Origin of the sequence: Fusibacter sp. 3D3 (genome assembly GCF_001748365.1) — a bacterium.
In the GTDB taxonomy this organism is placed as follows: domain Bacteria; phylum Bacillota; class Clostridia; order Peptostreptococcales; family Acidaminobacteraceae; genus Fusibacter_A.
This window is the reverse complement of the sequence record NZ_BDHH01000002.1, coordinates 1-115,343: the sequence shown is the minus strand read 5'-3', so window position 1 is coordinate 115,343 and position 115,343 is coordinate 1. Positions and strand designations below refer to the sequence as shown.

Genomic DNA, 115,343 nt, shown 5'->3' with positions numbered 1-115,343 from the left:
GGAAACGCTGCATCTGCACTGGGCATGTTACACCCTGGAAAAGGCACCAATACGGTTAGAGCCGTTTTTATTGTAGATCCAAAGGGCATCTTAAGACTTATGATGTACTATCCACAAGAGATTGGAAGAAGTGTTAACGAAGTTCTGCGTGCACTCAATGCACTTCAAGTTGCCGATAAGCACGGTGTAGCAGCACCTGAGAATTATCCGAACAACGAATGGTTAGGCTCTGATGTTATCATCCCACCCGCTGGAACGGAAGCGCTTAAAGCAGAACGTTTAGAAGATGCTAAGGCAGGCAAGTTTACTTGTAAGGATTGGTGGTTATGCCACAAATCACTTTGATTTGAGTTTGAACAGTGGGTACTAGAGTTTATTAAAAAAAGGGTTAGCCTAATATGACAAATTGCTAAAGAGCTGATATTGCTAGTATTGGCTCTTTTTACTGGTCGATCTTGTAGATGCTCTAAAATTAATGTAACATGTTGATAACAAAGCATGCTACATTATAAGATTTGTGGGTTAGAATTAGGCGGTGGAGAGCGTGAAAAAATCAAAAATAATAGTGGCGATGTCACTCTTGTGCATCGGGATTGTATTTTTAATGTATTATAGTAAAAAGAATTCGGTTGTACCCCATATAGGAGATGCGGAGAACGTAGTCCCGATCAATGCAGTAGAGCCTAAAGAGGATGTCGTCATTTATGAACCTGAAATTTTCATAAACGCAGAGGGTCACACATTGGCAAGTAGAATCAATACACCAAGTGGGTACTCACGAATTGAGTATCCAGAGGAGGGCTTTGAAACTTATCTACGCCATTTTCCATTAAAGGCAAATGGGTCAAAAGTTTTGCTTTACAACGGCAATGAAAAAGGCAATCAATCTGCACATCTGGCTGTGTTTGATATGAATATATCGAACAGAGATCTGCAGCAGTGTGCAGATTCTATTATGCGCGTCTATGCTGAATATTACTATTCAAGTAAACAATATGATAAAATAAAATTTCATTTTGTAAATGGGTTTTTATGTGAATATCAAAAATGGCAAGAGGGGTATCGGATTCAGATCAATGGGAACGACGTCTCTTGGACAAAGACAAAGGGGCATGATGACTCCTATGAAACGTTTGAGCGCTATCTGGATACCGTATTTGCATATGCAAGTACGCTGTCGTTATATCAAGAGTCAGCGCCAATCGATATTGAAGCATTGAAAGTAGGTGCTGTTTTTTTAAAAGCGGGCAGTCCAGGCCATGTGGTTATGGTAGTGGATATCTGTGAAAATGCAGAAGGTGAGAAAGCTTTTTTATTGGCACAAGGGTATATGCCAGCCCAAGAATTTCATGTTCTAAAAAACCCTTCATCGGATACAGATCCTTGGTATTATATGGCGCCATTTTCTTATCCGCTACAGACCTGTGAGTATACATTTGACGCGGGGAGTTTGAGAAAACTGGATTATTAGGGCTAAATCCCTAAAATTAAATTTTATATTGCCAAACACAATATATAGTGATAGTATGGAGTTAAGGAACTACATAAAGTATTTTGGTCATGAAAATGTGAAAAGGGAATCAGGTAAAAGCCTGAGCAGCACCCACTACTGTAAGCCAGACGAGCATATAGAGCCACTGAGAAATCGGGAAGGTATATGTAAGGATGAAAGCCAGCCAGGAGACCTACCAAAATATGAACCAATTTCTCGGGGATGGGGATTTTTATTGGATTAGGCGATAGGATTCTAAATATAGAATTTAGGATTTACAATTGTTCAATTTGAATAAAAAAGACATCGAACACCCGAGAGGGTGTTTTAATTTTGTGTATTTTAACGAAATGAGATGGGGCACATACAAATAGCGCATACAGCGGAGGGAAAAATGATAGACAGTAAAAGATTAGTGGATCTCTATTTAAAAAAAGAAGATTGGCAAGTTAAAGAAAATTCGAACTCACCTTATTCATTTGGTGCACTTAACAAATATATAGCAGGAGAAGTTTCAAAGGATTATTGGCTTACTGGTGTCTATACAGAAGCAATTGCAGAAGGGTATGTGGTGGGTGATTACCACATTCACGATTTGGGCGGTATTACACTTTACTGTTGTGGCTATTCTTTGAGACGCATTATCCAGGAGGGCGTTAAGGGCGTGCCCAATATTCCAAAATCATCTCCAGCAAAGCATTTTGCATCAATTTTAAATCAACTGGCGAATCTCATTACGGTATTTCAAAATGAAATTATGGGTGCTGTGGCATTTAGCTCTGTGGATACCTATCTTGCGCCTTTTATAAAAGAAGATCAGCTCTCTTATGATGAGGTTAAACAGAACCTTCAGAACTTTATATTTTCAATTAACTCGAACTCAAGAGGGGGTGCAGAACCTGCATTTAGCAACATAACACTGGATTTAACACCCCCTAAGGATTTGATTGACACGCCTGTATTTCATGGCAACAGGCTACTGGATTACAATTATAGAGCTTGCCAAAGTGAAATGGATATGTTCAACAAGGCTTTTTACGAACTGATGCAAGAAGGCGATGCTGATGGAAAACCGTTTGCCTATCCAATTCCCACCTACAACATTCATGATCGCTTTGATTTTGACAATCCACTTAACGATGCACTCTGGGAAATGGCGGGCAAATTTGGATATCCTTATTTTGCAAATTTTCTCAACAGTGATATGAAACCTGAGGATGCACGGAGCATGTGTTGTAGACTTAGAATTGATGTCAGAGAACTCGAGCGGAAAAATGGGGGATTGTTCGGAGCAGGTGAGAGCACGGGGTCTATTGGCGTCGTCACATTGAATCTGCCGAGATATGGCTATCTTTCAAAGGATAGAGAAGCACTTTTTAAAATGATTGATAAAAACTTAGTGCTCGCAAAGGAAAGTTTAGAGATTAAGCGTGCTTTTTTACAAGAAAATGTACTAGGAAGGGGCCTTATACCTGCATTTAAAACATATGTGGGTGGCTTTGAAAATCATTTTGCCACAATAGGTCTTGTGGGCTTAAATGAGATGTGTGAAAACTTTTTAGGCAAGTCCATTTTAGAAGAAGAGGGCAAATTGCTTTCCATGGAAGTGTTAGAGTACATGAGAGAAAGATTGAGAGATTTTCAAGAGGAAACGGGCAATCTCTATAATCTAGAAGCGACACCCGCTGAATCGACTGCCTATAGACTGGCACTTAAAGATAAATTCGTCTACCCAGATATTATCACTCAAGGCACTGAACAAACACCTTATTATACCAACAGTTGTCATATCCCTGTCAATCAAATAGAGTCTATAAAGCAAGTGTTTGAGCACCAAAATGATATTCAAGTTCTATTTACAGGGGGGACAGTGGTTCATGTGTACCTAGGAGCGCCGATAACGGGAACACAGGCCAAACAAATTATTAAGACGGTCTGTGAAACGTATAAGGTCCCTTATGTGAGTCTTTCACCTGTAAATCACTATTGCCCAGATCATGGCTATTTGAACGAAGCCGTAGATCAATGTCCGAAATGTCATAAGACTGTTGAGAAATATCAACGGATTACAGGGTACCTCAGAAATGTGAAGTATTTTAATGAAGGTAAAAGAGAAGAGTTTTCAGATCGACATCAGCTCTAGGTGCTAAGAGGCTGGAGGTAAATCATGGCAATTAGATACAAAAGCATTGAAAATGAAAGAATGGAAGACGCCCCTTTTGTGGGGGCACTCATCTGTGCACATTCATGTGCCATCGGATGCAAAGGCTGTTTCAACCAAGATTTAAAAAAAATGCCCTCCGAGGTGAATACAGCTAGCAAAATCGTTGAATTGGTCCTTGAAGACCCTTTTAATAAAGGCTTGATACTCGGTGGTCTTGAATGGTCTGAACAACCGGAAGAACTTATAGAGCTCGTCCAAGCGGCAACACAAAAAAACTTACCCGTGATTATATTTACAGGACATACACTTGAAGCTTTTTATGAAAAAGTGCCTCGTATAAAGAAGATTGAAGGCGAAATTTATATCAAGTATGGGGGCTATAATGAAGCTTTGCTGGAGCCCTCGAAAGTGGTCTATGGTGTGAAATTAGCGACTTCAAATCAAGGGATCGTGTTGCTCAAAGCGACGGGATAATAAAATGGAATAATGTTCATGAAAAGCATCTGTATGATACAGGTGCTTTTCATTTTTGTATTGACGCTATATAAAAAAAATGTTAAAGTAAAGGTGATAAATAAGTTAAGGTTAACCTTAATAAATGAAAAGAGGCCATATGAATCGTGGAGAAGAAGACTATTTAAAAGTTATATATGAGTTACAAGAACACATTTTTGAAGACGATTTTGTGACCAATCAGAATTTAGGCGCTGCTTTAGGACATACGCCTCAAACTGTTAATGAGATGATCAAGAAACTTGTTAAAAAAAATATGATTGCATATGAAAGATATAAGGGTACTAAATTAACAGAGACGGGAAGAGCCATAGCGGTTAATCTGATTAGAAGACATCGATTGTGGGAGAAGTTTCTTGTGGAAAAACTGGGGTACTCTTGGGAATCTGTTCATCAAGAGGCTGAACAATTGGAGCATGTTACGTCAGATGAGTTAGAACTTAAATTGTATGAATTTCTTCAAAGACCTTCTCAATGCCCACATGGAAATGTTATTCCCATGTTAAATGGTTGTTTTGAAGAGATGAAATCCATATCGTTACGGCAAAGTGAACCGGGGAAGCATTATCGTTTGATACGTGTAATTGATGATCCAATATTGTTAAATTATTTAAATCAAATGGACATTTCGTTAAAAGATGAATTTCAAGTGTTAGAAATGGATTTGTTAAATGAAAATATTCATATAAAAAAGGCAAATCAAATTATAATTATAGGATTAAATGTCGCACAAAAATTATTTGTAGAAGAAACCGAGGAGGTTTAACTATTATGAAAAAAAATGTAAGATTTATTGCAATTATTATGGTATTCGTGTCGTTCGCGATGGTGATATCGGGATGTAGTTCGAAGGAAGTTGTAAAAACAAAGCATACAGTGGTTGCGACGACTACGATGTTGGCAGATTTAGCAAGGGTTATCGGAGGCGATGCGATTGAAGTACAAGCATTAATGGGGCCTGGAATAGACCCACATTTATACAATGCCAGTGCTGGCGATGTGGACAAAATGTCTAAAGCCGATCTTTTGGTGTACAGTGGGTTACATCTCGAAGGTAAAATGGGCGATATCTTTGAAAACTTGAAAGGTAGCAATAAAATCATTATTGAAATTGCAGAAGGTCTAGATGAATCTAAACTTATTACAGATCAAATGAGCGGGGCGCATGATCCTCATATTTGGTTTGATGTTTTACTTTGGAAATTGGCAGCTGAAAATCTTTATAATGGCTTTATCGAATTAGATCCAGAGAATGAAGCGATTTATACAAGTAACTTTGAAGCGTACAAAAAAGAATTGGATGCGCTAGATACCTATATTAAAGAACAGGTTGAGTTGGTGCCTGAAAGCGCAAGAATATTGATTACAGCACACGATGCCTTTAATTATTTCGGTAAAGCCTATGGCTTTGATGTGATGGGGTTACAGGGGATTTCTACTCAATCTGAAGCTGGAACGGCAGATGTTACAGAACTCGCTAATTTTATTGTAAAGCACAAGATTAAAGCGCTGTTTGTTGAATCTAGCGTGCCTAAAAAAAATATTGAGGCTCTCCAAGAAGCTGTAGCAGCGCAAGGTTTTGATGTTGCCATCGGAGGCGAATTGTATTCGGATTCATTGGGTTCTGCTGGAACACCAGCAGGGACTTATATTGGGACTGTAAAAGCCAATATAGATACAATTGTAAATGCACTCAAATAATTTGAAACGGAGATGATTTAATGGTTGCTGAAAATAAATATGTCGTAGAAGTAGAAGATATGACCGTTGCTTATCAAGAAAGACCTGTGTTGTGGGACATCGATATAAAAGTGCCAAAAGGTGTGTTAATGGCCATAGTTGGGCCTAATGGTGCAGGCAAATCAACATTGATTAAAGCGATGCTTGATCTTATAAAGCCGATTACAGGTAGCGTATTATTTAATGGGGGCACTTATGCTTCACAGCGAAAATACATTGGTTATGTGCCGCAAAGAGGTAGTGTTGATTGGGATTTTCCGACAACGGTTTTAGATGTCGTGCTCATGGGACGATATGGTCACGTGGGTTGGATTAAAAGGCCTAAAAAAAGGGATAAAAAATTTGCTAGAGAGGCGCTTGATAAAGTGGGTATGGTTGAGTTTGCACATAGACAAATCAGTCAGCTAAGTGGTGGTCAGCAGCAACGTGTTTTCTTAGCGAGAGCACTTGTACAGGATGCAGATATCTATTTTATGGATGAACCCTTCCAAGGGGTCGATGCAAAAACAGAAAAAGCGGTTATTGAAATATTAAAAGAGCTCAGGAAAAAAGGCAAAACAGTCGTGGTGGTTCATCACGATTTACAAACGGTGACAGAATATTTTGATTGGGTTACGTTGCTCAATACTCAGTTGATTGCCAGTGGCCCTGTTGAAGATGTCTTTACTGAAGAAAATCTGAAGAAGGCCTATAGAAGTACGGGTAAAATACTGAAAGGATAGGTGGTCTCATGTCCCTTATAGAAATGTTTCAATCAGATTATACGTTACGACTGGTATCTTTGGGCGCCGCACTTTTAGGAATCATTAGCGGGGTGATCGGGAGTTTTGCAGTGCTAAAGAAGCAAGGGTTACTGGGTGATGCCATATCTCATGCCTCGTTACCAGGGATAGCCATTATGTTTATCATTTTACAAAACAAAAATACAGCGCTATTTATGTTAGGTGCTCTTATGGCAGGGCTGTTGGCAACAGGTCTAATTACAGGCATTTGTAGATTTACGAGAATTAAATACGATAGTGCCATGGCACTTGTACTTTCGGTGTTTTTTGGTGTAGGACTTGTTTTAATGACTTATATACAAAAGATTCCCAATGCAAATCAAGCGGGCATTGACAAATTTATTTTTGGGCAAGCTTCTACTTTGCTTAAGAGAGATGTATACTTTATTCTGATTGTTGGAGTGGTTTTGTTGGCATTGGTTGTGTTGTTTTGGAAGGAGTTTAAAATATTTTCATTTGATCCAGATTACGCACATAGTTTGGGCTTTTCTACGCAAAAACTTTCGATGCTTCTATCCAGCATGATTGTGATTTCTGTTATTATTGGGCTTCAAACAGTAGGGGTCATATTGATGAGTGCTATGCTTGTTGCGCCAGGTGTAGCAGCTCGGCAGTGGACGGATAGACTGTCCGTAATGGTGGTGTTGGCAGGCACATTTGGAGCCTTTAGTGGCGTAGTCGGAACTTTAATCAGTTCTTCAGTTGTGAAAATGCCAACAGGTCCGGCGATTGTATTGATTATTAGCGTTATTGTCGTCATAAGTATTTTAATGTCGCCTAAACGTGGTCTTGTTTGGCGTTATCTTCGTGCACTTAAAAATCAAAAGGATATCAACGGGGATCAAGTACTTTTTAACTTATACGATTTAGCGATGAATCATAAGGACCATTTTCACAGTCATTCTATCGCGGCGATAGCACCCATAAAGACACAAGGTGGTAAAAAATCTGAACTTACAAGACAGGCTCTCAATATGCTTAAGGATAGAGAATTTGTTATTCAAGCTTATTTTGATGAATGGGCAATTACAGAGCGTGGCATAGAATATGTGGCGTTACATCCATTGAAAAAAGGAGGTGGCGCATGAGCGCTCAAATTGAAATTCAACTGATCGCCATTATTGTTGCAGTGGCATGTAGTATTCCGGGTGTATTTTTGGTGTTAAGAAAAATGGCAATGATGACAGATGCTATTACGCATACAATACTGTTGGGAATCATATTAGCATTTTTCATCGTTAAAGATTTAAGTTCACCATTGCTTATACTGGGCGCAGCACTCGTAGGTCTTTTGACGGTTTATCTAGTTGAAGTGCTTCATAAAACAAAACTAGTCTCAGAAGATTCAGCAATTGGAATCGTCTTTCCGATGCTCTTTAGTATTGCGATCATCATTATCAGTAAATATGCTGGCGATATTCATTTGGATACCGATTCGGTTTTGCTAGGCGAGTTGGCCTTTGCCCCTTTTAATCGCTTGAAAATTATGGGGGTCGATATTGGTGCAAAAGCACTTTATACAATGACAATGGTTTTGATTTTAAACTTGGGACTTGTGATCATTTTCTTTAAGGAACTCAAGATCAGTATTTTTGACTCAGGTCTAGCGGCTGTTTTAGGGTTTTCGCCAGTTTTAATTCAATACGGATTGATGGCTTCGGTATCGGTGACAACAGTTGCTGCTTTTGAGGCAGTAGGTTCTATTCTTGTAATTGCTTTTATGATTGGGCCTCCTGTAACTGCATATTTGCTAACGGATGATTTGAAAAAAATGCTGGTTACAAGCGCTTTTCTAGGCGGTCTTAACGCAGTTTTGGGCTATAGAATTGCCTACTTATTTGATGTTTCTATAGCGGGATCAATGGCGATGATGACAGGTATCACTTTTCTACTGGTTTTTATTTTTGCACCGAGTCGAGGGATGATCACAGTTGCACGAAGAAGATATACGCAACATTTAGAATTCACGAAGAAATCCATTCTCTTTCATATGCTTCAACACGAAGGCGAGGCAAATGAAAAACAAGAAAATGGTGTAGAGACGATTTTCAATCACATTAATCAGAGTAAAGAATTTGTTAATAAAATGATGAAAGAGCTTGTAGAGGAGTCGATGATCAGCGTTAATCAAGATGTTTATTGTCTTACTGAAAAAGGAAAAACTTATACAATTGAAAGTTATGAAGAGATTGTTCAAAGTTTTAATACGGAATATACAACATAAATTTTATAGATTTTAATACAACATAAATTTTATAGATTTGAAGGCTTGACAAACGTTCGTCTGAGTGCTAGAATTCACTTGAAGGTCGTTATGGTCTTCAACAATTGAATAGTAAAATTTTTGGTGTGTATCTTTGATACACTTAAAAGGGAAGTTTGGTGTAATTCCGACACGGTCCCGCCACTGTAAAAAACTGTACTGCTCATAACCACTGTGAACAACGGGAAGGGAGTAAGTACGATAGTTTTGAGTCAGGAGACCTGCCAAGAATGTTTGCGCTGTTAAACTCACGAGGATGAGGAGGTGTGATATAAGGCTAGTTAGCTTTATTTATCATGCTCTTTCGGTATTGAAAGAGCTTTTTTATATCATTGCACAGTTTTGATGTGTAATGAGTGAAATGTCCGTGTCTGTTTAGTGGTGCTCAAAATGAGGACTACTTTTTTTGTGTAAAAAGAGATTCAAAATTGATATCAAAATTTGCATTTAAGGAGGCATTTGATGAATATACATGAATATCAAGCTAAAGCAATATTAAAGCAATATGGTGTGTCGGTTCCAGAAGGTTATTTGGTTGAGGCAGTCAATCAACTGGAAACTCAAGCGAGAAAAATACAAACCGATGTCGCTGTTGTAAAAGCTCAGATACATGCAGGTGGCCGAGGAAAAGCGGGTGGCGTAAAAGTTGTCGATTCCTTAAATGCATGTATGGCCGTGGGTACTGAAATGCTTGGCAAACAGCTGGTGACGCATCAGACGGGTCTTAAGGGTCAAAAAATCAGAAAAATTTATATAGAAGAAGGCTGCGAGATCAAAAGTGAATTTTATATGAGTATGGTTTTGGATCGAGCAACCAGCCAAGTTATGATTATTGCTTCTAAGGAAGGTGGCATGGACATTGAAAAAGTTGCAATGCAATCGCCAAATTCAATCCTTAAAATATCGGTGGATCCTTTAATCGGGATAAGAGAATTCCATGTTAGAGTGTTGGCAGAGTCCTTTGGATTATCGACGGAGTTGATGCCAAATTTGGATAAGATCATAAAGGGCATCTATGCTTGCTTTGTGGAAAAAGATTTAAACTTAGTTGAAATAAACCCATTTGTGTTGACTAAAGAAAATGTATTAATAGCACTTGATGCAAAAATGAACTTTGATGACAATGCACTTTTTAGACACCCCGAGATTGAATTGCTGCGTGATTTCAATGAAGAAGATCGTAAAGAAATTGAAGCTTCATCGGTGGGTCTATCTTATGTGGCACTTGATGGTGAAATTGGCTGTCTCGTCAATGGGGCTGGGCTTGCAATGGCGACGATGGATGCCATACATTATGCGGGAGGAACCCCTGCAAACTTTTTAGATGTAGGCGGCAGTGCAAGTGCTGAAATGGTTCATAAAGCACTTGATATTATACTATCGGATGATCATGTCAAAGGCGTTTTCATCAATATATTTGGTGGCATTATGCACTGTAATACCATTGCAAAGGGCATTATTCAAGCGACGCAAGCAATGCCTAGAAGTGTACCCATAGTGGTGAGGCTTGAAGGCACTAATGTTGAAGAAGGTAAGCGGTTATTAGATCATTCAGGTCTGGATATTATTTCAGCAGATACCATGGATGAAGGTGCTGAGAAAATGGTAGCTTTGATCAAGCATAAGGAGGCAATCGCATGAGTATTTGGGTCAATCAAAAAACCAGATTAGTAGTTCAAGGCATTACAGGTTCAGCGGCGAGATATCATACAGAACAGATGCAAGCATATGGAACAAAGATCGTTGCTGGCGTAACACCGGGTAAAGGCGGTACAAAAGTATTCGGTATTCCTGTGTATGATACCATGAGAGAAGCTGTCCAAAAAACTCAGGCGAATACTTCCGTCATATATGTGCCTGCCCCTTTCGCAGCAGATGCCATTATCGAAGCAATAGATGCTAAAATAGAATTGGTGGTCTGTATCACAGAGCATATTCCAGTGCAAGATATGGTAAAAGTTAAGTATTATTTGAAGCACAGTACGACACGTCTCATCGGGCCAAATTGCCCAGGGATTATTACTCCAGATCAAACGAAAATCGGTATTATGCCAGGGCATATCCACCAAAAAGGCACAATTGGTATCGTTTCAAGATCGGGCACATTGACTTATGAAGCTGTTAGTGTGGTTTCAAATGCTGGATTAGGCCAATCCACAGCAGTGGGTATTGGCGGCGATCCCATAAATGGAACAGATTTCATCGATGTGTTAAAAGCTTTTAATGAGGATACTGAAACAGAAGCGGTTATTATGATTGGTGAAATTGGTGGAGATGCTGAAGAAAATGCAGCTGCTTGGATTAAAGCCAATATGAAAAAACCTGTTGTGGGCTTTATCGCTGGCAAGACAGCACCTAAAGGCAAGCGCATGGGTCATGCTGGTGCCATTGTATCTGGGAATAGCGGCACAGCCACTTCTAAAATTATGGTCATGGAAGCGGCAGGTATAGCAGTTGCTGAAAGGCTTTCGGATATTATACCAAAATTGAAGGTAGAACTTGAAAAATATTAGGATTTAAAAACATTTCAATTAGTGCTGGAATGGTCAGACGAAGACTGCATGCTTACGATCCTGAGCAAAGTCCCCTTCATCATGGGCCATCCATCACTAATAAATATCGGCTGACCCCCGATATTTTTTTTGCAATAAAGGTGTCGGATACCCCAAACGGAAGTAACTCCTAATTTGACAGAACAGATGTAGCCAAATGAACGGATACAGTAAAGGCCAATGGCGTTAATTCCCTAAAAAGTGTCTGACACCGTTTGTGGAAAATCATATGTCAGAGGATTTTGGTTCTTTCTATAAATTAGCGGGACAATCAGTGATACAAACCTAGAAGTCATATCAATTTAACACTCTAACGATAAAAGAATATTCGCAAAATGCTTGCAATAAACAAAAAGTAAGAATAGAATATGAATAGAGTTTTAATAGAGTATAACAAGGGGTGATTGCTTGATGGAAATTAAACTGTTTTATAAAACTCAGAGAGAGCTTGCGGATGCGATCAATAAACTAATCGATTCATATTGGAACAACGAAATTAGTGAACCGGATTTAGTCGCTCATTTGACTTCTTTATATGCTAATAATAAAAGTAAAATTAGAAAAAGTGACGATTTCACATCCATATTGAAACAACAATGTGGGAAGAGACGATTAGAAGTATATGAACGTATATTATTGATGACGGAAAATGAAAAATAAACTGGAGGTGTTGTAATGTCTATAGAAAAGTTGAAATTGTCAAACTTCACCGTGTTTTCAAAATTAGATATTGATTTTTCCGAAGGGATTAATATTTTAATTGGTGAAAATGGAACGGGTAAGACTCATATAATGAAGGTTTTGTATTCGGCTTGTCAAGCAAGTCGAAAAGAAGTAAGCTTTTCACAAAAAATTGTAAAAGTATTTCGTCCAGACGGTCTAAATATTAGCAGACTTGTTTCAAGAGGGAAAGGCGGAGATACGGCCAGTATTGATGTTCTGTCTTCCAATGGAGCAATTAAAACTAAGTTCACAACAAAGACTAAGAAATGGGATGCAGATACAACGGGTGAAGCCAGATGGGAAAACACAAATGCAGAGTTGATAAGCACATTTATTCCTGCAAAAGAGATTCTATCAAATGCTTATCAGTTTGAAGCGGCTTATCTTAAAGGTGTTATCGATTTTGACGAAACGTATTTAGATATAGTGACAACTGCAAAAATTGATATCAATCGCGGTCCTGATAAAGCAAATAATAAGAAGTATTTAGAAAAATTAAAAGAAACCATGCTTGGAACCGTTACAATAAGTGATGAAAAATTCTACTTAAAACCAGGTACACAAGCAAAAATAGAATTTCATTTAGTAGCTGAAGGGTTAAGAAAACTTGCATTGCTATGGCAACTCATTAAGAACGGTACGCTAGAAAAAGGAACTGTTTTATTTTGGGATGAACCCGAAGCAAATTTAAATCCAAAGGCTATTCCTAGCATTGTAGAAATATTATTAGATTTACAAAGAGACGGTGTTCAAATCTTTATTTCAACGCATGATTATGTTCTTGCTAAATATTTTGAAATAAGAGCGCAGGAAACAAATAAAGTGCAGTATTATTCGTTGACTAAAACGGATGCAGGTAACGTTGATATTAATACCTGTAAGAATTTTAGGGATCTTAAGAGTAATCCTATAATTTCAGCATATGACACTCTTCTTGAAGAGGTTTTAAATAAAAATATGGGAGATTGATATGCCAAAACATATATTTGTTGAAGAAAATAGGAACTTTAAAATTATTACAGAGTATGCGGATGAATTTATTGAGTTAAACGCTGTTTATCACAAGACGATTTTAAGCGATGTGGATCTGATCATTGCAAAAGACAATGAAGTGATTTTAATGGAATATAAAAATGCAAATGTTCCTAATGCCTCAAATCCAGAGGTGTTTGAAGAAAAGTTGAGTCATGATGATCACTATAAAAAAATTGCAAGAAAATACTATGATAGCCTGATTTATGTTGCCAATAGTGAGCTTAAAGCTGATGTTAAAAAGTTTTATTATGTTATAGAAGCAAAAAACCTTGATTCTGTTCTTCGAGCAAGAATTGCAGGAAAAATAAAGATGAAATTGCCTTTTGGATTTAAGTCAGATTTAGGACTATTAAAAAGTTTTATTGACGAATTTCATGTTGTAAGTATTGAGGAGTGGAATAATGTATATTCTGAGTATGCATTTACAGCATGTTAATTATAGTTACAGTTTCATAATCCAGTTTCGCACAAACCCGCTACCGTAGGCTGTATCGCGTACTTCCCATAAGCGCATCATAGGGTAATTGGTTGCCCAACTTTTGGCTTTTGACACTCTAACTGTGTTTCGATTTCTAAAAAATTCTTGAACTTTAAAAAAAATGATGGTATACTCGTCTTGTACAACGGCGTACAAATTTGTAAAGAGCATTGAAGCTCGTAGTGATCACACGATAACTACGGGCTTTTTTTGTACAAAAGGCATAGACCTCAAAATTTTACAATTGTACGGAGGCATACATGACATCAGAAAAACAGAGAGTGATACAAGAATATGTGCCTGGTAAACAGGTGACATTGGCCCATTTAATCGCAAATCCCAGAGCAGAAGTTTGTAAGAAATTAGGTCTAAACGAAGATCAGACAGGTGCCATAGGCATATTGACCATTACGCCAAGTGAAGGGGCCATCATTGCAGCAGACATCGCCACAAAAGCATCGGGTGTGAGCATCGGGTTTTTGGATCGATTCAGTGGATCGCTTGTGATCGTAGGGGATGTGGGCAGTGTTGAAGAGGGGCTCAAAGAAGTGATTAAAGTGTTAGAAGAGAACTTGAAATTCACGCCAACGCATTTGACAAGGTCATAAAAGATGGGGAAAATCATCTTTATGGGTAAGACGGGTGTGGGCAAAACGACATTGATCCAAAATTTAAGAAACGAAACGATCACCTATAAAAAGACACAGGCCACCGAATTTCAGGGTCATTATATAGATACGCCTGGTGAATATATTGAAAATCCAAGATTTTATAACGCACTGATTACATTATCGCTTGATGCTGATGTGGTGGCACTTGTACAAGATGTCACCTCAGAGGAATGTTACTTTCCACCGGGATTTGGCGATATGTTCAATATAAAAGTCATAGGCATTATGACAAAAATCGATCAAGCGGCACACCAATTTCAAAGGGCTGAACAGTTCTTAAAAGAGGCAGGTGCTGAGATCATATACGGTGTAAGTGCTTGTACCAACGAAGGTATGGACGTTTTGGTTACCGAACTCAAACGATGGCTCTAAAAACCGTTTGAATGAATCCAGTGATCAAGAGGGAACTTATAAGGGGGATAAGATATGAGTAGGAAAATTGTCATTGCAGATGATGAACCTATTACGCGAATGAATATCGCTGAAATGCTTGAAGAGGCAGGTTACAATGTTGTAGGACAAGCAGTGGATGGCTTTGATGCAGTGGAGCTTTGTAAAAAGCATCATCCAGATTTGGTGATTTTAGACGTGAAGATGCCGTTATTGGATGGTCTCATGGCAGCTAAAATTATTAAAGAAGAAGGTCTTAGATGTGGTGTGATCCTGCTGACGGCATACAGTGGCAAAGAATTTGTCGATAAGGCAAAAGAAGTGGGCGTGCTCAATTATTTGGTAAAACCGGTTACAGAGAAAGCGATACTACCAGCGGTTGAAATCGCCATACACAAAGCAGAAGAATTTCAAAAGATTAAAGATGAAACCGAAAAAATAAACGAAAGATTAGAAGCGAGAATTTTTATAGATAGAGCTAAAAGCAGTCTTATGAAAAGAGACGAAATTAACGAAGAAGAGGCTTATAACTATATTCGAAAGATGAGCATGGACAAAAGATGTTCCATGAAAGAAATTTCACGTATCATTTTACTCAATGAAGAGACGAGGTGATCAAATGCTCGAAAAGCTCTGTAAGGAATTTACCAATTTAAGTTCAAAAGACATTCATCAGCTGATATCGGTTAGAGAACAGACTCAATTGATGGCGAACTTGATGAATGCGGATGTTTTTATTGATTGTATGACGAGAGAATCTGGCGTGGCAATCGTAGTGGCAGAGGCAAAACCCGCTACGCATAAATCGATGTATAAAGATACAGTGGTTGGGGAGTTTGCCTTTAGACATAATGAACCTGCTGCAATAAGAACACTTGAACTTGGAATGCCCACAAGAGACTTGAGAGCGATAACACAAGAAGATCAAATCGTTAAACAAAATGTGGTGCCGATTAAAAATGAACACGGTGTCACTATTGGTTGTTTAATCGTTGAAACGGATGTCTATGAAAAAGAAAATGAAAATGCACGAATGCAAATTCTTTCAGAAACTACAGAACAACTCACTGAAACATTGATGGATTCCATGAATGAGAAAATTTTGATACAGCCTTATCTCAATGATGGAATCGTCATCTTTGATAGACATGGGATGTCGCAGAGCTTAAATCCTGTGGCGGCTCAACTCTACAGGAAATTGGGCTATTTAGATGAACTTGTGGGCATTCCATTTGATAACTTAGTCTTAGATGGGAGCCGTTTTGAAGATGTCATTAAGATGACTTCGATGAAAGTTTCTGAAGTTGATATAAGTCATTTAACACTAAAAGTAAAGTATGCAGGGATGAAGTTTAGCAATTCAGACCTTGCAGGGATGGTTATGGTAATCAAGGACATCACAGACGAAAAGGCAATTGAGAAGGAACTGATTTCAAAATCAGTTGCCATTAGAGAAATTCATCATAGAGTTAAAAATAACTTACAGACAATCGCCAGCCTTTTAAGACTACAATCTAGACGTATTGAAAATGAAGAAGCCAAACGCGCATTTGAAGAAAGCATTAGCCGAGTGATTAGCATAGCGGTTACACATGAAATTTTGGCACAAAATGGTGTAGACGATGTGGATATAAAGACGATTTTAGAACGCATCATTATGAATGCCATGAGTATGCCAAGTGACTCTTGTCAAGTGGATCTCTATATAACCGGAGATACTTTTAAGATCAGTTCAGATTTAGCGACTTCTATTGCACTTGTGGTCAATGAGCTCGTTCAAAATAGCATGCAATATGCCTTTGTGGGTAGAAAAGAAGGCAACATAGAAGTCAAGATTCTACAGGGCATTCAGTACTCCAGTATTTTAGTGCAAGATAATGGTGTTGGATTTAACATCGAAAATGCCAGAGAAGGCAGCTTGGGAATGAAAATCGTCAAAAGCATCATCACAGATAAACTCAAAGGCTGCTATTCCTTGGAATCTAACGGCGAAGGCACAAAGGTCAGCTTTGATTTCAAAATGAAAGCCGATTTAACTTCATAAACGCATGACAATGAAGTCTTGCATAACACATAACGATGACGTTATAAGCCCAATACACTTGGGTTTATGCGTCATTTTTTTATACACCCTTTAGTTTGGAACTGAGTTTAGGACATCAACAAGGAGGTAGCATGAAAGAATCCATGATCAGCGTAGGCATAGACATAGGCACTTCCACAACACAACTCGTCTTTTGTAAGATGATCATTGAAAATACAGCCTCGGCGTGGACGGTTCCCACTGTGAAAATTGTAGACAAAGAAGTTCTTTTTAGAAGCGATATTTACTTTACACCGCTAAAGAGTTCGGATGTCATAGATGCGGAAGCCGTTAAGCAACTTGTCTTAAAAATTTACGAACAGGCGCAGATGCAACCAGAAGCTGTGGACACAGGTGCTGTCATCATCACAGGGGAAACCGCGCGCAAAGAAAATGCCAAAGAAGTTTTAGAGATGCTCAGTGGGCTGGCGGGCGATTTCGTAGTGGCCACAGCAGGTCCAGACTTAGAGGGCATCCTCGCTGGAAAAGGGTCGGGTGCCTGTGCGTATTCGAAAGCCCATAGCTGTACGGTGATGAATTTTGACATAGGCGGGGGCACCACCAATGTGGCCATCTATAAAAACGGAGATGTGATAGATGCGGCTTGTTACGATATCGGGGGCAGACTTATAAAAGTAGATAAGCAAGGTAAAATCGACTATCTATCCGAAAAAGTGAAGGCATTATCTGCTAAAATGGCGCTCCCGTTGGTTATAGGTCAAATGGCGGATGTGAAAGACTTAAAGCGCATCACTGATACTATGGCAGAAGTCATGGTGAGCATCGCAGAAAGACGAAATGGTGCGCACATTGACTTGCCGAGTGCTCAAGAAATTTTGATCACCAATCATGATCTTAAGACATTTGATCCAATAGAGGCCGTTTTCTTTTCTGGAGGTGTTGCAGACTGCATGATAGAAACGACAAAACCATGGCATACTTATGGTGATATAGGCTTTTTACTGGGTGAGAGCATTCGAATCGCATTTGAAAAGACAAAAGTCAAGGCAGTCCATGCAGATGAAACCATAAGGGCGACTGTAATCGGGGCAGGGACGCATACCACAGATATCAGTGGGAGTACGATTCATTACGATCGGGCACTTTTGCCGATTCAAAATATACCCATTATCAGGCTGACAGAACTAGAAGAAAAAAGTGACTCAAAGGCGAGAGTAGAAGCGATTACAAGCAGAGTTAAGTGGTTCATCTCCCAGTCGGATCAATCTTTGATGGCGCTTTCGCTAAGGGGGCATAAAAGCTATGGCTTTGATGCATTACAAGCACTTGCAAGCGACATCGTAAAAGGGATGAGGGCCGTTATTGAGGCCAAATTACCTTTGATTATACTGGTAGATCAAGATTTGGCAAAATCTCTAGGACTGAGTATTAGAGGGAATCTATCACCGGAATATCCAGTGATTTGTATAGATTCAGTATCTGTAGACAATGGAGACTACATTGATATTGGAGTGCCTGTCGCCGATGGACAGGTGGTTCCAGTGATTATAAAGACCTTGCTGTTTGGGTATTAAAACAGACCAATAAGAGGTGAGAGGAGTAAAAAAGATGAGACTCAAAACATCATTGTTTGGACAAGTTTATACGTTCGGATCAGTCAAAGAAGTTTTGGCGAAAGCGAACGAAGAAAAATCAGGCGATAAACTTGCTGGAATTGCTGCAGAGACGGTAACAGAGCGCGTAGCAGCGAAAGAGGTTCTAAGTCACCTAACCTTAGAAGATCTTTATAACAATCCTGTAGTGCCATATGAAGAAGATGAAGTCACACGCATCATCTATGACGATTTAAATCGGGTGATTTATAATGAAATCAAAGATTTCACAGTGGGTGAATTTAGAGAGTGGTTATTAGATGATCATGTAACTGGGGATATGATTAAACGGATTTCAAGAGGCTTGACATCAGAGATGGTGGCAGCCGTGACCAAGTTAATGTCTAACCTAGACCTCGTGTATGCGGCAAGTAAGATCAGAATCACAGCACACTGTAATACAACGATCGGCGAAGAGGGCATTTTAGGCTTTAGACTTCAACCGAATCATACAACAGATAATTTAGATGGCATTATGGTCTCACTTATGGAGGGGCTCACTTATGGTATCGGTGATGCGGTTATAGGCCTGAATCCAGTAAATGACACCGTTGAAAGCGTCTATAATGTCCTCAAAATGTTCGACGAGTTTAAACGCAAGTGGGAAATTCCAACACAACAATGCGTTTTGGCACATGTGACGACGCAAATGGAAGCCATCAAAAAAGGGGCGCCATCTGATATGATTTTTCAATCAATAGCGGGGTCTCAGAAGGGAAATGAAGCCTTTGGAATCACAGCAGATATGCTACAAGAAGCGAGAGAACTCGTTCTCAAGCAGGGCACAAGTGCAGGACCAAATGTCATGTACTTTGAAACGGGCCAAGGATCAGAACTTTCAAGTGACGCACATCACGGTGCGGATCAAGTGACCATGGAAGCGAGATGCTACGGCTTTGCGAAACGTTACCAACCTTTCTTAGTGAACACCGTGGTGGGCTTTATTGGACCAGAGTATCTTTATGACAGCAAGCAAGTCATCAGAGCGGGTCTTGAGGATCACTTCATGGGTAAGTTAACGGGTATCCCAATGGGTGTTGATGCCTGTTATACCAACCATATGAAAGCAGATCAAAACGATATTGAGAACTTGGCGGTGCTTTTATCAGCAGCAGGTTGTAACTACTTTATGGGCGTTCCAGCAGGCGATGACATCATGCTAAATTATCAGTGTACCGGGTACCATGAGGCACAAACGCTTCGAAGTTTGTTAAAACTCAAGCCGATCAAAGCCTTCGAAGTGTGGATGGAAAAAATGGAATTTGTAAAAGAGGGTAAACTCACAAACCGCGCAGGGGATGCGTCGGTGTTTATGAAATAGAGAGGAGGGGTCGAAGATGAATGAAACCAATTTGAAAAGTATCATTGAACAAGTCATTAGAGAACTCAATGTTGCGGATGAACCCTCAAAGGCAAATGTGTCAGCATGTCCTTTAAATGAAACCACTTGTGATGTTCCAGAGATTACAGCTTATGAAATGGAGAACTATTTTGAAGTGCCATCAGCAGAAAATAAAGATGCGTATTTGAACTATAAAAAATCAACACATGCTCGTGTAGGGATTTGGAGAGCGGGTCCGAGATATACCACACAAACGATGCTGAGATTCAGAGCGGATCATGCCGTTGCACAAGATGCGGTCTTTACGGACGTATCAGACGAACTCATTGAAAAATATGGCTGGCTTAAGTTACAAACAGCTGTAACCAATAAAGACGAATATCTCACAAGACCCGATTTGGGCCGTATTATCGATGATGAATCCATCGCCCTTTTAAAGGCAAAGGCTAAAGCATCTCCGAGAGTTCAAATTTATATTTCGGACGGCTTATCGTCCACTGCAATAGAAGCCAATGGTTATGACACTTATAAAGCCATGGAACAAGGTCTAAAAAGCCATGGCATAGAAGTGGGCACACCTTTCTTTGTCAAATACGGTAGAGTGCCTGCTATGGACCATGTTTCTGAACTTTTGGGTGCAGAAGTGACTGTCATCTTAATCGGTGAAAGACCAGGTCTTGCAACAGGTGAATCCATGAGCTGTTATATGATCTACAAAGGCAAAGTAGGTAATCCAGAATCACTTAGAACAGTGGTGAGTAACATTCATAAGAACGGCACACCAGCAGTAGAGGCGGGTGCACACATCGCTGATATTATCAAACGCATACTCTCAGAACAGAAAAGTGGCGTTGATCTAAAATTATAGGAGGCGTATCATGAGAAATGATCCATTAAAAGTGACGGTTTTAAGTGTCAAATTGATTCCAAATGTGGATGAGTGCATGAGAGAAAAATTAAACTTACCAGAAGGTCACCGTTCTGTGGGCATGATCACAACGGATTGTGACGATGTGGGTTACACCGCACTTGATGAAGCGACTAAAAAAGCAGAAGTTGCAGTGGCATATGCTAAATCGTTCTACGGTGGTGCGGCCAATGCCAACACGAAGCTTGCTGGGGAGTTCATCGGTATTCTTTCAGGCCCAACGCCAGCAGAAGTGAGAAGCGGTTTAAATGCAGCGATTGACTTCATTGAAAATGAGGCTTGTTTCTACAGTGCTAATGACGATGATTCCATTGCATACTACGCACACTGTATTTCAAGAACAGGCAGTTATTTATCTGAAACTGCTGGCATACCAGAAGGTGAAGCGATTGCGTATCTCATTGCACCGCCAATTGAAGCCATGTATGCACTGGATGCAGCGCTCAAAGCAGCAGATGTAAAAATGGCAGCCTTCTTTGGACCACCTTCTGAAACCAATTTCGGTGGAGGGCTATTGACAGGAAGTCAATCGGCATGTAAAGCAGCTTGTGACGCCTTCGCAGATGCGGTTAAATTCGTGGCAGACAATCCAACGAAATACTAGGGTGAGACCATGAGTAAAGCCATTGGACTCATTGAAACCAAGGGATTGGTCGCTGCAATTGAAGCACTGGATGCGGCCCTTAAGGCGGCAAATGTGACTTTACAGAGTAAAGAGCTCACAGATGGGGGTTGGGTGATGATCACAGTCACAGGTGATGTGGGTTCGGTAACGGCAGCTATAGAGGCAGGCGGTGCAGCGGCTAAGCGTGTTGGACAACTGATCACAGCACATGTGATTCCAAGGCTCTCTGACGAGGTCTTTGCAATTGTGACACCTGCGATGCCAGATCAAACAGTGAATGCAGTAAATTTGCCTATTGTTGAACCTTTGACGGAACCTGTAGCAGAACCTGTAGCGGAGCCTGTAACAGAACCTGTAACAGAACCTTTAGCAGAACCCGAAAAAGATGCGGCAGAAGTTAAAAACAGCACCGTGAACTTTAAAAATAAAAACTATCAAGTGTTTGCAAAGGGTGGTATTGATAGGTTGAAAGTGGTTCAGCTCAGACAACTTGTGAGACAACTCAATCTGGATACTATCGATCGAAGCTTGATCAAATTTGCAAACAAAGAACAACTTATAAAGGCAATTAGAGACCATATGAAAGGAGGACATTTATAATGACGACACTTGATAAAGACTTAGCCTCCATACAAGAAGTGAGAACACTTGTAGCACGTGCAAAAATGGCTCAAAAACAAATCGCATTATTACCACAAGAAAAAATAGATGAGGCCATTGAAGGACTTTCAAAAATTGCATATGAAAATGCCGAGTCTTTGGCAAAACTTGCCCATGAAGAAACAGGCTATGGCAAGTGGGAAGATAAAAAAGCTAAAAACGTATTGGCCAGTAAGACGCTCTGTGAGTACATGAGGCCTATGAAAACCATCGGCGTGATTGAGGAAGATCCAGACCTTAAAATTTTAAAAATCGGAACCCCTATGGGTGTTATTGCAGGGCTTATACCTTCAACAAATCCGACCTCTACGGTTATTTATAAAGCCCTTATTGCAATCAAGGCGGGGAATTCAATCGTATTTAGTCCCCATCCTGCGGCGCTTAAATGCATCACGGAAACCGTGCACGTGTTGAGGGAAGCTTGTTACCTACATGGCTTGCCAGAAGATACAATTAGTTGTGTGACCATGCCTACCATTGAAGCGACAGATGCACTTATGAAGCATGCAGACGTCAACATGATTCTCGCAACGGGTGGGTCAGCCATGGTAAAAGCGGCTTATAGCTCTGGCACACCAGCACTTGGAGTTGGACCGGGGAATGTGCCTGCGTACATTGAAAAAACAGCAGATGTAGATGTGGCAGTGGCACGAATTTTTAAATCCAAACAGTTTGACTACGGCACAGTATGTGCTTCCGAACAGTCTATTGTCACAGAAAAATGTATTGAGCAAAAGGTAAGAGAGGCTGTTATTAAAAAAGGCGGGTACTTCTTAAGGGGTGAGGATCTCGAAAAAGTAAAACGCATTATGGAACGGCCCAATGGCGGCATGAACCCTCAAATCGTAGGGCGATCGGCGCAATATATCGCAGAACTTGCAGGGATTGAAATACCACCGCAAACACAGCTATTAGTCAGTGATGAACCGGGGATTGGTAGTCGCTTCCCATTTTCAAAAGAGAAGTTGACACAGCTCTTAGGCTTTTATGTGGTGAACGATTGGCAAGAGGCGTGTGAAACGTGTATCGCATTACTTGAAAATGGTGGCTTAGGACATTCTTTAGCCATTCACTCAAATGATGAATCGATCATAAGAGCATTTGCTATGAAAAAACCTGTATCACGATTCTTAGTCAACACACCTTCAACGCATGGTGCGGTGGGATTGACCACAGGACTTGCACCTTCATTTACATTAGGGTGCGGTACAGTGGGGGGCAGTGCTACCGGTGATAATGTAACACCGTTGCACCTCATCAATTTAAGATGGGTCGCATATGGCCTTGATGAAGCACCCGAAAAGGAAGCTTCAACCGGTGCCACACAAGATGAAATTGCTATGATTTGTAAAATGGTACTCGAGCAGCTCAACCGCTAGGACCAGAAAATACCGTGGCTTAGTGGATCGTTAAGGTCAATTGAAAATGAAATTTAGAGGCAACACTAAAAATTAAATTATATGAGGAGGCAATATTATGGCTACTATGAATGCGCTTGGAATGATTGAAACTAAAGGTTTGGTAGGTGCTATTGAAGCAGCGGATGCAATGGTAAAAGCAGCAAATGTAACACTTGTAGGTAAAGAAAAAGTGGGTGGAGGCCTTGTAACGGTACTCGTTAGAGGCGATGTTGGCGCAGTTAAAGCGGCAACGGATGCAGGTGCTGCTGCAGCTGAACGCGTAGGCGAACTGATTTCGGTGCACGTTATTCCTAGACCACATGGAGAAGTTGAACTCATTTTACCTTCCACGAATAGAACTGCGGAATAAGCGTTATTTTCACGAATCCCCTAAGGGGATGGAGAGGAGCTTTTCATGAGTTTAATTACAGAAGCTGCGCTCAGAGCAATGCTAAAAAAAGAAACTCTAAGCACTCTGAAAATCCAAAAGGGGGACATTGTGACCCCTTCTGCGAGACAATTTCTAAGGGAGAGAGGCATCGCTCTGATCACAGACGATTCCCTCGATCATATCCCTAAAAGTGATAAAAGTGAGGCAGCACCTATTAAAGAAAATCATTATAAAGGTTTCGAACCTATGGAAACGGGCATCAAACCTAAGTTTGTTTCCTACTATGATGGTGGTTTTTATGAAGTTAAGCCAGAGTACATGACGCATTTAAGGGGCAATCAATTGGTCTTTAAAGATGATCCGAGGATTCTCTTCAGAGGTAAAATGGACAGCATTCAAGCACTTGTCCTAGAAATTCAATATAGACTCTTAGACTCAAAACCAGCACTTCAATCAGAACTCAAAGAACTTTTAGAAGTTTTTAGAGGATTGCTCAGAGCTGAAGTGCTTGATGAACCCATAGAAATTGATAAAGTGATTGGATTAACAGATGTTGAGATCAGAGAACACTCCCATTATCCTAAAAAATACTATGATATTGAGCATTTCTTACCAGATGTGAGCATGGGTATAGAGATTATTGAACTCAATCGATTGAGAACCTATATTAGAGAACTTGAACTGTGTGCCCTGTGTGCCTTTAAAAAAGGCAATGACATTTCACGTAAGGATATTATACAGTTATTAAATCGTTTGAGCAGTGTGGCTTATATTATGATGTGTCGGATAAGAGGGCAGTATTATAAATAAAGTGAGTTGAACATGGAAAATCTAAAAATAGAAGCGATTGTGAAAGCAGTTGTTCAAAAATTGAAAGATCAAGAAGTCCCTAAAATCAGAGTTGAAGCATCAGGCAGACACGTTCATCTAAGTAAAGCAGATGCAATGACCTTGTTTGGGTCCACAGAACTGACAATTGATCGCGAACTCTCTCAACCAGGGCAATATCTGTATAAAGAGAAGGTTATGTTGATCGGTTCTAAGGGCGTCATAAAAGCAGTGGCGATTTTAGGCCCTTGTAGAGACAAGACACAAGTCGAACTGTCGATGACGGATGCCAGAAGCATCGGATTAAAAGGGGTCGTGAGAGATTCAGGAGATTTAGATCAGACAGAAAGTGTCATTATAGCGCATGCGGGTAAATGCATAACGGCTGTTTCGGGAACTATTGTGGCTAAAAGGCACATCCATATGACACCTGATGATGCAATGCTCTTAAAGGTAAAAGACAAACAAGAAGTTTCCGTATATGTTTCGGGGATGCGTCCTGTTATTTTTGACAAAGTGCTTGTGAGAGTAAAGGCAGATTATCGTTTGAGCATGCACATTGACTATGATGAGGCCAATGCGGTGGGATTGGATAAAAATGCGGTTGGTAGAATCGTCGAGGTTTCTCTATGAACCTCGAAAGTGCCAATAAAACCATCGCAAAAGTCGTATCAGCCCTTGAGCACACACATGATTTTGAAGGGGAATTGAGGGTTGGCATTGACCTTGGCACAGCGTATATCGTATTGGTGGTCATCGATGAAATGGACGAGCCTGTTGCTGTTGAAATGGAATTTGCAAAAGTGTTAAAAGATGGGCTCGTTGTGGATTATATAGGGGCTTGTCAGATTGTAAAACGGCTTAAGCAGAAACTGGAAGAGCGGCTTAATGTGGAACTTATTAAAGCAGCTATTGCAGTGCCACCAGGAACTGGACATCAAGATTCAAATACACATAAATACGTTGTGGAAAGTGCGGGATTTGAAGTGACAGCCATAGTGGATGAACCTACAGCGGCAAATGCTGTTATAAAACTTAAAGACGGTGTGATCGTCGATGTGGGGGGCGGTACCACAGGCCTTTCCATATTGAAAAACGGCGAAGTGATTTATACGGCAGATGAAGCCACAGGTGGGACCCATGTAACCCTTGTTTTATCAGGGCATTATCATTTGACTTTTGATGAAGCCGAGGCCTTGAAAAAGAACACCAGTAGGCAAAGAGAGGTCGTTCAGGCTGTAAGACCTGTATTCGAAAAGATGGCCTCAATCGTTAAAAAGCACATAGAAGGCTATGAAATTCAGGAAATATGTCTAGTGGGCGGCACTTGCCTCTTGCCAGGTGTGGAACAAATATTTGAAAGCGCAACGGGCATTAAAACTTTTAAACCCAAGCAACCTTTGCTGGTGACACCGCTTGGTATTGCACTGTTTTGTGAAAGAGAGGAGAGGCTATGACTTATGAGATAGATCAGATTGTAAAAAGGGTGCTCCACAAGCTCGGACAACTGAAAAAGGTCAATATCATTTCAAATCTCAATTATTCAGTAGACCTTAAAAACCAGCTAGAGCAAGCCTTTTTCATAGAGGAAAAGGCGATCTTAGACACAGGTGAAAAGGAGATTGATGTCTGGATACCAGAACTCACTTGTAAACAGCTCATGTCCGTGTATCAGGGCTTGCCTGTAGATGCACTCTCTGAAATCGTCATAGAAGCATTGCTTAAAGGGTATAAAATCGTGGTTTTAAAAGCCTCCGTAGAGCTTCTTAACATTCAAGCGGTGCGAACCCCCTTTATCAATCGTTATTTTGAAGCACTCGGAATATTAGAACAAAGCGGTTTGAATATTAAGGAAAAAATGGATGATGACAATTTGGAGCCTGTTTTGAAAGCGGGTCGAAGGATTGACCAAAGTCAAGAAGTTGTATCAAAATGTGTTGACTTGAATCAAAAGGTACTTACGGAGAGTCAGCTGATTCATTATTTAGGTCAAAATATTGAAGTGGTAAATGTCAATTCAAATGCGATTATAACCCCTTCAGCTCAAGATTTTTTAAGACAAAACCCAATCAGATTGAATAGGAAGTGATTTTATGATCGTAGGCAAAGTGATCGGAAATGTATGGGCTACAAGAAAAGAAAACGCCTTAAATGGTTTGAAATTGCTGGTCATTAAACCCATTGATCACTATTCTGGGGTCGACAGGGCGGAGCTGGTGGCCGCAGATGCCGTGGGTGCTGGAATAGGCGAGACGGTGCTCGTGGTCACAGGAAGTTCTGCAAGGCGAGCGCTGGATAAAGCACTTTGTCCAATCGATGCCATGATCGTGGGGATTGTGGATGAAGTGGAAATTGATCGAAGTGTTGAGCTTAAGTAGCAAAGTGCGAGGAGGCAACATGGAATTGATTCAATCCATTAAGGAAGCAGGTGTGGTTGGGGCAGGTGGCGCAGGGTTTCCAAGCCATATCAAGCTCAATACCACAGTAGAAACGCTGATCGTCAATGGTGTCGAGTGTGAGCCCCTTTTAGAAACAGACAAGTATTATATGAGACATTTCGCAGAGGAACTCATAAGAAGCATTGAAATAGTAGGCACGCATTTAAAAGCGACTCGAAAGATCATTGGCATCAAAGCCAAGTATAAAAAAGAAATCCAGTGCCTTGAGCATGCGATTCAAAAGCAAAATTCAAAAATAGAAATTAAAGCACTTGAGAGTTTTTACCCTGCGGGCGATGAGCAAATGTTGGTGAAAGAAATCTTAAATCTCTCTATTCCGCCAGGTGGCATTCCACTTGCAGTGGGCGCGGTGGTCAGCAATGTGGCGACGCTATTAGACATTGAAAAGAGTATTCAAAATGTGCCTGTGACCAGTAGAGTGATTACGGTGACAGGGGCAGTCAAGACCCCCACACTTATAAAAGTACCCATAGGGACGTCCATAAAGGCATGTCTTGATTTGGCAGGTGGGGTCTTACCGACTCTATATGCAGTGATATTAGGGGGGCCGATGATGGGTGCCGATTGTAACATGGCAGCGATAGAAAGTACTTTTGTAACGAAGACTTTAGGTGGTATTATTGTATTACCTGAAGCGCATCCTATTATTACGAGTAAGCGGCTCAGTTTTAAGCATATTATAAATCGAGCGGCAAGCAGTTGTATCCAGTGCAGGATGTGTACAGATCTCTGTCCGCGATTTTTAAACGGACATCCGCTTTGGCCTCATAAAGTCATGCGTGCTATAGGCAATGGTGAAAAATCGTTAGAAGCTTATGAATCGGCACTTTTATGTTGTGAATGCGGTATCTGTGAGCTCTATGCTTGTCCCATGGGATTGTCGCCTAAAACAGTGAATCAAAAGGTGAAGCAAATGCTGCTCAGCAGTGGTTATAAGCGAAAAGTGACCTCTGAAAGCGAGCCCGTAATCACAGAAGCGCATGATATGAGACCTTATAGAAAAGTATACTCCAATCGATTGATTGCCAGAGTGGCATTATCGGAGTATGCGCAAATTCATTTAGACGATTTGGTTTCGTATACGCCTCCCCAAGTGACGATTGGCTTAAAACAGCATATTGGCAAACCTGCTATCCCTTGCGTTAAAACGGGTGATGTTGTCGAGGCAGGACAGTGCATTGCAGATATTGAAGACGGTGCAATGGGTGCCCGTGTACACGCCAGCATATCGGGAACCGTTACGGTGATCGAAAATGCTGTTGTCATAACAGAAGGCATACAGAAGGAGGCGAGACATGATTAGAACATTAGGCTTAATAGAACTCAATAGCATCGCGAGAGGCTATGAAGTTGCAGATGGCATGGTCAAAGCCGCAGAGGTCAAATTGTTAAAAGCGCACTCTGTATGTCCGGGAAAGTTTCTTGTAATGATTTGTGGCGATACTGGGGCTGTGAAGGCATCCGTGGAAGCGGGTGTAGAGATTGGTCGTGAGGCCATTGTGGACCAGCTGGTACTGCCTAACTTGCATCCAGATATTATACCTGCAATCACAGGTTCTTCTCTAGTTGTTTTACAAGATGCACTGGGGGTACTTGAGTTCTTCAGCATTGCCACGGCGATAATAGCAGCGGATGCCGCTGTAAAAGCAGCAAATGTTGCCCTGATTGAGTTGAGATTAGGATTTGCTCTAGGAGGCAAGGCGACGCTGACGCTTACGGGAGATGTCAGTGCCGTGGAAGCGGCAGTAGAAGCAGGTGTTGAAAGTACACTGGAAAATGGCATGCTTGTGGGTAAAACAGTAATTCCAAGACCGCATTCATCTTTGATGAACGCGATATTATAGAAAGAGGTGAGGTCGATTTCAAAGAGACTGGTAACCAAAAATAACGTTGAAAGCTTCATGGATAAGACTCGAGAAGCCATCTATATGGAGGCCGATATGATATTGACGCCTGGTGCTAAAGATGTGCTTAGAAATCTAGGTGTGACCATCAAGTTTGGCAGTAAACCTTGTAAAGAAAATGAAAAAGCTCAAGCCCCAACTTCTACATGTGACATTCAAAAGGGTGAGCGCGCAGCAGAATCAGGTGAAGTTGAACACATTAAGTCACAAGTACTCAACATGCTTCAAAATGATTATGGCATAAAAGATACACGTGTAATGGCTAAAATTTTAAAAGGTGTCCTTGAAAAACTTTAAAATTGCATATTAGGTTAGGGTGTTAATGCGAAACTGACTTTTGACACCCTAACCCTATAAAACGGAGGGGAAATCATGAGTATTAATGTAATTATAGTTTATATTATGGTGGGCTTTATGGTCCTTGGTGCACTAGACAAAATCATAGGGAATAAATTTGGATTAGGGGAAAAATTTGACGAAGGTATTATGGCAATGGGTTCTTTGGCAGTTGCAATGGTAGGGGTTGTTTCACTTGCGCCTGTTCTTGCAAAAGTGTTGAAACCTATTGTAGTGCCTGTTTATGCTGCACTTGGTGCAGATCCAGCCATGTTTGCTACAACACTTCTTGCAAACGACATGGGCGGATATCCACTTGCGATGGAACTTGCACTCACAAATGAGGCAGGCTTGTTTGCAGGTCTTATCCTAGGCGCAATGATGGGTCCAACCATCGTCTTTACGATCCCAGTCGCACTGGGCATTATTAAAAAAGAAGATCATCCATTTTTAGCGAAAGGGGTCTTGGCAGGTTTAATCACAATTCCACTGGGTTGTTTAGCAGGTGGTTTAGTGGCTGGATTTGATGTGACCATGATTTTAAAAAATTTAGTGCCAATCATTTTAGTTTCAATTTTACTATCGTTAGGGTTATGGAAAATTCCTGAAAAAATGATCAATGGCTTTATCCTCTTTGGTAAGGGTGTGGTGATCATGATCACGGTAGGTCTTGCGGCCATTATCGTAGAAACGCTTACTGGAATCGTGATCATCCCTGGTATGGCACCTGTTTGGGATGGTATTGAAATCGTTGGGTCTATTGCAATTATGCTTGCGGGTGCATTTCCAATGGTTTATGTCATCACAAAAGTCTTTAGCAAACCGCTTATGAGACTTGGCAAAGTGCTCGGTATGAACGATGTTTCTGCAGCAGGTATGGTGGCTTCACTTGCGAATAACATTCCAATGTTCGGTCTTATGAAAGACATGGACGATAGAGGTAAAGTGCTCAATGTGGCTTTTGCTGTAAGTGCGTCGTTCGTATTTGGGGATCATCTTGGCTTCACTGCAGGTGTGGCGCAAGATATGATCTTTCCAATGGTCGTCGGGAAACTCGTTGCAGGTATTACGGCAGTTATGGTAGCATTACTATTTGTTAAAAAGACAGCACCTCATAAGGCATAGTTTGTTAGAGTGTCAAAAGTCAAAAGTTGAGCAACCCTCTACCATATGATGTTGTTTACGAAAAGTACGCGATAGTGCATGTGGTTGAGGGTTTATGCGAAACTGACTTGTGACACTCTAACCATAGTTAAATTTTTAGAGTCTAATGAAATAAAGGGTTAGTGGAGGCATTATGCAAGATATTAATATACAGATGATTGAAAGTATCGTCAAAAAAGTCATCGAGGAACAAATGAATCAATCACAAAAACAACATCGTGTTGTGGATAAAAGTGGTGTCATTGGCATTAAGGCTGAAAAGATCAAACCTGAACCCTTTGACACTGGAAAAGCGGGCGATAAAGTCTTTTTAACCGATTTGTACTCACTAGATGAAAGTCCAAGACTCGGTGCTGGGATTATGGAAATGGAAGATACGACCTTTGATTGGACGCTTAATTATGATGAAGTGGATTATGTGATCGACGGTACACTTGAAATCATCATAGACGGCCGTAAAATCGTGGGGAATAAGGGGGATATTATTCTAATCCCTAAAAACACGAAAATTCAGTTTTCTACACCAAACTTCTGCCGATTTATGTACGTGGTATATCCAGCAAACTGGGCAGAACAAGCATAAAGGAGATGGCATGATGAACAAATTTGTTTTAGATACGGACTTGATTTCTGGCGAGGGCACTATAGAATATATCCGAACACTGCCTCTTAAGAAAGTTTGCATCGTCACCGATACGATGATGGTGAAACTGGGCATCGTAGATCGCGTGACTGGGCATCTCAATGCAAGTCGCATTGAATATAAAATATTTGATCGCGTAGAGGCAAACCCTTCACTTGAAACCGTTAATCTAGGACTTCATCATATTATTGATTATAAACCAGAGGCACTTATTGCAATAGGTGGCGGTTCCGTTATAGATGCCGCAAAGGCCATTATCTATTTTTGTATCAAAACAAAAGAAAGTTTGCTGGATAAAACGCATATAACGAAACCGATATTTATCGCAATTCCCACCACCAGTGGCACAGGGTCGGAGGTGACGGCGATCTCTGTTATAACAGATTCTAAGACGCATACTAAAATTCCTTTAAAAGATGCGTTGATGTTACCAGATGTTGCTATATTGGATTCCAGTCTCACCCTTTCAGTGCCTAAACCCATCACAGCGGATACGGGGATGGATGTCATTACACATGCAATTGAAGCTTATGTGGCCACGGGTGCTAACCGATTTACCAATCTCTTCGTGGAAGAAGCCATTAAGCTTGCTTTTAACAATCTTTTGAAGGCCTATTATAATGGCAATAATAAAATTGCAAGGCAACACATGCACGATGCTTCTTGTATGGCGGGTATAGGGTTTAACAACGCAGGCCTAGGGATTAATCATAGCCTTGCACATGCGATTGGAGGCCATTTTGGCGTAAGCCATGGTCGTGCCAATGCGATTTTACTGCCCTATATCATCGCTTTCAACTCGGGTTTAGAAGATGGACTTGTGCACGAGTTTGGAAAACCCTATGCGCAACTTGCCAATTTGATTCGTGTTGAGAGTGAAGAGATGACGGTTAAAATAAAGAGTTTGATCGAGGTTATTAAGCAGTTTAATAAGAAGATGGAGATTCCAGAAACGTTTGAAGCTTATGGCATTGATCCAGAAGCATATTATAAGGCAATTCCAGAAATGGCACAAAGTGCATTTGATGATATTTGTACCACGACCAATCCGAGAATTGTGACGTTAAAAGTACTTGAAAAGAGATTAGAACAGGCATTTAGAGGACGTTAATTTAAGGGCTGTCCACAAGCAAGTCGGTTGTGGACAGCTTTGCTGTTATATGTAACCTGCTGTCAGCAGTTACACGTGGACAGAGCAAAGTCATTGTATATTATTCGTTTTTGCGATAGGGGGAAAATTCATGTTTAAAAATATTAAACTCGTACATAGAATTATAATGATGGCTGTGGTCATTGTTGTCATCAATCTTGTACTCCAAGCAAATCTCATTCTAAATATGAAGTCAAAAGATTTGCTAGAAGCCACTATAAAAGCAGAGTATTTATCGAGTTCACAAGCGGCGCTTTTTTCAGAACAGATGACTCATATTGAGTTTGTTGTGAAAAATTTTTCAGAGGAGTTTGCCATGCTCATAAAAAAGGGCAGACTTGAGCGCTCTGATGTGCTCGAACTCTTAAGTGAAAGCTTAAAAGAAAACAAGCAAATTGTAGGGCACGGTGTAGGCTTTATGGCGAATGCATTTGATCAGAAAGACAATGAATTTAAATTCCAAAATGCAATGGGATCAGATGAGCAGGGGCGGTTTTTGCCCTATATTACACTTTCAGATGGCAAAAATCCAGTAGTGGAGCCACTTGTGGGCTATGATATCCCTGGAGATGGCGATTGGTACATCCTACCGATGCAAACGGGAGAGTCTATCGTAACGGAACCTTATCTCTATCCTGTGAATGGTGAGGAAGTGCTGATGTTCACGATATCCTATCCCATTAAAATGGACGGGAAGCCTATAGGCGTTGTAACCGCAGACATTGAACTCAACGAAGTTCAAGGGATATTGGAACAAGAAACACAAAAGAACCTAGAAGGCATGAATGCCCTTATGGTGACAGGGGCTCAAAATGTTGTTGGCTCAACGATTGACAAGGACTCAGTGAACAGCAATTTGTCTGAAACCCTTTTGTTTCAGAACATGAAGCGCCATACGCAAGAATCTTCTTATTTTGAATACGTCCAAGGGTTAGAAGGACGACAGTTGATCATACGCACCCCCGTTTCATTTTTTAGCGAAAAAAAAGAGTGGCAACTCATCCATTTTGTGCCTGAAAGTGTCATTTATCAGGCTTTTAAAAAAAATCTTGCTTTTAATTTGATGGTGTTAGCGGGTGCACTTTTGCTCATAACGTTTATCATATTTTACATTCAAAGCAGTATTAAAAGACCCATCAATCAGCTCATGCAGGTGATAGATCAAGTGGCAAAAGGAGATTTGACAAAGCAATGTGCTTTAAATTCAACAGATGAGCTGGGGCAGCTAGCCCATAATTTTGATCAGATGATTTTAAAAATGAGACAGCTTATTGGCAATGTGCACAACTCAGCTGAGGTGGTGGAAGAGAGTGCGGGTAAAATGATAAAAATTTCGGATCAAAGTGTGCTGTCCATAACAGATGTGACCACCATCGTGAGTCAGATTGCTGAGGCCAATTTAAAACAGTCAGAGGACATAGAGGGCATCGTTCAAAAGACATCAATCCTCAGTGAGATGATTGATAGGACCTCACAGACCATCAATGAAGTGGTTCGCATATCCGATCAAGCACAAGGCATTTCAGCTGAGGGGGTTTTAATCCTAAGAGAACTCGATGACAAAACTGTGACGACAAAATCACGTTCAAAGGAAATCGCAACGGTGGTTGAAGATGTAAATCAAGCTGTAAATAGTATTGACCAAATTACAGCGATTATTGAAAATATAGCATCTCAAACCAATCTGCTGGCTTTAAATGCCTCCATCGAAGCGGCAAGAGCAGGTGAAGCGGGAAGAGGCTTTGCAGTGGTGGCGGATGAGATCCGTACTTTAGCAGAACAGACAAGCAAGGCTACTAAAGATATCAAGAAGGTCGTTGAGGAAGTGATTTCTAAATCGGATGATGCTGTGATTAGTGTGAGCCTCGTTGGAAGTGCTCAAGAAGAACAGTTCCAAATTATTAAAAAATCAATCGAAATATTCAATGAGATCAATCAGGCGATCTTGCATATGACGGATAGGATACTTGCTGTAGGCAACAGTGCGGGTACAATAGAAACAAGTAAGGATGAAATTTTAGATGCCATTACGAATATTTCGGCGGTTTCAGAAGAAACCACAGCAAGCACAGAAGAAGCCACTTCAGCGATGATCGAGCAGAAAAATGGCATCGAGAATCTCAATGAATATGGGAAAAAACTCAGTAATTTAACCTTAGAGCTCAATAATGCCGTCAATCAGTTTACAGTTTGAGTATAGCGATGTTTTCCCTAGGTGAGGTATAGTGGGAAGGGCTCAAGTCTGTTATACTAAAGGCAACAACCCTTAAACGCATTAGACTTAAATCTGGAGGCTATTATGAAATCGGAATATATAAAACTGGCGGCGTATCTTTCAAAAGAAGATCATCTAAACGTATCCGCACTTGAAGAGAGATGCCTTAAAGAAGGTGTTTCACTTAAACTTGAATTGGATTATAAACGGACTATTTCTAAAGAAGCAAAGCAAAAAGAGAGGGCACAAAACGCATCGGATGCGTCCCCTTTAGTTAGAGAAAAAATCAACGAATTTATGTATTATGTTGAAGACGAATTGGTGGGATACATTGGCATATGCGGTTTTGGTGGCATTGGAAGTCAAATTGAAGTCAATGGTATGGTCCATCCAGATTATAGACGAAGAGGCTATTTTAAAACCCTTTTTGAATATGTGAAAGATGAGTTTCATAGAAGAAATTCACAGGCGATGCTGCTTCTAAGCGATCGAAAGTCATTTGAAGGTCAAGCCTTTATCAAAAACACAAATGCGGCCTATAAGCATACAGAATATGAAATGTATTTAGAACAAACTGTTTTTAATGCCATTATTAAAGAGGGCAGATTTAAAGAAATTGAGGATCGCGGGCTGCTATCCATAAGAAAAGCATCCAATGCAGATGCTCAGGAAATTGCAAGGCAAAATGTTATTTATTTCAAAGAAGAATTTGATCTTGAAGCGGATGAGACCATGCCTTCTGATCCAGCAGATCTAATGATGCCAGAAACGGAAGAACAACGTGGCATGACGATTTATATGGCCAAAACTGGGGAAGCTTTATTCGGTAAAACCCATTTGCAATTATCTGAGGGATTAGGCGGCATTTATGGACTCGGTGTACTTCCAGAATATAGAGGAAAGGGTTATGGCAGATGGCTTTTAATGAAATCTGTGATGCAACTGCTGGATTCAGATGCAAGTCGAGTGATGCTACAGGTGGAAGCGAATAATGCCAATGCCTTAAATCTTTATACATCCTGTGGATTTGAACCGACTTCTACGATGGATTATTATAGGATAAATCAGAGCAAATAAGCCTTATGGATTTGCTTCAAATTTAATTAAAACGGATTTTACGGCTTTAACTTGATTGAACTTATATATAAAAAATTGCCTGTTAAACGATGTTTAATTGGGCAATTTTTTTTGAGAAAATAGTTTGATTTAGGTGCGGTTTCTATTTTTATCGGCATACATTCTTTTATCGGCTAATCGCATGAGTTCAGACTTTGACATGGAATCGCTCGGAAAAGAAGCAATACCATAGCTAAAACTGCCTTTAAATTTATATTCATCGGAATCGAATTCAGTATTTTCAAATAATTTTCTGAATTTATCGACATATGCTTCTATTTGAGGTGTATCCAGTAAAGAGATTAAGCAGGCGAATTCATCGCCCCCAATCCGGGCTAGGGCATCTGGCATGTCAAAATTTTGAATGAGCATGTCCGCAAAGGATTTAAGATATAAATCACCACTGTGATGACCAAATTGATCATTTATCTTTTTTAAATGATCAAGGTCAAAAATAATTAAGGACATAGAGATATTTGAAAGTTCAGCGATGTTGAGCTTATCCGTTAAAACCGTGTCGAAATAACCCCGATTCATTAAGCTGGTCAAACTGTCATATCGAGATAATTTTAAGGTAGTGCGAGTCAGTTCAAATATGTGGTAAAATAAGGGTAATTCCTCTTGAATGAATCTTGCGGCAATTAAGTCAATTTCATCAAATATACGATTGCGATTACTGTCTAAAGAAATGAGCCATTTGATTTCATCATTGAAATAAAGCGGAATGATAAGTGACGCATGTACTTTGCTGTTTTCAATGTCATTGATAATGTATGGTTTAGACATGCCAACGCGATTGTCCTTTCTTAAAAAGAGATTTTGACGTTTGGTCTTTAAAAGTGTGGTTTCGTTTTCAATATAACCTGTGTTTGTCAGAATGGACAAGGTTTCTGAATCATCAAATTTGAGGACGACTGCCTCATCTAAATGCGAGAGCACGGATGGAAATTCTCTGAGGATTTTGTTGAAGAAGGACGCTTCATTTTCAAATTCCATAATGGTTTGATTCATCCTCCAAAAGATATCTCTGACATTTTGAAGTATCTTTTCTTTCTTTTCAATGTTTTTCTTTTCTGTGATGTCTTGAATGATACCGACTAAGCCCACTGTCTCACCATTTTCATCGACATGAGCAGCTTTGCTAAAGATAACATCTCGATAAGACCCATCTGCATATTTCACCTTGGATTCATAAACTTGATGTCCTTTTTGTGCCATGAGCTCTAAGTCTGCTTTATGATAGATGTCAGCAAGTTTTTTTGGAGAAATTTCAAAAACACTTTTATTAAAAACACTGCCTTTATCAGCACCGATATACTCTAAAAAGGCAGTATTACAAAACTTATAAAGGCCTGCTCTATCCTTATAAAAGATAGGGTTAGGGAGGGCCTCCATTAAAGATTCAAAAAAACTTAAATCATTTGAAAGTGTTGACTTAGCCATGTAGTCGGTGGTCACATCGAGGATGGTCCCAATCAATTTGATCTTTTGACCTTGATCATCATAAATCACCTCACCATTAATTCTGACCCAACAAGGTGTATTTTTCAAATTGAGAATGCGATACTCTTCCTGTGGGAGTATGCCATTTTTCAAAGCAATAGCAATCGATTCATTTAATAGTTGTTGGGATTGTGGGTGAATTAATGTCGTGAAGATATAATCAAAATCATCATTGAAATCTTCTTTTTTATAACCGGTAATTTCGAAAACTTCATCGGATAAAGTCACTTGATTTGTAATAAGATTCCACTCCCATATACCGAGTTTAGTCATTTTAATAGCGCATTTTAAGGTTTCTTCAATTTCACATTTTTGTTTTAGGAGTGCGTTTAAAACGCGGCAACTTTTACAATTGGGGTTCAGCGTATATTTTTTTGTCATAATAAGCACTCCTTTGGAATCATTATAATCCTATTATACCCTAGGTTTTTTTGGAGAATCAACAATAGTGGCGATTATATGGTGTTTGGCATTAGTATGAAAAATAAAAGCGTCATCAAGCACCGATCGATAGAGATTAGGGTGATTAAGGACGCTTTCTAATAGATTTTATAATCGCGATGCGGACAATTTTCGGTATCCGATTACTGCTGCACCAATGGCACCAACAAGTTGTGCCTTTTCATGTGTATGAACAGGCACACCAAGGTGTTTTTCAAGGCTGATTTTTATGCTCTTGCTTTGTGCGAGGCCGCCACTAAAGAAAATGGGGGCATCCCTATTTAGCCTTTTGACGAAATGTGCAGAGCGTTCACAGATAGAATCTAGAACCCCCAGTGCAATATCTCCAGGGTCAATGCCTTTTGCCAAGAGGCTGATGACTTCACTTTCTGCGAAGACGGCGCACATGCTGCTGATTTTAACGGGTGTGTGTGAGGTAACGAGATCATCTAATTCCAATAAGTCCTTGTGTAGTGTTCTCATCATAACTTCTATAAATCGACCTGTTCCAGCGGCACATTTATCATTCATTAAAAAGTCAATGACATTGCCTTTAACATCGAGTTGGATCACTTTGCTATCTTGTCCCCCAATGTCGAGCACTGTGGTTGTATCCGCATTTAAAAAAGCGGCACCTGCGCCGTGACAGGTGATTTCTGTGATGCTCTGTTTTTTAGAGGAGAGCAGATCGCGGCCGTAGCCTGTTGTATAAACGGGGATGTGCTCATCATCACCACTTAATTTATGAAGCGCCAATTGTAGATTTTCCATGGTGCTTTTGGGATTATAGCTCGTTGGGACTATAAGCGTATGTGTAACGTGTGTACCATTGAAAATAACCCCTTTTGTCGTTGTTGAGCCAGAATCGATACCCATGATTTTCATGATTAGAGCATCTCCACAAATGCAGCCATACGTGTGTTAAGTTGACCGATGTCGGCTGTTGAATAATCGGTTTCAACACTCATGTAAGGTATAGTCTTGGAGGCATTTACAAATTTTTTTATGCTGATGGTCTCAATGGCATAAGTGTGACATGCTTGTAGAATCACATCGATAACACCGTCTACTTGATATTCATCTATAGAGCGGTCGAGTAAAGCCACTCGATTTGGATTTGGTGTCATACAAGAACACCCAATAGAAAGGTATTTCTTTGCAAGTGCTTCATATACATCAGGTTCATTTTCATCCACGAGATCCTCAATGGCTTTTGCGCCCATACAGTTTTCAAAGAAGACGACTTGTCCCCCATTATCTTCAATTGCTTTAACAATTTTTTCTGTCACGCCACCAATTGGACAGCCTGTAACGAGAATTCTAGGTTTGCGCTCCAGTTTTTCACCTGCTTCATAAGCCGCGAGAACACGATCGGTGAGTGCCTCGATTTCGTCAATATTGGCTTTGCGATCAAATTTAAAAGTGGTTCCATAGAGCACTTTTAGAATATCTGTACCCGTAATCGCAGGTGGGTTGAGTTTTCCAAGACCATAAAATCGTTTTAAAGCGCGTCTTTCAAAATTTTTAAGGACGATGGCTTCTCGAATTTTTGTCTCTGTGATTTCCACATTGAATTTTTCTTCAAGCAATGATTTAAGTCTTATAATTTCATTTTTCCAAAGCGTAAAGGCATCCTCTGATTGTTGTGTATTAGGCAACTGCATTACGTGGACGGGTTTAAACTCTGCCATATGCTCATACATTTTTTTCTTGCCATCACAAGTTGTCTCCCCTACGACGATGTCTGAAAAATAAAAGTAAGGACATTTATCTGTTTTGCCAAAGCCATAACTCGATTTAATTAAAGGGCACAAGTTTCTAGGCAGTTCTTTTTCTGCTTCGGGAATGGTTTCATCAGATGTCGCACAAAGTGATACAACTACCGCGCCCATCGCTAAAGGCAGTTCTTGCGGCATGTATGTACAAAAGGTACCTACCATTGGAATGTTTTGTTCTTTTAAGGCTTTTGCAGCGATAAAACCGTTTTTTCTTGCATCTGCAAATTGATCGAAAATTTCGGGTAAATTTTTTCTTAATGACATGGAAGCCTCCTAATTTTACAATTCTTATAAGAAAAAAAATGTTCTGATAGCAATATCATATAGCATTGAAATTCCAATGTCGAATGAAAGATACACACTATAAAAAAAAATTATAAATAGAAGCTTAATATAAAAAAAAGTAATGATTTTTATTCAAAAGCATCAAGAATGGCAGTTCTTGCAATCATCAATTTTTTTGAATGACTAATTCAGAAATAGATGGTATTGTAATATTAGAAAAGTATTTAGGTGGTCGAATGAAATTGTTTAAGATGTATAGAGGATCTGCAAACTAAAAATAAAAAATAGATGACAAAGTGATCAAAATGTCAGGAAGGAAATCGTATGGGAAGCTTACAGAATTACTTTGGCGAAATTGCCGCATTAGCCACAGCACTATGCTGGGCAGTTACATCCACTTCATTTGAGCACAGTGCTAAAAAAATAGGCTCTATGAACTTGAATTTATTGAGATTGTTAATTGGACTTGTATTTTTATCCGTTTTTACAGGGGTGACAAGAGGTTATTTGTTTCCAACAGATGCCACGCAATCCGAATGGTTTTGGCTTTTGTTATCAGGACTCGTGGGCATTGTAATTGGAGATTTGCTCTTATTTGAGGCATTTGTGCTCATTGGATCTCGAATCTCTATGTTGATTTATGCCAGTGTACCACCGCTCAGTGGGATTATGGCATTGATCTTCCTAGGTGAAAAGATGACGCTGTTACAAGTCATTGGGATGATGATTACTTTAGCAGGGATCGCATCGGTCATATTAATCACAGAGAAAGGCAGTAAGAAAGTGAGCTTTTCACATCCGCTAATGGGAATTCTTCTCGCATTTGGGGGCGCATTTGGTCAAGCGGCGGGGTATATTATCGGTAAATTTGGAATGGCAAGCTATGATCCTTTTGCAGCGACTCAAATTAGGCTTGTGGCGGGAATCATCGGGTTTGTGGTCATCTTTACCCTTAAAGGACACTGGCCCAAATTTAAAGCGTCATTAAAAAGAAAAGATGCACTTTTATCACTCACCATAGGCTCGTTTTTTGGACCCTTTTTAGGGATTTCTTTATCGCTTTATGCGGTGCAAAAGATCAATCCAGGTGTGGCATCTACTTTGATTTCCATAACGCCGATCCTCTTAATTCCATATGCATTCTTCGTAAAACACGAAAAAGTAACCGCGAAAGAGGTTATCGGTACTTTTATAACACTTGCAGGTGTTGGGGTGATGTTTATATAACCCTTGGGGAGATGACCCCCACTTCTCAAAGTGGGGGTCATCTCCCTAATTCAGCGGGAGTTTCACTCCCGCTGAATGCAATCCGATAGGATTGCGCAAGGGTTACGAAGGTAGCGCAGCGGAATGAGTATACAATGCGAGTGATATTGGTAAGTATTACCATAACAACAATGAGTGTTGAAGCCTTTCGTGTGAAAATTTTTAATATGGTGACTGACGTAACTGAAAAATATACTGCAATCCGCTTTAAGGAAAATGATACAAGTGATGCATTAAGTAGAATAGAGCAGTGGCATTCATACTATTATCCCGACTATATCCCCGAAGGGTATGCGTTAGTAGAGGCTAAAGGTTCAGGTGCATTAAAGATAATGTACTTCTCGAATGGAAGCAATGATCGGATTGAGTTTTCACAGGCATCAATAGATGCAAACTTACAAGTTGATACAGAAGACGCTAGCATTGAAGACATTGAAATTAATGGAATGGCGGGTATATTTGTTGAAAAAGAGGATCTGAGTATACTGCTCTGGGCAACCGATACGGATGCATTTTATATTTTAGGGACTTTAGACAAAGAGACATTTTTAAATATTGCTGAAAATTTGGAATTGAAATAAGAGTTAGAGTGTTAAAATTCAGTTTCGCACGAACCCTCTACTATATGCTGTATTGCGTATTTCCCGTAAACGACATCATAAGGTAGAAGGTTGCTCAGCTTTTAGATTTGACACTCTAACCATATATGAAATTAAAAATTACTTTTATGAAATTAAAAATCGCTTTAGCCAAAAGTAATACTCTAAAAAGGAGCTGTTACAAATCTAAAAAATTAGATGAGCAATAGCTCCTTTTCTATAAGTCTTGACAATCGTAAACGGTAAACCACCAGAAACCCAAAAAGGTGTCGGATACCCCAAACGGAAGTAACGCCTAATTTGACAGAACAAATGTAGCAAAATGAACGGATACAGTAAAGCTCAAGGGAGTTGCTTCCCCAAAAAGTGTCTGACACCGTTATCTATGACACCGTTATCTAAGTTCTATTCAAATTTTACCTAAATATGTTAGACTGTAAAGAGTACCTGTGGGAAAATCAATTGTGAAACTGTGAAATAAATAAAGGAAGAAGAGGTTTTATGTTAATATTTTTAATGCATCTAGACACTAAAGAAGAGAGAGATACTTTGGAAAAACTTTATCTCAAATACCACAATCAGATGTTTTACATAGCTCATGAAATATTGAAAGACGGTCACGAATCACAAGACGTTGTTCAAACTGCTATTCTGAAAATGGTCAATTATATAGACCGAATCGACAGTGTTGATTCAGATAAGACAAAGTTCTTGATACACACGATTGTAAAAAATACTGCAATTGATCTCTATAGAAAAAGAAAGAGAAATACAGTGGTTGAAGCAGAAGTATTTGAAGATTTACAAGATACGAAGAATTTGCCTTTAGAGGATATGGTAATCAAATTAGGCGAGGCAAAAATAATTTCAGAAAAACTAGCTGAAATAAAGGCTGAATACGCGGATATACTGGCTTTAAAATATTATCATGAATTTGATGATCAAGAAATTGCTGAAATACTAAGTATATCACATGAAAATGTACGTGTAAGATTGGTTAGAGCCAAAAAGACTTTAAAAAAATTGATGTTGTCAGAAAAATCAACAGATTATACATACGGAGGGCTGTGTAGAAATGAAATCTGAACACGATGATGAGAAGGTGCTTGAAGGGTATTATGCTTATATTGGAAAGCATCATGTGGAAAATAGCGTTAAGGTGTTTGATGATCTTAATGAAAAGAGGAGTTGTACAGCGTATCCAGATGAACTTCACTCTTGGTTTAATGCCTATTTAAGTGAGCAAATAAAAAAAGAACAACGCAATAAAGATAGAGTAAGGATGAGCACATTTTCAAAGCGTGTCGCTGTTTTCTTACTTATATTTGTCACGGGTATTGCCATAACAACGATGAGCGTTGAAGCCTTTCGGGTGAAAATTTTTAATATAGTGACTGAAGTGACTGAAAAATATACTGCAATTCACTTTACGGAAAATGATCTCAATGGGGCTTCAAGTATTATGGCGCAGTGGGATTCGTACTATGAGCCTCAGTATATCCCTAAGGGGTATGCGTTAGTAGATGCTAAAGGTTCAGGTACGTTAAAAATAATGTACTTCTCAAATGAAAGCAATGATCGGATTGAGTTTTCACAAGCATCAATTGATGCAAATCTACAAGTTGATACAGAAGGGGCTAGCATTGAAGATATTGAAATTAATGGTGCTGCGGGCATATTTGTTAAAAAAGAGGACCTGAGTATACTGCTCTGGGCAACCGATAAAAAAGCATTTTATATTTTAGGGACTTTAGACAAAGAGACGTTTTTGAATATTGCTGAAAGTATTGAATTGAAATAAGTTTTTTAAAATAAAGTGTAACAAAATCGCCTTTCAGACGTTATATAGGTTATGGAAGGAGGTGAGAGAGATCAATCGAATATTAAAAAAACGATTGGTATGGGCTATTTTACTATTAGTATTAGTGAGTAACGGCACGATACCGAATTATGCAGGAAGTGACGAAATGTTTGATGAAGGCATTGTAAAAGTATCTGGTATTCAACTTAAGTTTGTGAATATTTCAATATTTCAAAATGTGATTGATATTTCAGATAATGGAAAGGTTTCGATAAAATCGAATTTGAGTTCACGAAATGTAAATAGTGTCGAAATTGAGGCCTGTTTGCAGCAGCTCAGAAATGGTAGTTGGGTGACTATGAAGAAATGGTCCAATATATCAATCGGGTCGAATTTAGAATTAGAAGGAAACTGTTATGTAGTCAAAGGATACGAATACAGGCTTGTTTCAACTGGGAAAGTAGTTAATAAAAATTTTGAAATGGAGCAAACCATATTTATCAGTGACTCTAAGTATTATTAAAACAAAAAGTGCGATCATTATTATGCGATCACTATTAATGGAGGAAAATCATGAAAAAGAAAAGAACAATTTCAATGTTATTGATTTTAATGTTGATATTTAGTAATTTATCGATGGCAACTGAAAGCGTTAAAAATGAATTAAGCGAAGAACTTGACTTTTCAATGACTCTTGATGAAATGTCATCAGAACCAAGTATCGGTGTTGATCGTACAAGTGGATCTTCAATAAATCAGTCAAGAAGTGAGAAAGGACAGTTTGACCTAAAATTAGAAAAAGGTACAAATGAGGAATCAAAAGTAACAGGAACTGTTATAATAAATGGAGAAAGCTATAGCGTAGAAGCTACAGGAGAAGTTCTCTTATACGATGTACTTAGTGAAGCAGATTTTTCTAAAGGTGTTTTTACTGGACACGTATATGACCGTAATGGTAAAGCAGAAGAAGTTATTTTCGATCTGAGTTATGATGAAAAAAACAAAAGAATGGCAGCTTCATCGATGACGATCGGAGTACTCACAGATACAAGCGAAGATCCAATAATGCTTTCATTCGGGACAATAGATGTTGAATTAAATAATGCTTTTTATGAAAAGTATATCTTAAACAACAATACTTCGAGGCATGATAGTATTGATGAATCCAAAATGATTGCTCCAAGTGCACAGGTAGTTGAAACTTCAAATTATCAATTACAGGCTTCTGGTAACAATAGAAATCTAGTTTATCTGGCAGGTTTTCATGCGCCACAAGCTGAGGCGGGAGACCCAACCAAGATGTGGATTCGCTCTTGGACTAATAAGACGAATATTAACAACTATTTTGCAAGTCAATTTAATACACCATTTCTTCCTAATTCAGTTGCTGTAACAGAATCCTATTTAACGATAGAAAATCAAAGCTATTGGCAGAGCTTTGATCAACTTCCTAGCAATAACATAACAATTTTTAATATGGTTCTTCCATTGGTTACATCGAATGGTGCATTGAGATTTTTAACGTTACCGATCACGACTTATTCTACAAAGTGCAATCCAGCTGGATCCCCATTCGCAAATAAGGTGGACTGGGTTTTCAAAAAAGCTATGGGAACTTACTGGAATACAGATGCTAACTCGAGTTCACCATGGTATGAAAGTAATAATGGATTTGGAGCAGAAAGTCTATTCACATATCAAGCAAGTATTAGCGGTAATATATATAAATATGCTAATTTTAGTGGTGGCTTCAATTGTAGCGCAGTTACCAATAATGGGATATATACAACAAAATATCTCAAGATTACTCATAGTATTGGCTCATCAATTCTTGTAACACCATAATAAACTTTACTTACAGATGTTTTACAATGCTGAGTTCGTACTATTTACCTGAAATACAAAAGGAGAGCGTAATGAAGAAAAACAAAACACTCAAAATATTGGGCGTCATTGTCTTATTGATTGTCTTACATCTGTGGGAGTATAGTCTCTGTGCAAGAAAGCTCTATGCATATTCTTATGAGACATTATCCCAACAATTAAGAGTCGCAACGAGTTATTATTTGAGAAATGGCCAAGAGGATATTGGTGAGCTTGAAAACAATCTATTGGAACTAGATGTAGCTGTTAGCTACAGAGTATTTTCCATGTTTCCTAATAGAACTCATTTGCTTTATGAAAAATTTGATTCAGTGACTCGACAGTTGGTAATGAGAACGCTAATGCCTGAGGATATACCCTATTTCTATGACGTATTAAATAAAATTAGTATTGAAGTGAGTCACTTGGTTACAAGTTATCAGGTCAATAATATCAGCGAGGCTCAATATGACAAGATTACAAAGTTATTAGATGAACTTCTAGAGATAACGACAAAAGTAGAGATAGAATAAAGGTGTCGGATACCCCAAACGGAAGTAACGCCTAATTTAACAGAACAAATCTAGCAAAATGAACGGATAATGTAAAGACCAAGAGCGTTACTTCCAAAAAAAGTGTCTGACACCGTTATCATGTGACACCGTTATCATGGACAAATCAGTTAAATTAAAACCCTCAAAATCAAAAACAGTAGTGCTACAAACAAATTTATAAGTAGAATATCTAACAAAATCAAATCAACTGTGAATTTAAAATTTAAAAGAGAAGGAAAAATAAAGTTATGAAAAAAATAATTCTTATAATGCTTGTCATATTTTCAACAATGATGCCTGCATTTGCTTCAGATTCGACTGATTTGAACACTCAAAATAATCAAGGAATCAAATATCATGATGAACTTTCAGCTATTTCTGATTATGTATCAAAATCTGACAAAAAGAGTAACGAAACAATTTTTTATGATTATAGAAAAGACCCTGAGTTTGTTAAGAAGTACACACCGGATAAGACTTTTTTAATTGAACATAGTTCTTATACAGAAGTCGTTGATAACAATCTAGATGTTATGAGTTTATCCTCTACAGGAACTCTAGTGAGTACGTATGAAACGAAAAGTTTTACCAGAAATGGTGACGTTGTAACAATAACGTTAAAACTTAATGCTTATAGAAAATTAATTGGAAGTACCTATTTCTATAATCCAAATTATTTCAAAATATCTTGGACAACTTCAGACCCAATTTATGATGGTGATGGTGCAGTATTTGATAGTGCAACATATGATACACTATCAGAAGGAATAAACTATGATGATTCGAGATACATTGAGCAAGATTGCAGATCATATTCATACAATCCATATTATGGAGCAGAATCAGGTTATGCCCAAAACAATTCTGTAAGTGATTATTACCTTTCAAACTCATTTCAAAATGGAACACTCATAGATGTTAGTAGATATAGTATTACATGGGCGAATGGGTTAGCATATAGTACAGAGACTTTCTATGATTGGATTTATGGTTGGGTAAATGGATTAAACAATTAAGGAGGGAAAAATGAAGAAAAAATCATTACAATTGATTCTTATTTTCACAATAATTATTTCAATTATTGGACAAAATTCATATGCTTCAGGTGATACAGGTCATTCAGAAGCAATAAATAATTTATTAAAACACGATTACGTAATTACTCATGAAGAAGATAAAACTTCTGATGCAAAATTGAATTATACAAAAAGTAATGATAACATTGAGGTTGAGGTTATATCTGTAAAAGAATATGAACTAGTAAAACCAAATACATCAGGAGGAATAATGATGTATTCAGCTTCAGCAAGTCCGACATCTGTTACAAGAGTAAAAGAAATTACTCAGAGGGTTAATGGTGTGAATGTAACAGTATCTTCATCAATGCAAGCACTAGTGATTGATGATGTATTTTATTATGTAAACCCTGAGAAATTTAAAATTTCATGGCAAACCGATAACTCACTTTCAGATGGTGAAGGTGCTGAAGTCGATTATATTGATTGGTCAAGAAAATGTGCTGGAAAAGATTATTATAGCGGAGTATTATATACACAAATAAATGCTTCAGAAAGATTTAATTCTTCAACGGGTTTAACAGGTGACTCTACTAGCAAAACTTATAGCGGAGCAGATATGTACTTAATGGCAGATGAAGAATTGATGCCAGGTTCTGGTAATTATCAAAAACTAACTAAGTATGTTATTGCTAGTATTAGTCCGTATGGATATGGTTCGGTAACATTTACTAATTTATTTGCAGGGTGGGATTAATATTATGATGGAATTGGTAAAAAACAAAAGAGCATTGATAACTTTTCTGCTTAGTAGCATATTATTTGTTTTTATTGTTCAATACATGAGTGTCTATGTTGTTGAGCTCTCAAAAAATTATTCAAATGCTGTTATAGAGTATGAATTAGTTAGGCTTTCTATAGCATTTGTAGTTTTTGCTTATTTTCAAGTTAATGTGAAGTTTAAGTCTATTGTAAAATTAATATTCTTAATGGTTTTGTCTTTCCCAAGTATGATGACATTATTATTTTCATATTTAATTTTACCTTTTCCTGATATATTTTGGACGACGAGAACTGTAGCATCCAATATGATTTTCATTATTTTCATATATGAAATTAAAAATTACTTTTATGAAATTAAAAATCGCTTTAGCCAAAAGTAATACTCTAAAAAGGAGCTGTTACAAATCTAAAAAATTAGATGAGCAATAGCTCCTTTTCTATAAATCTTGACAATCGTAAACGGTAAACCACCAGAAACCCAAAAAGGTGTCGGATACCCCAAACGGAAGTAACGCCTAATTTGACAGAACAAATGTAGCAAAATGAACGGATACAGTAAAGCTCAAGGGAGTTGCTTCCCCAAAAAGTGTCTGACACCGTTATAAAAAATTTAGCATAGGTGAATATAATGAGATTGTCAAAAGGCATCTCAATGAGCTATATATGTGTATCCATGAGGAATTTGCCGATAATGAGAAGTTAACCAAAGCATTTGCCCTATGTAAAAAACGAGTTGAGGATGAAGGCGGAAGAATAATTAGTGTCGTTGATACTGAAGCAAGGGTTGCTTATAAATCTCCAGGTCATGCAAAAACAGGTTATAAGAATAGTATTATCACTGATGAAGACAGTGAAATAATACCATCTTATGAAGTCACGCCGTTTAATGTAAATGATGATAGACTATTGCCAAAACTAGTCACCAAGGTCGAAGAAGAATTTGCGCTCAAACCAAAAGAAGTCAGCGCCGACAAAGGTTATGCAACAACAGAAATAAGAGCTTATCTTTATGATAAAGATATTACCAGTAACATAGATTTTTATACAATATCAGAAAAAGAAAAGGAAACTTATACCTGTAGTGATTGTCAGTTCCAAGACAATGGGAATACACTTATATGTCCAAATGGCGTTGTTGTAGACGGATTCAAACTAAGCAGCAATGCGTTAAATCGTGTGTATAAAGTTAGTTCTGAGTATTGTCGCCAGTGTCCTAAACGCAATGAATGTCTTGGAAAAAAAGAAAAAGTTTATCTGGGAACATCGAAGTCATTTGTTGCAAAGGCTCGATTTGATGCAATTTTAAAAGACCAAGAACGAGTAAAAACAGAAGCTTTTCAAGAAGCGAAAAAACGAAGGTTTAAAATCGAAAGAAGATTTGCAGCCGGTGTAACAAACCATATGATGAGAAGAACGAGGTTCATTGGTCTTGAAGCTACAACAAAACATGTAGCTTTGTCAAATATTGCCGTTAATTTGATCCGAGTTATAAACCTATTGGAAAAGTCTAAGGATACGTATGCCCTTTCGAGTTAAAATAGAGAGGTTATGCACCAAATCTATGAAAAATGGACCGGTTATTAACAAGTATTTTGCTTGTGACTTGTAGATTTATCATACAAATAAGAGAAAAATGAATATTTATTAATTCGGCAAGTTAGGCTGGCAATTTACTAGACTTTTTCGGAACCTTCTCTGACACCGTTAGTACGCGGCATTTTCTTTTCGCGGGATGCGCCAGTAGTTGTTTTTGTGAGGTCGCAATTCGTTTTTTAGAGGCCATTCCGATGGTATTCTTGCTCACTGAGACATCAAGTTCAACTTTTGCTTTGTCTTCTAAAAAGCGAAGCGTCCATCTGGAGCAGGTCCGCGTGCAATTTTAATCAGTTTTTCTTCAGCACGACCATTTAGTTTTCGCCGAGCATTGTCAGATTTGATGCTTCTCTCTAGAAAGGACGTTTTATCTGCCGCCATCAATATAACGTGATGACATTATCAGCTGTATTACAAATACCAGTAGCCTTAGCACACTGTTCTTAAGTGAACTGCTTCTAACTACGTTTCATCAAGAACAATTGAAATTTGACATCTGCATTTTATTGTTCTTGTAGTTATTTTCTTTCGCATGATAGACTTTAAAATTATAAAAGATCTATTAATTGATAAATAATAAAAAAAACAAAAAATAAAATTTCTACCAAAAGACCGTATTTAGAATTTTCGACTCTTTTTTCACACCCAATTTTTTTTGGGAAAAAAAATCGCATAAAATCAATTGCCATCAAAATAAACAAACACAAAATAGCAATTGTAATAAGGGTATCTTTTGTAAAAATAAAACTTTTATTCATATGTACACCTCTTTTTCAAAAAAAATATTTATATTTGATTATTTTCTATTTTTATTATATCATATCAATTGATAATTGAAAGAAAATAATATTTATAAAATTTGAGGAGGATTCAAAATGAAAAAAACACTTTCTTTACTACTTTCCGTTATTATGCTTTTTACAGTATCAACTTCTTCTTTTGCAAATTCAAACGATACAAGTCAGAAAGTCATTAAAGTTGCAGTTAAAAGCATTTCACAAGTTAATGGTCTTGACAAAGAGCAAAGTACTTTATTAGAAGAATCACTTACCCCGATTATCAAAAAAATGAGTGTTCAAGAACAAGAGAATTTGATGAAGGAAATGAATAATTTGGAAAAGGAATATGAACTTCAAAAGAATAGTGTTTCCAAAGTATCAGTCAAAAGTTTTATTACTGAAAGCGATTTGAAGCTAACTTCATTATCTAGAAGTACAATTGATGACGCCTTTATTAGCTTTACATACGTTGGAACCGTGGTTGCTAAACAAACTGGATGGATGTTGATGTGTAATAAAGCAGGTTTAGAAGTCATTGAAACTGCTATTGCTGGTGGCGCAGTTGGAGGCTCTTTAGCAGGTATTCTAACCTACGCAGCTGGATTTACAATTACTCCATTTGGTGCGGCAGTCGCGGCAACAATAGGAACTTTTATTGCTTTTAATGTATTTTTGATAAAACTCCAATTATTGTATGGCGATATGGCAGCTATAGCAATATAACCCTTGGGGGGATGTGGGGCTGTCGGGAAATAGATAGCCAAAAAAATAAAAAAATTTAAAATTCAAAAAGGAAATCCTCCTATCAATGTCGAATAAACATAGTAGGAGGATTTTTGTACTAAAAAAGATGGTCGCGACACCACCTTAATCTCATTGCACTTTGTCTTGTGGCATTCGTAGAAAAAACACAAAAATTGCATAATTATTATAACGAATTTTTCAAATTAGGGCAACAGGTAATTCATTTTGATTTATATCAATTAAAGATTCCTAAAAAAGGTGTAGGATACCCCAAACGGAAGTAACGCCTAATTTGACAGAACAAATGCATCAAAATGAACAGATACAGTAAAGGCCAAGGGAAGTTGCTTCCCCAAAAAGTGTCTAACACCGTTATTTACTAATCATTCAACTTAATTATTTTATATTTATCAATCAAAATCATTACCTTTTTACGCTCAAATTTGAGTTCAGTTGATTTTTTTCAGTTACTTCATAGTATTTACTTGAACGAGATTAATGATCCTACACTATTCTCTCGTACGGGTGAGATGCTATCAACTGACTTAACCTCAACTTTGTTGTGCTTAATATGTATTTGTATATTTGAAGTTATGATGCAATTACTTCTTTAGATACCCTGTTTGTAGGGATATTTACAATTACAATTCAGTGATAATTTGTATTTAAGGAAATTTAGCCTAATTTTTTTTAGAGCGTTTACTTTTTTACTCAGAAAAAGTTATTAATAATAGATCGATCAAATTATAATATTAAAAATACGGAGCTTATTTATGAGTGCAACAGTAACAAAAACTATTCACAATTTAGATTAGCATATTGCAGATTTAGAATTTGTAGAACAAAAATTCAAAGAAGCCAGAGATGATCAAGCTGTACAAGCAACTATTCTGAGTGCGATAAGTCTTATCCCTGGATTCGGTTCAATTTCAGCAGGAGCAAGTCTTGGCTTAAGCGATGTTCAAACTTACACATATGCAGTTTGTGATTCAATTGAATATATTGTGAAAAATACTTTAAATTATATAATATATACTTTTTATGGATATAATGGCTAAAAAGAGATATACTTACATTATTGATATTGGGACAATATAGCGGTTTGAAAACAATTAGACCTCAAAACGGAGACTATATAATGGGAAATTAGTAAACGGTAAACCATGAGTACCTATGTAAAAAAAACTGCCCTGAAACAGCAGTTATATTTGATTCAATTTTTTACATTCATCCGGAAGATTTTCACTCCAAGGGAGCAAGTTATCTAAGAAAGTTAAAGTCTTGTCTTCCATATGTTTAGGGATCTCTTCAAGTAAATATCTAAAATATTGATAAGGTTTTAAATTGTTCGCTTTTGCTGTTTCAGCAATGCTATAGATGATTGCGCTTGCTTTTGCACCTTCAACTGTATCTATGAGGACCCAGTTTTTCTTGCCAATACAGAAACCTCTGATGGCAGATTCAGTTGCGTTGTTATCTAGAGGCAAATCTGCATGTTCAAGGAATGTTCGCAAGTATTTTTCTTGATTAATACAATAGGTAAATCCTTTTCCCGTTTCAGATTGAGAAGGCACTTCATCACGTTTGATTTTTATCCATGCAAAGAAAGCATCTATATGAATCGTGATAGTGTTATTACAATTTAAAGCACAATCTTTGAATTACTGCTTCTTGAGTTGTATTCACACGCTTAATAAACGCTATAACAACTAATTTTATTGCTTGAACCGTTGGAAAAAAAGCATTGTTGATCGTGTCGATTTTTAACCATCCCCCAGAGTCCCTCGATTAAATTCAATTGTGGTCTGTAAGGAGGGACGTACATTAAAGTCAGCCTATCTGCATACTGAATCTTTGAATGATCAAGGATCATCACAATTTTTCATCGGAATACGGATAAAGGTTTTAAAAGAACAGACAACTTAGGGCGGGTTGTGGGGGGAATTGCAAATATTGTTTAATGGACTTTTTACCTTGACGATGATATAATACTAATTATGGTAATAAACATGTGGAAGTGGTTGTTTATATGAACACAGTTATCGATCGCTTGAAAAGTGGCGAAAGCAAGGTAATCTTGGGAAGAGTTCCATTGCCTATTGTTAAAAAATTTCAGCTTGAAGATTTAGATGATGAAATCATTATGTGGAAAGACAGATTGGAATATATCGAAAAACATAGGGAAGAATATAGTTCACATGAAGATTATTTGCTTAATATAAGATCAATACCTGATATTGTTAATAATCCTGATTATGTTGGAATCAACCCTGATGGGAGTGGGATTGAATTTGTTAAGAAAATAAATTCTTTTTCTATGGTTGCTGTAAGAATATCCAATTCAGGACAGTTAATTTTTAGGAGTTTATATCCAATTAGTGAATCAAAGCTTAAAAACAGGATGAATTCAGGTCGTTGGGTTTCTGTTGAAGATATTTATGACGAGTACGATAGTAAGAAAAGTATTGACGAAGAGGTATTTTAGAGTTATAATATAAGTAACAATATAAAGTAGATTAGTTGAGGGCAGAAAGGGTAGCTGCCACGCCACTTGTTGGTCTTTAAAGAGATGTAGGAGTGCCATCCTACCAATTAATCTATTAGAAATTTAAACCTCTCACATATGAGAGGTTTTTTATTGTTAAAAAAACCACTGATGGATAGGAACACTTTTTTAAAACAAAAACAAGCTGCTTATAACCTGCTGACACATGGCACATTCCAATGGCCTATAGGTCAGCAGCCAGTTTCGAACGAACCCGCTTCCTAATTCTGTATCGCGTACTTTTCATAAACGCATCATAGGGGAGTGGGTTGTCCAACATTTTGACTTTGGATACTTTAACTATTTTAACAAATACTGAATCTCCGTCACATATTCATCTGGATTTTCAGTAATCCAATCGCCCTTGTGGTATATTTCTCTCACAGGGCCATCGAGTTCATACTGGTTTTCTTTAATCCAGTTTTGGATGATACTATAGGTTTATGGTATCGAAAGAACCAATGTGAACGATACATGCCACTTTTGAATGCGCTGGAAGCTCATAAACCTTCATTGCATTTGTACCTTCAATGGGTTTTGAAAGCGGTTCAATCACCTCCACAGTAATGCCCTTACTTGCATCAAAGCCATCGTGGTAAAGCGTCATACAAGGCAGCGATTTTTTGCCTTTTTTAAGATCAATCTCATGATTGAGCGTTTCCCAAAGTGGGCCCATATCATCAAAAGCATAGATCTTTTTAGAAAGTGCTGCGACTAAAATAGGTTCAATTATTTTGATTGTAACGTTATTTTCCATGGGAATGCCTCCGTTTTTAAGTAAAAAAATATTGGTTCGGAGGCGTTGAATACGCTCTTGCTCTGTGCGAAGCGCTTCATCTACACCATCGGCCTTATCTTCTAAGATTCGGATGATTTCTTTATTGGGTTTGTCACCCTTTAAAATTTCCAGAATTTCAGTAAGCGAACATCCTGCTTCCTTAAACGCAAGAATTTGATTGAGCTTCAATATTTGTTCGGCGCCATAATAGCGGTATCCTGTACTTTTATCCACTTTTATGGGCGTGAGTAAACCGAGCTCATCGTAATAATGAAGAGTCTTGATTGAAACTGAATTGACCTTTGAAAATTCGCCGATTCTATACATATTTAACGACCTCCTATACTGACTGAGTGTGCACCCTCAACCTTAGTTTAAGGCCTCCTGTAAAAGGAGAGTCAAGCCTTGATTTTAAATATTTTTTTAAACCGACAAACAGAGTGGCATCTGGCAAAGCAATAGGATCCTGAATCCCTTTAATGGATTTGCTATCAAAGCAACCATTGATAGAGAATAGGGATAATTGCAACTGCAGTGATGAGCCGTGCCAATTGTAATGTGCTGATGGTAACCACATCGGCATCCAAATCTTCGGCTAAAACAATCATCGTTGAAATACCACCTGGAAGGACACTCATCAAACCAGTCATATAGTCCATTTTAAAAAGCTTTGAAAAGACAAAACCAAGAAAGATACTGGTGGTCACGATTAAAAAAGTCATCATGAGCATTGGTACAACGAGCGTGCCCATTTCGATAAAACTCTCTTTTGTAAAGCTCGTGCCAATGATGGCCCCCATCCCGATCTGTGCCCATTCGTAATATTTCACATTGGGCAGTTTAAAATGTACAGGTGCTAGAGTTTGCAAAGCAGCGACGAAGACCGTGGCCCCTAGCAGTAATGCCGCTGGAAAATGGACTTTGTAAAATAGAAAAGAGCCTATACTGCCGACTATAAAAAACCATATAGAAGAATAGGTGATTTGATTTTCATCTGGATTTTTTTCGAAAACGACGGCTTTTTCTAAAGAATTTACTTTTGTGATTTGATCTTCACCCACTTTATGACGGTTGACTAATGGGACGATGATGTATTTTGAAAGTAGGGGCATAACCAAAACGATTGAAAGATATCTGACGAGCTGAAAAGATGAAACTTGGGCAAGATTTGCACCAAATGAAACCGCAAGTACGCCTGCCTCAGCCACACCACCAGGAATAACCGATAAAAAAGCAGTGTTTTGATCCATATGGCTTACAGAAGTTAAAATGCGGCCATAGATCATGGTGATGAAAATATAAGACACTGAGAGGACCAGAGCGGGGACAATCGCTTTGAGGAGTCTTTTTTGTGCACTTTTATCAAAACGAAGCCCTAAATAAATACCGAAGATCACTGAAAAAGCCATTTTAAAAAAGCTTGGAATTTCTATGGATAAGCCAAAAGCTTGCATGAGCGCAACTGCAAAAATAGGTCCGACAAGTCGACTTGCAGGAAAATGAATTAAATTAAACAAACGATAGCCTATGTAGCTTACTGTAAAAAGAATGATCCCTATAACGATTGAATTCAAGTGTAGACCTCCATTTCTTTGTGTTACTTTACATTATAATCTACTGGTGCATTTTTTCAATGCTCTAAAAAGGACTTGAAAAGAAAATCAGAAGTTGATATAATGAATTTAGAAATAGGGTAAACGTTTACCCTGAAGGAGATTCTCATTTGAAAGTGACAATAAAAGATATCGCTCGGATGGCAGATGTGTCCATTGCAACGGTTTCAAAAGTAATTAATAAGAAAGATGCCAAAATATCTCAGGAAACGCGAGATCGCATTTTTAAAATCATAAAAGAGACGGGTTATGTGCCCAATCGTGTGGCGAGTAGCATGATTACCAAAGAGACCAAAAGTATTGGGCTCGTCATTCCGAATATTGCCAATCCCTTTTTCCCAGAAGTGGCAAGAGGTGCTGAGGACAAAGCAAGTGAAGAGGGTTACAGTCTGATTTTGTGCAATACAGATGATGATGTGGCAAAAGAAGATGCTTACATCGCCATGCTCCAAGAGAAGATGGTAGATGGCATTATTTTTACAGCGTCTAGTAGACGGCTTAAGATCAGCGAGTCATTAAAACACATCAATATTCCGATTATTTCGCTTGACCGTGAAATTGAAGGATTGAAAGCTCAAGGCAAAATTACGGTGGACAATATTTCCGGAGCGTATGAAGCTGTAAAGTATATGCTTGATAAAGGGTATACTAAAGTGATTCATCTCAGTGGCCCTGCCACAAGTATGCCCACTAAGCTTCGGATTGAAGGCTATAAGAAGGCGCTTGAAGAATTCGGATATAAGGACGCTGATGTCTTGATTTTCGAAGGGGATTACACCAGTGAATCGGGATACGAGAGCATGGAAAAGGTGATCAATCAGGGCATTCCATTTGATGGTGTTTTTTGTGGCAACGACTTAATTGCCATTGGGGCCCTAAAGGCTTTAAAGAAAAACGGAAAGATTGTGCCTTATGAAGTGGGTGTTGTTGGATTTGATGATATTTATTTGGCGAGCATGATAGAGCCCGAACTCACAACGGTGAGTCAACCCAAATATCTCATGGGATATAAGACTGCTGAACTTTTAATTAAAATGCTGAATCATAGTAAAATTGAAACACATGAAGAAGTCCTAAAAACAGAATTGATTATACGTGATACAACAAAATAGAGAGCGTAAAAGCTCTCTAAAAAACAGATAGGTTAAACGTTTACCTTAACGCATTTATGATGACAGAAAGGACATTCGTATGAAAAAAATTAATGTACTCGGAAGTTTAAATATGGACTTAGTGACCTGTGTTCATATGACGCCAGTAGTTGGAGAAACGGTACTTGGAAATGGTTTTGATAAGATCCCAGGTGGGAAAGGGGCTAATCAGGCGGCTACTATCGGAAGACTTGGCGGCAATGTTTCGATGATCGGTAAGGTTGGGCGTGATGATTTTGGGACTCAACTTACAGAGAGCCTCAGTAAAGATCATGTGGATACAAAACATGTGTTAAAATCGGACTCTGCACCTACGGGGACAGCAATTATTATGGTCAATGATAGTGGTGATAATTCGATCGTGGTCATACCAGGTGCAAATTTTGAACTTTCAGTACATGACATTTCAGAGCAAATTTTAGAAGGGGACTATCTCGTCGCACAACTAGAAGTGCCACTTGAAATTATAGAAAAAAGTTTTAAAATGGCGAAAGGCAAGGGGATGACTACTGTTTTGAATCCTGCCCCTGCACAAGGATTGCCTTCATCAATTTTAGAAAATGTTGATTTATTAATTCCCAATGAGACAGAATTTAAGCTGCTAACAGGCTGTGATCCGAAAAACGAAAGAATGCTTGATCGCGGGGTCAGGGATCTCATTGCATTAGGCACTCAAAAGATCTTGATTACGCTAGGAGAACACGGTGCTGTTTTATGTGATGGCACTACAAAGACCTACTTCAAGGCACAAAAAGTTGTCCCTGTGGATACAACTGCAGCTGGAGATAGTTTTATAGGGGGATTACTCTTTGCACTCTCTCGAGGTGAGGCCATGGATGCAAGTATTGACTTTGCAACTTTGGCAGCGGCAATTACTGTGACGAGAAAGGGTGCACAGAGTTCCTTGCCAACATTGGCAGAAGTGCAAGAAAGGTTTGGTGTGTAAATGTTTAAAGGAAAGCTATTAAATTCTGAAGTCTTAGCGATCGTGGGCAAGATGGGGCATACAGATATGCTCGTAATAGGTGACGCAGGCCTTCCAATACCTAAACATGTAAACCGAATTGATTTAGCTTTAAGTCAAGGCATCCCCAGTTTTAAGGAGACGTTGGAAGTTGTTCTAAGCAGTGTACAGGTAGAAGCTGTCATACTCGCTGAAGAACTCAAAACACTGAATCCTGAGATTTTAAATATAATTGAAGCCAATTTTACAGAAAATCAAATGACTTTTGTATCACATGAAGACTTTAAGAAAAAGACAAATGAGGCGAGAGCCGTTATAAGAACTGGTGAATGTACCCCTTTTGCAAATATTATATTGGTGTCAGGAGTGACGTTTTAATGGAAAAAGTGCTGTTGCAGATGAAGGGCATAGAAAAAGAATTTCCAGGCGTTAAAGCGCTTGATGGTGTGTCACTTAATGCTTATGAAGGCAAAGTGATGGCACTTCTTGGGGAAAACGGTGCTGGAAAATCTACATTGATGAAAATTGTTTCAGGCGTTTACAAAAGAACGGCTGGTGAAATTCTTTTTGAGGGTAAGCCTGTTCATTTTAAAAATACGAGAGAATCTCAAGAAGGTGGGATTGCCATCATCCATCAGGAACTCAATTTAATCGACCATTTGACCATTGGTGAAAATATATTTTTGGGTAGAGAACCTCGAAATGCATTTGGTGTCATAAGGTGGAAAGCACTCTATGAAGAAGCAGAGCAGTTGATGCAGTCGTTAGGGATGAGGGAAAATGTCAAGGCAAAGGTCGCCGATTTGAGTATCGGGAAAAAACAAATGGTGGAGATCGCAAAGGCGTTGTCCATCCATGCGAAACTGATCATAATGGATGAACCTACAGATGCACTCACAGACAAAGAAACAGAAAGCTTATTTGCGGTTATTAGAGCGCTTAAAGCGCAGCATAAAAGCATTATCTATATTTCCCATAGATTAAAAGAAATCTTTGAAATCTGTGATGACGTGACGATTTTAAGAGATGGTACTTTTATAGCAGAAAGTCCTGTGAGCGAAATGGATGAGAGCAGGTTAATCGAGATGATGGTGGGGCGAAAGTTAGAAGATCTCTATCCTCGACTTGAAGTTGAAATCAAAGCGCCTATTTTAGAAGTCAAAAATTTGAAGAACAAACACATTAGAAACATTAATTTTAATCTTAGAGAAGGTGAAATCCTAGGGATTGCGGGTCTAATGGGCTCTCAAAGGACAGAACTTGCAAAGACGATAGTCGGTGCAATCGCCTCTGAAAGTGGTGAAATATTTTTACGTGGGACTCGAAAGCGCTTTAAAAATACAGGTGAAGCAATTGAAAATGGCATTACTTATGTTTCTGAAGATCGCAAAGGTGATGGGTTGATACTGAGCATGAGTGTCAAAGAAAATATGAGTTTATCTGCACTTAAAAAAATGTCGGTTGCAATGGTAATTAATAAAAGAGAAGAGTCAGAAAAAACAGAAAGTATGATTGAAAGTATGTCGATCAAGACGCCTTCAGTCAATCAACGGGTCAAAAATCTCAGTGGTGGGAATCAACAAAAAGTGAGTATTGGCAAGAGCCTTTTAACAGGACCGGATATTTTAATTTTAGATGAACCCACAAGAGGCGTTGATGTTGGCGCTAAAAAGGAAATCTATGAACTCATGAATCAGTTTAAGAAAAAAGGCATGAGTATTATTATGATTTCTTCTGAAATTCCAGAAATTCTAGGCATGAGCGATCGTGTCATGGTGATGCACGAGGGGACTGTATCAGGCATATTGGAAATAAAAGAGGCCACACAGGAAAAAATTATGAAATTAGCCATTGGGAGTAGGGAGGATTTAAATTAATGAATGTAAAGCTTAAATCAACGTTGGTTAAATACAGATCCATTATAGGTCTCATTCTATTTTCTTTAATCATTTCGTTGCTAAACGATCGTTTTCTGACTTTGTCCAATATATCCAATGTGTTAAGACAAACCTCAATAAACTCTATCATTGCAGCTGGAATGACCTTTGTTATCTTAACAGGTGGGATTGACTTGTCGATTGGATCCACGCTTGCCTTTACGGGTGCAACCAGTGCCTTCATGATTTTTAGTGGTGTTCATCCACTTTTGGCAGTCTTTTTTTCACTTCTTTTAGGGCTGGGATTGGGCATGCTCAATGGGGTTATCATCAGTAAAGGCAGATTACAGCCTTTTATTGTAACTCTGGCAACGATGACCATTTTAAGAGGTGCAACCATGGTTTTTACCAATGGGAAGCCTATTTCCACAGGCTATGATGCTTATGGAGAGCTCTTTAATAAGATCGGGGAGGGTTATATTTTCAATATACCAAACCCAGTATTGATCATGATTGCGATTTTTTCTTTTGGCTATTTCATCTTGAAAAACACGACGTTTGGACGTTATGTTTACGCCCTTGGTGGCAATGAAGATGCCACTGAATTATCTGGGATCAATGTAGATCGTATCAAGATTTTCGTCTACGGGATTAATGGCTTATTGGCAGCGCTTGCAGGCATTATCATCACCAGCCGATTATCATCCGCTCAACCCACGGCAGGGAGTGGTTATGAGCTCGATGCTATAGCTGCTGTTGTTCTTGGCGGAACGAGTCTTGCGGGCGGTGTGGGGTCCATATTAGGGACCATCGTAGGCGCGCTTATCATCGGTATTTTAAACAATGCACTGAACTTAATGAATGTTAGTTCGTATTATCAATTGCTACTAAAGGGCTTGGTCATTTTGATCGCAGTTCTTTTAGATAGAAAACAAAAATAGTTTTAAGGGGAGATGTAAAATGAAAAAAATATTAGCATTACTATTAATTATGTTGCTTGCATTTACAGCACTTGCAGGGTGTGCAAAAGAAGCGGCACCAGTAGCAACACCAGAAGCAACAACACCAGCGCCAGAAGCAACTGCTCCAGAGTCAACCGACCCAGCAGTAGCAAAAATTGGTTTAGTCGTTTCGACACTGGATAACCCTTTCTTTGTCACTTTAAAAGAAGGTGCTGAAGCCAAAGCGAAAGCACTTGGTATGGAAATCATCGTTTTAGATTCTCAAAACGATCCAGCAAAAGAACTCAGCAATGTTGAAGATTTGTTGACACAGGAAGTGAGTGTCATCTTGATCAACCCAACGGATTCAGATGCAGTGGTTAATGCGATTAAAGCTGCAAACGCAAAATCTATTCCAGTAATCACACTTGATAGAGGTGCAAATGCAGGTGAAGTGGTAACACATATTGCTTCAGATAACGTCGCTGGTGGTAAAATGGCTGGTGAATACGTTGTGTCACAGCTTAATGGCACTGGTAAAGTGGTAGAACTTGAAGGTATTGCAGGGACTTCTGCAGCGAGAGATCGCGGTCTTGGTTTCAACACAGCACTTGAAGGATCTTCGGTAGAAGTGGTTGCAAAACAAGTTGCAGATTTTGATCGTACTAAAGGCTTATCTGTAATGGAAAACATTCTTCAAGCACAACCAGAAATCAACGCTGTTTTCGCGCATAATGACGAAATGGCACTTGGTGCTTTAAAAGCAATTCAAGCCTCAGGAAGAGATATCATGGTGGTTGGATTCGATGCAACTGATGACGCTGTGAAAGCAGTTGAAGAAGGCACCTTGGCAGCTACTGTTGCTCAACAACCCGACATGATTGGTGGACTTGGCGTTGAATATGCTCAAAAGGTATTAAACGGTGAGACTGTGGATGCATTTGTACCAGTGGATTTGAAATTGATTATGAAGAACTAAAAAAAGAGGCATATTAAAAATAAAGGCAATTGACAGCTAAATTTTACTGTGCTAAGATGTCAGTAACTTAATAGAATCTTCAGGGCAGGGTGCAATTCCCTACCGGTGGTATAGCCCACGAGCCGCAAGGTATGATTCGGTGTAACTCCGAAGCCGACAGTAAAGTCTGGATGAAAGAAGATCAAAGATTTCATAAATGTATTGTACACCTTTTTGAGTGCAACATATATTATGATGATTTTGTGAATAGGCTCTGAAATGTTAATCCATTTCAGAGTTTTTTTAATATCATTAGTTTTTTTGATCATTAATTATCACAAAAGCACAACGCTTAAAAGCCCTGATTTGATTCAGGGCTTTTTTTTGGTGAATTAATTCACAAATCATGAGGGAGGTATAAATGACACATGAATATTATATGAAAATCGCATTAAAGCTTGCCATTAAGGGGCTTGGAAGAGTTGCACCGAATCCCATGGTGGGCGCTGTGATCGTACGTGAAAATAAAATTATTGGACAGGGTTATCATGAAAAATATGGCGGACCACATGCTGAAATCAATGCGCTTTCAGCTTGCATAAGCGAGACAGAAGGTGCAACACTTTACGTTAACTTGGAACCGTGTTGTCATTATGGCAAGACGCCACCGTGTACGGAGGCCATTATTAAAAGCGGCATCAAATGTGTGGTGGTTGGTATCAGAGATCCAAACCCCAAAGTGAGCGGTAGAGGGATAGAAATACTAAGAGAACACGGTGTAGAAGTTATTGAAGCTATTTTAAGTGAAAAGTGCATGGCGATCAATCGCTTTTTCTTGCATCATATGAAGACGAAAATGCCTTATGTGGCAATGAAATATGCGATGACAGTTGACGGTAAGATCGCAACGAAAACAGGCGAATCCAAGTGGATTTCAGGTGAAGATTCAAGGGCCTATGTTCAGCAGTTGAGAAAGCAGTTTCAAGGCATCATGGTGGGCATTGGAACTGTGATAGAGGATGATCCATTGCTCACGTATAGATTAGATTTGACGCAGAGCCCGATTCGAATTATCTGTGACAGTCGCTTGAGAATGCCGCTGACTTCTCACATTGCTCAAACAGCGCAAGCAATAAAGACTTTTTTAGTCTGTGAAAGTGATTACATTGAAACAAATGAAGGGGTTTTAAAAAGAGAAGCACTTGAAAATCAAGGGTTTTATGTGCTAGTGATACCGTCAAAAGAGGGGCACATCGATTTAAAAGTGATGATGGAATCACTTGGGGCACTGGGCATACAGAGTCTTTTAATTGAAGGTGGGAGCACTTTAAATGATGCGGTTTTACGAGAGCAGTTAGTCCAGTATTTATACGCGTTCGTAGCCCCTAAAATACTAGGCGGAAAAGGGGCTTTAACACCCGTTGGTGGTATTGGCGTCGATGCCATGGATGAGGCAAAACGGCTTGAGCTCGTTAAAATTAAGCCGTTTGAAGATGATGTTTTACTGGAATATCGGTTTGAAAAGGGAGATAAAAGATGTTTACTGGAATCATAGAAGAACTGGGTATTGTTAAGGGGATGGTTACGGGGAGCACGCTTTCAAGAATCGAAATAGAAGGCCCTAAAGTGCTTACAGATGCTCATGTTGGAGATAGTATCGCCGTAAATGGCGTATGCCTTACGGTGACACAATTCACCTCTACAACTATGACGGCAGATGTCATGAATGAAACGCTAAAACGGTCGAATTTAGGCAAGTTAAAGCGTGGTGCAGTGGTGAATTTAGAGAGAGCAATGAAAGCTGATGGCCGATTTGGCGGTCATATGGTCTCAGGGCACGTAGATGATGTCGGCGAGATCACTGGCATAAAAAAGGAGGGCATCGCCACGATTTACACTTTTAAGACATCTGACAAAATGATGCATTATATCATCGAAAAGGGCTCTATTGCCATTGATGGGATCTCATTAACAGTGATGAATAAAGAGGTGCTTCATTTTTCAGTGAGTGTTATCCCGCATACCTTATCTCAAACCACGCTGGGTTATAAGCGAATGGGGGATACGGTCAATTTAGAAGTGGATATGGTGGGCAAATACTTGGCTCATTTCTCATCACTCAAACAGGCGCATACCCTCACGAAGGCTTTTTTATTCGAGAATGGTTTTTGATGATCCGAATGCAAATAAGATCAAAATCAAAATAGAAATATAATTGGAAAGACAAAGGAGAAGTGGAATGTACAAATTTGATTTAATAGAGGAAGCTTTAGAAGCACTAAAAAAGGGTGAATTGATCATCGTAACGGATGATGAAGATCGTGAAAATGAAGGGGATCTCATCTGTGCAGCAGAATTTGCAACCACAGAAAATATGACTTTTATGGCCACTTATGGTAGAGGCCTTATTTGTATGCCGATGGATCTTGAAATTGTGAAGCGCTTGGATTTACCACAAATGGTTTTGAACAATACAGATGCACATGGGACAGCTTTCACGGTCTCCATTGACCATGTGGACACAACCACGGGTATCTCCGCAGTTGAACGTGGCATTACGGCAAGAAAGTGCATGGATGCCACCTCTAAGCCAGAAGATTTTAGAAGACCAGGGCATATGTTCCCACTTCTTTCAAAACCCAATGGCGTGTTAGAAAGGAACGGGCACACAGAAGCCACTGTGGATTTGATGAAACTAGCTGGACTCAGTCCTTGTGGCCTCTGCTGTGAGATGATGAACGACCAAGGTGAGATGATGCGCACCTCAGAACTGATGTTATTTGCCAAAACACATGGGCTTAAGTTTATAACGGTTAGGGCTTTACAGCTTTACAGAAAACGCAATGAAAAGCTTGTTTCAAGGGTTTCTGTAACGCGTATGCCGACAAAATACGGCGATTTTATGGCGCATAGCTATATCAATTTATTAAATGGAGAACATCATGTGGCACTTGTGAAAGGGCATATAAACAGTGAGTTGCCAGTGCTCTGTAGAGTGCATTCCGAATGTTTAACAGGAGATGCATTTGGCTCTGTCAGATGTGATTGTGGCGCGCAATTAGCGAGGGCAATGGAGACTATAGAGACGGCTGGAACGGGTGTGCTGCTTTATCTGAGACAAGAGGGTAGAGGTATCGGTCTTGTGAATAAACTGAAGGCCTATGCACTTCAAGATCAAGGGATGGACACTGTTGAAGCGAACCTAGCACTTGGATTTGAAGAAGATGAGCGAGACTATGTTATAGGTGCGCAGATTTTGAAAGATTTAGGGGTTAGGAAGCTCAAACTTTTAACCAATAATCCTCTTAAAATTGAAGGACTGAGTGCGTATGGGCTTGAAGTCGTGGAGAGAAAGCCGCTTCAAATCAAATCTACAATTCATGATGCTTTCTATTTAGAAACTAAAAAAAATAAAATGGGCCACTTACTTTAGAGCCTCAGGAGGAAAAAATGAAGACATTTGAAGGTAAATTAATCGCAAAAGAAATCAAAATCGGCATTGTGGCATCGCGGTTTAACGAATTTATTGTTTCTAAATTATTAGGAGGCTCAATCGATGCCTTGACAAGGCATGATGTGGATCGTGAACAAATTGATATTGCATGGGTACCGGGTGCCTTTGAGATTCCTCTTATTGCCTCACAAATGGCGAAGACGAAAAAATACGATGCTATAATCTGTTTAGGGGCCGTGATTAGAGGCGCAACCACACATTATGATCTGGTTTGCAGTGAAGTGACGAAAGGCATTGCATCTGTTTCGCTCCATGAAGGGATCCCAGTGATGTTTGGTGTCATCACCACAGATACCATCGAACAAGCGATCGAACGTGCGGGCACTAAAGCGGGTAACAAAGGGTTTGATGTTGCAATGGGTGCTATTGAGATGGTGAATTTGATCAGAAGCATGAGCTCTTAAAATGAGAAAAAGGGGGTATACATGCAATAGGTGGAGACTTACAGTAAGGGTTTGGCGGTAAAAAAGAGGTGTTAAAAAGTGGTGGATTTGACTCAAAATCAAAGAGTTCACGCAATTGTGCATCAAGAAAATTTAGATCGCATTTTGATTATAGGTGGGATGTATACACTTGTGGAATCTTTTGGCTTGATATTATCAGTGTTGGGCACATTTCGCGATGACGTTAGATTTTACAGCTTGATAATCGCAGCATTTCATTTGGTGATTTTGCCCGTTATTTATTATCAAAAGAAAAAAAATTATGTTAATATCATGATCAATGCAATTCTTGAAAAAATATATTTTGTTTTTTTGATGATATGGGGGACTGGCTTTACATTGCTTCATCAAGTAAATCCAATCGATATGACAGTTTTTGCACTTGTGATTGTGACTTTGGCGATGATGATCACCATGAGGCGTGAATACACGACTTTTTTGATGGCACTTAACAATGTCGTCTTTCTTTCGGTGGGCAATATGCTCTACGAAGAATCTTATTTTACCACAGACATCATGTTCAAATCCATCCTGTATACAGTAATAGCCATCAGCTTGGCAAGACAGTTTGCCAAACAGAGATTTGAAATTAAAAGAAGTCATATTATACTTCAAGAACAGAATGAAAAACTCGCAGACCTCGCTATAAGAGATTCCATGACGCAACTTTACAACAATGCCTATATCCACGATTTCATTTCTAAATCCATAGAATACAGTTTTAATCGTAAAGGACATCTGTGCATATTGATACTAGATATTGACGATTTCAAGCATATTAATGACACTTACGGACATCTTTTTGGAGATGAAGTGATCAAAGCGATTGCAAATATGCTCAGACTTCACTGCAGAGAAGGTGATATCGTGGGCAGATATGGTGGTGAAGAATTCATGGTTGTCATGCCGAATATCTATTCTGATAGTACAGATAAAATCGCAGATCGATTTAGGCTTGGTGTTGAAGAACTGGTATTTTCAAAAGAAGTTATAGTGACGGTGAGTATTGGCGGTGCATGTCTGGATGGCCATACGTCTTTGGAATTAATTGAGCTTGCCGATCAAAATTTATATGAAGCGAAAAGAACGGGTAAAAACAAAGTCATCATAAGCTAAATGACTAGAAGCGTTGTTCATCAAGGTGTTGATATAGGGATGAACAGCGCTTTTGTAATGTGATATAGATATTGACAGGTTAAAAAATGTAAAATATAATTGTAAATGAGAACGAATATCAATTAAGCGAAAAGCTTTGAAATGGCATTGCTTATATTCGCGAGGGCATTGTTCGTGAGGTTGCGAAAATGAAAACAGACATATTTGAGTCTTATTTTAACAATATAAAAAGTGCGTATCGGTGTAAAGTCTGCAATGAGCGCTTTGGGGAGAAATATATTCTTGAAGATGGCTTAGGATCAGGAAGCTTATTAAGATTGCGCACGGAAGAGGGGCTAGAGATTACCATGCTAGAGTCCTTTAACCTTTTGGAAATGGAGTTTGATAACAGGGGTTTTGAAGAAAATCTTCTAGAAGTCGGTTATTGCTACTGTGGTGAAGCTGAGATTTTAATGCTGCCGAGTCGTAAGGTTTACACGATCAGGGCAGGAGATGCTTTTATTTATAAAATGCTTAATAATGTAGAGAAATTTCAATTTAAGTATAAAAACTGCAAAACAATTTCGATTTCCATGAGTTGTGAGATTATAAACAAGGCGACAGACCCCAAGTGGAAGGCGGAGACTCTGTTGGATTGGCAACGCCATTTGGATATGCTGTTTAAAAAAGAAATTTTAATTGTAGAGAAAGCAAGCTATGAAGTGGATAAGATCACAAAGAAGATAGATGAATTGTCTAAGGATGAAATGTTTGGATACGTGAGCCTTAAATCTAAGACTTTGGAATTGGTTGCACGATTGATATATGAAAAAAATAAACCTTGCAATCAATGTGGCGCTATAATGGCAGAAAGAGAAAAAATATTACGAGCGCAAGAAATCATTGAGAACAATCTTGAATCTAGCCCCTCAGTGAAGGCTTTGGCAAGCCAATTGGATATGAGCGTATACAAACTACAAAATGGGTTTAAAGAAATAACAGGGGATACGGTCCATAATTATATTAAAAAAATAAGGGTTGGAAGAGCAATGGAGTTGCTTAGAAATACGGACCTTTCCATTTTGCAGATTGCCAATGAAGTGGGGTATGAGAACCCCAGTAAATTTGCACAACTTTTTAAAGTGTATAACCAGATGACGCCATTAGAATATCGAAAATTATAAAAGTCCTTTTTAGGGCTTTTTGTTTTTTGGAGCTGCTGAAGGCGTTTTTTTGGAGTAGACAGTGAGAATCATTCTCAATATAATGATTTAGAAACTTGCTTTGATGCATACAAGGAGGTTATTATGAGCGTTTTTCCAAGTCAAAATGCATTTAAAATTGACCCGAGGACATTGTTTATATTAAATGTTTTATTTTGTATTACGATGTTTATTGTATCAAGTGAAATGGCCAACCATTTATGCTTTACAATTGCATTTTTGCTAATGGTTACGGTGAAAATGTATAAAAAAGCATTTGCTTTTGCAGCAAGCTATCTTGCAATTGTATTTTTAAATTATTTTTTCTTGATGTATCCATTTGGAAATGCGAAACTACTTTTTAGTCTGCTGTTTTATTTATTCAGCAAATTTATACCGATTGTTATGATTGCATCTATACTTGTGAATACAATTAAAACGAGTGAGATGATCACAGCAATTGAGAAAATGAAGTTGCCCAAAGGCATCATGTTAGCGATTATTGTCGCTTTTAGATTTGTGCCAACAATTCAATCAGAAATGGCATTTAGCAAAGAGAGTATGCATTTAAGAGGCATCGGGATTTCATTTAAAAATATACTTCGATATCCAGTGAGAACCGTAGAATATTCACTAATTCCTCTTCTTTTCAGAAGCTTGAAAATTTCTGAAGAATTGACAGCAACAGCCCTTACCAGAGGTGTGGAACACGATGTTAAAAGAAGCGCTTATTTTGATGTTGAATTTAAAAAGTTTGATGGTGCAATTCTTACTGTTGCGCTGATGGCAAGTATTTTTGTGTTTTTAGTAGATCGTGCTGTATGGGTTTTATAGAAAGACATTGAAGGAGATGAAATGATTGTTTTTGATAATGTAAGTTTTAAATATGAGGGTAGTGAAACCCATAGCATTTCCAAAGTGAATTTCAAGATTAATCAAGGGGAATTGGTGGTTATAACGGGCAGAAGTGGCTGTGGTAAATCAACAATTACAAGGTGTATTAATGGTCTTGTGCCCAAATATTTCGAAGGTGAATTTCAGGGGAAGGTAATGATTGAAAATGTGGATATGGATACGTTACCTATTCATTTAATTTCCGAAAAGGTTGGATCTGTTTTTCAAGACCCAAGAAGTCAGTTTTTTACGGTGGATACTTTATCTGAATTGGCTTTCACGTGTGAAAACTTTGGGGTTCAGCGTGCTGAAATTTCTAAAAGAATCGAAACGGCAACACGCTGTATGGGGATTGAACATCTTATCGGGAAGAGTATTTTTAAGCTTTCAAGTGGTGAAAAGCAAAAACTTGCAATCGCGTCGGTGCATACTTTACAGTCCAAAATACTTGTGCTCGACGAACCTTCTTCAAATTTAGATTATCAGTCTATTGAAAGATTGAAGGATGTGCTAAAGCGGTTGAAAGCGCAAGGCTATACGATTATTATTTCTGAGCATAGACTATACTACCTAAAAGAATTGCTAGATAAAGTGCTCTATTTTGATGAAGGTGTACTAAAAGAGCAATTCACTCAGGTAGAGTTCCTTAAACTTTCAAATGACGCATTGATGAATAGAGGACTTAGGAGCATGATGCTCTTTAGAAATCCAATCAGGGGAAAGCCTGTTTTGGAAGATGCAAAGGAGGTTATGAAGTTAGACCGTGTTGCTTTTTCTTATAAGAAATACAATAGAATTCTAGAAAATATCAGTTTCAAATGTTGTGAAGGCGAGGTTGTTGGTCTTATTGGCAATAATGGCGTGGGAAAGACAACACTCGGACGTCTTTTATCAGGTGTTTATCGAGAAAAAGCCGGAAGTGTTTTTTTTAAGGAGAGAGCAACATCTTATAGAAAGCGAAGAGAACATGTCTCGTTTGTTATGCAGGATGCCGATTATCAATTGTTTACTGAAAGTGTAGAAAAAGAGCTTTCAATTGGCAATGAAAAGGTTTCAGATATAGAAGTAAAAGTAGAGAATGCCCTTACTGCGCTGGACCTATTGAAATTTAAAGAGAACCATCCAGCCGCTTTATCAGGTGGACAGAAACAAAGGGTAACAATAGGGTTGTCTTTGGTAAAGGCATCTTGTGTTGTGATTATGGATGAACCCACCAGCGGATTAGATCGGTTCAATATGGAAAGAGTGTGTAAAAGTGTAACGGATTTGGCAATGGCAGGCAAAGCGGTCATCTTGATTACTCACGATTATGAGTTTATTACAAATGTGTGTAACCGAATTATTTATTTGAAAAACGGGGGCATTTTTAAAGATTTTGCCTTGAATCCAGAAACTGAAAAAAAACTCATGGATTGTTTCAATGATATGAATACAAATTAAAAGGAGGCACAGTATGCCAGTTATAAAAAAAAGTTTTGTTTTAAAAAGATTTATACCGTATATGGGCAAGAAAAAAGTGCTTTTACCCCTTGCTTTAGTATTGTCAGGCGTTTCGGCAATTCTCAATATATTGCCGTTTGTGTTTGTATGGTATATCGTACGTGAAATATTATCTAATCCTCATTCAATGGATACTTTGAACATCAGTTTTTATGCGTGGCTTGCATTTGCAAGCGCTGTGAGTGGAATTGTAATCTATTTTTTAGCTCTTATGAGTTCTCATCTTGCCGCTTTTAGAGTAGAAGTAGGTATGCAAAAAGTGGGGATGGCAAAAATAATGGGAATGCCCCTTGGTTTTTTTGATCAGCATTCAAGTGGGAAGATACGTAAAATTGTAAATGATGGCGCTTCAACAACGCATAACTTTTTAGCACATCAGCTTCCAGATATGGCTGGCAGCGTAATTTCTCCCATTACTCTAATTGTTCTGATCATTTTAGTGGACTGGAGAATGGGACTGGTTTCTCTTATTCCGATTGCATTGGGATTTATGACAATGAGATTTATGATGAGTGAAGAAGGCCAAAAATTCCAAAAAAATTACTACGATTCTTTGGAAGAAATGAGTTCGGAATCTGTGGAATATATCCGTGGGATTCCAGTTGTAAAAACTTTTGGACAGACTATTTTTTCTTTTAAACGATTTTACAATAGCATTATTAGATATAAAGAAATGGTTCACGCTTACACAGTGCTTTGGAGAAAACCGATGTCTTTTTTCACCACGGTGATGCAATCCGCAGCTTTTTTCTTGATTCCAATGGCTGTTTTTTTAGTGGGAAGAGGGGATCAACTTTCACTTGTGCTCACGGACTTTGTTTTTTACATTTTAATTTCACCGATTTTTACGACGCTCTTAATGAAGTCTATGCATTTTCAACAAAATATCATGATTGCTGAGCAAGCCATCGATAGACTGGATCATTTGTTAGAGTATAAAAATATGTCCTATTCGGAGCCTTCTAGCCGCATTAAAAACTATGATTTAGAATTTAAGGAAGTGGCGTTTTCATATGAAGGCAGCGATAAACGTGCTATTGATAAGATTAGTTTTAAGCTAAATGCTGGAGAAACCATTGCACTTGTGGGCGCCTCTGGAGGTGGGAAGACAACCATTGCAAGATTAGCTGCGCGATTTTGGGATGTAGATGAAGGCGAAGTGCTCATTGGAGGTGTTAATGTTAAAGCCATTCCAAAGAAAGTGTTGATGGAAACGGTTTCCTTGGTTTTTCAGAATACCAAGCTCTTTAAAGGTTCACTGAGAGAAAATATTGTATTTGGAAAAGAAAATGCAAGTAAAAGTGATATTGATAATGCGATTAATTTTTCGCAATCAAAAGAAATAATTGAAAATCTTTCTGAGGGTCTCAACACTATAATTGGATCAAAAGGGACCTATCTATCTGGTGGGGAGCAGCAAAGAATTGCACTTGCCAGAGCCATGGTGAAAAATGCGCCCATCGTGATTTTAGATGAAGCCACCGCTTTTGCTGATCCTGAAAATGAGCATTTGATACAGAAGGCACTTAAGGCACTCAGTCGTGGGAAGACAACACTTATGATCGCTCATCGTCTCACAAGTGTACAAAATGTAGACAGAATTTTAGTGATTGAAAATGGCAGAATCGTTGAAGAGGGTTCACACACTTTTTTAATAGATAAGGGTGGACTGTATAAAAGCATGTGGGATGAATACCAAAAAACTGTAGATTGGAAAATCACAGTAAAAGACAATAACGATGATGATGATGATGATGAAGGAGGACAATGTGCTTAATTTTTTTCAAAATAAATATGCAATGTCTGAAAAAGGTGCTAGAGACCTTTATTATGGGATTATATGGACTGTAATCATGCATATCAGTTTCATGGCCCCAGTGATTCTAGGGTTTAAATTCTTAGAGGCGTACATGGCGACAATTTATGATGCTTCAAATATTTCTCAAACGCGTATTGTATCCTATGTGGCTATATCGGTTGTTTTATTTTTGATAATGTTGACTATTTCATATTTTCAGTACAATTCAACCTATACTAAAATTTATGAAGAGAGCGCGAAGAGACGCATCAGTTTGGCAGAAACGCTTAGAAAATTACCAATGGCTTACTTTGGTAAAAGCGATATTGCAGACTTAAGTGCAACGATTATGGATGATGCCACGCAGATTGAAATGCTTTTTTCTCATGCGGTTCCTCAAATATACGCAGCGGTTACAACTGTTCTTATTATGGGGGTGATGATGTTCTTTTATAATTGGCAGCTATCATTAGCAGTTTTTTGGGTGGTTCCAGTTGCAATATTGATCTTTTATTTGTCTAAAAAATATCAAAAAAGTATGCATGGTAAATTTTATCATATTAAAAGAGATATTTCGGATAAAATTCAAGAAGGGATTGATTTAGCAAACGAAATTAAATCCTATAATAAAGAAAATGACTTTTCAAAAACATTAAACGCTGAACTTGATCAGCTTGAAAAATTTATGATTAGTGGGGAACTTTTAATAGGTGCTTTTATAAACCTTTCGTATGTTTTCTTAAAGCTTGGTCTCCCAAGTGTTATATTATATGGGGCATATTTGTTAAAAATGGGTTCAATCAGTGTTTTTACCTACTTGGTTTTCCTTGTGGTGACAGCGAGAATTTATAATCCAATCATGGATGCAATGAATAATTTTGCGTTGCTTTTATATCTTGATGTGCGTATCGATCGAATGAAAGAGATGGATCAGATGCCAAGACAAGAAGGGCTCACTGAGTTTCATCCGAAAAATTTTGATATTGAATTTAAAAATGTGGATTTCTCATATCAAGATGGTGTTCAGACGCTAAAAAATGTGAATTTTATCGCAAAGCAAAACGATGTGACTGCTCTTGTGGGACCTTCTGGAGGTGGGAAAAGCACCATAGCCAAACTATCGGCAAGATTTTGGGACATCAACAAAGGCATGATTACTTTAGGTGGAGAAGATATTTCTAAGATTGACCCAGAAACCCTATTAAATTATTATGCCATTGTTTTTCAGGATGTGACGCTTTTTAATTCAAGTGTTATGGAAAATATTCGTGTGGGCAAGAAAAATGCAACGGATGAAGAGGTTATAAGAGCAGCACAACTTGCACAATGCGAGGACTTTATTCATAACCTGCCACAGGGATACGGTACGCTTATAGGGGAAAACGGCGAAAAGTTATCTGGTGGTGAAAGACAGCGTATTTCCATAGCAAGAGCTATACTCAAAGATGCTCCGATTATTTTGCTCGATGAAGCAACAGCCTCTTTAGATGCGGAAAACGAAAGTAAAATACAAAGTGCATTTAGCGTTTTAGTGAAAAATAAAACGGTTTTGATTATCGCACATCGTATGAGGACGGTTTTGGGAGCTGATAAAATTATAGTGGTCAAAGAGGGCGTTATTGCAGAGTCAGGAAAACCATTAGAATTAAAAGCGAAACAAGGTCTATTTTCATCTATGCTAAAAGCACAATACCAATATCAATAGGAGGCACAAATGAAGCAACAAAAAAGCGAGCTGTTTCAAATCAAAGATTTTATACTCATAGGTGTGTTATCAGCAGTATTTTTCGCAGTTTACATGGTGATTGCCATGGTCACAGCCATGGCAAGTCCTGTGGTGCATATATTTTCACCGGCGATTAACGGCATCGTCGGCGGTATAATTTATTTATTGTTGATTAGTAAAATTCCCAAAAAAGGTGTATTTACGATAAGTACGATCATTGTAATGGTGTTATTTCAATTTACAGGAGGCGGCTATTTACCTTGGTTTATAACCACATTATTATCAGCAGTTATTGCAGATTTGATTTGTATGCCCACACGATATAGTCATTTTAAATCCATCGCCTTGGGGTTTGGCATTATGATCACAGGGCAAGCCCTTGGCAATGTGATACCTGTTGTGATCTTTGCAGAAAGCTTCAGAAACGATTTTATATCAAGAGGTGTTGATCCTGCATTCTTAGATCCGATGATTCAATTTATCGAAGGACCAATGAGTATTGTGATTCTGGTGATATCTTTTGCTGGGGGTGTATTCGGTATGCTGTTGGGCAAACGCCTATTAAATAAACATTTTAAAAAAGCGGGAATCGTCTAAGGGGGTGGTGAAATGGAAAATTCTACACACAGTGAGCAGAAACAAAAAATATTAAATGCGCCGATGGGGCGAGTGATCTTTGAGCTCTCGTGGCCCGCTGTACTGGCTATGGTTTTGTACGGGCTCAATAGTGTTTTTGACGCTTTCTTTGTGGGGCGATTTGTAGGGGAGACTGCTTTAGCAGGGGTTTCACTAGCTTATCCACTCTCTCAAATCCCGTTGGGAATCGGTTCTTTAATAGGCGTTGGGGCAGGTTCAGTCTTGAGCATTGCCATAGGTGCTGGTGACAATGAGACTCAAAAAAAACTACTTGGGAATGTCAATGTGATGACGTTGGGGACGAGTATAGTTTATATGATTTTGGGCGTGATTTTTGCACGCACAATGATTCAGTGGATGGGCGGATATGATGATGCCCTTAAACAGGGGACAACTTATTTTCAAATCACAGCGATGGGTGCGGTTTTCTGGATTTATGGGCTTGCGATTAATATGATTGTTCGCGCAGAGGGCAAAATGAAATCTGCAGCAGTTATGATGGGTGCGGGTCTTGTCACTAATATTATTGCCAATTATATTCTAGTGGTTCGTCTTCAAATGGGCGTTGGGGGAGCAGCGTGGGGGACCAATCTGGGGATGTTTGTCTATACGCTGATAGGGTTACTTTATTTTTCTAAAGGTAAGGCCTCTTTTCATTCGAGTCCATTTAGTTTTAAAGCAGATGCTAAAAGGTTAAAGACTATCTTTTCTCTTGGCGCATCGTCCTTGATTATGTCCGTTATGAGTTTGGTACAAGCCTTTGTTGTGTTTAATGCTTTGTCGCGTTATGGAACGATTATGGATGTTGCTTTTTATGGCGTTTTATACCGCATATTCACATTTTTATTAACCCCTATCTTCGGGCTGATGAGAGCACTACAGCCTGTAATTGGCATTAATTACGGTGCGAAGCAATATGAACGCGTCATTTATGCGTTTAAATCTTTTACAATCAGTGCTGTTGGTATTTTGTTGCCCTTTTGGTTCTTCTTAATGATCAATCCGTGGGGGATTTTAAATATGATGCTTCCAAACACGTTATTTACCAGTGAAAATATAGAACACTTTAGAGTTTTTATGAGTGTGGTTCCGTTTCTGCCAGTTATCTTTATGGCGATGACTTATTTCCCAGCAACAGAAAAAGGCGCACCAGCAGCGGTTATTGGGATCGCGCGGCAACTTTTGCTCTATGTCCCCGTGATGCTTGTTATTCCAAGATATATAGGAATAAAGGGCGTGTACTATGGATCAGCAGCAATTGATATTCTGGTTATTGGATTTGTATTTTGGGCGATGAGAAAGGACTTTCAAAAATATAGAGAGAAGGCAATGATTCTGGATGAAGTGGCTTAAAAGGATGCCATTTTTAGGCTTTATTTAAAAATCAGAAACTTAAAAACTCAGGGTTCAAAAAACCTTGAGTTTTTTTGTGGGTGTGCAAATAAATTTTGAGCATACTTATTTTATTTTTTACATCTAAAAATGTTATAAATCTGTTAAAATAGGATATAAGCACTGTTACAATGGAAGTGTATGGCGTATAAAATTTAATGAAGCGTAGGCGTGTGCATGAATGAGATTTTGATTTTTTTAGAGGGCAATGTAATCGTACGAAAAATGTTGGTTTCAGGTGGCTTATTGCTACTGAATTTTATCTTGATCAGGCTCATGGGTAAAATTCTATTTAAAACCATTAAGACGAATAGTGTTTATTACACGACACGAAAAAGACTTTCCTATTTTAATACGGGGATTTTATTTGTGGTGATTGTTTTAATCTGGTCCGAATCCAAGTTGGATTTAGCTACATATGTAGGGTTCATATCAGCAGGGATTGCCATATCGCTTAGAGAATTGTTTACAAATATGGCTGCATGGCTTATCATTATATTTCAAAAGCCTTTTGAGGTAGGTGATCGCGTAACGGTCAACAACATCGTTGGAGATGTCATCGATATCAAGGTGTTTCAAACCGTGCTTATGGAAGTTTCAACACCTGAGCACAGTCAGCAAAGTACTGGGCGGATTGTTCACTTCCCCAACAATTTTCTCTTTATACATGGTATTTCGAATGCCAATAAGGGATTTGTGTATATTTGGAACGAACTTGAGGTCAGGCTCACACTGGATAGTCCCTGGAATATGGCAAAACAAAAACTAGAAGAGATCATCAATCATCATACACTTCACCTTTCTAAAGAAGCCGAAGAAAATGTAATTGAAGCGTCCAAACGTTATATGCTCCACTATACCAATTTAACACCGATCGTGTTAATTCGTGTGAAAGAAGGTTATTTGTATCTTACCATTCGATATTTGTGTGAACCTAGACAAGCACGAATGACTGAAAATCTTATTTGGCAGGAGATTCTTACTGCGTTTTCGGAAACGGACGATATAAAAATAGCGTGAAACTTAAATTTAAAATACTGGGGGTCATATGTTAGAAGAAAAAAGGTTTGCGGTGCTTATAGACGCAGATAACATATCTGCAAAGTACATTTCAAGTGTGTTGGATGAAATTCCGAATTATGGTGTGGCCACTTATAAACGCATTTATGGGGATTGGACAAAGAGCACTTCAGGTTCGTGGAAAGATGTGCTGCTTGAAAATTCAATTACGCCAATTCAACAGTACGGCTATACCAGCGGTAAAAATGCCACGGATTCAGCGATGATTATAGATGCCATGGATATTCTTTATTCTGGCAAGGTAGAAGGTTTTTGTATCGTATCCAGTGATAGCGATTTTACAAAATTATCTTCGAGGTTGAGAGAATCGGGGATGTTTGTCCTTGGAATGGGTGAAAAAAAGACGCCTAAACCTTTTATAGCCTCATGTAATCAATTTAAATACCTTGAAGTACTTCAAGCTTCTGAAAAGAAAACCGTTGAAGCAGACTTGAACGCCAATGAGCTCAGTGTTGAAGAGGCCTTAGCCATGGAAATTGCTGGACGTCAAGGCATACGCACGGGAGATTTAAATGCGTCAAACGGCAAGGCGAACGACAATGAGAAGAACATGACGGAACTTAGCGTTATTAAAGCGGCTATTCTTAAAATGCTCAACGAGATCGATGAAGATGATCAAAGCATGAATATGGGTGAACTTGGGAACCGTCTTGTAAAAAGGTATCCAGATTTTGATGTGAGAAATTATGGAGATCCGAAGTTATCCCGATTTTTGAGAAAATTTGATTTCTTAGATATTCATACGAAGGGCAATAGCAAGTCCATGTGGGTGCGTCTTAAAAAAGAGAGTGAAAAACCTAAAATACCACCTGCTAAAAAGAAGCGGCCCGCTAGAAAGAAAGCCCCTAAGAAGGAAATGCCTAAAAGAGAAGTGAGTCCTTCAAATGAGCCCGAATAAACCGAGGATATGGGTTGATGCAGATGGCTGTCCCGTGGTGAAAATAGCGATAGAGATGGCCCAAAAAGAAGGCTATCGCATCACGGTTGTGAAAAATCATGCAGTAGTTATTGAAGATGACTACGCAGAGATTATTACAGTGGATCTATCCAGAGATGCGGCTGATTTTTATATCGTCAATCATATGATGGCCCATGACATCGTCATTACTCAAGATTACGGTCTTGCAGCTCTGGTGCTTTCAAAGCGAGGACAAGCCATCAACCAAAATGGACGGTTGATAACTCAAGATAACATAGATTTGATTTTAGATCAAAGGCATGTAAGTCGATTGGCTAGGATGCAGAGGGGCAAGTATACAAAGTTTAAGAAGCGCTTAAAGGCGGATGATGAAGCGTTTGTTAGCGCTTTTAAGGGGCTTTTAGAAAGGTGAAGGTCTTAGTCTAATAGGAACAAATGAGGGTTCATGCGAAACTGACTTTCGACACACTAACCAATGAGTTTTAATTTAAAAAATGGCGTCATACGAAGCGAATATTCGTATGGCGCCATTTTATATTGAGTATGAGTTTCTGCCCGGTTTTTTCTAAGCCATTTCCAGCTGATGCGAATCATCCAAATGGCTAAGTTCATTAAAGATAAAGATGGCAGTGACCACAGTGGCGCTGAGATCTGCGATTGGACCAGCCATCCAAACACCTGTTAAACCAAAAAATCTAGGCATGATCACAAGCATTGGAATTAGGATAATCACTTGTCTGAGTAGGCTCAAAAACATTGCTTTCGGGGCTTTTCCAACCGCTTGAAAGTAATTTGAACTGATCACCTGGAACCCTATAAAGGGCACCATGCACAAGAATATTTTCATCCCTGACGTGGCAACAGATACCAGTTCAGGATCTCTATTGAAAATTTGAATCAGGTAGACTGTAAAAAACTGTGTGGCAATAAAAGCGACTAAACAGATGGCTGTTGCAGCATAGATGGCTAATTTTAGAGTTTGTTTCACACGATCATACTGTTTTGCACCATAGTTAAATCCAATAATAGGTTGAGAACCTTGATTGAGACCAAAAATCGGCATTAAGAAAACGATGACAATGGCATTGATGACTGTCATAGCACCGATGGCAATATCGCCGCCCGTATTTTTTAAGGCATTATTGGAGACAATCGTCACAATACTGGCTGCAACTTGCATAAAGAAAGGAGACATACCAATGCTAAAAATACTCTTGATGATTGCAAAATCTAATTTTAAATTTTGGCGCTTTAAAACCAATTTGCTTCTACCTGAAAGAAAATGGTATAAAACCCAAATAGCTGATATTAATTGCGAGAGAATCGTTGCAAGTGCAGCGCCAGCAATCCCCATTTTAAACACAAAAATGAAAATAGGGTCTAACACAATATTGGCGATTGCACCGAGGAGCATGGTGTACATAGCAATTTTAGGATTACCTTCAGCTCTAATGATGTTGTTAAGTCCAAAACCGAGTCCTTGAAAAATAGCGCCAAAAAGAATAATTGTAATATAAGCGTTTGCAAATCCAATGGTGTCATCACTTGCGCCAAATAAATAGAGTAGAGGTGTTTTGAAACTTAAACCGATAATGCCAACAACGGCCATAATGAGGATTAATAATGTAAAGGCATTCCCAAGTATTTTTTCAGCACCATCATGGTTGCCTTCGCCAAGTCGTATGGAGATAATGGCCGCACCGCCGATACCGATGAGCATACTAAAAGCCATTAATAGGGTCATAAAGGGTAAATTAAGACCAATACCAGTCATGGCAAGGGGACCAATCCAACCGATGTATATTCGATCCACTACATTATAGAGCGCATTGACCATCATGCCCACAATGGCGGGAATCGAGAACTTGAGCAAGAGTTTGCCTATGGGTTCGGTTTTTAGGGGGTTAAGAGTTGCTTCATTTGTCATTTTGACCTTCTTTCTTATTTCGATAGAGTATTGAATTTTGAGCGAGTTTTTTTAAAGAGGATTCCAATAAAGTGATTTCCTGTTCTGAAAAGGATTCCAAAATTATAGATTTCCATTGGTTTGAAATGCTTTTGAGTTCTGAATAAAGTGCATCACCTTTTTCAGTGATAGAAACATGATTAACGCGCCGATCCTCCAAATCGGAGTGCCTTATAACAAATCCGTGAGACTCAAGCTTTTGAATTGCTCTAGCTGTGCTCGCTTTATCAATACCAAGTGCTCTACTGATTTCTTCTTGTGTTGAACCATCATGGGTTTTTAAGTAAAAAAGAAATGTATGCTGGCCACTTCCAAAATTCGGATCAGTCAAGTGTTGATCTATGAAAATGCGATTGTGTCTATAAAGCATAGATAGATATTTTCCAATGTCGGTGTCATCAATGATGGTCTTTCTAAGAGCCTTCATAATGGATTTGCCTCCCAATTAAAAATAGTTGTGGATGCAACTATTTTACACTCGAAATAAATTGTTGTCAATAGAAAAATTGAACCTTAAAAAAAAAATTAAAATGACCGACAAAGGAAACGATGATGCCTAATATTTTAATTGTGGAGGATGAAAAAACATTGCAGATGCACTATCTGTGTATCTTGAAAGTCACAGTTTTTATACATTTGTTGATCTAATTGGGATTGAAGCACGTAAGATCATCGAAAACCAAAAGATCGATTTAGTCTTATTGGACTTCACAACAGTACATGGATTTGGGTACAAATTTAAGTAATGAGATGTGTAACATGAAAGTGCTTTTTTGGTTAATCAAATCACTAAGATCTATAAGGAAGAAGGTCGATATTGGAATTTAATATCCGTTGAAAACGTAGGTGTAAGTACCATGGATATCAATCAATACGTGCTTGTGGGGAGTACGATAAAATCGTATCTCTCTTACTTATCTGATGAAAATAGAATTGCTGTCCGATTTAAAGCAAATGAAATGTTGCAGCAAACGGTATAGACGAAAATGCTGATAAAGTCTGCAAATTTATAAAATTAGGATTCATAGAAAATGAGCGTTTGAGATTCAATTAGTTGCGTATAAATGGAATATGTAGTTGGAGGGTTTGGGCAAAACTGGTATTTGACACTCTTACCCTATTATCAAATATTAGATTGGAGCGTGAAGACATGCTAAAACGATTGAAGGTTAGGCTTAAAATTATTCTTCTGAGCAGTGCTCTGATAATTTTATTGTTGTTAGTTGCAGGTGTTGCTTATTTGAGTTTGACGAAAACCAATGACAACCTTAAGTCACTTTTCGATATCAACCTTACGAAAACGCAGCTGATTAATGACAGTCGAGCTCAACAGAGGGCCATAGAAGCAGATATCTACTATATTTTTCTAAATGTAAATGAGAAAGAAAAAATAAATGCAAGGTTAGATGATATTAAGCAGAGAAAAGAACTCTTCAATACCGATATACAAAAGGTAAAGGCTATTGGGCTAGATGAAGCTGAAGGTAATCTTTTTGGTGAACTGGAAGCTAAGTTGGCGATCTATAGACCCTTGCGAGATGAAGCGCTTGACTATGCACTCTCTGGGAATCAGGAGATGGCACTGAAAAAGTACAGTGAGGCCGAGGGACTAGGAGAGGAAATTCAAAACAGCTTAGTGAAGTTAGCGGATGATCAACAAATGGATGCTGAAAATGTTCATGAAGAAAATATCGTGGGATATCATAGCACTTTAAACTTATTTGTAGGGATCATTATTTTTTCATTGGTTTTAAGTATTGTGTTAACAGCAGTGATATCACTTGATATTACAGGACCATTAAAATTGGCAGTTGCTCAATTATCACAAGTCGCCTCTGGGGATTTCTCAATCGAAATTTCAAGAGATCTATTAAATCGAAAAGATGAGATGGGAACGCTGTCAAAAGGTATCGATGAGATGCAAGGTGCCATCAAGGCCCTAATCGGGAAAGTAAGCATAGAATCCGTAAGTATTGAGCAGATTGTTAGAGAAGTTAACAGCAGAGTGGCTGATCTCAACAGCGATATTGAAGATGTATCTGCAACCACTCAAGAGCTTGCTGCAGGTATGGAAGAGACTGCTGCTGCCTCAGAAGAGATGTCGGCAACTTCTCAAGAAATGGAAAGAGCTGTTTCAGCCATCGCGGACAAAGCACAAGAAGGTGCAATCAAAGCCAATGAAATCAGCAACAGGGCGCAATCGACAAAGACTATTGTCCTCGAAGCACAAACGAAAGCAAAGACTGTTTTAGACCGTGTAAAAGCAAAATTGGAAACGTCGATTGAATCTTCAAAAGTGGTCTCTCAAATTGATGTGCTTAGCGAAGCTATTATGGACATCACTTCACAGACCAATTTATTGGCACTCAATGCAGCGATAGAAGCGGCCAGAGCAGGTGAAGCGGGAAGAGGTTTTGCGGTGGTTGCCGATGAGATCCGAAAATTGGCAGAACAATCAAAAAATACAGTGGTAGAAATTCAGCGCATTACTTTAAAGGTAAATGAAGCGGTGAGTGATTTGACAGGCAATTCGAATAATCTACTTGAATACGTGATCAAAGATGTCAACGAGGATTATAAAATGATCTTAAGTGTGGCGGATCAATACAACGATGATGCCATTTATGTAGACGATTTGGTAACGGATTTTAGTTCAACCTCAGAAGAACTTTTAGCTTCTATCACAGAAATTTTGAGGGCGATTGATGGGGTTGCGAGATCCGCCACAGAGGGTGCACAAGGGACATCCGATATTGCTATTAAGGCCTCAGGTGTCACGAATAAATCCACAGAGGTTGTCAAACTTATCTTAAAAACAAATGAAAGTGCAAAAAATCTTGAAAGTGAAATTTCCAAATTTAAAGTGTAACCTAAATAAGGATCATCATAAGAGGTGTCTTAAGTGTCTGAGCTTGTTTTCTCAACATTAAAGACGCCTTTTTCTTATGCCCAAAATGCTACATTTGAAGTAACTATAGAAGCTCTGCGCAAATTGTTAATATTGTAATATTAATTTGTGGCAACGCCCCCTCCGTCATATAACCTTTGAGTCTTCACGACATCATTTTTGTTTACTCAAGGCACGTGGCGTGCGTAGTGGGACTACGCCGGATAGACTCCTTGTAATGTTTGAATTTTAAATATCCGAGAGGTTTTTTGACTTTTCGCAAGATAGCAATGAAGTTAAGAATAAACGTATTATTGATCATTTGCTCGTAAGGGTAGGAATCAACACAGCGAGTGTGTAGGTAAGTTTATACAAATTGTGGAATGACAATATTAGTGGCTCAGTTGTGCAAATCGACTGGGTCATTTGTTTTATACAGATTTACATTTATGCTCTCTTGGAATACAATAAGAGCATAAATGTAAAAGGACAGTGATTGCATGGACTATAAAACGAAATTGGAACAACTAATTACTGAGAACAATGGTCTCGTTCTGACAAAGATGGCTGATCAAGCTGGTATTCCGAGGCAGTATCTATCTCTCTTTGTCAAAGAGGGGAAATTAGAGCGTGTAGCTCAAGGTATTTATTTAACAGTGGAAGCGTTTGAAGATGAAATGTATTGTTTGCAGGCAAGAAATACTCGAGTCGTATTTTCTCATGAGACTGCATTATTTCTTCATGAACTGACCGATAGAGATCCAATTCACTTTACAGTAACGATTCCTGCAGGGTACAATGGGACAAATCTACGAGAAGCAGGTACTAAGGTTTTTTCAGTTAAAAGCGAGTTATACGGCCTCGGCCTTATTGAAAGTGAAACGCAGTTTGGACGCATGATAAAAACCTATGATTTAGAAAGGACAATCTGTGATATTGTGAGAAGCAGAAGTCAAGTAGACGTTGGTATTATGACTGATGCCTTAAAAAAATATTCAAACAGAAATGATAAGAGTATTTCAAATCTGATGATCTATGGTGAGAAGTTTGGCATCATGAAATTATTAAAACAATATATGGAGGTGCTACTTTGAAGAGTGCCACTCAATTAAAAGCACAAATTCGAAATTTATCTAAAAAAAATGCTATCAATCCTCAAATATTAATGCGAAATTACATGTTGGAACGCCTGTTAGAGAGGATATCTCATTCAAATTTCAAAGATAATTTTATACTTAAAGGCGGCATGTTAGTAGCAGCAATGGTAGGTGTGGATCTTAGGGCAACTATTGATATGGACACAACAGTTAAAGGAATGCCTCTCGAAAAAGAAACAATTGCTAGAATTTTTCAAGAAATAATTCAGATTAATCTCGAAGATAATGTTTTTATGACTCTTAAAGATATTGAAGAAATTCGCGAAGAAGCTGATTATCCAGGGCTGAGAGTTTCTTTAGTAGCTACTATGGGAACGGCTAAAATTCCGTTAAAAGTAGATATAACGACAGGAGATAAAATTACACCCAGAGAGATTATCTATTCATATAAGTTGATGATAGAGAATAGAATGATTGATGTATTGGCATATAATCTGGAAACAGTTTTAGCAGAAAAATTAGAAACGATTATCACAAGGGGTATTGTTAATACTAGAATGAGAGATTTTTATGATCTATTCATACTTATAAATGTATTTACAGACCATTTTAGTTATTCGCTTTTAAAAGAAGCTGTTAAGATGACCTCAGAACGTAGAGGAACTGCTGAAGAGCTTAAAAAGGCATTTATTGTTTTTGATCAGATAGAAAATGATAAAGATATGGCGGGTTTATGGATGAGGTATCAGAATTCGTTCAGTTATGCTAAGGATATAGAATGGATCAGCATTATTCCAGTTGTTAGAAAAGTATGGGACTCAATAATAGATGAATAAATATCAAAGCTAGGGAGCCACGAGTGGGCTCATCCTAAGGTGTTTTGAGTACCACCATGAAGATTTATGAAATGTTCAAACTTGAACTTACAATGGAAAGGATGTTAATTGGATATGTCTATTGACTATAACAAATTCACTGAATTGATGAGCTATTTCCATTTTGTTTTCAATATTTACTATGTGCTAATTATTATTTTAGTTTTTAATGCTTCAAAAGCAATTTTCTTCTTTTACAAAAGTCCGTATAAACCTAAAATAGGTAATATATATGATTTAATAATAAGCACTTTAGTTGGATTTGCTTTAAATACAACACGTTCAATTCCGATAGAAGATGTTCGGAATCATCATTATGACTTTAATTGGGCTTACTTATCTGGCGATACTGAGAGATATACTAAGTTTTTAAATGATATTTTAAGCGTTGAGTACATTCCTTCGGCAATTAAATTAGATGATGATGGTGAAATTGTGAACTGGGACAGTCAGAAAGGAAGTATTGGTAATACTTACGCCTGTTGCGAAAGAAAAATGTTATCCTTTATCAAGAATAACAATAATAAACATTTTTATATTAGATGGGCTCCCTGTGAAAAATGCAGACCAGGATTAATCAGTAACTCATGTGAAATAAGTATAAGTGCTTTGGATATAAATTTCAGTAGTTGGGTTAACTCTGGAAGAAGTAATGAACTTAAGTGCTATATAGTAAAACAGATATATTCGGTGCATGAAAAATTATGATTGTTTAAATAATAATGAGTTATTTGATTTAGTCGTGTTTCAATTAGCCGTTAGTAACATGAAGGTACAGGACTCCATGTGGACTTGTTCAAATTAAGAAAATTGATTTTTATTATTTTAATGATTAGATTCGCAGTTGCCTATACTTTTGACTATTAAGTAAATAGATGTTTATATTAAAGGGTTCTTTTTATGATGTTAGGTTTTAAAGTGTAAAAAGGACTCTTTCTATATGCACATTTTGTCATAATATATATTTAATAAGTGTTTGATAATATGACATAACAGGTGTATAATTAACGTATGAGGAGGTGTCACTATGAACAATACATTAAATCCTATTGGAGAAACTATAAAAGCATTAAGAGAGCAAAGTGGCTTCACGCAAATGAACCTTGCGAAATACTTGAAGGTAGATCAGAGTCTCATATCGAAAATCGAAAAAAATGAACGTGTCATCACATCGGATATGCTGGATAGGCTGTCTTCGCTTTTTGGCATTACACCTGATAGTTTTTATGCGGATTCCCTTCCAGAGAAGCGCATTACAGTGGCTTTGAGAGCAAGTGAAATTAACGAGGATGATTTGGAAATGATCAGCGCCATAAATAGAATCACTTTAAACTTAAATTTTATGACTGAACTGTTAGGTGATCGCGATGGTAGATAAGTTAGATATTAATACAAAAGCTCAGTCTTTAAGACGGGAACTTGGTGAAGACTTAGAATCTTCGATTGATATTTTTTCGTTGGCGCATACAGTTCCTAAACTGACGCTGGTTTATTATCCAATGGGTGAAAGAATTAGTGGGATGTGTATCAAAAATGATGGCTATCCTGTAATTGCTATTAATTCAGCCATGTCTATTGGAAGACAAAGATTTTCTCTGGCGCATGAGTTATACCATTTATATTTTGATGACAGTGAACACTCCGTTGTATGTGCAAAGAAAATTGGCGGGGGTAATGACATTGAAAAGAGTGCGGATCAGTTTGCATCGTATTTCCTTATACCATCAGTTGCGCTAGAGTCGTTTATAAAGAAATTCAAAAGTGACTCAGTGGGGAGACTTGGTATTAAGGAAATTGTGAAGCTCGAGCAGTATTTTGGCGTCAGTAGACAAGCGCTGTTATATAGATTAGTCGGCGATCATAAATTATCACTTGAAGAAGCCGATAAGTTCAGAGATGGCGTTATCAACTCTGCTGTGAATTTGGGATATGATGACGTACTTTATAAACCGCTTCCTGAAAACAAACAATACAAGACTTATGGTCACTATATTGAAAAAGCAGAAGAACTTTATGAAAAGGATTTGGTGTCTACAGGGAAATACGAACAGTTGTTATTAACAGCCTTTAGACCGGATCTTGTCTATGGGGAAGAATTCGAAGGGGGCGAATTAAATGACTGATTCGCTCTTTTTCGATAGTGACTGCATTTCGGCTTTTTTATGGGTTAGAGAGCAAAATCTATTGGCAATTCTTTATCCAGGTAGAATTATCATACCGAAAGCAGCATATGATGAGTTGTCTCATCCTACGACGCCTCAACTTAAGGAACGAATAGATCAATTACTTCGAAGTGGGGATGCAAACTTAGCAACAATTGATTTGGGAACGGATGAATTTGTTTTGTATCATAAACTCACCACTTCACCTGATCAAGGTCATAAAATTATTGGTCCAGGAGAGGCAGCTTCGATTGCCTTGGCAAGTGTTCATAATGGCGTAGTCGCAAGTAATAATCTTAGAGATATTGCACTTTACGTCAAGGAGCTTGGATTAAGACATATTACCACTGGCGATATTTTAATTGAAGCATTGGAAAAGGGACTTATCACCGAAGCTGAAGGAAATACGATTTGGGCTTCCATGTTGGCTAAACGGCGGAAGTTAGGTGCGGGAAGTTTTACAGAGTATTTGAGCTTAAAGAAATAAAAGTGAGTTTCGAGTTTGCCTATCTTCAAAAGAAGTTGCCTATTCATCAAAAAAGTTGCCTATTGAATAGGCAACTTTTTTGTCATATTGCAATTAATCGTGTCTTTTAGAACGGAAAAGTGCCGATTCATTTTGAAAAAGTAGCTATGCAATAGCTACAAAATTAATCAGACTTATCTTCTGTGTGATTTTATTTTGTGCAAAATTTAATATCCAAGGTGTGCAGATGCCCTTATAAACGTGGAAGTTTATGAAGGTATCTTTTTTGTTGCAAATTTTTCCGCTCAACTGTACTTCTCATCGTTGAAATATATGAGAATAAAAATTTTGTAGGGGTGCCGAAAAATTGCCTTAAGTAGTAGGGGGACAAAATTATTTTTCGTCCAACCACTCGTTCCATCGTTGAAATAAGTAGAGGTGTTTTTTCTAAATGGTTATCAAAAATCTGTTTTCAATGCCAAATACATCCAGATAATGACCCTTTCGCCCTTGTGTAAGTGAGTAGTGGTTAATCAAGAGATGGTGTTCGAACAGGGCTTTCTAATGGTGACAAAATAGTGATAACCAAAACTGTATAAGAGTGCAAGGATGCCGCCCAAAATCGGTAAGGCGTAGGCAGATAGGCTTTGTAATAAAAGTCCTGATAAAATCAGACCAAGTGGTAAAAAGAGCTTAACAAGGCTAGAGACCAAACTTAGGATTCTACCTAGAATGTATTCTGGGACGATATCTTGGAGGATATACATAATGGGGATATCGATAAGTGCAATGGTAATGCCAAAAGTGAACATAATTAAGCCATAGAGCACACCAATACCAGTGGAAGGCCACGATAAAAGTAGCGGTATGCCAATTAAAATAGAACAAATGGCCATAATTAAAACCATGCTCATGAGGATCTTGTTGTAATCAAATTTGGCCATGATTTTTTCAACAAGGAGAGATCCCGTAATAAGGCCAACAGGAAAAGCACTGTTGATAAGGCCAAACCATTTTGGTGAGAGCATCAGTACTGTATTGATGATATAAGGCAAAGGGACTTGAATCGAGAAGCCGAGAAAGAAATTGATAAAAATAAACACACTGGTGAGTTTTTTGATTTCTCCAGAGGCATTCAGATATTGAATGCCTTCTTTGAGCTCAACCCAAGGAGATACTTTTTTAGCCTTTGCCTCTAGAGGCATACTCGGCTTGAATTTTAAAAAGAGCTCACTGCCGGCTGAAAATAAAAACGATAATGCATTGATTAAAATAAAGAAGCGGATATCAAATAGAGCAAAGGCAATGCCTCCTAAAATAGGCCCCAAAATAGCAGAAAGCGAATCGATTATTTTACTAATGGCATTGATTCTCAATCGTTTTTCTGGAGAAACAAGTGCTGGTTTAGCAGCTTCCATACTGACCATAAAAAGTGTAGAGAAGATGGCGAGCAAAACAGTTGTAAAATAGATGGCTGTAACGGATAGAGACTTGTTAATACTCAAGATGAAAAGTGATAAAAACAATAAGCCGTTTAAACTATCTGAGCAGACAATAAGGGCTTTTTTAGAAAACCGATCGGTCATAATCCCTGCAAAGGGCGCGAATAGTATCATGGGTAGAATACCCAGTAACAAAGTCGTGGCAAAATTAAAAGCAGAGCCTGTGATTTTGAGGACATATAAACTGATCGCAAATGTGTAAATAGAAGAACCAAAAACAGAAACGCCTTTGCCCGTGATAAATAAAATCAAATTTCGTGAATCGACATTTTTTGATGAATTAGATAACATATAAACACCTCCCTTGTAATCAGTATACTGGATGGTGTTAAGCCTACATCAACCCCTCAATAATGAATAATTTGTGGATAAATAGAACAAACGGTGGGGTTATCCCCACCGTTTGCCATAACAGATAAAACTAAATATATTTTCACCTTCTACGAAGAAGTCTTCGAACTTGCCGCCTCGAGTAACGACGTTTGACATGTAAGATAATTTCTCTTCGAATTTGAGCTTGCTGATTTGCTCGCAGACCGGTTTAAGTTTAAAATGATCTCTTAAGAAAGGTTCTATTCTAGAGTTTTTACTAAAATTCTTAAAAAGTAAATAACTGCCAATCAAATCGCATTCTTTATTGTAGAGCTGAGATAACTCTGAAAGTAAGAATTCGGGATGATCAAAAGCATAATTTGTTGAACCTGAGATGTCCAACAAGACGTCTACGGCGTTGTTATGCAGGGGGATCTTTTTAAAATCACATGCAATGAGCAGGAGATCAAAAGTCGTAGGATTACTGATGAGACTGTTTCTGAGCCACTTTAATCTGCTGATATCATGATCGACAGCGATGTAGCGGTTAGAACTATGGATGGTATCATAAAAATACCTAAGAAAGAAACCATGACCAATGCCAAGCTCCAAAAGTGTCTTATTTTCATAGACTTTAAAAGGAATGTTTTTATAGGCCCATTCAAAACTTTTATATAAATTGTTGAGATATTCATAATCCGTGTGTATAATGTAATATTCAACATAGAAAGAGGCACGGGTTTCATCCGTATGCGTTGAGATTAAATCCTCAGAATTCACGATCAAAATACCCTCTTCTATAGTATACTGAGTCCCACAGGTGCACGTCAATAAACCTTTCACAAGTCTTTGGTCGATAACAGTGCCTTCGCTCATAATCATAGTGGATTTACATTTATAACAAGCAATTTGAGATAGAAAAGAGAAGGGTATTCCAAAAACAGAATGGTGTTCGGGTTTTTCTAAAGTGGCCTCCACACGCTTCATCGCATGGGTCAATTTGTCTTTCATGATTTCAAGTTGAGCCATATTTTCGTTTATCGCGTTCATTTTTTGCTTGAAAAAGGATTGGTAGTAAAGGCTTTTTTCATAACCGGTGAGGCGTCCAATGCGTTTGAAGATTAAAAGGGTTTGAATTTCTTGTAAGGAGAAACCAATACTTTTAAAATGAAGGATTTCGGATAGATCGGTTTGACATCTTTCATCAAAATCGTATTGTGAACCATTCATTTCAGGGACGATCAAATCAAGGGTCATATAATGCCTGATCGTATCAATGGTCACGTTGTTCTTAGATGCAAATTTGCCGATTTTCATAAAAACTCCTTTGCTTAACGGTCTTAGATATAGTATACCTACAAATGGTTTTTTGCACAAACAAATGGACGAATATGTTATCATTATAATAAAAGAATGATGGGCTCAAATAAGGTCATTTATGATCAAAAACTTTAGTAGAATAGATAGAATTGAGGGGTTAAACATGAATTTATTGATATGTGATGATGAAAAAACCATTTTAGAGGGCATGGTGGCTATAACCTCTGAATTTAAAGAGTGGCCATTGACTGTTTTTGCCGCGATGTCTTCTGAGGAAGCCATTCGTATAATACAAACGAAATCGCTAGATGCTGCTATTTTTGACATTGATATTGATGAAAGAAGTGGCATTGATCTTGCCAAATTTTATAGAAATTGCAATCCGGAGGGATTGGTTGTCTTTATTACCAGTTATGCCTCTTACGCCATAGATGCCTTCCAAGTGGAAGCGGTTAAATATCTCATAAAACCGGTTCAATCCTATAAATTTTATGAAATTTTAAATTTCTTAAAAAATAAAATTGAAGAGCAGACTTTTATCGAAAATCATATGTTCAAGACGGTCGCTATCAAAGTAAATGGCAAACAAACATTAATCAAGCAATCGGATATCATCTATATTGAAAAGGCCGGTAAGAAATCAACTTTCCATACTGTAAACGGGCGATATGAAGGTAGAGAATCCATAAAAGGGATTTATGAATCTTTATCGAAAGATATGTTTTTAAAATGCCATCAAGGCTATATTGTCAATATAGATCATATCTATAAGCTTGAAAGGTATATTGTGTATATTGGTGATCAGAAAATACCGATTCCTGTGAGTAAAGCAAATGTAGAGCAGGTACAGGAAGCTATAAAAAGAAGAATTTGGGGGGAGTAGTATATGGAGTGGTTAGTCATTGAAAATGCCATAAATCTCTTTGAAATGTTCATCGTATTGATTTTTCTGAAGAAACAATTTGCACATATTAAAAAGACAGGGTTTATAGACGATTTCATAGTGGTTATTGTCGGCGGTGAAATTTTGTCTTATTTGAATCATGCCTTTGATACAGGGTCCATTTATGTGATGCTAATCATGTTTATATATTGGACTTTGGTTGGTATGTGGCGTTACGGCGCTAAGCAATTCTTAAGAATTATGCTGGCAATCATTACGGTAGATATCATTTTGATTGCATGTGATTTTATTCTTATTGTAATGATAGGTTTATTCTTTAAAATTACGCCAATGGAGTTAGCAACACTTGGTGCAAGTCGATTTATCTTTGTAATTAACAGCAAATTATTGACTTATTTAGTTGTCAATATGCTAAAAACAACAAAACTTGATATGAGTGTTGGAAAGCGATACCAATCGTTAATTCTAATTCTAATGTTAATGTTGAATATCATTGTAGCATTTTTTATTATGGATATTTACAGAAGATACATCATTAGTGAAAAAGCAAATCAAAGTGTACTATTCATAAGTTTTGTTATGTCTGGATGTAATATCTTGATACTTTTTGTCAGTAATATGTTTTATAAATCAACACAGATGGAAGTCGAAAAACAGATGGTTGAACTGTCGCTTAATCAGCAAAATGATCAGATTATTGCACTAAAGGGTGTTATGGATGAAGTTCGCCGGAATCAGCACGATTATAAAAATCACTTTCAGGCGATACGAACGATGATCAACCATGACAAGAAAAATGAAGCTTTAAACTATGTTGAAGCGCTTATAGACGATCAGTCCGTACTGGATCAAAATTTAAAAACGTCCATGACGGCCATTGAATTGATCCTAGAACAAAAAATCAATGAAGCCAAGCAACAAGGGATTGAAATTGAAAAAGAGGTTATGGTTCCCAATAATCTCAGTGCACTGGAATACAGCCTCGCCATGATCATCAGCAACTCCATGGACAATGCCATTGAGGCTTGCCAAACTGTCGTCGGTAAACCCTATATCGATGTTAAAATATTTATGAGAAAGGGCTATCTCAACTATTATATTGAAAATGCCTCCGCTGGAGACTACAAAAAAGAAGGGGGACATTATTTAACTCGAAAAAAAGAAAAAGCATTACATGGTTATGGTCTTAGAAATATTGAAGCCCTTATTAAGAAGCACAATGGGATCTTTGAGATTCAAGCATTGGAAGACAAATTTATCCTTAAATGTAGCATGTTAGTTGACAAAAATGAGTGATTTGTCATTTGCTGTTCCAATTAAGCCGCGATTCGTTCCAATTAGGCCAGGTCTATTGATTTTTTAGTTCAATTCCTTATATAATGATGGCAGACGTAAGAGATAAAAGAAAAGCGTCACGGGAAAAAAATATCATTTATCGGGGTGTGATTTATTTGATCCAAGCTTTAGCAAAGCAAATTAGAGTGAGCTTTTTTCAAAAGCAGCTTAAAAATGAGATTGAACAAGCCAAGTTTGAATACGGATTGCTATTATTCATCGAAACGGGACTGGATATTATTGGATTTATAGTGATCGGCTATATTTTTAATTGTTTAGATCATTTGGCAATTTACCTGATAACTTTTGCTATGGTGAGGATGAATGCTGGAGGTCATCACGCTAAGACATTTGTAGGGTGCTTTCTTACTACAAGTGTTTTGGCACTGGCTTCGGTGGGCATAATGACGTATTACAGTGGACCTCATTTTATCTATTTTGCTTTAGGCATTTTATCAAGTGCGATGATCATCATGATGGCACCGCTTGATTCAATTTCAAAACCCTTGAGCAGAAAACAAAAACGAAGATGCAAGGTGAAGACAGTTTATTTTACGATTAGCGTTATGGCATTAAGCTTTGCTCTTTATATATTCGGTTTCACAGATGGGTTTAAAATGATGAGCTTAGCAATAGGTGCTCAAATGCTCACCATGATACCAATCTTTTATAAATACAAGAAAGGGGAGAAAAATTATGAAAATGTTATTGAGTAAAATGAATCAAATCTTTATGGTAACTATTTTTGGTCTCGCACTTGCTAACTTGAACTCAGCTTGTATGGCTTGGTCACATCAACCAGAGGTACCAAAATGTTTACAGGAAGTCGACTAATTTAGTAGGTTTCTTAACTTTTATAAACTCCTAGACAATTTAAAAAAATGGGATTTTGAGCAAACCTGTTGACTCAAATCCTATTTTTTTAAACCTTTTATTTTAATATTTAGGAGGTGAATTCCCATTAGACATCTGTATAAACTTTTCAAAATGATGCTGATTGCCAGTTTAATTATAGATATCTACTGGCTGAAATTATATACCCCCACATTTGTGTTTGTCTTAAATGCAATCGTGGCATCTATTGCATATGCTGTTATATTGTTCTTTGAGGGTGCTAGACAAATAAAAATGCTTATTCGTGTCTTTACATTTGTGTTGATGTTAGAGCCTATTGCAATTTATTTCCGATATAAGTCGATGCCTATTGCATTGTTTTCGGTTTTGATAGGCGCAATTTTGATGATTTTACTGTTTGCGATTAAAGAAGAAATGGAAGGTGAAGAATCTTAATGTTTAAGAAAGTAATTAAAAATATCATTAAAATGAGTGTAGCAATGCTCTCCGTTTTACTATTATTCCTCTTTTTCTCAAACGAAAGTATAACTTTCAGTGTGCCAAATTCAATTCTTGATTTTTCAAGATTTATGGAATCTCAAAAAGAGTTTGAAGTCGTACTTTCAGATGCACATAAGGGGTACAAGCAATATGCTGAGCATGAAGCTTATGAGCGTCAATTCTCAGTAGAATCTGATTTGGTGCAGCTTTGTATTACAAAATACAACTCGGTTGAAAAAGCTCAAGAGGCTTATGATATCCTAAATCAAAAGAATGTGATCAAGATGACTTTTGATATAAATGGGAACTCATACATAAGATTTAAAATACATGATGTGAACTATTGCGCTTGGCGTAATAGTGAAACTGTAATCGTCATGAAATCTTTAAACAAAGAGTCTCTTCAAATTTTGAAGAATTATATAGTAAAACAAATCAGGTGAACAAACGCCTATAGAGAAGATCATTTCATGCGCTATTATTCTATATTTTGTTATACCCCATTGAGCCTCCCCAGTGCCCCTACCAAACGCGGTTGGAGGCTCTTTTTTTATTATAACCCTTGAGGAGATAGGATTGTGCAAGTGTTACGAAGGTAGCGAAGCGGACTGAGTATACGCTTTGAACCCTTGAGGAGATGCCCCCCCACTTCTCAAAGTGGAGGATATTTTTCTGGTTCAGGCGTTTATTATTGTTGCAATAAACACTATAATAGTGCTAGGAGGCGAAATGTGATGAAAATGATTCATTCGGCAGATTGGCACCTCGGTAAACTGATCAACAATGTGTTTATGACAGAGGACCAAGCCTATATTCTAAAGCAGTTGAAACAGACCCTTATCCGCGAAGAAATTGAAGTTTTAATGATTGCTGGGGATGTATACGATAGGAGTATCCCACCAGTGGAAGCCGTTACTTTACTGAATAGCTTTCTTTCGGAAGTCATTGAAGAACTGAATATAAAAGTCATCATCAGCAGTGGCAACCATGATTCTAGTGAAAGACTCTCGTTTGGGGCTCAATTGTTGAGAAAAAAAGGCCTTTATATAGTAGGCAAGACAGAACTTGGTTATGAGACGATTGCTCTACAGGACGCTCAAGGGGCGCATATAGATTTTCATGTCATTCCTTTTATGACGGCGTTTGAAGCGAGAAAACGGTTTGATAATCCGGACCTAAAAACAAATGATGATGCAATGGCCTTTGTTATCGATCAAATAAGAACACAAGTGAAGCCTGAACATCTAAATGTGGTTATGGCACATGGCTTTGTCATTGGAACAGAGGCTCCAGAAGAAAGCGATTCTGAAAGACCGCTCAATATAGGTGGAACAGATGCCATCTCATTTAGTCATTTTTCAGATTTTGATTATGTAGCACTGGGGCATTTGCATAATCCTCAAAAGTCTGGACGGGAAACAATAAGGTACTCAGGATCGCTTTTAAAGTACTCTTTTTCAGAAAATCAGGCTGAAAAAGGGGTTGTTAAAATCGATTTTGAATTTGGAAGCGTGCCTCAAATCGAATTTGTACCCTTAAAACCCATTCGAGATATGCGGGTGATTAAGGGGCCATTAGGTCAACTTATTTCAGATGAAATAGTTTCAGAATTTAATCACGAAGACTATATTCATGCGATTCTCACAGACCGCGGGGAACTCATGGACCCTATGAATACGCTTAGAAGTGTCTATCCTAATATTTTATCCATGGAAAAACAAAGTGAAAGCAGCTCCCAAAGTTTAACGGAAACCCAAGATTTGCGTCGTGAAAAAAATCCTGTGAACTTGTTTGATCTGTTTCATACGGTCATTGAAGGTAATGCTCTTGAAGCGGTGGAAAAGACATTTGTCCAAGCCGTTGTTGAAAATGCAATGAAGGGGGACGTGTAACATGAGACCGATCACACTAATTATGGAAGCCTTTGGCCCTTTTTCAAAACAAGAGACCATTCACTTTGACACATTTAAAGATAAGGGCATTTTTTTGATCACTGGGCCAACGGGTGCGGGCAAAACCACCATATTCGACGCTATGATCTATGCTTTATACGGTGTATCTTCAGGAGATCAGAGAGATGGGGACAGTTTTAGAAGTGACCATGCAAGATCTGATCAAATGACTTCTGTAACATTGACCTTTATGCTCAAGGGAAAAATTTATACTGTGAGACGTATCCCTAAGCAAATGAGACCTAAATTAAGTGGGGACGGTTTAACGGTTCAGACCGCAGACGCAGAACTTGAAGGTGAAGGTATTGTATTATCGGGCATTAAAGAGGTTACCGAAAAAATTAATGATCTCTTTGGGCTCAATGCAGAACAGTTTAGACAGATTATGATGATTCCTCAAGGTGAGTTTAGACGCCTAATTTTAAGCGATAGTAAGGAAAAAACCGAGATTTTTAGAAAGTTATTTGGAACTGCCCTATTTGAACGCATACAGGATCAAATGAAACTCGAAGAAGATGTGCTTAAAAATCAACATTTCGAAATCAGTTCCCAGATTAAAGCGTTAGCGGGGCAGTTGAGCCTCACCGAAGAAAACGTGATTTTGAGAGATCAGTGTATAGAAAATCCAGTAGTACCACATTTTAAAAAACTGATTGAGGTGGTGAACGCTGTTTTTCATGCAGATGAAAAGCAGTGCGAAACGCTCAAATTACAAATCGAAAAAGATGTACAACTTCAAGATCAGACAAAGCTTGAGGTGGCGCATCAAAGACAGCTAAAGACTCAACTTGAAGAGCTCGAAAAAAACAAAGAAAGGCTCGCAAGACATCTTGAACGTGAACCCGAAGTTGAAGCGAACAAGATACGGGTAAAATCTGCCCAGAGAGCAGAATTGGTGCGTTCTGAAGCACAAAATAGAATAGAAAAACAAGAGGGATTTAACGCACGCAAACGTACCCATGAGAAGATTGTGGCGCAATTTTCAGGTCAAGATGATCTCTATAATTTGAGTAAAGAAGCTTATGAAGGTATTCCGCCCTTAAAAGAAACTCATGACAAAAATCAGGCTGAACTTATGAAACTCAAATTGATCCGTGAAGAGGTGCAATCTTTAAATGTATATCAAAAGCGCTTGACCATACTCCAAAATGAGATTGATTCTTTTGTGATGGAACACGAACAATCGGTTAAGAGCGTGGAACAAGTGAAACAGAAAAACATCGAAGTGTTGGGTAAGTTAGCTGTGTTACAAGAAAGTAAAGTTAAACTTGCTGCACTTTCAGGTCAAAAGACCTCCTTAAACCATGCCGTATCTACGTTTAATGATTGTATGACCAGAGAACGCCAATTAAAGGAAAAAGATAAAGCATTGGATAAACTGAATGCGTGTATAAGCGTTCAGTCAGACGCTGTTGCCTCTGAAAGAGAAGTATGGCAGCAATTGGAAACACAATTTATGAAAGGCTACTCAGGGCTATTGGCCAAATCTTTAATAGATCAAACGCCCTGCCCTGTCTGTGGTTCCAAGGATCATCCCAACCCAGCTTCTGAAGGGGAGGTTATTTCTAAGGCAGATCTTGATGCGTCAAGACTGGTTTTAGAAGGCCAAATGAATCAGTTTGAAAAAACAAAAGCTGAAGCGGAGTCCATGAAGTCACAGAGGGATGAAGATCAGCTAAATCTCAGTAAACTTTGGCAGCAGCTTTCTGTTCAGCTTTCAGAGTTGTTAGATGAGAACCTCGTTCTGGATCAGAAAAATGCATTTAAATCTAAATTAAGCAATTTTAAAACAGCACTTTCAGAAAAAGAAAATAGATATAAAAAGGATATGGAAGAAACATCGCTCTTGTTAAATCAGCAGGAGATTCAAGCGAAAAATCTTGAAGTGCATATGAATCGTCAAAAAGAATTGGAAAAGAAGCTCAGCACATGTTATCTGGAACGTGAAAGTTTAAAAACAAAGATAGAGCAGATTGTTCTAAAGGTTCCTAATCAATTTCTAGAATATCAAACTCTAGTGGCTGAAATCAAACGGCTTGAAGAAGACATAAAAGCACTTTCTGCAAAAATTCAAAATATATCAGATGCTTATGCGACAAATCGTGAGACACTTAACATGCTTTCAGAGCAAAAAAGGCTTGCAAGTGAAGAGTTAGACGCTGCTGAGAAAAAACTTGAAGATGCGGAACTTTTATTTAAAACAGCTTTATTTGAGCATGAATTTGATTCTCTGGAAACGTATCAAGAAGCCCAGATGAACCGGATACAAATGGAACCCCTTTTAGAGCAGGTAGAGGTCTTTTATAGTCAAAAGCTAGACCTTGAAAAGACGATAAAAGTTCAGAATGCATTATTAAAAGATAAGCCCAAACAAGATATAGACAAATTAGAAGAGGCACTTCAGTCCATTGAATTCACCATTACATCGCAAAGACAAGACCTAAATCAAATGCTTTCAGGTATTTCTCAGAATAGAAAGATGATATCTGAAATAGAGCATTTGCTGGTGACATTAGAAAACAGTGACTCAAAGTATGCCTATGTGAGTAAACTGGCGAGAATGGCAAGAGGACAGAACGCACAGAGACTTTCCTTTGAAAACTTTGTGCTCTCTCAATATTTTGAAGATGTTCTCAATGCAGCGAATTTGAGACTTCAAAAGATGACCACGGGCAGATTTGAACTCATAAGAAAAAGAGAGAAAAGTAAAGGCAATGTTCAGAGTGGTTTGGATATAGAGGTTATGGATCAATATACAGGCAAGCTTAGACATGTGAAAACGCTATCGGGTGGCGAAACTTTTAAAGCTTCTCTTTCTTTAGCGCTTGGTCTCTCTGACATCGTTCAAAGGTTTTCGGGAGGGATTAGCTTGGAAACGATGTTTATCGATGAAGGTTTTGGAACCCTCGATAGTGATTCTCTGGATAAAGCGATTGAATCACTCATGTCGTTGAGCAATCAAAGTCGCCTTGTGGGGATTATCTCCCATGTCCAAGAACTCAAAGAGAGAATCCCGACTCAACTTCGGGTGATTCAGCAGATTGAAGGGTCGCATACGCAGATTTTGGCTTAAACGGTCTAGTGATGGCAAGTAGACCATTCAATTTTCAATCTATAATGCACATAAACAGGAGGTCCTATCATGGACCTCCTGTTTTGATACGCTAACCACAGATGTAATTACAATATTTTGTTCAATATCTCCCATAGGTCATCTTGATATTTAGAGTAGGCAGCAGATTGGGGTTTATCGGTTTCAATAAAGCCATTATAACGCATATAAATTTCAGAAATTGATTTTTCATTGCTTTCGTTGAATTCTTTAAAATTTGCTGTTTTGGTATTTGGATCATATGAAAGCCAATTTGAAAAAGTTCCAGGACATCTACCTTTAATAGCTTCTTTGCAGTCATTGGCAGAATTCTGTAGTGCCATAGCTTTTAAAATGACATTTTTTAGGGTGGTTGCATCTAAGGGTTTATCAATCTGCTTGTTATTGAATAGCACTATTTCACAGGTTTTATCACCTTTTAGGCTACACCGATAAGAACGTTCACCAGCTGAGTTAATTTGAGAAACAATTTTTGTTGAAGCAAGGGGTAAACCTATTTTTTCTCCGAGATCACCGATGTCATAAACATGAATATCACCGATCCCTTTATTGGGGTCATCCGCACGCATGCCCACTTTTAAGTCAAATCGAACTAGACCTGGTTTCGAAAATGTTGTATTCAATTCTTTTTCAAGTGATTTAAATGCTACTAGATCACTGTCTTTAACAATAGAGATTTTAATGGGATTTGAAGTTGTGCTAATATCGTTTGAGTATGTAGGGGATATGGCATTACTCAGAGTGGATTTGTTGCGGGTCGTAGATATTTGATAGGTTTTCGTGGCAGATACTGAGTTATTGACATTACTAATCATTGTGGGACCTCCTTTTTTATGCTGTATTTAGGTTATCGGATTAGGTGTTTAAAATCTTTAGTGATAGACACAAATAAATCGAAATAATGTTAACAAATGGCAAATGGGTGACTGTTGAAAAATCTGTACATAAAGTTGAAAGCAAAGGCTATAAGCATTATATTGAATTTTCTAAAGCCCCTAGAAGTATAAACAAACGCAAGTACGTTGTTATAATAAACGGAGGACTCACTAAAATAGATGGGTTTGTTAAATATTTCAATTAGTGAAGTGATTTATCGTATTCTATGAATGCACATAAACAGGAGGCCCATAGGGCCTCCTGTTTATGTGTGAATCATCAGTTTTCGTCCAGCTTAGAGCGGGAATGTTTAATCTGCTCTGAGCGGTTAGACGAGAACGGGTAAGACAAAACGAAGTTTTGTCTTATAATCTCACAACCTGATTTTTCCCTTCGCTCTTCGCTTGATAAAGCGCTTTATCCGCTCTTTTGATAATGGTATCTTCAGTATCAAGGGTTGTCGCTTCTGATACGCCAATGCTCACTGTAATATTGAACTCAATTAACATGACGTCTGAGGATATGGTTTGTCTCAGCTTTTCCAGTAGGCTCTCGGCTTCTGCCGCTTTGGTATAGATGATCCCACTAAGTTCGTCACCACCCCACCTTGTGATCAAATGATCAGAGAGGGTGTTCTTGCTTATGGTCATGACATGCTTTAATATTTTATCACCTTGAATGTGTCCGTGGAGGTCATTCACTTGTTTAAAATGATCGAGATCCATCATAAAAACAGACCACGGTGCCTCATTTTTAGCGAGTAATTCTTTAAGGCGTTTATCAAACCCTTTTCGATTGGTCAGTATGCCTAAAGAATCCACAAGTGCCATTTCATTCAATTGTTTCTCATGCTTTTTAATAATTTGTGTAACGATGAAAATGACGGATGCAAGTACAAGGCTTATGATAAAGAAATCATAGTAAAGTTGTTTGTTAAAGGATTCTGTCAATATGGAAGTATCTTTACGCACCACGAGATACCAATCGAGTTCTTCAATATAATGGCTGATGATGTATTGACCAGAATGAGCAGATGCGCCATCGAATACATTGATGCTGTCTGTCTTGTTATATAGCCTTTGACCGAGATTTTTATAGAGTGCTTCATCGTTGATATTTCTATTTTCAATGAAAGGCGCATTTGTATGCGCCTGAACCAGTCCGTTTTCATCCACTAAGAAAGCTTCCAATTGATAGTTTTGTTCAAAGTCTAATAATAGATTTTGAACATAGCCCATCTCAACACCAACACCTGTAACACCTAATTGACGGCCTGAATCGTCTAATATTTTGCAATTGACAAAGATGGTCAGAAGTTGATGATCGACTTCATCTTGATCGACATCTAAAATATAGAGCTTATTTTGATTCGAAAAATCATGATACCAAACATCATGCTGATCTTCTGAGGAGAGGGTTTTGAATAAGCCGTTGTAGTGAAAATATTTTTTCGTACGGTCTGAAACGAGAAAGACAGAGTGATAATGGTATTTGTTACGAATGCCTTCAAGATAACTTACGATTTCTGAATCCGCACGTGTGGATTCTTGGACTAACCAGTTTTTCACAAAGGTATCATTGGCCATGGTCAGTCCCACAAATATAGGTTTGGTGAGTTCGTTATCAATCTCAGAGTAAATATTGGTAGAGCTCAGTTTAGAGATGTTCAAAATATCATCTCTTATAATACTGCTGTAAGTTGAAAAACTCAGAAAAAGAGTGGCTAAAATCCCGATCAATATGATCGTTGAGATTAAAATGCTGATTTGATTTTTTTGTTTCATAAAATAAGGCCTCACATAAGTTTCTTTTTTTACATTATATCATGATATGCGAATCTTGAAAGGATGACCTTCAAAATTAATTTGGAATAATATGTAATATTACAAACGCAATATATGCAGTTTAAACATGAAAAGTTACAATTTGTTCACAAAATCAGCATGTTTATAAAAAATTATATAGAATGAGTTTAAACATTTCATATGGAGGAGGAAACCCTTGGAAACTATGGCGAGAAGTATTGGATTCGGTCCGTTTTTAAAAGAGAGCTTAGGCACATATTACGATATTTTATCATCACAAAAATATGCTTGTGACTTTATTGCAAGGTATAACGAACGCAATTGTGCTTATGCACTCAAAAAAGAAATGGAGTACTATGCATTTGAAAATAATGAAGTCCTATTTTACGAAAAAGTAGATGAATTAACTTTAGAAAAAATAGAGGTTATAAAAGACCTATTTCAGAAAAAACATGTGGATTTTGTGGCGGAGAGCAAAGACCATATGGCCACATCTATGTATTATGTCATTGAGGTAGATTTGCCTCAACATAGTGAAATTATAAGCGCTATAAAGCGATTTAGATTTTATAAAAGTTTTAAATTTGGTCTTGAAGGCTGGGTAAATGGGAGCATCATATTGATTGATACCACAACTCAAAAAGGCGTTTCTAACCCGTTTGGTAAAAAAGAACTTAAGAGACTTCTAAAACTTCACGGGAAATTTATTGATAAGATTGTAAGTCAAACGACTTCAATATAAAAATTTTGGGGAGGTATGAACAAAATGAGTGCAATGTTAATGATTTTAGTTGCTATTGTTCTATTCTTTATTGCTTATGTCACATATGGTGCATCTCTTGCGAAAAAGTGGGGTATTGATGAAAGCATTAAAACACCTGCGCATCGTTTAGCGGACGGCGTCGATTATGTGCCAGCGAAAGCACCGGTATTATTAGGTCATCATTTTTCTTCTATCGCAGGCGCAGGGCCAATTGTAGGTCCGATTTCTGCAGCTATTTTTGGATGGGTTCCAGTATTCTTATGGATCATCATCGGTTCAATTTTCTTTGGTGGTGTACATGACATGGGTTCGCTTTTTGCATCTGTCAGAAACGATGGTAAATCCATAGGCGAAGTTATTCACACATCAATAGGAGATAAAGGCAAAAAATTATTTGCAGTGTTTGCATGGTTGACACTTTTACTCGTTGTTGCGGCATTTACAAACATCGTTGCAAATACTTTCGTTTCAGTACCAGCTGCGGCATCATCTTCAATGATGTTTATCTTGCTTGCAGTACTCTTCGGATACTTTGTTTACAGAAGAGGTGTGAGCCTGATGGTAGGTTCTATAATTGGTGTGGCTGCACTTTTTGTATGTATTTATCTAGGCACCTTGTTCCCAATTTCGCTCTCAAGAGAAATTTGGATGCTGATCCTTTTAGGTTACATCTTTGTGGCAAGTGTTACGCCGGTTTGGATTTTGTTACAACCTAGAGATTATTTAAATTCTTTCCTATTATATGCGATGTTGGCAGGTGGTTTGATCGGTATCGTTATCATGGGGCCATCTATGCAATTGGCACCAGTGACAAGCTTCACTGTTGGGAAAGCGACATTGTTCCCGATTCTATTTGTAACTGTAGCCTGTGGTGCTATTTCTGGTTTCCATTCACTCGTTGGATCTGGAACGACTTCTAAGCAAATTGATTCAGAAAAAGACATTCGCATCATCGGTTATGGCTCAATGCTTATCGAAGGTGTTTTAGCGGTTATTGCGATTATTACTGCAGGTTATATCGGTGCGGATAAGTTTGCGGACCTTCTTGCAAATGGAGGCCCCGTAAATGTTTTCGCAGATGGTTTGGGCACTTTTATGACTTCGTTTGGTCTTCCGTTTGAAACCGCTAAGAGTTTTACAGCACTTGCAATTTCAGCGTTTGCTTTAACTTCGCTTGATACGGCAACTAGACTTGCACGATTTATTTTTCAAGAGTTCTTCACAAATGGAGAAGAAGTATCTGAAAAAGGCATCACAAATAGATATGTTTCAACAGGGATCACAGTGGTCTTTGGAGGGTCTTTAGCATTCTATGGCTGGGCACAAATTTGGCCGTTATTTGGTTCGGCAAATCAACTCTTAGCAGCACTTGCATTACTTGCACTTGCAGTATGGTTAAAAGAGATGGGCAAGGAGTACAAACAAGTGCTTATACCGATGGTCTTTATGTTCGCAGTAACCCTTGCGGCGCTTGTTCAGTTAATTTTAACGAATTTAACAAATGTAATCCTTTTGTCTTTCTCCGTAGCATTATTTGTACTCGCATTAGTCCTTATTCAACAATCCATTAGTGCCTTTAAAGGAAAAACACCTCTTGCTGAAAAGCAAAAGTAAATGGAGAGCACTGTTTAATGAGCCAAACACACATTAACCCATATTTGGAAAAGCACTTCGCAGATTGTTTCTTAACAGAGCAAGGTGAGGTGCTTTTTCTTTTGAAAAAAATAAAAAATGGCGTCATATCGACTTTTTTTTGAGAAAAAGAAGACTAAAAATAGACGTTACACCTCTACAATGTGATTAATAGAATTGAACATGGAGGGGTATAAAGATGATTAAGAATTCGGATATTTCAAAAGCAATGCGCGTTAAATTGGAGGATGTTTTTAAAACATTACCAGAAAGGCCCAATTTCGTAGAGGGGATTCGTAGAGCACCTAAGCGTGAGTTTACTTTATCAAAAGAGGAAACTGCATTGGCGCTTAAAAATGCATTGCGTTATATTCCAGAAGAATGGCATGAAATTTTAGCAGAAGAATTTTTAGAAGAACTTTTAACTATGGGGCGTATTTACGGCTACCGCTTTAGACCACAAACTGAAATCAAGGGCAAATCGATTGATGATTACAAGGGCAATACAGTTGAAGGGCGTGCCATTCAAGTGATGATTGACAACAACTTAGATTTTGAGATTGCACTTTATCCATATGAACTTGTGACTTATGGCGAAACAGGACAAGTGTGTCAGAACTGGATGCAGTATCATCTCATTAAACGTTACTTAGAAGCTATGACGGATGAACAAACGCTCGTGGTTCAATCGGGTCATCCGCTTGGGCTCTTTAAATCACCTAAGAATGCGCCAAGAGTCATCATCACAAACGGGTTAATGATCGGCATGTTTGACGACATGGATAACTGGAATCGTGGCGCAGCACTTGGAGTCGCTTCTTATGGTCAAATGACTGCTGGTGGCTGGATGTATATCGGACCTCAAGGGATTGTTCACGGCACCTATTCTACCCTTTTAAATGCAGGGAGAGACAAGCTGGGCATCCCAGAAGATAAAGACTTAAAAGGCCGATTGTTTGTCACTTCGGGTCTTGGAGGCATGAGTGGGGCACAAGGTAAAGCCGTTGAAATCGCTGGTGGCGTGGGCATCATCGCCGAAGTGGATGAATCCAGAATCGTAACACGTCATACGCAAGGCTGGGTCAGTGAAATCACAAGAACCCCTAAAGAGGCTTTTGACAGTGCTAAAGCGCATCAATCTGCGGGCACAAAAGCAGCCATAGCATTCCTTGGAAACATCGTGGATTTATTAGAATATGCAGTTGAAAATGACGTTCACATCGATTTGCTATCAGATCAAACGTCTTGCCATAATGCTTACGATGGCGGGTATTGTCCTGTGGGCATCTCATTTGAAGAACGTACAGCGTTATTAAGCAAAGATAAAGCAAAATTTGTTAAACTCGTGGATGAGACACTTGTGAGACATTATCATGCGATTAAAGCACTTACGAGCAAAGGCGTTTATTTCTTTGATTATGGAAACAGCTTTATGAAGGCGATGTTCGATGCAGGTGTGACGGAGATTTGTAAAAATGGAGTCAATGAGTTAGATGGGTTTATCTGGCCATCGTATGTCGAAGATCTCATGGGCCCCATCTTATTCGATTATGGATACGGTCCTTTTAGATGGGTTTGCTTGACGGGTAAAGATGAAGATCTTAGAAAAACGGATCATGCGGCGATGTCATGTATAGATCCTAATAGAAGATTTCAAGATAGAGACAACTGGACTTGGATCAGAGATGCAGAGAAAAACAAGTTAGTGGTGGGTACAAAAGCGAGAATTTTATACCAAGATGCGCTTGGCAGACTTAAAATAGCCCTTAAATTTAATGAAATGATCAGAAATGGTGAAATCGGACCTGTGATGCTCGGTAGAGATCATCACGATACTGGCGGAACAGATTCACCTTTCAGAGAAACATCCAATATTAAAGACGGTTCGAACATCATGGCAGAAATGGCAACACATGTATTTGCAGGGAATGCAGCTCGCGGCATGAGTATGATTGCACTTCACAATGGTGGGGGTGTGGGCATCGGTAAATCCATCAACGGTGGCTTTGGCATGGTGCTTGATGGCAGTGAGCGCGTAGATGAGATTCTTTCAAATGCGATGCCATTTGATGTAATGGGGGGCGTTGCAAGACGTGCTTGGGCAAGAAATGAGCATGCGCTTGAAACGTCTATGGCGTACAATGATTCAAGACCGACAGATCATATTACACTGCCGTTCATTCCAAAAGAGGATTTAGTACAATCTTTAGTTGACAAACACTATGTAAAAGGTGGAAAATAGTATTAACCAGAATGGCTGCTAATCGAGGTTCGAGAAGCAGCCTTTTTATCTAAAGTAGACTTGAAATCTATAAACTCATATTGATAAAGTGAGAAGCCTATGATAAAACTTAATCTTTTAGGAAAACCGAATATTGAAATAGAGGGTAAAGCTGTTGATGTTTCACTAAAAAAGAGTGAAGCGATACTTTACTATATTGGCGTGCAAAAAAGAGTGACCCGCTCAGAATTGGTCGCTTTAATTTGGTCGGATACGGATGAGCAGACTGCCAAGAAAAATCTTCGAAATAGTCTATATCGCTTAAAAAAGGATTTAGATCTCGATATCTTTCATTGTCCCAATAAAAATATCATCGAACTTGAGGAAAACCGCATTCTAATATTAGATTACGATTTTGATGATCTGAAATTTCTTAAAGTCTATCAAGGCAAATTTTTAGATGGATTCATTTTAAAAGAATCCGAAAAGTTTGAACAGTGGGTTGTGGAAACAGAAGCCACCTTAAATCAAAAATTTATGACTTTGGGTTCTAGGTTCATAAAAGGGATTCTTGAAAAAAATGACCCAAGCATGCTTGAACAAGCACTTGAAACCGCACTTATTATGAGACAAATTGATGAGTTTGACGAACAAGTCACTCGATTTTTAATGCAGCTTTACCACTTGCAGCATCAATACAAACCTATTGTGGAAGAATATCAGCGCATCAAAACACTGCTTGATGAAGAAATGGGCATCCTGCCTGATAAAGATACACGTGAGCTCTATTATGAACTCATCAATCAGCGCGTAGATGAAGAAAGTGCTGAAACACTATATGGAAGAGAGCTTGAACAAGAGCTGATTTTAAAGCAATTAGATGCATTTGTGAAAGAAAAGGAACGTAAAGGGATTGTGATCATGGGGGAGGCTGGCGTTGGCAAGTCTAAACTCATGGAAGAGAGCTTTGAACGCTCTAATTTTCAGCCATTTTATATCTTAAAAGCCAATTGTTATCAGATGGAAGAAGAGTTTGGTTTTAAACCATGGAATGAGATATTCATTCAATTAGCGCCAATCATCAAGGCGCATTCCATTGAACTTTCACTGCCCATTCAGCAGATGTTGTCGCGTGTTTTTCCAAGCTTTATTGAGAAACAGGAACAGTTAAGAATGGAAAATTTGGAGACGATTAAATATGACTACCTTGAAAAGATCATCTGTAATCTCTTAGATGATATTGGCATTCGAAAAAAAATATTACTGGGTTTTGAAGATTTACAGTGGATGGATCAGACCAGTCTTAAATTGCTTATCAGTATTATGCTTCATTGCAAGTACGTGACTTTTATAGGCACTATGCGCAATGAATATTCCAATAAGATAGATCAGTTCATGGCGATTATGCATAAATACGGTTTGATTAGAGATTTAAATTTGGATCGTTTTACTAGGGAAGACACCTATAATTTTATCGATTACTTAACGAACGGTCAGCTGAACGAAGACTCAAAGAACAGAATTTATAAGGAAACAGAGGGCAACGCTTTCTTTGTGGTGGAGTATATCAACGGTATAGACGAAAAACTCAACCGTAGGATCAAGGACATACTAGCGGCTCGCTTTATAGGGATTTCTCAAGAGGCCATGAAAATTCTCAACATCACAGCCATGTTTTTTGATGAACTGGAATTTGATCTTTTACTAAAGCTCTATGCGAAGGAACCCTATGAGACGATAGATCATCTTCAGGAGCTTAAGGATAAGTTTATTTTAAAAGAGTATGAAGGGGAAGAGGATATACGCTATCGGTTTACACATCATAAATTGAGAACGTATATTTATGAGGCGATTCCGCTTCCCAAACGCAAAATCCTCCACAATAAAATAGCGGATACGCTTGAAGAAATGCTCGTTGGCAATAAGAAGGATGTCTTGATTTTTCAAAAGCTGATTTATCATTATCAAGCTGCAGGCAATTATCAAAAGCATCTTAAATATTTTCTGAGATATCTCAAGACTTATTTTGATTTTTCACATGAACTCTATCCAGAGATTAATAATCAAACGGCTTTGAAACTGGAGCATTCGCCTGACAAGACTTTTAGAGAAATTGCTTTTCTAATTGAACAGGAAAAGGAAAGAAATGATGAAATCGATGCACTTGAAATGGAGTATCTCCACATGTATGCGCGTTATTTAGTAAGGCAGGGACATTATGTCACGGGCATCAAAATGGTGGAAAAGTTGATACAACTCGCTAAGAATAATCAGGATGAGGATATGCTTTGGAAGGCTTATATTCAATGGGTTTACTATTGTATTCAAGTTGAGGATTCAGAGACTATGGCAAAAGTGTTAAGCTGGTTATCTGAAATGGAGCAGAATCCCAAGAAGACCTCAATTTTGGAAAGACTTGTAGGGATTAAATGCATGATGAAAGGCGATTATGAAAGTGCAAGGCTTCATTTTGAAAGGTCTATTGAGGGGTTTGAGGCCTTAATGAATACGGCTAAGTATGCACTCAATATTGCAGCGGCACATAATTATATTTCAGAGACTTATAGACGTGAATCTAACTTTGAAAAAGCACTTGAGTATGTTAAAGCCGCCATTGTGATTTGCGAAAGTTACAATATTTTTAGAGGACTTTCTATTTTTAATACCAATGCAGGGATGATCGCTTATAACATGGGTGAGAAAATGCTTTCCAAGCAATATTTTGAAGATGCAATAGAACACTTTGATGCAATCGATACGATTTGGCGAAGAAGTGAGGCGGAGTGCTATTTAGCGATGCTTTATTGGGAAGAAGGCGAAAGTGAAAGATCTATGCATTTTATTGAAGCGGCGGAACAACATTCTAAGATGATCAATACCCCTGAGACGATTCGATTGGTGAACCAGTTTAAAAAGAAAATAAGAAGTGCTCTTTAGGAAATAGACGGTAGAAATATTAAAAAGACGTAAAATGGACTTAGTGCCCTTATGATGAGTTTAAATAAACAAATCAAGGGGCATTTTTTAATGAAAGTAGATTATGAGGTATATGGTGCCGTGATTCACACGGGAACCCGAAAAACAAAAAAGACAAATGGAGAAACACTAGCCGCAGGGATTCTTGGAGGTGCTTATATTGCACTTGGAAGTATTGGCTATCTTATGGCAGTTGCGAACATTCAACCAGCAGGTGTGGGAAAGCTTGTTGGATCGTTTTTGTTTCCTGTTGGCCTTTTATTAATCCTAATCACCGGTGCTGAGCTTTTCACAGGTAATAACTTGATGAGTCTCTCGGCAATGCATGGTGAATCCAAATGGTCTGATGTTTTTTCAAATTGGGTAAAAATTTATTGTTTTAATGCCATCGGATCAATTTTGATTGCTTTTTTAGTGCACGTGGGCGGTTATGATCAAGGTGAATTTTTGCTGGTTATTGAAAAGGTCATTCATGCAAAAGTGGCATTGAGTTTTGGGACTGCACTTGCTCGAGGCATTCTATGTAACATACTGGTTGCAATTTCGGTATGGATTTCTTATTCAAGTGATTCCGCTGGTGGTAAGGCGGTGCTCATCTGGCTCCCCATTACACTTTTTGTCTTCTCTGGTTATGAACATTGTGTGGCAAACATGCTTTATTTTAGCCTAGGGTGGTTTGCGGGGGTTCATTTTAGTCTGGCTGAATTTTTAGGCAATATGGTGCCAGTTGCGATTGGCAATATCATTGGAGGTGGGGTGATTCTTCCAGTACTTTACTATGGCATGTTTAAAAACAAAAAATAGTATTGAAATGTGTGGAGTTACCTTATATGATGGAATATGAATAGTGGTTGGGCTGGTGTGCGCCCCTAATGATGAAAGGAGAACAAAGATGAAAACAGATGTTCAAATTGCTCAAGAAGCTCAGATGCTTCACATTAAAGAGGTTGCAAGTAGAGTAGGTATCGGTGAAAATGACTTAGAGCTTTACGGGAACTATAAAGCAAAAGTGAGTTTAGATATTTTAAAAGAGAGAGCAGATCAGCCAAGCGGCAAGCTCATCTTGGTAACGGCGATTAACCCAACTGCTGCCGGTGAAGGTAAAACCACTGTAAACGTCGGTTTGAGCATGGGTCTTAATAAAATCGGTAAGAGAACATTCACCGCTTTAAGAGAGCCTTCTTTAGGACCTTGTTTTGGCGTAAAAGGTGGAGCTGCTGGTGGTGGATATGCTCAGGTTGTGCCTATGGAAGACATCAATCTTCACTTCACTGGCGATATTCATGCGGTTACCACGGCGAACAATCTCTTATCAGCACTTATAGACAATCATTTGCATCAAGGAAATCCACTGGGAATTGATCCTAATAGAATCGCTTGGAGGCGTGTGTTGGACATGAACGACCGTGCGCTTAGAAATATCGTTGTGGGTTTAGGGGGGAAAACGAATGGCGTCACAAGAGAGGATGGTTTTGATATTTCTGTTGCATCAGAGGTGATGGCGATTTTATGTCTTGCGAATAGCCTTGATGACTTAAAAGAAAGACTCTCTAAAATGATCATTGGTTACACTTATGCGAACAAGCCTGTGACGGCGAAAGATTTAGAGGCTGTGGGGGCAATGGCATTGCTTTTAAAAGATGCGATTAAACCAAACCTTGTTCAAACACTTGAGAACACACCTGCATTTATACATGGTGGGCCATTTGCAAATATTGCCCATGGTTGCAATTCTGTTGTGGCAACAAAAACAGCACTTAAACTTGCAGATTATGTAGTCACTGAGGCGGGATTTGGCGCTGACCTAGGGGCTGAAAAATTCTTTGATATCAAATGTCGTTACGCGAATCTTGAGCCAAGTGTAGCTGTTATTGTTGCCACTGTAAAAGCACTTAAGAAACATGGTGGTGTTGGTAAAAACGATTTAGCAGTAGAAAATGTAAAAGCACTCGAAGAGGGTTTTGAAAATCTTCAAAGACATATAGAGAATGTAAAAAAATTCGGTGTACCCTGTGTGGTTGCTATCAACGAATTCCCAACGGATACAGAAGCAGAAATCAACTTGCTAGAAGCAAAATGTGCGGCTCTTGGTGTTCCTGTAGTGCTGACACAGGTATTTGCTAAAGGCGGGGAGGGTGCCATCAAGCTGGCTGAAAAAGTCGTTGAAATTGCAGAGTCTGGAGTGGCAAACTTTAAACCTTTATACGAGCTTGAGTTGCCAATCATTGAAAAAATTAAAATTATAGCGAAAGAAATTTACAGAGCAGATGGCGTGGACTTTACCTCTGCAGTGCTTAAAAAAATCAAGAAATTTGAAGAAGATGGTCTTGGCGATTTACCAATTTGTATGGCAAAAACACAGTATTCATTTTCGGATGATCCAGATTTATTGGGTGCACCAAAGGATTTTAAAATTACGATCAATGATATTAAAGTATCTGCAGGTGCAGGGTTTATCATTCCGATGGCAGGCGATATTATGAGAATGCCAGGCCTTCCTAAAGTGCCAGCAGCTAATAAGATTGATATTTTATCTGATGGCGAGATCGTCGGGTTGTTCTAGTCTATAGAAGGTCTTGACGCAGCTGATCTTTTGGACTTTAGGCTTTAAACTTGAGTTATAAGAGTGAGTTGTAAAGAATAAACGTTATGATAATGAGGCTCTATATTAACAGAACCAACAGAGGTTAAGTCTTTATTGGTGGCTGTTGATTTAGAGTCTTTTTTATATAATCCTTGGGGGAGATTATCCTCCACTTCTTAAAGATTGCAAATGAAATGTAAAAAACTGTTAAGTATTTGTTGCTTTTTTGTAATAACCTGTGATATACTTTAAAAAAAGCGCGTTTGTTGTTAAGAGATAATAGTAGTTACACAACAATACGACTAAATTTTAAAGGAGAATTGTATGCATCATGAAGATTACACAAGAATTTGGATCATGGAAAATGTTTGCTATAAACCAGAACCTAGAATAGAAGACGAGGGTACAGGTGAGATCATTCGCATAAAACCGGGCATACATACCCAAGTTCATAGAAAATAGTGCCTTATAGAGATGCCTTCGGGACGTCTCTATTTTGCGTTCTATGGGCAATATAAAAAGAAGAAGCGAGGCTATTTCTTAACGAGTTTTTGTGAATTGTCGACGATGAAATGAGATTTACTGCAATTTTAAATGTAAAAAAATGCTAAAAATAGCTTGATGTCCTGTGAGAAAACATGATATACTTAAAATAACATATCTTCTATTATGCGGCAGTTTGAATTTAACCCAAAATGATTAAATAGAATAAGATGTGTATATGGAGAACTGAAATGTATTGTGAGGATACAAAATCATGGTTTAGAGTGTCAAAAGTCAAAAGTTGAGCACGATGAGAAATAGAGCTATAGAGTGACGTAAGTGTCATCGCTATTTTGTCGCACTCGCCCATTGATACCCACCTACTACATTATAAAGTGATAAAGACCACCCAAAAAACAGATCAAAGAGGAGAATGCCTTATGAAACTCACTAAAATCTTAACCACAACCCTATTAACCCTAACCATCCTAACACAAATTATAATCGTAGCACAACCCTCGTTTGCATCATCCACCCCCACCGACATCCAAGGTCACTGGTCAGAACCCTTCGTCACTTCACTTGTCAGCCAAGGCGTAATCTCAGGATATCCTGATGGCACATTCAAGCCTGATAAAACCATTAGCAATGTTGAATTTTTATCTCTAACCCTTAAAGCCATGAATGAGACTGTTCAAGGTGCAAGCTCTAGTGAATCATGGGATATGCCGATTATGAAAAGGGCGTACGAACTTGGACTTGTTAAAACAGGTGAGCCCATGGCCGATGCTACAAATGAAATCACAAGAGAACAATCCGCAACAGTACTTTATAGAGCATTACAGATCAAAGAGGGGATTCAGTATGACCAGTGTTACACGTCAATTCTCGACCAAGTGATCTTTGACCATGACCAAATCGAAAGCGCATACAGAGATAGTGTTTACAGTATGCTTCAAAAAGGCGTGTTTACTGGTAATTCGAATCACTTTGATGCTAAAGGTCTTATGACGCGTGGGGCTTCGTGTGTGGTGATTGAGAGGGTTATAGATGTTGAAAAAAGGGCGAATCCTTCTAAAGTAGAAAATGGTGCAAGAGTAACAGTTTATCCTTTATGGCCAAAAGAAAGTCTTTCAACTCTAAATGTACCCTTTGAAAATGGCAAACCCGTTATGAATAAAGAACAAGTGCTTTCTGAACTCAGACAATATGAAAACAATAAGTTTGGGGGTTCATTAGATGATTTTTATTACTACGATGATTTTATCAATATCAAGTGGTATGGTTTAGGTTATGACACTTATGAAGCAAAGAAAGAAGCTGTTGACTCTTACTATGAAACGGCAACAGGCATTATGAAGGTGCTTTATAATTATTCATATCTTGATGACCTTGTGCAGCATGAAAAAAATCTTAGATGGTATTTAACTAATTCATTTGGAGCAGATGAACTTGTTAAATCACACATGTCTAAAATGATGAGTGATACTCTTGTTATAGAAAGTTGTTTTGTCACTGATAAATCTTTGCTTTACAGCGCTTCTAGCCATGAGATAAGAGTAAGAGGTCGACTATATTTTATATTCAAATCACCAAGTAAAACAGCTATAATGGCAGACGTTGAGAATCTTAATATTGATCAATGGTATTATATTGACCAAGAAGTATTAGTGGGTGTCCTTGCGGGTAATGGCCAATTTGAATGGGAACATAAAGAAGAAACTTACTATAAAAAAATTTATTTAAGCGATTGCATCCCTTTGAGTCCGTTAAATTAAAGGAGTTGAATTAGATGAAAAAACAGATAAGCTTGATTTTAATATTTTTCATTTTACTACAGCTTCTATCAGGAATAAATTTTTTAGATGATAAAAGTGTTAAAGTGGCAGATTATTTTAGAAATTTGAACGTATTCGACTTCTCAACAGACGTTCCTAAAGTAACAAATGGAACAGCATATAGAACCATCGGTTTTAAAGCGACCCTAGTACAAAACGGTCATCCTTATGATGCCTATATTAAAATGGAGCAGTATAAAGAAAGAGATCATACAGGACTTGACGGTACCCCTTGGGTGGAAACAAAGTTTCATGTCCCAGTATCCGACGATAACGGTATTAAAAGTGAAAACATAACAAGTGTTTATGACACCTTTAAATCAAAATTTCAAAACGATCCAACAGCAGTTAAAGAAATCAGTGAATTTTTTGCATCGGATAACAGTGTTATTAAATTAGATGCTGTATTAACTAAAGTAACTGGAAACAATGTTCTTGGTGGTTCAATGACCGTAACAAATGGAAACGCTTCTTTTGACGGTATTGTTTATAAAACTTATGATGAATTTATAGGCTCAGGGATTGGATGGTCAAAAACGACAAAAGAACAAGTTCTAAAAGAATATTATAACATTCAGTTGCCATTTGATGCACAACCCATGATTCCAGTCCCTAAAATTATGGGTACTGTGAATGGCGAAAGAGCCGAAAGAGCAAATCATGTTTTTAAAGAAGGTCAAACGATTGTACTCGATGGTAATGACTCCACGTTTCAGTCTAAGACAAAACCACTTTCTTATATTTGGGAATACAAAAAAACAAGCGATTTAAATTATTCACCACTGGCAACTAAAAGTGAGGGCGGAACCCCCTTTAGCAGTTCTCTTGAAGTGGGAACATATGATGTTAGGCTCAAAGTATCTGCAAGATATGAACGTGCTTGGGACACCACTAGTGTTGATGCAACCTCAACCGTTATTGCAAAGACAAAAGTGACAATCGAGAAAAACCTCAATCCCCTAGCAACCGCAATCATAACTTCACCACCCGAAATCATGCTCGAGGACACACAAAATTCAATCAGCATCCCAGTTACTTTAAACACAAAAGTACTGAATGTAGAGCAGACAGATATTTTATCCGTGGAGCTTCAACTCTCCACCTATGAAAAGGATCAAAAAAAGTCGCAATTTTTTTATCCAAGCCTTAGCCAGAGCATGGCATATAGCTTTACGATTCCTTACTACGGCATCCCTAAAACTCAAATATTCGAAGGTAGGGCAATCGTCACCCTAAAGGGGGGTGGGAT

The 115,343-nt window shown here is 38.2% G+C and carries 112 protein-coding genes and 3 riboswitches (1 of these 115 running past the window's edge); of the genes, 96 read left to right on the top strand and 16 right to left on the bottom strand.

Annotated features, from left to right (window positions below; all coding sequences use genetic code 11):
* The 38 genes from F3D3_RS02475 to F3D3_RS02285 all read left to right on the top strand — a co-directional run.
* A protein-coding gene (locus F3D3_RS02475; RefSeq protein WP_069870906.1) for a peroxiredoxin crosses the window boundary here: on the top strand, positions 1 to 345 show its 3' portion. 315 nt of this gene lie to the left of the window's left edge; only the last 345 of its 660 coding nucleotides appear in the window; the start codon falls outside the window, past its left edge; the stop codon is at positions 343 to 345.
* A gap of 199 nt (positions 346 to 544) precedes the next feature.
* Positions 545 to 1,471 (top strand): DUF4846 domain-containing protein, encoded by a 927-nt coding sequence (locus F3D3_RS02470; protein ID WP_242877062.1) that lies wholly within the window; start codon positions 545 to 547, stop codon positions 1,469 to 1,471.
* Between the two features lie 67 nt (positions 1,472 to 1,538).
* Positions 1,539 to 1,708, top strand: a riboswitch (cobalamin riboswitch).
* Between the two features lie 139 nt (positions 1,709 to 1,847).
* Positions 1,848 to 3,635: a ribonucleoside triphosphate reductase gene (locus F3D3_RS02465; protein WP_255364361.1), complete on the top strand. Its 1,788-nt coding sequence runs from the start codon at positions 1,848 to 1,850 to the stop codon at positions 3,633 to 3,635.
* Between the two features lie 24 nt (positions 3,636 to 3,659).
* Positions 3,660 to 4,130, top strand: a complete 471-nt coding sequence (locus F3D3_RS02460) for a 4Fe-4S cluster-binding domain-containing protein (RefSeq protein WP_069870903.1) — start codon at positions 3,660 to 3,662, stop codon at positions 4,128 to 4,130.
* A 139-nt stretch (positions 4,131 to 4,269) separates the two neighbouring features.
* Complete coding sequence (locus tag F3D3_RS02455; protein WP_069870901.1) at positions 4,270 to 4,935, top strand: metal-dependent transcriptional regulator; 666 nt, start codon at positions 4,270 to 4,272, stop codon at positions 4,933 to 4,935.
* A gap of 2 nt (positions 4,936 to 4,937) precedes the next feature.
* Entirely contained in the window at positions 4,938 to 5,870 is a 933-nt protein-coding gene (locus F3D3_RS02450) for a metal ABC transporter solute-binding protein, Zn/Mn family (RefSeq protein WP_069870900.1), read from the top strand.
* A gap of 20 nt (positions 5,871 to 5,890) precedes the next feature.
* A complete protein-coding gene (locus F3D3_RS02445) occupies positions 5,891 to 6,631 on the top strand; it encodes a metal ABC transporter ATP-binding protein (RefSeq protein WP_069870898.1) in 741 nt (246 codons plus the stop codon).
* A gap of 23 nt (positions 6,632 to 6,654) precedes the next feature.
* Positions 6,655 to 7,779 carry a metal ABC transporter permease gene (locus F3D3_RS02440; protein ID WP_374700056.1) on the top strand — a complete coding sequence of 375 codons (1,125 nt, stop codon included), beginning with the start codon at positions 6,655 to 6,657 and terminating at the stop codon, positions 7,777 to 7,779.
* Positions 7,776 to 8,915, top strand: coding sequence for a metal ABC transporter permease (locus F3D3_RS02435; protein WP_069870895.1), 1,140 nt, complete (start codon positions 7,776 to 7,778; stop codon positions 8,913 to 8,915). The genes F3D3_RS02440 and F3D3_RS02435 overlap by 4 nt, the downstream gene beginning before the upstream one ends.
* A gap of 104 nt (positions 8,916 to 9,019) precedes the next feature.
* Positions 9,020 to 9,198: riboswitch (cobalamin riboswitch) on the top strand.
* 218 nt (positions 9,199 to 9,416) lie between these two features.
* Positions 9,417 to 10,595 carry an ADP-forming succinate--CoA ligase subunit beta gene (gene sucC / locus F3D3_RS02430; RefSeq protein WP_069870893.1) on the top strand — a complete coding sequence of 393 codons (1,179 nt, stop codon included), beginning with the start codon at positions 9,417 to 9,419 and terminating at the stop codon, positions 10,593 to 10,595.
* Positions 10,592 to 11,467: a succinate--CoA ligase subunit alpha gene (sucD, locus tag F3D3_RS02425; RefSeq protein WP_069870891.1), complete on the top strand. Its 876-nt coding sequence runs from the start codon at positions 10,592 to 10,594 to the stop codon at positions 11,465 to 11,467. The genes sucC and sucD overlap by 4 nt, the downstream gene beginning before the upstream one ends.
* A gap of 450 nt (positions 11,468 to 11,917) precedes the next feature.
* On the top strand, positions 11,918 to 12,166 hold the full coding sequence (locus F3D3_RS02420; protein ID WP_069870890.1) for a TIGR04540 family protein: 249 nt from the start codon (positions 11,918 to 11,920) through the stop codon (positions 12,164 to 12,166).
* 15 nt (positions 12,167 to 12,181) lie between these two features.
* Complete coding sequence (locus F3D3_RS02415; protein ID WP_069870888.1) at positions 12,182 to 13,198, top strand: ATP/GTP-binding protein; 1,017 nt, start codon at positions 12,182 to 12,184, stop codon at positions 13,196 to 13,198.
* Position 13,199: 1 nt separating this feature from the next.
* A complete protein-coding gene (locus F3D3_RS02410; RefSeq protein ID WP_069870887.1) occupies positions 13,200 to 13,700 on the top strand; it encodes a hypothetical protein in 501 nt (166 codons plus the stop codon).
* A gap of 302 nt (positions 13,701 to 14,002) precedes the next feature.
* A complete protein-coding gene (gene eutS, locus F3D3_RS02400; protein WP_069870884.1) occupies positions 14,003 to 14,350 on the top strand; it encodes an ethanolamine utilization microcompartment protein EutS in 348 nt (115 codons plus the stop codon).
* A gap of 3 nt (positions 14,351 to 14,353) precedes the next feature.
* Entirely contained in the window at positions 14,354 to 14,785 is a 432-nt protein-coding gene (locus F3D3_RS02395; protein ID WP_069870882.1) for a EutP/PduV family microcompartment system protein, read from the top strand.
* 54 nt (positions 14,786 to 14,839) lie between these two features.
* On the top strand, positions 14,840 to 15,418 hold the full coding sequence (locus F3D3_RS02390) for an ANTAR domain-containing response regulator (protein WP_069870880.1): 579 nt from the start codon (positions 14,840 to 14,842) through the stop codon (positions 15,416 to 15,418).
* Positions 15,402 to 16,847: a sensor histidine kinase gene (locus tag F3D3_RS02385; protein ID WP_242877061.1), complete on the top strand. Its 1,446-nt coding sequence runs from the start codon at positions 15,402 to 15,404 to the stop codon at positions 16,845 to 16,847. The genes F3D3_RS02390 and F3D3_RS02385 overlap by 17 nt, the downstream gene beginning before the upstream one ends.
* A 131-nt stretch (positions 16,848 to 16,978) precedes the next feature.
* Entirely contained in the window at positions 16,979 to 18,421 is a 1,443-nt protein-coding gene (gene eutA, locus F3D3_RS02380) for an ethanolamine ammonia-lyase reactivating factor EutA (RefSeq protein WP_069870877.1), read from the top strand.
* 34 nt (positions 18,422 to 18,455) lie between these two features.
* Positions 18,456 to 19,820, top strand: coding sequence for an ethanolamine ammonia-lyase subunit EutB (locus F3D3_RS02375; protein ID WP_069870875.1), 1,365 nt, complete (start codon positions 18,456 to 18,458; stop codon positions 19,818 to 19,820).
* A gap of 16 nt (positions 19,821 to 19,836) precedes the next feature.
* Positions 19,837 to 20,709, top strand: a complete 873-nt coding sequence (eutC, locus tag F3D3_RS02370; RefSeq protein WP_069870873.1) for an ethanolamine ammonia-lyase subunit EutC — start codon at positions 19,837 to 19,839, stop codon at positions 20,707 to 20,709.
* Between the two features lie 10 nt (positions 20,710 to 20,719).
* Positions 20,720 to 21,373: an ethanolamine utilization microcompartment protein EutL gene (eutL, locus tag F3D3_RS02365; RefSeq protein WP_069870872.1), complete on the top strand. Its 654-nt coding sequence runs from the start codon at positions 20,720 to 20,722 to the stop codon at positions 21,371 to 21,373.
* Between the two features lie 9 nt (positions 21,374 to 21,382).
* Positions 21,383 to 21,994: a BMC domain-containing protein gene (locus F3D3_RS24975; protein WP_069870870.1), complete on the top strand. Its 612-nt coding sequence runs from the start codon at positions 21,383 to 21,385 to the stop codon at positions 21,992 to 21,994.
* Positions 21,994 to 23,433, top strand: coding sequence for an acetaldehyde dehydrogenase (acetylating) (locus tag F3D3_RS02355; RefSeq protein WP_069870868.1), 1,440 nt, complete (start codon positions 21,994 to 21,996; stop codon positions 23,431 to 23,433). Before F3D3_RS24975 ends, F3D3_RS02355 begins: the two co-directional genes overlap by 1 nt.
* A 97-nt stretch (positions 23,434 to 23,530) precedes the next feature.
* Complete coding sequence (gene eutM / locus F3D3_RS02350) at positions 23,531 to 23,824, top strand: ethanolamine utilization microcompartment protein EutM (RefSeq protein WP_069870867.1); 294 nt, start codon at positions 23,531 to 23,533, stop codon at positions 23,822 to 23,824.
* A gap of 45 nt (positions 23,825 to 23,869) precedes the next feature.
* Positions 23,870 to 24,655, top strand: coding sequence for a hypothetical protein (locus F3D3_RS02345; RefSeq protein ID WP_069870865.1), 786 nt, complete (start codon positions 23,870 to 23,872; stop codon positions 24,653 to 24,655).
* Between the two features lie 12 nt (positions 24,656 to 24,667).
* Positions 24,668 to 25,306, top strand: coding sequence for a phosphate propanoyltransferase (gene pduL / locus F3D3_RS02340; RefSeq protein WP_069870863.1), 639 nt, complete (start codon positions 24,668 to 24,670; stop codon positions 25,304 to 25,306).
* Positions 25,303 to 26,130 (top strand): ethanolamine utilization protein EutJ, encoded by an 828-nt coding sequence (eutJ, locus tag F3D3_RS02335; protein WP_069870861.1) that lies wholly within the window; start codon positions 25,303 to 25,305, stop codon positions 26,128 to 26,130. The genes pduL and eutJ overlap by 4 nt, the downstream gene beginning before the upstream one ends.
* Positions 26,127 to 26,762 (top strand): hypothetical protein, encoded by a 636-nt coding sequence (locus F3D3_RS02330; protein WP_069870859.1) that lies wholly within the window; start codon positions 26,127 to 26,129, stop codon positions 26,760 to 26,762. The genes eutJ and F3D3_RS02330 overlap by 4 nt, the downstream gene beginning before the upstream one ends.
* Before the next feature lie 4 nt (positions 26,763 to 26,766).
* Complete coding sequence (locus F3D3_RS02325) at positions 26,767 to 27,051, top strand: EutN/CcmL family microcompartment protein (protein WP_069870857.1); 285 nt, start codon at positions 26,767 to 26,769, stop codon at positions 27,049 to 27,051.
* 19 nt (positions 27,052 to 27,070) lie between these two features.
* Complete coding sequence (locus tag F3D3_RS02320; RefSeq protein ID WP_069870855.1) at positions 27,071 to 28,435, top strand: 4Fe-4S dicluster domain-containing protein; 1,365 nt, start codon at positions 27,071 to 27,073, stop codon at positions 28,433 to 28,435.
* Entirely contained in the window at positions 28,428 to 28,976 is a 549-nt protein-coding gene (locus F3D3_RS02315; protein ID WP_069870853.1) for a BMC domain-containing protein, read from the top strand. Before F3D3_RS02320 ends, F3D3_RS02315 begins: the two co-directional genes overlap by 8 nt.
* Positions 28,977 to 29,033: 57 nt before the next feature.
* Positions 29,034 to 29,333, top strand: coding sequence for a hypothetical protein (locus F3D3_RS02310; RefSeq protein WP_139131995.1), 300 nt, complete (start codon positions 29,034 to 29,036; stop codon positions 29,331 to 29,333).
* Between the two features lie 75 nt (positions 29,334 to 29,408).
* Positions 29,409 to 30,497 carry an ethanolamine utilization protein EutH gene (gene eutH / locus F3D3_RS02305; protein WP_069870850.1) on the top strand — a complete coding sequence of 363 codons (1,089 nt, stop codon included), beginning with the start codon at positions 29,409 to 29,411 and terminating at the stop codon, positions 30,495 to 30,497.
* Between the two features lie 172 nt (positions 30,498 to 30,669).
* A complete protein-coding gene (locus F3D3_RS02300; RefSeq protein ID WP_069870848.1) occupies positions 30,670 to 31,119 on the top strand; it encodes an ethanolamine utilization protein in 450 nt (149 codons plus the stop codon).
* A gap of 13 nt (positions 31,120 to 31,132) precedes the next feature.
* Positions 31,133 to 32,290 carry a 1-propanol dehydrogenase PduQ gene (locus F3D3_RS02295; RefSeq protein WP_069870846.1) on the top strand — a complete coding sequence of 386 codons (1,158 nt, stop codon included), beginning with the start codon at positions 31,133 to 31,135 and terminating at the stop codon, positions 32,288 to 32,290.
* A 130-nt stretch (positions 32,291 to 32,420) separates the two neighbouring features.
* Positions 32,421 to 34,523 carry a methyl-accepting chemotaxis protein gene (locus F3D3_RS02290; protein ID WP_069870844.1) on the top strand — a complete coding sequence of 701 codons (2,103 nt, stop codon included), beginning with the start codon at positions 32,421 to 32,423 and terminating at the stop codon, positions 34,521 to 34,523.
* A gap of 105 nt (positions 34,524 to 34,628) precedes the next feature.
* Positions 34,629 to 35,621, top strand: a complete 993-nt coding sequence (locus F3D3_RS02285) for a GNAT family N-acetyltransferase (protein WP_069870842.1) — start codon at positions 34,629 to 34,631, stop codon at positions 35,619 to 35,621.
* A gap of 129 nt (positions 35,622 to 35,750) precedes the next feature.
* Here the strand turns inward: F3D3_RS02285 and F3D3_RS02280 are convergent, their stop codons facing one another.
* From F3D3_RS02280 to F3D3_RS02270, 3 genes are all read right to left on the bottom strand, one after another.
* The gene (locus tag F3D3_RS02280) at positions 35,751 to 37,544 is read right to left on the bottom strand and encodes a GGDEF domain-containing protein (RefSeq protein WP_069870840.1); all 1,794 of its coding nucleotides are present in this window, start codon (positions 37,542 to 37,544) and stop codon (positions 35,751 to 35,753) included.
* 168 nt (positions 37,545 to 37,712) lie between these two features.
* Positions 37,713 to 38,489 (bottom strand): acyl-CoA dehydratase activase, encoded by a 777-nt coding sequence (locus tag F3D3_RS02275; RefSeq protein ID WP_069870838.1) that lies wholly within the window; start codon positions 38,487 to 38,489, stop codon positions 37,713 to 37,715.
* A gap of 2 nt (positions 38,490 to 38,491) precedes the next feature.
* Positions 38,492 to 39,646, bottom strand: coding sequence for a double-cubane-cluster-containing anaerobic reductase (locus F3D3_RS02270; protein ID WP_069870836.1), 1,155 nt, complete (start codon positions 39,644 to 39,646; stop codon positions 38,492 to 38,494).
* A 345-nt stretch (positions 39,647 to 39,991) separates the two neighbouring features.
* On the opposite strand from F3D3_RS02270, the gene F3D3_RS02265 reads away from it, so the two are divergent.
* From F3D3_RS02265 to F3D3_RS02225, 9 genes are all read left to right on the top strand, one after another.
* Entirely contained in the window at positions 39,992 to 40,894 is a 903-nt protein-coding gene (locus tag F3D3_RS02265) for a DMT family transporter (RefSeq protein WP_069870834.1), read from the top strand.
* Positions 40,895 to 41,028: 134 nt separating this feature from the next.
* A complete protein-coding gene (locus tag F3D3_RS02260) occupies positions 41,029 to 41,514 on the top strand; it encodes a DUF4367 domain-containing protein (protein ID WP_069870833.1) in 486 nt (161 codons plus the stop codon).
* Positions 41,515 to 42,033: 519 nt separating this feature from the next.
* Complete coding sequence (locus F3D3_RS02255; RefSeq protein WP_069870831.1) at positions 42,034 to 42,618, top strand: RNA polymerase sigma factor; 585 nt, start codon at positions 42,034 to 42,036, stop codon at positions 42,616 to 42,618.
* On the top strand, positions 42,608 to 43,333 hold the full coding sequence (locus tag F3D3_RS02250) for a DUF4367 domain-containing protein (protein ID WP_069870829.1): 726 nt from the start codon (positions 42,608 to 42,610) through the stop codon (positions 43,331 to 43,333). The genes F3D3_RS02255 and F3D3_RS02250 overlap by 11 nt, the downstream gene beginning before the upstream one ends.
* Positions 43,334 to 43,394: 61 nt before the next feature.
* Positions 43,395 to 43,856: a hypothetical protein gene (locus F3D3_RS02245; protein WP_139131994.1), complete on the top strand. Its 462-nt coding sequence runs from the start codon at positions 43,395 to 43,397 to the stop codon at positions 43,854 to 43,856.
* 50 nt (positions 43,857 to 43,906) lie between these two features.
* Positions 43,907 to 45,178 (top strand): hypothetical protein, encoded by a 1,272-nt coding sequence (locus F3D3_RS02240; protein ID WP_069870826.1) that lies wholly within the window; start codon positions 43,907 to 43,909, stop codon positions 45,176 to 45,178.
* Positions 45,179 to 45,249: 71 nt separating this feature from the next.
* Entirely contained in the window at positions 45,250 to 45,729 is a 480-nt protein-coding gene (locus tag F3D3_RS02235) for a hypothetical protein (RefSeq protein ID WP_069870824.1), read from the top strand.
* Between the two features lie 269 nt (positions 45,730 to 45,998).
* Positions 45,999 to 46,766, top strand: a complete 768-nt coding sequence (locus F3D3_RS02230; RefSeq protein ID WP_069870822.1) for a hypothetical protein — start codon at positions 45,999 to 46,001, stop codon at positions 46,764 to 46,766.
* 10 nt (positions 46,767 to 46,776) lie between these two features.
* Positions 46,777 to 47,523, top strand: coding sequence for a hypothetical protein (locus tag F3D3_RS02225; protein WP_069870821.1), 747 nt, complete (start codon positions 46,777 to 46,779; stop codon positions 47,521 to 47,523).
* A 186-nt stretch (positions 47,524 to 47,709) separates the two neighbouring features.
* Here the strand turns inward: F3D3_RS02225 and F3D3_RS23975 are convergent, their stop codons facing one another.
* On the bottom strand, positions 47,710 to 47,874 hold the full coding sequence (locus F3D3_RS23975; protein WP_175438263.1) for a hypothetical protein: 165 nt from the start codon (positions 47,872 to 47,874) through the stop codon (positions 47,710 to 47,712).
* Between the two features lie 338 nt (positions 47,875 to 48,212).
* Here F3D3_RS23975 and F3D3_RS02215 point away from each other — a divergent pair, with 338 nt between their 5' ends.
* Positions 48,213 to 49,085, top strand: coding sequence for a transposase (locus F3D3_RS02215; RefSeq protein ID WP_069870816.1), 873 nt, complete (start codon positions 48,213 to 48,215; stop codon positions 49,083 to 49,085).
* Positions 49,086 to 49,690: 605 nt separating this feature from the next.
* On the opposite strand, the gene F3D3_RS02210 is transcribed toward F3D3_RS02215, so the two are convergent.
* Positions 49,691 to 49,900 (bottom strand): hypothetical protein, encoded by a 210-nt coding sequence (locus F3D3_RS02210; protein WP_069870815.1) that lies wholly within the window; start codon positions 49,898 to 49,900, stop codon positions 49,691 to 49,693.
* Between the two features lie 117 nt (positions 49,901 to 50,017).
* On the opposite strand from F3D3_RS02210, the gene F3D3_RS02205 reads away from it, so the two are divergent.
* Complete coding sequence (locus F3D3_RS02205) at positions 50,018 to 50,644, top strand: hypothetical protein (protein WP_069870813.1); 627 nt, start codon at positions 50,018 to 50,020, stop codon at positions 50,642 to 50,644.
* 1,223 nt (positions 50,645 to 51,867) lie between these two features.
* On the opposite strand, the gene F3D3_RS02200 is transcribed toward F3D3_RS02205, so the two are convergent.
* Both F3D3_RS02200 and F3D3_RS25100 read right to left on the bottom strand, forming a co-directional pair.
* A complete protein-coding gene (locus tag F3D3_RS02200; protein WP_374700059.1) occupies positions 51,868 to 52,281 on the bottom strand; it encodes a transposase in 414 nt (137 codons plus the stop codon).
* A gap of 74 nt (positions 52,282 to 52,355) precedes the next feature.
* Positions 52,356 to 52,538, bottom strand: a complete 183-nt coding sequence (locus F3D3_RS25100) for a transposase (protein ID WP_084388766.1) — start codon at positions 52,536 to 52,538, stop codon at positions 52,356 to 52,358.
* Between the two features lie 177 nt (positions 52,539 to 52,715).
* Between F3D3_RS25100 and F3D3_RS02195 the strand changes: the two genes are divergently transcribed.
* On the top strand, positions 52,716 to 53,150 hold the full coding sequence (locus F3D3_RS02195) for a PBECR2 nuclease fold domain-containing protein (RefSeq protein WP_175438261.1): 435 nt from the start codon (positions 52,716 to 52,718) through the stop codon (positions 53,148 to 53,150).
* Between the two features lie 360 nt (positions 53,151 to 53,510).
* On the opposite strand, the gene F3D3_RS25095 is transcribed toward F3D3_RS02195, so the two are convergent.
* From F3D3_RS25095 to F3D3_RS02185, 3 genes are all read right to left on the bottom strand, one after another.
* A complete protein-coding gene (locus F3D3_RS25095; protein ID WP_374700058.1) occupies positions 53,511 to 53,594 on the bottom strand; it encodes a hypothetical protein in 84 nt (27 codons plus the stop codon).
* 49 nt (positions 53,595 to 53,643) lie between these two features.
* The gene (locus tag F3D3_RS02190) at positions 53,644 to 54,315 is read right to left on the bottom strand and encodes a MerR family transcriptional regulator (protein ID WP_242877060.1); all 672 of its coding nucleotides are present in this window, start codon (positions 54,313 to 54,315) and stop codon (positions 53,644 to 53,646) included.
* A gap of 164 nt (positions 54,316 to 54,479) precedes the next feature.
* Positions 54,480 to 55,562, bottom strand: coding sequence for an AbrB family transcriptional regulator (locus F3D3_RS02185; RefSeq protein WP_069870807.1), 1,083 nt, complete (start codon positions 55,560 to 55,562; stop codon positions 54,480 to 54,482).
* Between the two features lie 155 nt (positions 55,563 to 55,717).
* Here F3D3_RS02185 and F3D3_RS02180 point away from each other — a divergent pair, with 155 nt between their 5' ends.
* The 21 genes from F3D3_RS02180 to F3D3_RS02080 all read left to right on the top strand — a co-directional run bounded on the left by F3D3_RS02180 (position 55,718) and on the right by F3D3_RS02080 (position 78,103).
* Positions 55,718 to 56,713, top strand: a complete 996-nt coding sequence (locus F3D3_RS02180; protein WP_242877068.1) for a LacI family DNA-binding transcriptional regulator — start codon at positions 55,718 to 55,720, stop codon at positions 56,711 to 56,713.
* 79 nt (positions 56,714 to 56,792) lie between these two features.
* Positions 56,793 to 57,698 (top strand): ribokinase, encoded by a 906-nt coding sequence (gene rbsK / locus F3D3_RS02175; protein WP_069870804.1) that lies wholly within the window; start codon positions 56,793 to 56,795, stop codon positions 57,696 to 57,698.
* Positions 57,699 to 58,094, top strand: a complete 396-nt coding sequence (rbsD, locus tag F3D3_RS02170) for a D-ribose pyranase (RefSeq protein WP_069870802.1) — start codon at positions 57,699 to 57,701, stop codon at positions 58,092 to 58,094. It begins immediately after the preceding gene.
* Complete coding sequence (gene rbsA, locus F3D3_RS02165; RefSeq protein WP_069870800.1) at positions 58,094 to 59,593, top strand: ribose ABC transporter ATP-binding protein RbsA; 1,500 nt, start codon at positions 58,094 to 58,096, stop codon at positions 59,591 to 59,593. The genes rbsD and rbsA overlap by 1 nt, the downstream gene beginning before the upstream one ends.
* Positions 59,593 to 60,534 (top strand): ribose ABC transporter permease, encoded by a 942-nt coding sequence (gene rbsC / locus F3D3_RS02160; protein WP_069870798.1) that lies wholly within the window; start codon positions 59,593 to 59,595, stop codon positions 60,532 to 60,534. The genes rbsA and rbsC overlap by 1 nt, the downstream gene beginning before the upstream one ends.
* Before the next feature lie 19 nt (positions 60,535 to 60,553).
* On the top strand, positions 60,554 to 61,513 hold the full coding sequence (gene rbsB / locus F3D3_RS02155) for a ribose ABC transporter substrate-binding protein RbsB (RefSeq protein ID WP_069870797.1): 960 nt from the start codon (positions 60,554 to 60,556) through the stop codon (positions 61,511 to 61,513).
* A 71-nt stretch (positions 61,514 to 61,584) separates the two neighbouring features.
* A riboswitch (FMN riboswitch) is annotated at positions 61,585 to 61,699 on the top strand.
* Positions 61,700 to 61,913: 214 nt separating this feature from the next.
* Complete coding sequence (gene ribD / locus F3D3_RS02150) at positions 61,914 to 63,047, top strand: bifunctional diaminohydroxyphosphoribosylaminopyrimidine deaminase/5-amino-6-(5-phosphoribosylamino)uracil reductase RibD (RefSeq protein WP_069870795.1); 1,134 nt, start codon at positions 61,914 to 61,916, stop codon at positions 63,045 to 63,047.
* Positions 63,029 to 63,664 carry a riboflavin synthase gene (locus tag F3D3_RS02145; RefSeq protein WP_069870794.1) on the top strand — a complete coding sequence of 212 codons (636 nt, stop codon included), beginning with the start codon at positions 63,029 to 63,031 and terminating at the stop codon, positions 63,662 to 63,664. Before ribD ends, F3D3_RS02145 begins: the two co-directional genes overlap by 19 nt.
* Positions 63,665 to 63,731: 67 nt before the next feature.
* The gene (locus F3D3_RS02140; protein WP_069870792.1) at positions 63,732 to 64,925 is read left to right on the top strand and encodes a bifunctional 3,4-dihydroxy-2-butanone-4-phosphate synthase/GTP cyclohydrolase II; all 1,194 of its coding nucleotides are present in this window, start codon (positions 63,732 to 63,734) and stop codon (positions 64,923 to 64,925) included.
* 17 nt (positions 64,926 to 64,942) lie between these two features.
* On the top strand, positions 64,943 to 65,410 hold the full coding sequence (ribE, locus tag F3D3_RS02135; RefSeq protein WP_069870790.1) for a 6,7-dimethyl-8-ribityllumazine synthase: 468 nt from the start codon (positions 64,943 to 64,945) through the stop codon (positions 65,408 to 65,410).
* 78 nt (positions 65,411 to 65,488) lie between these two features.
* Positions 65,489 to 66,565 (top strand): GGDEF domain-containing protein, encoded by a 1,077-nt coding sequence (locus F3D3_RS02130; protein ID WP_069870788.1) that lies wholly within the window; start codon positions 65,489 to 65,491, stop codon positions 66,563 to 66,565.
* Positions 66,566 to 66,753: 188 nt separating this feature from the next.
* Positions 66,754 to 67,728 carry an AraC family transcriptional regulator gene (locus F3D3_RS02125; protein ID WP_069870786.1) on the top strand — a complete coding sequence of 325 codons (975 nt, stop codon included), beginning with the start codon at positions 66,754 to 66,756 and terminating at the stop codon, positions 67,726 to 67,728.
* A gap of 123 nt (positions 67,729 to 67,851) precedes the next feature.
* The gene (locus F3D3_RS02120; RefSeq protein ID WP_069870784.1) at positions 67,852 to 68,580 is read left to right on the top strand and encodes an energy-coupling factor transporter transmembrane component T; all 729 of its coding nucleotides are present in this window, start codon (positions 67,852 to 67,854) and stop codon (positions 68,578 to 68,580) included.
* 21 nt (positions 68,581 to 68,601) lie between these two features.
* Positions 68,602 to 70,080, top strand: coding sequence for an ABC transporter ATP-binding protein (locus F3D3_RS02115; RefSeq protein WP_069870782.1), 1,479 nt, complete (start codon positions 68,602 to 68,604; stop codon positions 70,078 to 70,080).
* Between the two features lie 13 nt (positions 70,081 to 70,093).
* Positions 70,094 to 71,917 carry an ABC transporter ATP-binding protein gene (locus F3D3_RS02110; protein WP_069870781.1) on the top strand — a complete coding sequence of 608 codons (1,824 nt, stop codon included), beginning with the start codon at positions 70,094 to 70,096 and terminating at the stop codon, positions 71,915 to 71,917.
* The gene (locus F3D3_RS02105) at positions 71,910 to 73,643 is read left to right on the top strand and encodes an ABC transporter ATP-binding protein (protein WP_069870779.1); all 1,734 of its coding nucleotides are present in this window, start codon (positions 71,910 to 71,912) and stop codon (positions 73,641 to 73,643) included. Before F3D3_RS02110 ends, F3D3_RS02105 begins: the two co-directional genes overlap by 8 nt.
* Positions 73,644 to 73,652: 9 nt before the next feature.
* Positions 73,653 to 74,261: an MptD family putative ECF transporter S component gene (locus F3D3_RS02100; RefSeq protein ID WP_069870778.1), complete on the top strand. Its 609-nt coding sequence runs from the start codon at positions 73,653 to 73,655 to the stop codon at positions 74,259 to 74,261.
* Positions 74,262 to 74,273: 12 nt separating this feature from the next.
* Positions 74,274 to 75,653 (top strand): MATE family efflux transporter, encoded by a 1,380-nt coding sequence (locus tag F3D3_RS02095; RefSeq protein WP_069870776.1) that lies wholly within the window; start codon positions 74,274 to 74,276, stop codon positions 75,651 to 75,653.
* Positions 75,654 to 75,869: 216 nt separating this feature from the next.
* Positions 75,870 to 76,712 carry a mechanosensitive ion channel family protein gene (locus tag F3D3_RS02090; RefSeq protein ID WP_069870774.1) on the top strand — a complete coding sequence of 281 codons (843 nt, stop codon included), beginning with the start codon at positions 75,870 to 75,872 and terminating at the stop codon, positions 76,710 to 76,712.
* A 28-nt stretch (positions 76,713 to 76,740) separates the two neighbouring features.
* Positions 76,741 to 77,670, top strand: a complete 930-nt coding sequence (locus tag F3D3_RS02085) for an NYN domain-containing protein (RefSeq protein ID WP_069870773.1) — start codon at positions 76,741 to 76,743, stop codon at positions 77,668 to 77,670.
* Entirely contained in the window at positions 77,657 to 78,103 is a 447-nt protein-coding gene (locus tag F3D3_RS02080; RefSeq protein ID WP_069870771.1) for a DUF188 domain-containing protein, read from the top strand. The genes F3D3_RS02085 and F3D3_RS02080 overlap by 14 nt, the downstream gene beginning before the upstream one ends.
* A 153-nt stretch (positions 78,104 to 78,256) precedes the next feature.
* Here the strand turns inward: F3D3_RS02080 and F3D3_RS02075 are convergent, their stop codons facing one another.
* Both F3D3_RS02075 and F3D3_RS02070 read right to left on the bottom strand, forming a co-directional pair.
* Positions 78,257 to 79,618, bottom strand: coding sequence for an MATE family efflux transporter (locus tag F3D3_RS02075; protein WP_069870769.1), 1,362 nt, complete (start codon positions 79,616 to 79,618; stop codon positions 78,257 to 78,259).
* Positions 79,608 to 80,084, bottom strand: coding sequence for a MarR family winged helix-turn-helix transcriptional regulator (locus F3D3_RS02070; RefSeq protein WP_069870767.1), 477 nt, complete (start codon positions 80,082 to 80,084; stop codon positions 79,608 to 79,610). Before F3D3_RS02070 ends, F3D3_RS02075 begins: the two co-directional genes overlap by 11 nt.
* Before the next feature lie 346 nt (positions 80,085 to 80,430).
* On the opposite strand from F3D3_RS02070, the gene F3D3_RS23640 reads away from it, so the two are divergent.
* The 8 genes from F3D3_RS23640 (at position 80,431) to F3D3_RS02035 (ending at position 87,165) form a co-directional block, all read left to right on the top strand.
* On the top strand, positions 80,431 to 80,637 hold the full coding sequence (locus tag F3D3_RS23640; protein WP_139131993.1) for a hypothetical protein: 207 nt from the start codon (positions 80,431 to 80,433) through the stop codon (positions 80,635 to 80,637).
* 170 nt (positions 80,638 to 80,807) lie between these two features.
* Positions 80,808 to 82,526, top strand: a complete 1,719-nt coding sequence (locus F3D3_RS02065) for a methyl-accepting chemotaxis protein (RefSeq protein WP_069870766.1) — start codon at positions 80,808 to 80,810, stop codon at positions 82,524 to 82,526.
* A 518-nt stretch (positions 82,527 to 83,044) separates the two neighbouring features.
* Complete coding sequence (locus tag F3D3_RS02060) at positions 83,045 to 83,638, top strand: type IV toxin-antitoxin system AbiEi family antitoxin domain-containing protein (protein WP_069870764.1); 594 nt, start codon at positions 83,045 to 83,047, stop codon at positions 83,636 to 83,638.
* Entirely contained in the window at positions 83,635 to 84,477 is an 843-nt protein-coding gene (locus F3D3_RS02055; protein ID WP_069870763.1) for a nucleotidyl transferase AbiEii/AbiGii toxin family protein, read from the top strand. Before F3D3_RS02060 ends, F3D3_RS02055 begins: the two co-directional genes overlap by 4 nt.
* Before the next feature lie 114 nt (positions 84,478 to 84,591).
* Positions 84,592 to 85,224, top strand: coding sequence for a hypothetical protein (locus F3D3_RS02050; RefSeq protein ID WP_069870761.1), 633 nt, complete (start codon positions 84,592 to 84,594; stop codon positions 85,222 to 85,224).
* A 319-nt stretch (positions 85,225 to 85,543) separates the two neighbouring features.
* Positions 85,544 to 85,894, top strand: coding sequence for a helix-turn-helix domain-containing protein (locus F3D3_RS02045; RefSeq protein WP_069870760.1), 351 nt, complete (start codon positions 85,544 to 85,546; stop codon positions 85,892 to 85,894).
* Positions 85,884 to 86,639, top strand: a complete 756-nt coding sequence (locus F3D3_RS02040; protein WP_069870758.1) for an ImmA/IrrE family metallo-endopeptidase — start codon at positions 85,884 to 85,886, stop codon at positions 86,637 to 86,639. The genes F3D3_RS02045 and F3D3_RS02040 overlap by 11 nt, the downstream gene beginning before the upstream one ends.
* Positions 86,632 to 87,165 carry a hypothetical protein gene (locus tag F3D3_RS02035; RefSeq protein ID WP_069870756.1) on the top strand — a complete coding sequence of 178 codons (534 nt, stop codon included), beginning with the start codon at positions 86,632 to 86,634 and terminating at the stop codon, positions 87,163 to 87,165. Before F3D3_RS02040 ends, F3D3_RS02035 begins: the two co-directional genes overlap by 8 nt.
* 512 nt (positions 87,166 to 87,677) lie before the next feature.
* Here F3D3_RS02035 and F3D3_RS02030 read toward each other — a convergent pair.
* Complete coding sequence (locus tag F3D3_RS02030; protein WP_069870754.1) at positions 87,678 to 88,937, bottom strand: MFS transporter; 1,260 nt, start codon at positions 88,935 to 88,937, stop codon at positions 87,678 to 87,680.
* 99 nt (positions 88,938 to 89,036) lie between these two features.
* Positions 89,037 to 90,275, bottom strand: coding sequence for a MerR family transcriptional regulator (locus F3D3_RS02025; protein ID WP_069870752.1), 1,239 nt, complete (start codon positions 90,273 to 90,275; stop codon positions 89,037 to 89,039).
* 166 nt (positions 90,276 to 90,441) lie between these two features.
* Between F3D3_RS02025 and F3D3_RS02020 the strand changes: the two genes are divergently transcribed.
* From F3D3_RS02020 to F3D3_RS01990, 8 genes are all read left to right on the top strand, one after another.
* On the top strand, positions 90,442 to 91,161 hold the full coding sequence (locus tag F3D3_RS02020) for a LytTR family DNA-binding domain-containing protein (RefSeq protein WP_175438260.1): 720 nt from the start codon (positions 90,442 to 90,444) through the stop codon (positions 91,159 to 91,161).
* A 3-nt stretch (positions 91,162 to 91,164) separates the two neighbouring features.
* A complete protein-coding gene (locus F3D3_RS02015; RefSeq protein WP_069870748.1) occupies positions 91,165 to 92,478 on the top strand; it encodes a sensor histidine kinase in 1,314 nt (437 codons plus the stop codon).
* A gap of 83 nt (positions 92,479 to 92,561) precedes the next feature.
* Entirely contained in the window at positions 92,562 to 93,233 is a 672-nt protein-coding gene (locus tag F3D3_RS02010) for an accessory gene regulator ArgB-like protein (RefSeq protein ID WP_069870747.1), read from the top strand.
* Positions 93,214 to 93,351: a cyclic lactone autoinducer peptide gene (locus F3D3_RS25090; protein ID WP_084388764.1), complete on the top strand. Its 138-nt coding sequence runs from the start codon at positions 93,214 to 93,216 to the stop codon at positions 93,349 to 93,351. Before F3D3_RS02010 ends, F3D3_RS25090 begins: the two co-directional genes overlap by 20 nt.
* Before the next feature lie 153 nt (positions 93,352 to 93,504).
* Positions 93,505 to 93,807: a hypothetical protein gene (locus F3D3_RS02005; RefSeq protein ID WP_069870745.1), complete on the top strand. Its 303-nt coding sequence runs from the start codon at positions 93,505 to 93,507 to the stop codon at positions 93,805 to 93,807.
* Positions 93,807 to 94,295, top strand: coding sequence for a hypothetical protein (locus tag F3D3_RS02000; RefSeq protein ID WP_069870743.1), 489 nt, complete (start codon positions 93,807 to 93,809; stop codon positions 94,293 to 94,295). The genes F3D3_RS02005 and F3D3_RS02000 overlap by 1 nt, the downstream gene beginning before the upstream one ends.
* Before the next feature lie 291 nt (positions 94,296 to 94,586).
* Positions 94,587 to 95,744, top strand: coding sequence for an exonuclease SbcCD subunit D (locus F3D3_RS01995; protein ID WP_069870741.1), 1,158 nt, complete (start codon positions 94,587 to 94,589; stop codon positions 95,742 to 95,744).
* Position 95,745: 1 nt separating this feature from the next.
* On the top strand, positions 95,746 to 98,877 hold the full coding sequence (locus F3D3_RS01990) for an AAA family ATPase (RefSeq protein WP_069870740.1): 3,132 nt from the start codon (positions 95,746 to 95,748) through the stop codon (positions 98,875 to 98,877).
* A gap of 107 nt (positions 98,878 to 98,984) precedes the next feature.
* Here F3D3_RS01990 and F3D3_RS01985 read toward each other — a convergent pair whose 3' ends face one another.
* Both F3D3_RS01985 and F3D3_RS01980 read right to left on the bottom strand, forming a co-directional pair.
* Positions 98,985 to 99,731: a hypothetical protein gene (locus tag F3D3_RS01985; protein WP_069870738.1), complete on the bottom strand. Its 747-nt coding sequence runs from the start codon at positions 99,729 to 99,731 to the stop codon at positions 98,985 to 98,987.
* Positions 99,732 to 100,157: 426 nt separating this feature from the next.
* Positions 100,158 to 101,576, bottom strand: coding sequence for a sensor domain-containing diguanylate cyclase (locus F3D3_RS01980; protein WP_069870736.1), 1,419 nt, complete (start codon positions 101,574 to 101,576; stop codon positions 100,158 to 100,160).
* Positions 101,577 to 101,793: 217 nt separating this feature from the next.
* Between F3D3_RS01980 and F3D3_RS01975 the strand changes: the two genes are divergently transcribed.
* The 9 genes from F3D3_RS01975 to F3D3_RS01940 form a co-directional block, all read left to right on the top strand.
* A complete protein-coding gene (locus F3D3_RS01975; RefSeq protein WP_069870734.1) occupies positions 101,794 to 102,339 on the top strand; it encodes a hypothetical protein in 546 nt (181 codons plus the stop codon).
* Positions 102,340 to 102,363: 24 nt separating this feature from the next.
* Entirely contained in the window at positions 102,364 to 103,974 is a 1,611-nt protein-coding gene (locus F3D3_RS01970; RefSeq protein WP_069870732.1) for a carbon starvation protein A, read from the top strand.
* A 217-nt stretch (positions 103,975 to 104,191) separates the two neighbouring features.
* Positions 104,192 to 106,234, top strand: coding sequence for a urocanate hydratase (locus F3D3_RS01965; RefSeq protein ID WP_069870730.1), 2,043 nt, complete (start codon positions 104,192 to 104,194; stop codon positions 106,232 to 106,234).
* A gap of 99 nt (positions 106,235 to 106,333) precedes the next feature.
* The gene (locus F3D3_RS01960) at positions 106,334 to 109,150 is read left to right on the top strand and encodes an AAA family ATPase (RefSeq protein WP_069870729.1); all 2,817 of its coding nucleotides are present in this window, start codon (positions 106,334 to 106,336) and stop codon (positions 109,148 to 109,150) included.
* A 90-nt stretch (positions 109,151 to 109,240) separates the two neighbouring features.
* A complete protein-coding gene (locus F3D3_RS01955; RefSeq protein WP_069870727.1) occupies positions 109,241 to 109,993 on the top strand; it encodes a formate/nitrite transporter family protein in 753 nt (250 codons plus the stop codon).
* 88 nt (positions 109,994 to 110,081) lie between these two features.
* Positions 110,082 to 111,752 (top strand): formate--tetrahydrofolate ligase, encoded by a 1,671-nt coding sequence (locus tag F3D3_RS01950; protein WP_069870725.1) that lies wholly within the window; start codon positions 110,082 to 110,084, stop codon positions 111,750 to 111,752.
* A 345-nt stretch (positions 111,753 to 112,097) separates the two neighbouring features.
* The gene (locus tag F3D3_RS23970) at positions 112,098 to 112,235 is read left to right on the top strand and encodes a hypothetical protein (RefSeq protein ID WP_175438259.1); all 138 of its coding nucleotides are present in this window, start codon (positions 112,098 to 112,100) and stop codon (positions 112,233 to 112,235) included.
* 461 nt (positions 112,236 to 112,696) lie between these two features.
* A complete protein-coding gene (locus F3D3_RS01945; protein ID WP_069870723.1) occupies positions 112,697 to 114,034 on the top strand; it encodes an S-layer homology domain-containing protein in 1,338 nt (445 codons plus the stop codon).
* 14 nt (positions 114,035 to 114,048) lie between these two features.
* Positions 114,049 to 115,343: hypothetical protein (locus F3D3_RS01940; RefSeq protein ID WP_139131992.1), on the top strand; the 1,295-nt coding region annotated here is incomplete at its 3' end.

Bases quoted from the DNA above. Each gene is read 5' to 3' on its own strand.
- F3D3_RS25090 (WP_084388764.1), top strand. From the start codon at position 93,214: ATGAAAATGTTATTGAGTAAAATGAATCAAATCTTTATGGTAACTATT.
- F3D3_RS01980 (WP_069870736.1), bottom strand. From the start codon at position 101,576: ATGAAACAAAAAAATCAAATCAGCATTTTAATCTCAACGATCATATTG.
- F3D3_RS24975 (WP_069870870.1), top strand. From the start codon at position 21,383: ATGAGTAAAGCCATTGGACTCATTGAAACCAAGGGATTGGTCGCTGCA.
- F3D3_RS02040 (WP_069870758.1), top strand. From the start codon at position 85,884: ATGGTAGATAAGTTAGATATTAATACAAAAGCTCAGTCTTTAAGACGG.
- F3D3_RS02090 (WP_069870774.1), top strand. From the start codon at position 75,870: ATGAATGAGATTTTGATTTTTTTAGAGGGCAATGTAATCGTACGAAAA.
- eutM (WP_069870867.1), top strand. From the start codon at position 23,531: ATGGCTACTATGAATGCGCTTGGAATGATTGAAACTAAAGGTTTGGTA.
- F3D3_RS02415 (WP_069870888.1), top strand. From the start codon at position 12,182: ATGTCTATAGAAAAGTTGAAATTGTCAAACTTCACCGTGTTTTCAAAA.
- F3D3_RS02100 (WP_069870778.1), top strand. From the start codon at position 73,653: ATGAAGCAACAAAAAAGCGAGCTGTTTCAAATCAAAGATTTTATACTC.
- F3D3_RS02260 (WP_069870833.1), top strand. From the start codon at position 41,029: ATGCGAGTGATATTGGTAAGTATTACCATAACAACAATGAGTGTTGAA.
- F3D3_RS02250 (WP_069870829.1), top strand. From the start codon at position 42,608: ATGAAATCTGAACACGATGATGAGAAGGTGCTTGAAGGGTATTATGCT.
- F3D3_RS02125 (WP_069870786.1), top strand. From the start codon at position 66,754: ATGAAAACAGACATATTTGAGTCTTATTTTAACAATATAAAAAGTGCG.
- F3D3_RS02035 (WP_069870756.1), top strand. From the start codon at position 86,632: ATGACTGATTCGCTCTTTTTCGATAGTGACTGCATTTCGGCTTTTTTA.
- F3D3_RS01950 (WP_069870725.1), top strand. From the start codon at position 110,082: ATGAAAACAGATGTTCAAATTGCTCAAGAAGCTCAGATGCTTCACATT.
- F3D3_RS02410 (WP_069870887.1), top strand. From the start codon at position 13,200: ATGCCAAAACATATATTTGTTGAAGAAAATAGGAACTTTAAAATTATT.
- F3D3_RS02325 (WP_069870857.1), top strand. From the start codon at position 26,767: ATGATCGTAGGCAAAGTGATCGGAAATGTATGGGCTACAAGAAAAGAA.
- F3D3_RS01965 (WP_069870730.1), top strand. From the start codon at position 104,192: ATGATTAAGAATTCGGATATTTCAAAAGCAATGCGCGTTAAATTGGAG.
- F3D3_RS02240 (WP_069870826.1), top strand. From the start codon at position 43,907: ATGAAAAAGAAAAGAACAATTTCAATGTTATTGATTTTAATGTTGATA.
- ribD (WP_069870795.1), top strand. From the start codon at position 61,914: ATGACACATGAATATTATATGAAAATCGCATTAAAGCTTGCCATTAAG.
- F3D3_RS01970 (WP_069870732.1), top strand. From the start codon at position 102,364: ATGAGTGCAATGTTAATGATTTTAGTTGCTATTGTTCTATTCTTTATT.
- F3D3_RS02070 (WP_069870767.1), bottom strand. From the start codon at position 80,084: ATGAAGGCTCTTAGAAAGACCATCATTGATGACACCGACATTGGAAAA.
- F3D3_RS02025 (WP_069870752.1), bottom strand. From the start codon at position 90,275: ATGAAAATCGGCAAATTTGCATCTAAGAACAACGTGACCATTGATACG.
- eutA (WP_069870877.1), top strand. From the start codon at position 16,979: ATGAAAGAATCCATGATCAGCGTAGGCATAGACATAGGCACTTCCACA.
- F3D3_RS23975 (WP_175438263.1), bottom strand. From the start codon at position 47,874: ATGAAAATAATGAAAATCATATTGGATGCTACAGTTCTCGTCGTCCAA.
- F3D3_RS01945 (WP_069870723.1), top strand. From the start codon at position 112,697: ATGAAACTCACTAAAATCTTAACCACAACCCTATTAACCCTAACCATC.
- F3D3_RS01960 (WP_069870729.1), top strand. From the start codon at position 106,334: ATGATAAAACTTAATCTTTTAGGAAAACCGAATATTGAAATAGAGGGT.
- eutL (WP_069870872.1), top strand. From the start codon at position 20,720: ATGAGAAATGATCCATTAAAAGTGACGGTTTTAAGTGTCAAATTGATT.
- F3D3_RS02385 (WP_242877061.1), top strand. From the start codon at position 15,402: ATGAAGAGACGAGGTGATCAAATGCTCGAAAAGCTCTGTAAGGAATTT.
- sucD (WP_069870891.1), top strand. From the start codon at position 10,592: ATGAGTATTTGGGTCAATCAAAAAACCAGATTAGTAGTTCAAGGCATT.
- F3D3_RS02065 (WP_069870766.1), top strand. From the start codon at position 80,808: ATGCTAAAACGATTGAAGGTTAGGCTTAAAATTATTCTTCTGAGCAGT.
- F3D3_RS02045 (WP_069870760.1), top strand. From the start codon at position 85,544: ATGAACAATACATTAAATCCTATTGGAGAAACTATAAAAGCATTAAGA.
- F3D3_RS01990 (WP_069870740.1), top strand. From the start codon at position 95,746: ATGAGACCGATCACACTAATTATGGAAGCCTTTGGCCCTTTTTCAAAA.
- F3D3_RS01955 (WP_069870727.1), top strand. From the start codon at position 109,241: ATGAAAGTAGATTATGAGGTATATGGTGCCGTGATTCACACGGGAACC.
- F3D3_RS02290 (WP_069870844.1), top strand. From the start codon at position 32,421: ATGTTTAAAAATATTAAACTCGTACATAGAATTATAATGATGGCTGTG.
- eutS (WP_069870884.1), top strand. From the start codon at position 14,003: ATGACATCAGAAAAACAGAGAGTGATACAAGAATATGTGCCTGGTAAA.
- F3D3_RS02095 (WP_069870776.1), top strand. From the start codon at position 74,274: ATGGAAAATTCTACACACAGTGAGCAGAAACAAAAAATATTAAATGCG.
- F3D3_RS02010 (WP_069870747.1), top strand. From the start codon at position 92,562: ATGATGGCAGACGTAAGAGATAAAAGAAAAGCGTCACGGGAAAAAAAT.
- F3D3_RS02330 (WP_069870859.1), top strand. From the start codon at position 26,127: ATGACTTATGAGATAGATCAGATTGTAAAAAGGGTGCTCCACAAGCTC.
- F3D3_RS02270 (WP_069870836.1), bottom strand. From the start codon at position 39,646: ATGTCATTAAGAAAAAATTTACCCGAAATTTTCGATCAATTTGCAGAT.
- F3D3_RS02465 (WP_255364361.1), top strand. From the start codon at position 1,848: ATGGGGCACATACAAATAGCGCATACAGCGGAGGGAAAAATGATAGAC.
- F3D3_RS02275 (WP_069870838.1), bottom strand. From the start codon at position 38,489: ATGAAAATCATGGGTATCGATTCTGGCTCAACAACGACAAAAGGGGTT.
- F3D3_RS02005 (WP_069870745.1), top strand. From the start codon at position 93,505: ATGATGCTGATTGCCAGTTTAATTATAGATATCTACTGGCTGAAATTA.
- F3D3_RS02030 (WP_069870754.1), bottom strand. From the start codon at position 88,937: ATGTTATCTAATTCATCAAAAAATGTCGATTCACGAAATTTGATTTTA.
- F3D3_RS02140 (WP_069870792.1), top strand. From the start codon at position 63,732: ATGTACAAATTTGATTTAATAGAGGAAGCTTTAGAAGCACTAAAAAAG.
- sucC (WP_069870893.1), top strand. From the start codon at position 9,417: ATGAATATACATGAATATCAAGCTAAAGCAATATTAAAGCAATATGGT.
- F3D3_RS23970 (WP_175438259.1), top strand. From the start codon at position 112,098: ATGCATCATGAAGATTACACAAGAATTTGGATCATGGAAAATGTTTGC.
- rbsC (WP_069870798.1), top strand. From the start codon at position 59,593: ATGAATGTAAAGCTTAAATCAACGTTGGTTAAATACAGATCCATTATA.
- F3D3_RS02435 (WP_069870895.1), top strand. From the start codon at position 7,776: ATGAGCGCTCAAATTGAAATTCAACTGATCGCCATTATTGTTGCAGTG.
- F3D3_RS02020 (WP_175438260.1), top strand. From the start codon at position 90,442: ATGAATTTATTGATATGTGATGATGAAAAAACCATTTTAGAGGGCATG.
- F3D3_RS02115 (WP_069870782.1), top strand. From the start codon at position 68,602: ATGATTGTTTTTGATAATGTAAGTTTTAAATATGAGGGTAGTGAAACC.
- F3D3_RS02345 (WP_069870865.1), top strand. From the start codon at position 23,870: ATGAGTTTAATTACAGAAGCTGCGCTCAGAGCAATGCTAAAAAAAGAA.
- F3D3_RS02235 (WP_069870824.1), top strand. From the start codon at position 45,250: ATGAAGAAAAACAAAACACTCAAAATATTGGGCGTCATTGTCTTATTG.
- F3D3_RS02145 (WP_069870794.1), top strand. From the start codon at position 63,029: ATGTTTACTGGAATCATAGAAGAACTGGGTATTGTTAAGGGGATGGTT.
- F3D3_RS02075 (WP_069870769.1), bottom strand. From the start codon at position 79,618: ATGACAAATGAAGCAACTCTTAACCCCCTAAAAACCGAACCCATAGGC.
- F3D3_RS02080 (WP_069870771.1), top strand. From the start codon at position 77,657: ATGAGCCCGAATAAACCGAGGATATGGGTTGATGCAGATGGCTGTCCC.
- F3D3_RS02320 (WP_069870855.1), top strand. From the start codon at position 27,071: ATGGAATTGATTCAATCCATTAAGGAAGCAGGTGTGGTTGGGGCAGGT.
- eutH (WP_069870850.1), top strand. From the start codon at position 29,409: ATGAGTATTAATGTAATTATAGTTTATATTATGGTGGGCTTTATGGTC.
- F3D3_RS02355 (WP_069870868.1), top strand. From the start codon at position 21,994: ATGACGACACTTGATAAAGACTTAGCCTCCATACAAGAAGTGAGAACA.
- F3D3_RS02000 (WP_069870743.1), top strand. From the start codon at position 93,807: ATGTTTAAGAAAGTAATTAAAAATATCATTAAAATGAGTGTAGCAATG.
- F3D3_RS02225 (WP_069870821.1), top strand. From the start codon at position 46,777: ATGAAGAAAAAATCATTACAATTGATTCTTATTTTCACAATAATTATT.
- F3D3_RS02440 (WP_374700056.1), top strand. From the start codon at position 6,655: ATGTTTCAATCAGATTATACGTTACGACTGGTATCTTTGGGCGCCGCA.
- F3D3_RS02300 (WP_069870848.1), top strand. From the start codon at position 30,670: ATGCAAGATATTAATATACAGATGATTGAAAGTATCGTCAAAAAAGTC.
- F3D3_RS02295 (WP_069870846.1), top strand. From the start codon at position 31,133: ATGAACAAATTTGTTTTAGATACGGACTTGATTTCTGGCGAGGGCACT.
- F3D3_RS02285 (WP_069870842.1), top strand. From the start codon at position 34,629: ATGAAATCGGAATATATAAAACTGGCGGCGTATCTTTCAAAAGAAGAT.
- F3D3_RS02110 (WP_069870781.1), top strand. From the start codon at position 70,094: ATGCCAGTTATAAAAAAAAGTTTTGTTTTAAAAAGATTTATACCGTAT.
- F3D3_RS02280 (WP_069870840.1), bottom strand. From the start codon at position 37,544: ATGACAAAAAAATATACGCTGAACCCCAATTGTAAAAGTTGCCGCGTT.
- F3D3_RS01985 (WP_069870738.1), bottom strand. From the start codon at position 99,731: ATGATTAGTAATGTCAATAACTCAGTATCTGCCACGAAAACCTATCAA.
- ribE (WP_069870790.1), top strand. From the start codon at position 64,943: ATGAAGACATTTGAAGGTAAATTAATCGCAAAAGAAATCAAAATCGGC.
- F3D3_RS02265 (WP_069870834.1), top strand. From the start codon at position 39,992: ATGGGAAGCTTACAGAATTACTTTGGCGAAATTGCCGCATTAGCCACA.
- F3D3_RS02460 (WP_069870903.1), top strand. From the start codon at position 3,660: ATGGCAATTAGATACAAAAGCATTGAAAATGAAAGAATGGAAGACGCC.
- F3D3_RS02015 (WP_069870748.1), top strand. From the start codon at position 91,165: ATGGAGTGGTTAGTCATTGAAAATGCCATAAATCTCTTTGAAATGTTC.
- F3D3_RS01995 (WP_069870741.1), top strand. From the start codon at position 94,587: ATGAAAATGATTCATTCGGCAGATTGGCACCTCGGTAAACTGATCAAC.
- F3D3_RS02310 (WP_139131995.1), top strand. From the start codon at position 29,034: ATGGATAAGACTCGAGAAGCCATCTATATGGAGGCCGATATGATATTG.
- F3D3_RS02455 (WP_069870901.1), top strand. From the start codon at position 4,270: ATGAATCGTGGAGAAGAAGACTATTTAAAAGTTATATATGAGTTACAA.
- rbsB (WP_069870797.1), top strand. From the start codon at position 60,554: ATGAAAAAAATATTAGCATTACTATTAATTATGTTGCTTGCATTTACA.
- F3D3_RS02210 (WP_069870815.1), bottom strand. From the start codon at position 49,900: ATGAATAAAAGTTTTATTTTTACAAAAGATACCCTTATTACAATTGCT.
- F3D3_RS02255 (WP_069870831.1), top strand. From the start codon at position 42,034: ATGTTAATATTTTTAATGCATCTAGACACTAAAGAAGAGAGAGATACT.
- pduL (WP_069870863.1), top strand. From the start codon at position 24,668: ATGGAAAATCTAAAAATAGAAGCGATTGTGAAAGCAGTTGTTCAAAAA.
- eutJ (WP_069870861.1), top strand. From the start codon at position 25,303: ATGAACCTCGAAAGTGCCAATAAAACCATCGCAAAAGTCGTATCAGCC.
- F3D3_RS02190 (WP_242877060.1), bottom strand. From the start codon at position 54,315: ATGTATAGAATCGGCGAATTTTCAAAGGTCAATTCAGTTTCAATCAAG.
- F3D3_RS02390 (WP_069870880.1), top strand. From the start codon at position 14,840: ATGAGTAGGAAAATTGTCATTGCAGATGATGAACCTATTACGCGAATG.
- eutC (WP_069870873.1), top strand. From the start codon at position 19,837: ATGAATGAAACCAATTTGAAAAGTATCATTGAACAAGTCATTAGAGAA.
- F3D3_RS02420 (WP_069870890.1), top strand. From the start codon at position 11,918: ATGGAAATTAAACTGTTTTATAAAACTCAGAGAGAGCTTGCGGATGCG.
- F3D3_RS02050 (WP_069870761.1), top strand. From the start codon at position 84,592: ATGTCTATTGACTATAACAAATTCACTGAATTGATGAGCTATTTCCAT.
- F3D3_RS02375 (WP_069870875.1), top strand. From the start codon at position 18,456: ATGAGACTCAAAACATCATTGTTTGGACAAGTTTATACGTTCGGATCA.
- F3D3_RS02205 (WP_069870813.1), top strand. From the start codon at position 50,018: ATGAAAAAAACACTTTCTTTACTACTTTCCGTTATTATGCTTTTTACA.
- F3D3_RS02060 (WP_069870764.1), top strand. From the start codon at position 83,045: ATGGACTATAAAACGAAATTGGAACAACTAATTACTGAGAACAATGGT.
- rbsK (WP_069870804.1), top strand. From the start codon at position 56,793: ATGAAAAAAATTAATGTACTCGGAAGTTTAAATATGGACTTAGTGACC.
- rbsA (WP_069870800.1), top strand. From the start codon at position 58,094: ATGGAAAAAGTGCTGTTGCAGATGAAGGGCATAGAAAAAGAATTTCCA.
- F3D3_RS02445 (WP_069870898.1), top strand. From the start codon at position 5,891: ATGGTTGCTGAAAATAAATATGTCGTAGAAGTAGAAGATATGACCGTT.
- F3D3_RS02395 (WP_069870882.1), top strand. From the start codon at position 14,354: ATGGGGAAAATCATCTTTATGGGTAAGACGGGTGTGGGCAAAACGACA.
- F3D3_RS02085 (WP_069870773.1), top strand. From the start codon at position 76,741: ATGTTAGAAGAAAAAAGGTTTGCGGTGCTTATAGACGCAGATAACATA.
- F3D3_RS02315 (WP_069870853.1), top strand. From the start codon at position 28,428: ATGATTAGAACATTAGGCTTAATAGAACTCAATAGCATCGCGAGAGGC.
- F3D3_RS25100 (WP_084388766.1), bottom strand. From the start codon at position 52,538: ATGATCCTTGATCATTCAAAGATTCAGTATGCAGATAGGCTGACTTTA.
- rbsD (WP_069870802.1), top strand. From the start codon at position 57,699: ATGTTTAAAGGAAAGCTATTAAATTCTGAAGTCTTAGCGATCGTGGGC.
- F3D3_RS02120 (WP_069870784.1), top strand. From the start codon at position 67,852: ATGAGCGTTTTTCCAAGTCAAAATGCATTTAAAATTGACCCGAGGACA.
- F3D3_RS02230 (WP_069870822.1), top strand. From the start codon at position 45,999: ATGAAAAAAATAATTCTTATAATGCTTGTCATATTTTCAACAATGATG.
- F3D3_RS02215 (WP_069870816.1), top strand. From the start codon at position 48,213: ATGTGTATCCATGAGGAATTTGCCGATAATGAGAAGTTAACCAAAGCA.